This window comes from Pyxidicoccus sp. M15 (genome assembly GCF_056858435.1).
The window spans coordinates 7,620,831-7,736,173 of the sequence record NZ_CM166495.1 but is presented as its reverse complement, the minus strand read 5'-3'; the positions used below and the strand labels follow the sequence as shown (position 1 = coordinate 7,736,173).

At 71.6% G+C, this 115,343-nt stretch carries 43 protein-coding genes and 2 pseudogenes (2 of these 45 cut by a window edge); 22 read left to right on the top strand and 23 right to left on the bottom strand.

Annotated features, from left to right (window positions below):
* The 5 genes from ACX9TP_RS28420 to ACX9TP_RS28400 all read left to right on the top strand — a co-directional run.
* On the top strand, nt 1-1,366 hold the 3' portion of the coding sequence (locus ACX9TP_RS28420) for a type I restriction-modification system subunit M (RefSeq protein ID WP_482973768.1). The gene continues 377 nt to the left of window position 1, outside the view; only the last 1,366 of its 1,743 coding nucleotides appear in the window; the start codon falls outside the window, past its left edge; the stop codon is at nt 1,364-1,366.
* A complete protein-coding gene (locus ACX9TP_RS28415) occupies nt 1,363-2,685 on the top strand; it encodes a restriction endonuclease subunit S (RefSeq protein ID WP_482973767.1) in 1,323 nt (440 codons plus the stop codon). The genes ACX9TP_RS28420 and ACX9TP_RS28415 overlap by 4 nt, the downstream gene beginning before the upstream one ends.
* Complete coding sequence (locus ACX9TP_RS28410) at nt 2,682-5,819, top strand: type I restriction endonuclease subunit R (RefSeq protein WP_482973766.1); 3,138 nt, start codon at nt 2,682-2,684, stop codon at nt 5,817-5,819. The genes ACX9TP_RS28415 and ACX9TP_RS28410 overlap by 4 nt, the downstream gene beginning before the upstream one ends.
* A 238-nt stretch (nt 5,820-6,057) precedes the next feature.
* Nucleotides 6,058-6,855 (top strand): DUF5953 family protein, encoded by a 798-nt coding sequence (locus ACX9TP_RS28405; RefSeq protein ID WP_482973765.1) that lies wholly within the window; start codon nt 6,058-6,060, stop codon nt 6,853-6,855.
* Nucleotides 6,856-6,949: 94 nt separating this feature from the next.
* A complete protein-coding gene (locus ACX9TP_RS28400) occupies nt 6,950-10,687 on the top strand; it encodes a type I polyketide synthase (RefSeq protein ID WP_482973764.1) in 3,738 nt (1,245 codons plus the stop codon).
* 7 nt (nt 10,688-10,694) lie between these two features.
* Here ACX9TP_RS28400 and ACX9TP_RS28395 read toward each other — a convergent pair whose 3' ends face one another.
* Nucleotides 10,695-23,861 carry a non-ribosomal peptide synthetase gene (locus ACX9TP_RS28395; RefSeq protein ID WP_482973763.1) on the bottom strand — a complete coding sequence of 4,389 codons (13,167 nt, stop codon included), beginning with the start codon at nt 23,859-23,861 and terminating at the stop codon, nt 10,695-10,697.
* A 246-nt stretch (nt 23,862-24,107) separates the two neighbouring features.
* Between ACX9TP_RS28395 and ACX9TP_RS28390 the strand changes: the two genes are divergently transcribed.
* Nucleotides 24,108-25,232 carry an AI-2E family transporter gene (locus ACX9TP_RS28390; protein ID WP_482973762.1) on the top strand — a complete coding sequence of 375 codons (1,125 nt, stop codon included), beginning with the start codon at nt 24,108-24,110 and terminating at the stop codon, nt 25,230-25,232.
* 101 nt (nt 25,233-25,333) lie between these two features.
* Here the strand turns inward: ACX9TP_RS28390 and ACX9TP_RS28385 are convergent, their stop codons facing one another.
* Genes ACX9TP_RS28385 through ACX9TP_RS28375 form a run of 3 tightly spaced genes read right to left on the bottom strand, consistent with a single transcriptional unit; the run spans nt 25,334 to nt 28,255 of the window.
* Nucleotides 25,334-25,864 (bottom strand): DUF421 domain-containing protein, encoded by a 531-nt coding sequence (locus tag ACX9TP_RS28385; RefSeq protein WP_482973761.1) that lies wholly within the window; start codon nt 25,862-25,864, stop codon nt 25,334-25,336.
* Nucleotides 25,865-25,901: 37 nt separating this feature from the next.
* A complete protein-coding gene (locus tag ACX9TP_RS28380; protein WP_482973760.1) occupies nt 25,902-27,203 on the bottom strand; it encodes a DUF2254 domain-containing protein in 1,302 nt (433 codons plus the stop codon).
* Entirely contained in the window at nt 27,200-28,255 is a 1,056-nt protein-coding gene (locus tag ACX9TP_RS28375) for a mechanosensitive ion channel family protein (RefSeq protein ID WP_482973759.1), read from the bottom strand. The genes ACX9TP_RS28380 and ACX9TP_RS28375 overlap by 4 nt, the downstream gene beginning before the upstream one ends.
* 211 nt (nt 28,256-28,466) lie before the next feature.
* Between ACX9TP_RS28375 and ACX9TP_RS28370 the strand changes: the two genes are divergently transcribed.
* On the top strand, nt 28,467-29,741 hold the full coding sequence (locus tag ACX9TP_RS28370) for a mechanosensitive ion channel family protein (protein ID WP_482973758.1): 1,275 nt from the start codon (nt 28,467-28,469) through the stop codon (nt 29,739-29,741).
* Between the two features lie 19 nt (nt 29,742-29,760).
* Here the strand turns inward: ACX9TP_RS28370 and ACX9TP_RS28365 are convergent, their stop codons facing one another.
* The 4 genes from ACX9TP_RS28365 to ACX9TP_RS28350 all read right to left on the bottom strand — a co-directional run bounded on the left by ACX9TP_RS28365 (nt 29,761) and on the right by ACX9TP_RS28350 (nt 42,863).
* Nucleotides 29,761-30,114, bottom strand: a complete 354-nt coding sequence (locus ACX9TP_RS28365) for a hypothetical protein (protein WP_482973757.1) — start codon at nt 30,112-30,114, stop codon at nt 29,761-29,763.
* Nucleotides 30,115-30,270: 156 nt separating this feature from the next.
* Nucleotides 30,271-40,848 (bottom strand): non-ribosomal peptide synthetase, encoded by a 10,578-nt coding sequence (locus tag ACX9TP_RS28360; RefSeq protein WP_482973756.1) that lies wholly within the window; start codon nt 40,846-40,848, stop codon nt 30,271-30,273.
* Nucleotides 40,849-40,852: 4 nt separating this feature from the next.
* Nucleotides 40,853-42,091: an MFS transporter gene (locus ACX9TP_RS28355; RefSeq protein WP_482973755.1), complete on the bottom strand. Its 1,239-nt coding sequence runs from the start codon at nt 42,089-42,091 to the stop codon at nt 40,853-40,855.
* Between the two features lie 109 nt (nt 42,092-42,200).
* Nucleotides 42,201-42,863, bottom strand: coding sequence for an iron-containing redox enzyme family protein (locus ACX9TP_RS28350; RefSeq protein ID WP_482973754.1), 663 nt, complete (start codon nt 42,861-42,863; stop codon nt 42,201-42,203).
* 158 nt (nt 42,864-43,021) lie between these two features.
* On the opposite strand from ACX9TP_RS28350, the gene ACX9TP_RS28345 reads away from it, so the two are divergent.
* The 5 genes from ACX9TP_RS28345 to ACX9TP_RS28325 all read left to right on the top strand — a co-directional run bounded on the left by ACX9TP_RS28345 (nt 43,022) and on the right by ACX9TP_RS28325 (nt 49,769).
* A complete protein-coding gene (locus ACX9TP_RS28345) occupies nt 43,022-45,601 on the top strand; it encodes a carbohydrate binding family 9 domain-containing protein (RefSeq protein WP_482973753.1) in 2,580 nt (859 codons plus the stop codon).
* 27 nt (nt 45,602-45,628) lie between these two features.
* Nucleotides 45,629-46,780: an acyl-CoA dehydrogenase family protein gene (locus tag ACX9TP_RS28340; RefSeq protein ID WP_482973752.1), complete on the top strand. Its 1,152-nt coding sequence runs from the start codon at nt 45,629-45,631 to the stop codon at nt 46,778-46,780.
* Between the two features lie 207 nt (nt 46,781-46,987).
* Entirely contained in the window at nt 46,988-48,064 is a 1,077-nt protein-coding gene (locus ACX9TP_RS28335) for a hypothetical protein (RefSeq protein ID WP_482973751.1), read from the top strand.
* A gap of 21 nt (nt 48,065-48,085) precedes the next feature.
* The gene (locus ACX9TP_RS28330; protein ID WP_482973750.1) at nt 48,086-49,084 is read left to right on the top strand and encodes a fatty acid desaturase family protein; all 999 of its coding nucleotides are present in this window, start codon (nt 48,086-48,088) and stop codon (nt 49,082-49,084) included.
* Between the two features lie 214 nt (nt 49,085-49,298).
* Entirely contained in the window at nt 49,299-49,769 is a 471-nt protein-coding gene (locus ACX9TP_RS28325) for an NUDIX hydrolase (protein WP_482973749.1), read from the top strand.
* Nucleotides 49,770-49,778: 9 nt separating this feature from the next.
* On the opposite strand, the gene ACX9TP_RS28320 is transcribed toward ACX9TP_RS28325, so the two are convergent.
* The gene (locus tag ACX9TP_RS28320; RefSeq protein WP_482973748.1) at nt 49,779-50,042 is read right to left on the bottom strand and encodes a phosphopantetheine-binding protein; all 264 of its coding nucleotides are present in this window, start codon (nt 50,040-50,042) and stop codon (nt 49,779-49,781) included.
* Between the two features lie 274 nt (nt 50,043-50,316).
* Between ACX9TP_RS28320 and ACX9TP_RS28315 the strand changes: the two genes are divergently transcribed.
* The 3 genes and pseudogenes from ACX9TP_RS28315 to ACX9TP_RS28305 all read left to right on the top strand — a co-directional run.
* Nucleotides 50,317-51,396 carry an ornithine cyclodeaminase family protein gene (locus ACX9TP_RS28315; protein WP_482973747.1) on the top strand — a complete coding sequence of 360 codons (1,080 nt, stop codon included), beginning with the start codon at nt 50,317-50,319 and terminating at the stop codon, nt 51,394-51,396.
* A 99-nt stretch (nt 51,397-51,495) separates the two neighbouring features.
* Nucleotides 51,496-61,905, top strand: a complete 10,410-nt coding sequence (locus ACX9TP_RS28310; RefSeq protein WP_482973746.1) for a non-ribosomal peptide synthetase — start codon at nt 51,496-51,498, stop codon at nt 61,903-61,905.
* A 285-nt stretch (nt 61,906-62,190) separates the two neighbouring features.
* Nucleotides 62,191-62,292 (top strand): annotated as a pseudogene (locus ACX9TP_RS28305) (hypothetical protein); the annotation flags it as partial.
* Between the two features lie 771 nt (nt 62,293-63,063).
* Here the strand turns inward: ACX9TP_RS28305 and ACX9TP_RS28300 are convergent.
* From ACX9TP_RS28300 to ACX9TP_RS28265, 8 genes are all read right to left on the bottom strand, one after another.
* Complete coding sequence (locus ACX9TP_RS28300) at nt 63,064-64,032, bottom strand: class I SAM-dependent methyltransferase (RefSeq protein ID WP_482973745.1); 969 nt, start codon at nt 64,030-64,032, stop codon at nt 63,064-63,066.
* 208 nt (nt 64,033-64,240) lie between these two features.
* Complete coding sequence (locus ACX9TP_RS28295) at nt 64,241-65,161, bottom strand: transporter (protein WP_482973744.1); 921 nt, start codon at nt 65,159-65,161, stop codon at nt 64,241-64,243.
* Between the two features lie 44 nt (nt 65,162-65,205).
* The gene (locus ACX9TP_RS28290; RefSeq protein WP_482973743.1) at nt 65,206-66,294 is read right to left on the bottom strand and encodes a branched-chain amino acid ABC transporter permease; all 1,089 of its coding nucleotides are present in this window, start codon (nt 66,292-66,294) and stop codon (nt 65,206-65,208) included.
* Nucleotides 66,295-66,313: 19 nt separating this feature from the next.
* Nucleotides 66,314-67,207 (bottom strand): branched-chain amino acid ABC transporter permease, encoded by an 894-nt coding sequence (locus ACX9TP_RS28285; protein WP_482973742.1) that lies wholly within the window; start codon nt 67,205-67,207, stop codon nt 66,314-66,316.
* Nucleotides 67,204-69,006, bottom strand: coding sequence for an AMP-dependent synthetase/ligase (locus ACX9TP_RS28280; protein ID WP_482973741.1), 1,803 nt, complete (start codon nt 69,004-69,006; stop codon nt 67,204-67,206). The genes ACX9TP_RS28285 and ACX9TP_RS28280 overlap by 4 nt, the downstream gene beginning before the upstream one ends.
* A 14-nt stretch (nt 69,007-69,020) precedes the next feature.
* The gene (locus ACX9TP_RS28275; RefSeq protein WP_482973740.1) at nt 69,021-69,791 is read right to left on the bottom strand and encodes an ABC transporter ATP-binding protein; all 771 of its coding nucleotides are present in this window, start codon (nt 69,789-69,791) and stop codon (nt 69,021-69,023) included.
* Nucleotides 69,792-69,802: 11 nt separating this feature from the next.
* Entirely contained in the window at nt 69,803-70,609 is an 807-nt protein-coding gene (locus ACX9TP_RS28270) for an ABC transporter ATP-binding protein (RefSeq protein WP_482973739.1), read from the bottom strand.
* Nucleotides 70,596-71,894 (bottom strand): ABC transporter substrate-binding protein, encoded by a 1,299-nt coding sequence (locus ACX9TP_RS28265; protein ID WP_482973738.1) that lies wholly within the window; start codon nt 71,892-71,894, stop codon nt 70,596-70,598. The genes ACX9TP_RS28270 and ACX9TP_RS28265 overlap by 14 nt, the downstream gene beginning before the upstream one ends.
* A gap of 225 nt (nt 71,895-72,119) precedes the next feature.
* Here ACX9TP_RS28265 and ACX9TP_RS28260 point away from each other — a divergent pair, with 225 nt between their 5' ends.
* Nucleotides 72,120-73,715 carry an acyl-CoA carboxylase subunit beta gene (locus ACX9TP_RS28260; RefSeq protein WP_482973737.1) on the top strand — a complete coding sequence of 532 codons (1,596 nt, stop codon included), beginning with the start codon at nt 72,120-72,122 and terminating at the stop codon, nt 73,713-73,715.
* 43 nt (nt 73,716-73,758) lie between these two features.
* Here the strand turns inward: ACX9TP_RS28260 and ACX9TP_RS28255 are convergent, their stop codons facing one another.
* A complete protein-coding gene (locus ACX9TP_RS28255) occupies nt 73,759-76,035 on the bottom strand; it encodes a sensor histidine kinase (RefSeq protein ID WP_482973736.1) in 2,277 nt (758 codons plus the stop codon).
* Nucleotides 76,032-78,389 (bottom strand): phosphoenolpyruvate synthase, encoded by a 2,358-nt coding sequence (gene ppsA, locus ACX9TP_RS28250; protein ID WP_482973735.1) that lies wholly within the window; start codon nt 78,387-78,389, stop codon nt 76,032-76,034. The genes ACX9TP_RS28255 and ppsA overlap by 4 nt, the downstream gene beginning before the upstream one ends.
* Before the next feature lie 315 nt (nt 78,390-78,704).
* On the opposite strand from ppsA, the gene ACX9TP_RS28245 reads away from it, so the two are divergent.
* Nucleotides 78,705-79,268 (top strand): hypothetical protein, encoded by a 564-nt coding sequence (locus ACX9TP_RS28245; protein ID WP_482973734.1) that lies wholly within the window; start codon nt 78,705-78,707, stop codon nt 79,266-79,268.
* A gap of 66 nt (nt 79,269-79,334) precedes the next feature.
* On the opposite strand, the gene ACX9TP_RS28240 is transcribed toward ACX9TP_RS28245, so the two are convergent.
* The 3 genes and pseudogenes from ACX9TP_RS28240 to ACX9TP_RS28230 form a co-directional block, all read right to left on the bottom strand.
* Nucleotides 79,335-79,886, bottom strand: a complete 552-nt coding sequence (locus ACX9TP_RS28240; protein ID WP_482973733.1) for a glutathione peroxidase — start codon at nt 79,884-79,886, stop codon at nt 79,335-79,337.
* An 89-nt stretch (nt 79,887-79,975) separates the two neighbouring features.
* Entirely contained in the window at nt 79,976-80,734 is a 759-nt protein-coding gene (locus ACX9TP_RS28235; RefSeq protein WP_482973732.1) for a DUF5953 family protein, read from the bottom strand.
* A gap of 1 nt (nt 80,735) precedes the next feature.
* Nucleotides 80,736-81,206, bottom strand: a pseudogene (locus ACX9TP_RS28230) (DUF6310 domain-containing protein).
* 505 nt (nt 81,207-81,711) lie between these two features.
* Here ACX9TP_RS28230 and ACX9TP_RS28225 point away from each other — a divergent pair.
* The 3 genes from ACX9TP_RS28225 (at nt 81,712) to ACX9TP_RS28215 (ending at nt 85,629) form a co-directional block, all read left to right on the top strand.
* A complete protein-coding gene (locus ACX9TP_RS28225; RefSeq protein WP_482973731.1) occupies nt 81,712-82,668 on the top strand; it encodes a hypothetical protein in 957 nt (318 codons plus the stop codon).
* Between the two features lie 105 nt (nt 82,669-82,773).
* Complete coding sequence (locus tag ACX9TP_RS28220; protein WP_482973730.1) at nt 82,774-85,221, top strand: PQQ-dependent sugar dehydrogenase; 2,448 nt, start codon at nt 82,774-82,776, stop codon at nt 85,219-85,221.
* Between the two features lie 165 nt (nt 85,222-85,386).
* Entirely contained in the window at nt 85,387-85,629 is a 243-nt protein-coding gene (locus tag ACX9TP_RS28215) for a hypothetical protein (protein ID WP_482973729.1), read from the top strand.
* 28 nt (nt 85,630-85,657) lie between these two features.
* Here ACX9TP_RS28215 and ACX9TP_RS28210 read toward each other — a convergent pair whose 3' ends face one another.
* Nucleotides 85,658-86,614 carry a peptidylprolyl isomerase gene (locus tag ACX9TP_RS28210; RefSeq protein WP_482973728.1) on the bottom strand — a complete coding sequence of 319 codons (957 nt, stop codon included), beginning with the start codon at nt 86,612-86,614 and terminating at the stop codon, nt 85,658-85,660.
* A 196-nt stretch (nt 86,615-86,810) separates the two neighbouring features.
* On the opposite strand from ACX9TP_RS28210, the gene ACX9TP_RS28205 reads away from it, so the two are divergent.
* On the top strand, nt 86,811-87,716 hold the full coding sequence (locus ACX9TP_RS28205) for a peptidylprolyl isomerase (protein WP_482973727.1): 906 nt from the start codon (nt 86,811-86,813) through the stop codon (nt 87,714-87,716).
* Nucleotides 87,717-87,741: 25 nt separating this feature from the next.
* Nucleotides 87,742-115,343, top strand: the 5' portion of a protein-coding gene (locus ACX9TP_RS28200) for an Ig-like domain-containing protein (RefSeq protein ID WP_482973726.1). 4,426 nt of this gene lie beyond the right edge of the window; the window shows 27,602 of its 32,028 coding nt (coding positions 1-27,602); its start codon is at nt 87,742-87,744; its stop codon lies off the right edge, out of view.

Here is a 115,343-nt window from a genome sequence, read left to right as displayed (position 1 = left end):
GAAGGCCGGGCTGCTGTACCTGGTCACCGAGAAGTTCGCGAACATCGACCTGCACCCCAAGGTCGTGAGCAACGCGCAGATGGGGCTCGTCTTCGAGGAGCTCATCCGCAAGTTCGCTGAACTCTCGAACGAGACCGCCGGAGAGCACTTCACGCCCCGCGAAGTCATCCGGCTCATGGTCAACCTCATCTTCATCGAGGACGACGACGCGCTCGCGAAGCCCGGCGTCGTGCGCTCCCTCTACGACCCGACGGCCGGCACCGGCGGCATGTTGAGCGTGGCCGATGAGCACCTGCATGGACTGAACCCCAAGGCCCGCCTCGTTATGTACGGACAGGAGCTGAACCCCGAGTCCTACGCCATCTGCAAGGCGGATATGCTCATCAAGGGGCAGGACATCGCCAACATCATCTTCGGCAACACGCTCTCGGCGGACGGGCTGCACGGCAAGCACTTCGACTACATGCTCTCCAACCCGCCGTTCGGCGTGGAGTGGAAGAAGATCGAGAAGGAGGTCCGCAAGGAGGCTGAGCAACTCGGCTTCAACGGACGTTTCGGTCCCGGCCTGCCGCGCGTGAGTGATGGCTCGTTGCTCTTCCTGATGCACCTGGTCTCGAAGATGCGCCCATTGAAGGACGGTGGGAGCCGCTTCGGCATCGTCCTCAATGGCTCGCCGCTCTTCACCGGCGGGGCGGGCTCGGGCGAGAGTGAAATTCGCCGCTACATGCTGGAGAACGATCTGGTGGAGGCCATCATCGGCCTGCCCACGGACATGTTCTACAACACGGGCATCAGCACCTATGTCTGGATTGTAAGCAACCGGAAGCCCGGGCACCGCAAGGGCATGGTGCAGCTCATTGATGCGAGCAGCTTCTTCCAGAAGATGCGGAAGAGCCTCGGCAGCAAGCGCAAGGAGTTGAGTCCCGCGCACATCGAAGACATCACAAAGATCTTCGGCACCTGCGAGGAGGTGACGCGGGAGGGTGTGCCCATCAGCCGCATCTTCAAGAATGAAGACTTCGGCTATCGCACCATCACGGTCGAGCGCCCGGAGCGTGACGACAAGGGCCGGCCGGTGCTGGGCACGAAGGGCAAGGGCAAGGGCAAGCCCGTGGCGGATGCGGACCTGCGCGACACGGAGAATGTCCCGCTCTCCGAGGACGTGGAGACGTACTTCCAACGTGAAGTGCTGCCCCATGCGCCGGACGCCTGGATCGACGACGAGAAGACGAAAGTGGGCTACGAGATTCCCTTTAGCCGGCACTTCTACGTCTTCAAGCCACCGCGGTCACTCACGGAGATCGACGCGGAGCTGAAGGGTGTCACCGACCGCATCCTCACGATGATTGGGGGGCTCTCGCAATGAGCTTTCCGCGCTACCCGAAGTACAAGGACAGCGGCGTGGAGTGGCTTGGCGAGGTGCCCGCGCACTGGGAAACAGTTCCCCTGAAGCGCCTCGCGGACTTCGTAAACGGTGACGCCTTCAAGCCCACCGATTGGGCAGAGTCTGGAACTCCAATTATTCGCATTCAGAACCTCAATGGAGGTGATGATTTCAACTTTTATGCTGGAGAGGTCGAGGACCGTTACATTGTGCGGCGAGGCGATCTTCTCTTCGGCTGGTCTGGCAATCGAGGTACTTCGTTCGGTCCGTTTCGTTGGGATCGCGACGGAGTCTTCGCTCTAAATCAGCACATATTCAGGGTGGTTGCGAAGAAGGTCGATCGTCTGGCTCTCTACTGGATCCTGCGTGCGGTCACGGCTCACGTGGAGGAGCAAGCTCACGGGATTATCGGAATGGTGCACATTACGAAGGGCGACCTTGGCGTGATCAAGGTTCCTATTCCGCCCAATTCCGAGCAAATGACCATCGCCGGATTCCTCGACCGCGAGACCGCCAAAATCGACGAGTTGGTGGCCGAGCAACAGCGACTGATCGATTTATTGAAGGAGAAACGCCAAGCCGTCATCTCCCACGCCGTCACTAAGGGAGTGAATCCCAACGTGCCCATGAAGCCCTCGGGTGTCGAGTGGCTGGGTGAGGTGCCGGCGCATTGGGAGGTAGTACCGCTCATGTGGCTGACCGATCCCGAGCGCCCAATCATGTACGGCATTGTGCTGCCAGGCCCGGACGTGGGGAGCGGCATTCCGATTCTGAAGGGTGGAAACGTCAAGCCGTCTCGGATGAACCTGGAGTCGATGGCCAGGACAACGGCGGAGATTGAGGCGCCCTACGCTCGGGCACGGCTCCGAGCCGGGGATCTTGTGTACTCGATTCGTGGGTCCATCGGGGACTGTGAGCCCGTCCCGGCCGCATTGGAAGGAGCCAACATTACGCAGGACGTTGCGCGAATTGCTATCTCAAGCGGCTTCCACGCAGGCTGGGCACGGTGGGCGCTGTTGGCGCCAGCAGTGCGGGAGGAACTTGCAAGTGGCAGCCTCGGTGCTGCGGTACGTGGCATAAACATCTTTGACTTGAAGCGTGCCCGTATTCCGACCCCCCCAATTGAAGAGCAAGTGGCTATCGCAACAGCCTTGGACACAGCCACGAGGAACTTCGACGAGCTTGTTGCGGCAGCGCAGCACGCCATTGATCTTCTCCAAGAGCGCCGGACCGCGCTCATCTCCGCCGCCGTGACCGGACAAGTCGATGTCCGAGGCGCGGCCCACAGGTCCGCCGCGTGAGCCTCCACAAGGAAATCAGCTTCGAGACCGAGATCTGCGAGCACCTCGCGGCCCACGGCTGGCTCTACGCCGAGGGCGACGCCGCTGCCTACGACTCCGCACGCGCGCTCTTCCTTCCAGACGTGCTGGCCTGGGTGCAGGCCACACAGCCCAAGGCATGGGAGACGCTGACGAAGAACCACGGCAGCAAGGCTCAGGAGACGCTGCTCAACCGTCTGCGGGACCAACTCGACCAGCGCGGCACGCTCGATGTCCTGCGCCACGGCATCGAGTTGCTGGGCCTCAAGCAGCCGCTCAAGCTGGCCGAGTTCAAGCCCGCGCTCGCCATCAACCCCGAGATCCTCGCGCGCTACGCGGCCAACCGGCTGCGCGTGGTGCGGCAGGTGCACTACTCCGTCAACACGAAGGAGAAGAGCTTCGACCTGGTGCTCTTCCTCAACGGAGTGCCGGTGGCGACCGTCGAGCTGAAGACCGACTTCACCCAGGACATCAAGGACGCCATCGACCAGTACCGCTTCGACCGCCTCCCGCACCCCAAGGGCCAGTCCCCCGAGCCGCTGCTCTCCTTCCCGAGCGGCGCGCTGGTCCACTTCGCGGTGAGCAACAGCGAAGTCCACATGGTCACCTGGCTCGAAGGCCCGGCCACTGAGTTCCTCCCCTTCAACCAGGGCAACGACGGCGGCGCCGGCAACCCGGTGAACCTCAACGGCCACCGCACCGCGTACCTGTGGGAGCAGGTCTGGGCGCGCGAGAGCTGGCTCGAAATCCTGGGGCGCTACCTCATCGCCCAGCGCGACAAGAAGAAGACCCTCACCCGCGTCATCTTTCCGCGCTACCACCAGCTCGACGTCACCCGGAAGCTCCAGGCCGCCGTGCTCGAGGACGGGCCCGGCACGAAGTACCTCGTCCAGCACTCGGCCGGCTCGGGGAAGACGAACTCCATCGCCTGGACGGCGCACTTCCTCGCCGAGCTGCACGACGCGCAGCACAAGAAGGTGTTCGACACCGTGCTGGTCGTCTCCGACCGCAACGTCATCGACACCCAGCTTCAAGAGGCCATCTTCGACTTCGAGCGCACCACCGGCGTGGTGGCGACCATCACCAACAAGGATGGCAGCAAGAGCGGCAAGCTCGCCGAGGCGCTCTCGGGCAAGAAGAAGATCGTCGTCTGCACCATCCAGACCTTCCCCTTCGCCCTCGAAGAAGTGCGCAAGCTGGCCGCGACGCAGGGCAAGCGCTTTGTGGTCATCGCCGACGAGGCCCACAGCTCGCAGTCCGGCGAGGCCGCGTCCAAGCTCAAGGCCGTCCTCTCCCCGGAGGAACTGGCCGCGCTCGCCGACGGCGGAGAGGTGAGCAGCGAGGACATCCTGGCGGCGCAGATGGCGTCACGCGCCGAGGACTCGCGCATCACCTTCGTCGCCTTCACCGCCACGCCGAAGGGCAAGACGATGGAGCTGTTCGGCACCCGGCCGGACCCGTCGCGCAAGCCCGCGGACGACAACATCCCCGTGCCGTTCCACGTCTACTCCATGCGCCAAGCCATCGAGGAGAAGTTCATCCTCGACGTGCTGAAGAACTACACGCCGTACAGCCTCGCCTTCAAGCTCGCGCACGAGGGCCGGCAGCTCGACGAGAAGGAGGTCGAGAGAGATGCCGCGCTGAAGAAGATCATGGGCTGGGTGAGGCTCCACCCCTACAACATCGCCCAGAAGGTGCAGGTCGTGGTGGAGCACTACCGCGAGTACGTCGCCCCGCTGCTTGACGGCAAGGCCAAGGCGATGGTCGTCGTGGCCAGCCGGCTCGAGGCCGTGCGCTGGCAGCTCGCCATGGAGAAGTACATCCAGGAGAAGGGCTACAAGCTGGGCACGCTGGTGGCGTTCTCCGGCGAGGTCATCGACACCGAGTCCGGCCCGGACCCCTTCACGGAGCACAGCAAGTCGCTGAACCCGCACCTGAAGGGGCGCGACATCCGCGAGGCGTTCAAGGGCGGCGAGTACCAGGTGCTGCTCGTCGCGAACAAGTTCCAGACGGGCTTCGACCAGCCGCTGCTCTGCGGCATGTACGTGGACAAGCGGCTGGCGGGCATCCAGGCGGTGCAGACGCTCTCGCGGCTCAACCGCGCGCACCCGGGCAAGGACACGACGTACGTCGTCGACTTCGTCAACGAGCCCGCCGAGGTTCTCGCGGCCTTCAAGACGTACTACACGACGGCGGAGCTGTCGGCCACGACCGACCCGAACCGGGTGTTCGACCTGCGCGCGAAGCTCGACGCAGCCGGCCACTACGACGACTTCGAGGTCGAGCGCGTGGTCGCCGCGGAGCTCGACCCCCAGTCGAGGCAGAGCGACCTCGTGAAGGCCATCGAGCCGGTGGTGGACCGGCTGACGAAGCGCTTCAAGGCCGCGCAGTCGGCGTACAAGGCGGCCAACGAGAAGTCCGACGACAAGGCCAGCAAGGACGCGAAGGCCGAGCTGGACGCCCTGGTCCTCTTCAAGTCGGACATGGGCGCGTACCTGCGCCTCTACACGTTCCTCTCCCAGATCTTCGACTACGGCAGCACCGCCATCGAGAAGCGCGCCATCTTCTACAAGCGCCTCCTGCCGCTCCTCGAATTCGGACGCGAGCGTGAGGCCATTGACCTCTCCAAGGTGAAGCTCACGCACCACACGCTGAAGGCGCGCGGCAAGGCGTCGATGCAGCTCGAAGCGGGTGAGAAGCCGTTGCTCTACCCCGTCACCGAGTCAGGTGGCGGCAGCGTGCAGGAGAAGGAGCGCGCCCGGCTCAATGAAATCATCGAGAAGGTGAACACCCTGTTCGAGGGCGAGCTCTCGGACCAGGACAAGCTCGTCTACGTGAATGACGTCCTGATGGGGAAGCTGCTGGAGTCCACCACGCTGGTCCAGCAGGCCGCGAACAACACGAAGGAGCAGTTCGCGAACTCGCCGGACCTTCAAGGTGAAATCATGAACGCCATCATGGGTGCCCTCGATGCGCACACGTTGATGAGCACCCAGGCGTTGAAGTCCGAAGCCATCCGCGCCGGCATCAAGGACATCCTGCTCAACCACGCACGGCTGTGGGAGGCCCTCCGCTCCAGGGGGAACGCGGGAGGCGCGGAGGGGGCGGAGCCGTAGACGGCGACCAGCAATCACCAAACTCCAATCCCTTCTGGAACTGCGGAGGGTGCGGAGCCCTGGCTGGCGCCATGCTCTCTACCACCGCTCTACGGACGTCACGGCGAGCGGGTACCATGCGTCCTGCCAGACTCTCGCCGAGGACCCAAGAGCGGTCCGCTTCAGCTCCCGGCGGTGCGTCACGCGCGCCGGGGTTCCTCGCACGAAGCCGCGTTGTTGCGCAGGGAGCCTACTTTCGATGGCGCAATCGTCTTCATGGACTGGTGCTGAGATGCCGGCCTCGCAAGAGAATGAACTGGGCATCACCGTCTTCGCGCCTGCTCTCGTGGGGGGCGATGTCCGCTCATTGGCCGTTGTTCATGGGATGGAGCGTGCGGTCCCCGGACTGCGATTGGGGTGGTTCATCTCCCCCGAGGGAAAACTCATCCCATTGCCGAGGCGCGATGCGTGGATTGCCCAGGGGCGGTCCGACGGGCCGGGATTTGGGCTCCTGTGCAACGACGACGAGAGCGCCCTCGTGACGATTTCTGGATGCGAGAGACCCGCAGGCGACTCTTCGGGGAGGCAGCCACAGTTCGAAATCCATGCAGCACTGCCGCTGGACGTCGCCAGCATCGCGGTGGCAGTGGATGTGCTGGAGGGGGTCGCGGAGGGCGCCCGTGCGTTCTGGGGGTATGCGACGCCGTCCAGCGCGGAGCTGGAGATCGCCCGTCAGACGAAGAACCAGGCGGCCAATCCACGGCCGCCACCCCGCGGGCTGCCGGCGCTCAAGCTCGCGTGGGACATCCGTTTGCCGGAGATTCCGCATCGGCTGGGCTGGCTGAACTACTGGTCGGCCGCTACCGCGAAGGCCATTGGTTTCCCGGACCCGGTGCGTGACGCGGAGCTGCTCTCGCGCTCACGGCGCACCGCGACGGGCGGGTGGGTGGTACCGCTGACGGAGGCGCCGCTCGACCTCGACAACCCCGCCCATCTGGATGCGCTCCTCCGGGCCTACGCGCGCTTCCCGGCCATCGGCGGGCGCTCCGCTTCTTGAGTCGCGCCCCTCTCATCGAGGGTTGCTGTGACGCACCGGATTGTCGCACTCCGGGTGTATCAGCCCGCAGAGGCTGTCGTGGCACCATGCGCGCATGGACGACTCGAACGACTCCATGGCCATCGCCGTCGTGGGCCTGGGCCTGCGCTTCCCCGGTGCATCGGAGGAGCGCCGCTTCTGGGCCAACCTGGCCTCGGGCGTGGAGTCCATCACCCTCCTGGATACCGCGCAGCGCGCGAAGGCGGGGATGCCCACGGCGCCGGAGTGGGTGGCGGCGGCGGGCGTGCTCGAGGGCGCTGAGCTGTTCGACGCCGCCTTCTTCGGCTTCTCCCCGGGCGAGGCGGAGCAGATGGACCCGCAGCACCGCCTGTTCCTCGAGTGCGCCTGGTCCGCCCTGGAGTCGGCGGGACATCCGCCCCGGGGCTCGCCACTGCGCGCGGGCGTCTACGCGGCGTCCTCGTTCAGCACCTACTTCCTGTCGAGCCTGCTGCCTCGGGCAGGGCAGGATGCGGCCCGCCTGGGCGACAGCCTCTTCGCCACGGGCATCGACTTCGTCGCGACGCGCGTGTCCTATGAGCTGGACCTCACCGGTCCGGCCCTCACCGTACAGACGGCCTGCTCCTCGTCACTGGTGGCGGTCCACCTGGCGGTGCAGGCGCTCCTGGCCGGCGAGTGTGACCTGGCGCTCGCCGGTGGCGCCTCCGTGCGCGTGCCGCAAATTTCGGCCCATCGCTTCCAGGAGGGCTCCATCCTCTCGCCGGACGGCCACTGCCGCCCGTTCGACGCGCGAGGAGCGGGCACGGTGACGGGCAACGGCGTGGGCGTCGTCGTCCTCAAGCGGCTCGCAGACGCGCTCGCGGACCGGGACCCCATCCGCGCCGTCATCCTCGGCACCGCCATCAACAACGACGGCGGCGGAAAGTCGGGCTTCAGCGCGCCCTCCGTGGACGGCCAGGTCGCCGCCCTCAACGACGCGCTGTCCATGGCCGGCGTGGCTCCGGGGGACATCTCCTACGTCGAGGCCCATGGCACCGCCACGCCGCTGGGAGACCCCGTGGAGGTGGCCGCGCTCCAGGAGGTGTTTCGCGGCGCCGCGCCCGGCAGCATCGGCCTGGGGGCGGTGAAGTCCAACGTCGGGCACCTCGACGCGGCGGCGGGCGTGGCCGGCCTCATCAAGACGGTACTGGCGCTGGAGCACCGCCTCCTGCCCCCCACCGTGCACTTCACCTCGCCCAATCCGCTGCTGGGGCTGGAGGGCAGTCCGCTGTACGTGGTGGCGCGGCCCACCCCCTGGCACGGGCCGGCGCCGCGCCGCGCGGGCGTCAGCGCCTTCGGCATCGGCGGCACCAACGCGCATGCCGTGCTGCAGGAGGCCCCGCCCGTCCCAGGCGACGAACCCCGGCGCGACGAGGAGCTGCTCCTGCTGTCGGCGAAGTCCGAGGCCGCGCTGGAGCGGATGACGGCGGAGCTGGCCGAGCACCTGCGCTCGGGCCGCGAGCCGCTCGCGGACGTGGCCCATACGCTCCAGGTGGGGCGCGCGCGTTTTCCCTGGCGGCGCTTCGTCACCCGCGGCCGGGGGGAGGACGCGGCGGCGCTGCTGGCAGGAAGCGAGTCGGGGCGTGTGCGCACCGTGCTCGACGCGGCCGAGCGGCGCGGGGTGGCCTTCCTCTTCCCCGGCGGTGGCTCGCAGCACGTCAACATGGGCGCGGAGCTGCTGCGCGAGCCCGTCTACCGCGCGGCCATCGACCGGTGCGCCGAGCTGCTGCGGGGGCCGCTCGGCGCCGACCTGCGCGAGGTGACGTTCGCCGCGCCCGAGCGCTTCGACGCCGCGAGCCGGGAGCTGGCCCGCCCGCTGTGGACGCAGCCCGCGCTCTTCGCCTGCGACTGGGCCCTGGCCGAGCTGTGGCGCTCCTGGGGCGTTCAGCCGGAGGCGATGCTGGGGCACTCGCTGGGTGAGTACGTAGCCGCCTGCGTGGCGGGCGTCTTCACGCTGGAGGAGGCGCTGGAACTCGTCGCGGCGAGGAGCCGGCTGACGGAGGGCCTGCCTCCGGGGGCCATGGTGTCCGTGCTGGCGCCGGTGGCGGAGGTGGCGCCACTGCTGGGGCCGGAGCTGTCCGTCTCCGCCATCAACGGGCCCGCGACGTGTGTCGTCGCCGGGCCGCCCGGCGCCGTCGAGTTCTTCGAGCAGGCACTCACGGCGCGCGGCGTGGAGTTCCGGCGGGTGCGCTATTCGCGGGCCATGCACTCGTCGATGATGGACCCCTTCCTCGCGGACTTCGCGCGGGTGGTACGGCGCGTGACTCCGCGGCCTCCGACGCTGCCCGTGGTGTCGAGCGTCACCGGACGCTGGTTGGAAGCGCGCGAGGCGACCGACCCCGAGTACTGGGTGCGCCACCTGCGCGAAACGGTTCGCTTCTCCGACGCCCTGGACTGCCTGCTGTCCTCCGGAGACAGGGCGCTCATCGAGGTGGGGGCGGGCAGCATCCTCTCGTCGCTCGCGCGGCAGCATCCGGCGCGGACGTCGCAGCCGGTGATTGCCTCGCTGCCGGGCGGCTCCGAACGGAAGGTGAGCCCCCTGCACGCACTGGGCGAGGCCTGGCAGGCCGGAGTGCCCATCGACTGGGAGGGCTTCCGCGCCGGGGAGCGCCGCCGCCGGGTGGTGCTGCCGACGTACAGCTTCGACCGGGAGCGGTACTGGCTCGAGCCCGTCGACTCCACGACCCGCGGCACCGCTCGCATCGAGCCGCCTCCACCGCCCGTGCCCCGCCACGTGTCGCGGCGCGCGGGCCCGGCGGCGCCACCACGCAACGAAACGGAGCGGGCGCTGGCAGGCTTCTTCCAGGAACTGTTCCGCATCGAAGAGGTCGGCATCCACGACGACTTCTTCGCGCAGGGGGGCGACTCGCTGCTGGCGCTGCGGCTGACCGCGTGGATTTCGGACCGGTTCGGCGTGCGCCTGGCGCTGAAGGATGTGCTGGAGGCGCCCACGGTGGCCACGTTGTCCCGGCGGCTCGGCGGAGCGGGGGAGGCCGCACCCGTGGAGAGGACGGGCCCCTCGTGTCTCGTCCGGCTCCAGGAGGGCACTCGGGGGACGCCGCTCTTCTTCGTGCACGCGGCCGGAGGGGAGTCCCTCTTCTACCGCGAGCTGGCGCGGAGCATCGGTCCGTCGCGGCCGGCATATGGGTTCCAGGCGGCGGGGCTGGACGGCGGGCCGTGCCACACCACGGTGGAGGAGATGGCGGCGCACTACCTGGAGGCGCTCCGGACGGTGCGGCCGGAAGGGCCCTACCTGCTTGTCGGCGCGTCCTTCGGCGGCAGCATCATCTTCGAGATGGCGCGCAGGCTGAGCGCCGAGGGCCACGCGGTGCCGCTGTGCGCGCTGCTCGACGCGCCGGGCCCGGGGGCCTTCCCCGAGCCCTTCGAGGACGACGCCGAGGCGCTGGCCTACCTGGCGGGCATCTGGGTGGAGGTGCCGGCGGAGCGGCTGCGCGCGATGACGCCTGACGCCCGGCTCCAGCACATCATGGACGAGGCGGCGCGCGCGGGCGTGCAGGCCTTCTCCACCGTCGACCAGGGCCGGCGGTGGTTCGCGGTGTGGAAGGCCAACCTGGAGGCGATGCTCCGCTACACGGCGCCGCGCTGGGACGGCGAGGTGCAGTTCTTCCGCGCCGCCGAGCGGCTCCCGCGAATGCCGGGGTTCATGGAGCAGGCCTGGGCCGAGCGGTGCGCGGTGCTGCGGCTGGAGGTCGTCCCCGGCAACCACGAGAGCATGCTGCGCCCACCGCACGCGCAGGGACTGGGCGCGCGGCTGGCGCGCCTGCTCCCGGACTGAAAGCGCCTCACGAGCCCGAGCGTCCCCGGCGCTGCGCCATCCTCCGCAGGTTCTCCCGCCGGCTGTCTCCCGTGGGGCTCGCCTTGGGCGCTGGCGCCGTGGGCCCGCCGTCACCGACGAGGTGCGCGGCCTGCGCCCGCACCGTGGCGTGGCGGAGCAGCTCCAGCAGGGGCACCCTCCGCCCCACCAGCGCCTCCACCTTCGCCTGGAGGGACTGGAGCAGCAGGGAGGTGCCGCCGACGTCGAAGAAGTTGTCGGCCGCGCCCACCCGCTCCAGCCGCAGCACGTCCACCCAGATGGCGGCGAGCGCCTGCTCCAGGCCCTCGGTTGGCGGTGTGAAGGCGCCTTCGGGCTCGGAGCGCTGCGGGGCCGGCAATGCGCGCCGGTCCGGCTTGCCGTTCGTCGTGAGCGGGATGGCCTCCAGCGTGACGAAGAGGGCGGGCACCATGTGCTCGGGCAGGGTGCGGCGCAGAAAGGCGCGCAGCGCGTCGGGGGTGGGAGGCTCACCCGGGGCGGGGACGCAGTACGCCACCAGGTGCCTGCCGCCGGGGCCGTCCTCGCGCACCACCACCACGGCGTCCTTCACGGAGGGATGGGCGAGGAGCGCCGCCTCGATTTCGCCCAGCTCGATGCGGAACCCCCGCAGCTTCACCTGGGTGTCCTTCCGTCCTCCGAACTCGAGGTTGCCATCTGGCAGCCAGCGCACCAGGTCGCCCGTGCGATACATCCGGGCGCCCGGGGCCGCGTCGAGCGGGTCCGGCAGGAAGCGCTCGGCGGTGAGGTCCGGGCGGTCCAGGTAGCCGCGCGCCACGCAGTCCCCTCCGAGGTACAGCTCGCCCCAGACGCCTGGCGGTACCGGCCGCAGCGCGCCGTCGAGCACGTACCCCCGCACGTTGGCGAGGAGCCGGCCGATGTGTGGCAGCACGCCTGCCTCGCTCTGCGAGTCCACCGCGCCCGTGGTGACAAACACCGTGCACTCCGTGGGTCCGTAGACATTCACCAGCGTCGAGGGAAAGCGCGCGCTGGGGCGGCGGTGGAGCCGGTCGCCGCCGGTGAAGAGCGCCCGGAGCCGCAGTCCCTCCGGCCAGGCTTCGTCCAGCAGTGCCTCCGCCATGGGCGTGGGCAACAGGCCCAGGGTGATGCCCTCGTCGGCAATCCATTGCACGAGCCTGCGCAGCTCCATGCGCATTTCCTCCGGCGGCAGGTGCAAGCTGGCTCCCGCCGTCAGCGGCGCCCACAGGTCAAGCACCGTGGTGTCGAAGGCGAGGCCCGCCGCCGCCATGTTCCGGTCCTCGCGCGTCACCTCGTAGGCCTCGTGGTACCAGCGCACGAGGTTGTCCACCGTCCGGTGCATCACCGCCACGCCCTTGGGCCGGCCGGTGCTGCCGGAGGTGTAGATGACGTACGCGAGGTTCTCCGCGGACACCTCCGTGCGCGGCGCGTGCGTGGGCTGGAGGTCCAGCGAGGGCTCCGCGTCCAGGCAGAGCGTGCTCACGCCGACGCCATGCAGGGCCGGAAGGAAGGACTGCTGGGTCACCACCGCGAGGGCTCCGCTGTCCCGCACGAGCTGGCGCTGCCGCTCTTCCGGGTACGTGGGGTCCAGGGGCATATAGACGCCTCCGGCCTTGAGGATGCCGAGCGCCCCCACGACGTAGTCCACCGAGCGCTCCGTCAGCAGGGCCACCACCCGCTCCGGCCCCACGCCCCGGGCGCGCAGGAGCCAGGCGAGCTGGTTGGCGCGCGCGTCCAGCGCACCGTACGTCAGGGACCTGCCGGGGTCCGCCGCCGCGAGCGCGTCCGGGTGGCTGCGCGCGAGGGCTTCGAAGCGCGTGTGGAGACAGGCGGCCTCCGGCCACGCGACGCGAGGACCATTCCACTCCACGAGCACCTGGTGCCGCTCGGCCTCGCTCAGCAGGGGCAGCTCGCGCACGGGCTGGCCGGCATCGGCCACCGCGGCCTCCAGCACCGCGCGCAGGTGCCCGGCCATGCGGGCCATCGTGGCCGCGTCGAACAGGTCCGTGTTGTACTCGAAGGCTCCCTCCAGACCCGACGCCGTTTCCCACATGACCAGGGAGACGTCATGGCGGGACACCCGGCTGTCCGCGTCCACGAGGCGCTCCGTCAGCCCGGGCAGCTCCAGCGTCAGCGTGGCGGTGCTCTGCAGCGTGAACATCACCTGGAACAGCGGCGAGCGGCTCACGTCACGTGGCGGCTTGAGTGCTTCCACGAGCCGCTCGAAGGGCACGTCCTGGTGGGCGTATGCGCCCAGCGCCGCCTCTCGCACCTGTCCCAGGAGCGAGCGGAACGGCGCGTCGGGTGTCACCCGCGCGCGCAGCACCAGCGTATTGACGAAGAAGCCGATGAGGCCCTCCACCTCCTGGCGGCCGCGGCCGGCGATGGGCGAGCCGACGACGATGTCCTCCTGGCCGGTGTAGCGCGCCAACAGGGCCTGGTAGCCGGCCAGCAGCGTCATGAAGAGGGTGGTGCCCTCGCGCTGTCCGAGCTGGCGAAGTCCCTCCGCCAGTGACGAGGGCAGTTGGAGCGAATGGATGGCTCCGCGGAAGGTCTGCACCGGCGGGCGTGGCCTGTCCGTTGGAAGCTCCAGGGCGGTGGGCACGCCGGCAAGCTGCTTTCGCCAGTAGTCGAGCTGGGGCTCCAGCGCGTCGTCCCCCAGCCACTGCCGCTGCCACACCGCGAAGTCCGCGTACTGCACCGGCAGCGCCGGCAGCGAGGGCTCCCGGTCGGTGATGGCGGCCGTGTACAGCTCCCGCAGCTCGCGCAGGAGCACGCCCAGCGACCAGCCATCCGAGATGATGTGGTGCATGTTGAGCACCAACACGTGCCTGGCATCGTCGAGGCGCAGCACCCCCAGCCGCAGCAGGGGGCCCTTGGTGAGGTCGAAGGGGCGGCGCGCTTCTTCCTCCACCTGCCGCATCGCCTCCGCCTCACGCACATCCTCCGGAAGCTCGCGCAGGTCCACCGCCGCCAACGGCACCTGGACCTCGGGAGCGATGAGCTGTCTGGCGCCGTGTTCGTCCTGGCGGAAGGTGGTCCGCAGGGACTCGTGCCGCTGGACGAGGGCATGGACTGCGCGCTCCAGCGCTGACGTGTCGAGCACCCCCTCCAGCTTCAACGCCAGGGGGATGTTGTAGACGGGGCTGCCCGGCTCCATCCGGTCGATGAACCACAGCCGCTGCTGGGCGAAGGACAGCGGCAGGGGGCCGTGCCTCGGCATGGGCACCAGCGGTGGGACTTGTCGTGTCTGCCCTGCGCCGACGAGGGGCTCCAGGCGCCCCGCGAGCTCGGCCACGGTGGGGGCCTCGAACAGCGTGCGCACCGGCACTTCTATCTGGAATGCCTGCCGCAGCCTGGAGACGACCTGGGTGGCCAGCAGGGAGTGGCCGCCCAGCTCGAAGAAGTTGTCATGGGCGCCCACGCGGGCCTGGCCCAGCAGCCGCTCCCAGATGGCGGCGACCTGCTTCTCGATGGGCGTGCGTGGCGGGACGAAGTCCTCGCGCGGGCCGTCCAGGTCCGGGGCCGGCAGGGCCTTGCGGTCCACCTTGCCGCTGGGCGTCAGGGGGAAGGCGTCCAGCGGAACCCAGGCGGCGGGGACCATGTACTCGGGCAGCCGCTCCTTGAGGAACGTCTTCAGCGCGTCTGTCTCCGGCGTTTCGCCCTCCACGCCGACGACCCAGGCCACCAGTCGCTTCTCGCCCGGCCCCTGCTCGCGCGCGGCGACGACGCAGTCGCGCACGGCGGGGTGTTTCGCCAGCGTGGCCTCGATTTCACCCAGCTCGATGCGGAAGCCGCGCACCTTCACCTGGGTGTCGCGGCGCCCGAGGAACTCGATGGCCCCGTCCGCACGGTAGCGGGCCTGGTCACCCGTCCGGTACATGCGCGCCCCGGGCCGCGTGCCAAACGGGTCCGGGAGGAAGCGCTCCACGGTGAGGTCCGGCCGTCCCCAGTAGCCGCGCGCCACCTGGAGGCCACCGATGTACAGCTCGCCGGGGACGCCCACCGGCACCGGCTGCAGGTGAGAGTCGAGCAGGTGGATGCTCGCGTTGGCGATGGGCGTGCCGATGAGGGGCAGGTCAGGCCAAGGCTCCGGGTCACCGGAGAGGACGCAGAGGGTGGCGAGGTGCGTTTCCGTCGGGCCGTACTGGTTGTGCAGCACCGCGCCGGGCAGCCGCTTCATCAACAGGCGCAGGGCGGGGGTGATGCGCAGCTGCTCTCCGGCGGTGATGATTTCCTTGAGGTGCCGGGGGACGAGGCCGTCCTGCTCGGAGACCTCCGCGAGGTTCTGCAGGGCGACGAAGGGAAGGAACATGCGTTCCACGCCGCGCGTGTCCATGAGCTGAAGCAGGGCGTGAGCGTCGCGGCGGACGTCCTCGGAGATGAGCACCAATTCGCCGCCGCCGGCCCAGGTGGCGAGCATCTCCTGGAAGGAAACGTCGAAGCTGAAGGCGGAGAACTGGAGGGTGCGGGCCGAGGGGACGGAGGAGCTCTGGCGCTGGAAGAGGATGAGGTTGACGAGTGAGGCGTGATGCATGGCGACGCCCTTGGGGGCGCCGGTGGAGCCGGAGGTGAAGATGACGTAGGTGAGCGAGTCGGGCCCGGCGGTGGGCGTCGGGTCGCCATCGGGCGCGTGAGAGAAGGCGTGGGCGTCGTCGAGGATGAGGGCGGTGGCGGAATTCGACGGCAGCACCAGCTGGAGGTGGCGCTGGGTGAGCAGCACGCGAGCGCCAGAGACTTCCAGCATCGCGGCGAGGCGCTCGGCGGGGTAGGCGGGGTCCAGGGGGACGTAGGCGCCGCCAGCCTTGAGGGTGGCGAGGACGGCGAGGGGGAGGTGAAGAGAGCGCTCCACGCAGATGCCGACGAGCGAGTCAGGGCCGACGCCGAGAGAGCGCAGGTGGTGGGCGAGCTGGTTGGCGCGGCGGTTGAGCTCGGCGTACGTCAGGCGCGCGTCACCGAAGCTGGCGGCGATGGCGTCGGGCTGGCGCGCGGCGGTGGCCTCGAAGAGGGCATGCACGGTGCGCAGGGCGGGGTAGGGGACGGCCGTGTCATTCCACTCTCGCAGCACCTGGTGCCGCTCGGTGTCCGTCAGCACCGGTATCGCGGCCAACTTCTGCTCTGGCCTCGCGAGGGCACCTTCCAGCAGGCGCGTGTAGTGCCCCGCCATGCGCGCCACCGTCGCCTCGTCGAAGAGGTCGGTGTTGTACTCCCAGAGGCTCGTCCACCCGGCCGGTGTCTCCCGGACGAAGAGGGTGAGGTCGAACTTCGCCATGCCCGGCTCGAAGGCGAATTCCTCCACGGAGATGCCGGGCAGCTCCCACGCGGCGGAGCCCTGCTGGAAGACGAACATCACCTGGAACAGCGGCGTGCGGCTCACGTCCCGTACGAGTACGAGCGCGTCGACCAGCTGCTCGAAGGGCATGTCCTGGTGCGCATAGGCACCGAGGCTCGCTTCGCGTACCCGGCCCAGCAGCTCGCGGAAGCTGACGTCTCCAGCGGCCTTGATGCGGATGGCCAGCGTGTTGGTGAAGAAGCCGATGAGCCCTTCCACCTCGCGGTGGTTGCGGCCGGCGATGGGCGTGCCCACGACGATGTCCGGCTGTCCGCTGTAGCGCGCCAGCAGGGCGTGGAAGCCCGCCATCAGCAGCATGAAGGGCGTGACACCCGCTTCGCGGCTCAGCGCCTGGACGGCGCCGGGCAGCTCGGCCGGAAGGCGCCGGTGGAGCTGGGCGCCGCGGAACGTCTGCACCGGAGGCCGGGGCCTGTCGGTGGGCAGCTCCAGCACGGGCGGAGCGCCCGCGAGCTGTTCCTTCCACCAGGCGCGCTGGGCCTCGAGCACCTCGTCCCGCAGCCAGTCGTGCTGCCAGTGCGCGAAGTCCGCGTACTGAATCGGCAGCGCAGGCAGCGTAGCTTCCTCGCCGCGCACGTGCGCCACGTAGAGCGCCTTCAGCTCCCGCGCCAGCACATCCGAGGACCAGAAGTCGCAGACGATGTGATGCATCACGAAGAGCAGCACGTGCTCGTCGGCCGAAGCGCGCAGCACCGTGGCCCGTACCAGCGGCCCGTGCTCCAGGTCGAAGGGCCGCCGGACTTCCGCTTCCGCCCGCTGGCGGATGGCCACCTCCAGAGGCTCTACGGGGTGGGGCCGCTCGGCCCGGGATGCGATGCGACGCCCGGGCTCGTCGTCCGAGGTAATGGCGGCGCTCGATGCGGGTTCTCGTGGCTCAGGGGTAAAGGGCCGCTCGGCCCGGGCTGCGATGCGCCGCCCGGGCTCGTCGTCCACGGCAATGGCGGCGCTCGATGCGGGTTCCCGTGGCTCAGGGGTGAAAGTCAGCTCCGAGCGGGGAGCCATGCGACTCGCCGAGGTGGCCGCGCCCGACGCGGCCTCCAGGGACTCCACCGTGAAGGGCAGCTCCGTACGGGGGGCGATGCGCTGCACGGGCCCGCCGTCCACCTCGATGAACGTAGTCCTCAGTGCCTCGTGCCGCTGCACGAGGTCCGTCAGCGCACGCTCCAGCGCCGCAACGTCCAGCCGTCCCTTCAACCGCAGGAAGAAGGGGACGTTGTAGGAGAAGCCTCCGGCGTCCAGCCGCGCGAGGAACCACAGCCGCTGCTGCGCGAAGGACAGTGGCAGCGCGGCGTCCCGCGACACGGGGACGAGTGGCGGTGGAGGAGGCCCCGCGTCCTCGCGCGAGGACTCGATTCGGCGGGCCAGCTCCGCGACGGTGGGCGCCTCGAAGAGCACGCGCACCGGCAGCTCACGCTGGAGCACTTCGCGCAAACGCGACACCACCTGCGTGGCCAGCAGCGAGTGGCCCCCCAGCTCGAAGAAGTTGTCGTGCGCGCCCACCCGCCGCACGCCCAGCAGCGGCGCCCAGATGTCCGCCACCACTTCCTCCAGGCCCGCGCGCGGCGCGACGTAGCCCTCGCGTCCCGCTTCCTCCTGGGGCGCGGGCAGCGCCTTGCGGTCCACCTTGCCACTGGGCGTCAGCGGCAGCGCGTCCAGCCGCACGAAGGCGGAGGGCACCATGTACTCGGGCAGCGTGGACTTCAGCTCCGAGCGGAGCACGGAGGGACGCACGTCCGCCCCCGCGTCCGGCACCACGTAGGCGACGAGCCGCTTGTCTCCGGGCGAGGGCTCACGCACCACCACCGCCACGTCGCGCACGCCCGCCTGCCTGCGCAGCGCGGACTCGATTTCGCCCAGCTCGATGCGGAAGCCGCGCAGCTTCACCTGGTCGTCCGCGCGGCCGACGTACTCCAGGTTCCCATCCGGGCGCTGCCGCACCAGGTCACCGGTGCGGTACAGCCGCGCGCCCGGCTCGGTGCTGAAGGGGTCCGGCACGAAGCGCTCGGCCGTGAGGTCCGGTCGGCCCAGGTAGCCGTGCGCCAGGACGATGCCGCCGAGGTACAGCTCTCCCGGCACGCCCATGGGCACCTGCTGCTGATACGCGTCCAGCACGCAGGCGCGGGCCCCTGGTGTCGGACGGCCAATGGGCACGAAGCCCCAGCCCAGCTCCTCCTCGGTCACCGCGTCCAGGTCGCCCACGACGCAGATGACCGTTGTCTCCGTGGGGCCGTACTCGTTGGTCAGCCGCACGCGCGAAGGAGCCACCCGCCGCCACCGGAGCACCTGCGACGCGGGCACCTTCTCGCCACCCGTGGCCACCATGCGCACGCTATCGGGCAGCCGTACCGCGCCACTCGCGAGCGCGGACGTCAGCTCTCCCCAGAAGGCGGTGGGAAGGAAGAGCAGGGTGATGCCCCATTGCTCGCAGCGCTCGCAGAAGGTCGCCGGGTCCAGCATCGCCTCGGTGCGCAGCACCACCGTCCCTCCCGTGAGCAGGGCGGGGAATATCTCCTCCACGCTCTGGTCGAAGCTGAGCGTGGAGAACTGGAGCACCCGGTCCGCGGGCGACAGCGCGTAGATGCGCGCGTTGCCGAGCACATAGGCCGCCACCGCGCGGTGCGGCGTCATCACCGCCTTGGGCTTGCCCGTCGAGCCGGAGGTGTAGATGAGGTAGGCGAGCGACGCGGCCGGAACGTCACGGCCTGGATTCGTGTCCGCCTCGCATTCCACGTCGGCGCGACATGCCTCCACGTCCAGCACTTCGACGTCCAGGCCGACCACCCGCTCCAGCAACCCGGAGCGAGAGACGAGCAGCCGGGTGCCGGAGTCGGACAGCATGTACTCCAGGCGCTCGCGCGGATACTCCGGGTCCAGCGGCACGTACGCCGCCCCCGCTTTCAACACGCCCAGCAGCGCCACCAGCGCTTCCTGCGAGCGCTCCAACAACACGCCCACGACCCTCCCGGTCCGCACGCCCCGCCGCACGAGGTGGTGCGCGAGCTGGTTCGCACGGGCATTCAGCTCGCGGAAGGTGAGCGAAGCGCCTTCGGAGACCACCGCCACCGAGTCGGGGGCCCGCTCTACCTGGGCCTCGAAGAGTCGGTGGATGCACGACTCCGCCTTCGCGTCCGCTTCCCCCCCGCTCCACTTCACCAGCGTCTGGCGCCGCTCCAGCTCCGTCAGCAGCGGCAGCGCCCGCAGTCGTTGCTCCGGGTCGGCGACGGCGCCCTCCAGCAGCCGCACGTAGTGCGCCGCCATCCGTGCCACCGTCGCCTCGTCGAAGAGGTCGGTGTTGTACTCCCAGAAGCTCACCCAGCCCTCCGCCGACTCGCGGACGTACAGGGTGAGGTCGAAGCTGGCCACCCCGGGGTCGACGTCCAGCAATTCCAGGGACACGCCGGGCAGCTCCACCGCGGACGAGGGCACGTTCTGCTGCGCGAACATCACCTGGAAGACCGGGGAGCGGCTCAGGTCGCGCACCGGCTGGAGCGCATCCACCAGCTTCTCGAAGGGAAGGTCCTGGTGGGCAAAGGCCCCCAGGCACACCTCGCGCACCCGGCGCAGCAGCTGGCGGAACCCCAGCTCGCTGGAGACCTCCACGCGCAGGGCCAGCGTATTGACGAAGAAGCCGACCAGGTCCTCCACCTCGCGCTGCGTGCGGCCGGCGATGGGCGAGCCCACCACGATGTCCGACTGCCCGCTGTAACGCGCCAGCAGCACCTGGAAGCCCGCCAGCAGCGACATGAAGAGTGTCACGCCCTCCTGCTGGCTCAGCCCGCGCAGCCCCTGGGTCAGCTCCACCGGCAGGGGCACCCGCAGCATGGCGCCACGGCTGCTCTGGACCGGCGGCCGAGGCCGGTCGGTGGGCAGCTCCAGGGCGGGCGGCGCGCCAGCCATCTGTTCACGCCAGTAGCCCAGCTGCGCCTCCAGCGCCTCGTCACGCAGCCACTCCCGCTGCCAGCACGCGTGGTCCGCGGACTGCACCGGCAGGGCCGGAAGCGACGGCTCCGTTCCGCGCGCGAAGGCCCGGTACTGGGTCTCCAGCTCCCGTAGCAGCACTCCCACCGACCAGCCGTCACAGACGCAGTGGTGAATCACGAGGAGCAGCACGTGCTCGTCCACCGCGAGGCGCAGCAGCTTCGCCCGGACGAGCGGGCCCGTCCGCAAATCGAAGGGACGCTGGGCTTCTGCCTGTGCGCGCAGTCGCAGCTCCCGCTGGCGCTCCGCTTCGGGGAGGGACTCCAGCGCGTCCACCGGCAGCGGCAGCTCCAGCTCGGGCGCGATGCGCTGCACGGGCTGGCCGTCCACCTCGGCGAAGGTGGTCCTGAGGGCCTCGTGGCGCAGGACGATGGCGCGCAGGCCGCGCTCCAGCACGGCCACGTCGAGCCGCCCGGTGAGCCGCGCGAAGAGGGGCACGTTGTAGGTGAAGGCCCCGGGGGTGAGCTGCTCGATGAACCACAGGCGCTGCTGGCCGAAGGACAGCGGCAGGGGGCCCGTCCTCGGCACCGGCACCAGCGGGGGCGGCCGCCATTCCCGCGCGGCGTCTCCCAGGGACTGGAGCCGCTCGGCGAGCCTCGCGACAGTGGGCGCCTCGAACAGCGCGCGCACGGGCAGCTCCACGCCGAGCACCGCGCGCAGGCGTGACACCACCTGCGTGGCGAGCAGCGAGTGGCCTCCGAGCTCGAAGAAGTTGTCATGCGCCCCCACGCGGGACTGGCCCAGCACGAGCGCCCAGCTCTCGGCGACCCACTGCTCCAGCACGGTCCGCGGCGGCACATGCTCCCGGGTGTCCGCGTCGCGGTCCGGAATGGGCAGGGCCTTGCGGTCCACCTTGCCATTGGGAGTCAGGGGAAGCGCCGGCAGGGCGACGAAGGCCGAGGGCACCATGAACTCGGGCAGCTTCGCCTGCAGGTGGGTGCGCAGCTGTGCCGTCGCGGGTGCCTCGGCGTGGGGAACGAAGTACGCGACGAGCCGCTTGCCGCCGGGCCCGTCCTCGCGTGCCACCACCACCGCCTCGCGCACGCCGGGGTGGCGCAGCAGGGCGGACTCCACCTCGCCGGGCTCGATGCGGAAGCCGCGCAGCTTCACCTGTCCGTCCAGGCGGCCGGCGAACTCGATGCGGCCGTCCGGCAGCCAGCGGGCCCTGTCTCCGGTGCGGTAGAGGCGGGCTCCGGGCTGCGCACTGAAGGGGTGCGGAACGAAGCGCTCCGCCGTCAGCTCCGGACGGCCGAGGTAGCCCCACGCCAGTCCGTCCCCGCCCGTGTACAGCTCGCCCCAGACGCCCACGGGCACTGGCTGCAGCGCCGCGTCCAGCAGGTACACCTGCGTGTTGGAGATGGGCCGGCCGATGGACACCGTGTGCCCCACCTGCCCGGGCTCCGTCATCGGGTGGCAGCAGGTGAAGGTGGTGTTCTCCGTGGGGCCGTAGCCATTGACGAGGCGGCCCTGCGTGAGCCGCGCTCGCACGGCGGCAGGAGAAAGCACGTCGCCGCCCGCGAGCACCTGCCGCACGCCCGAGAGGGCTTCCGGCTGAGAGGCCACCATCTGCTCGAAGAGCGCGGCGGTGAGCCACAGCGTGGTGACTCCGTGCCGCATCAGCGCACGGCCCAGCTCCTCCAACGAAGGCGCGTGCTCGGAGAGGAGCACCAGCTTCGCGCCGTTGAGCAGTGCGCCCCACAGCTCGAAGGTGGACGCGTCGAAGGAGATGGATGAGACAGGGAGGACGACCTCGCGCTCCGTCAGCTCCACGAAGCGCGAGCCCTTCACCAGGCGCACCACGCCCCGGTGGGGAATACCCACGGCCTTCGGCCGTCCCGTCGAGCCCGACGTGTACATGACGTACGCGAGCCCGGCGGCGGGCATCGGCACGCCGCCCAGGTTCGCGGAGCGCTCTTGCCCCGTGGGCCCGTGCGGCCCGTTCGCATCGTCCGTGCCGGAAGCCATCACGGGCTCCAGGGGCACGATGTCCACTCGCAGGTCCGGAGGCAGTCGGGAGAGGAGCACGGGCTGCACCAGCAGCACCTGGAGCCCCGAGTCCTCCACCATGAAGGCCAGCCGCTCGCCGGGGTAGGCGCTATCGAGAGGCACGTACGCGCCACCCGCCTTGAGGATGGCGAGCGTGGCCACCACCAGCTCCAGCGAGCGTGCCGAGCACAGGCCAACGCGACTGCCGGCCACCACGCCGTGCCGCCGCAGATACCGGGCGAGCTGGTTGGCTCGCCCGTTCAGCTCGGCGTACGTCAGCCGCGCATCCTCGAGTTCCACGGCCACGGCGTCCGGGGTGCGCGCCGCCTGCGCCTCGAAGAGACCGTGGATGCTCGCCTCACGGGGGTACTCCGTGCGTGTGTCGTTCCACTCGACCAGCGTCTGGTGGCGCTCGTCCTCGGAGAGCAGCGGCAGCTCCGCGAGGCGCAGCTCGGGCCGGGACACCGCGGCCTCCAACAGCCGCGCGAAGTGTGCCGCCATGCGGGCGATGGTGGCTTCGTCGAAGAGCGCGGTGTCGTACTCCCACAGGCCCACCAGCCCCTGCTCCGTGTCGCGCACGAAGAGCGTGAGGTCGAACTTCGACACGCCGGGCTCGAAGGCGGGCTCCTCGGCCGTCACGCCCGGCAGCCGCAGCTCCGCGCAGGGGGCGCCCTGGAGGACGAAGGAGACCTGGAAGAGTGGCGTGCGGCTCGCATCTCTCACCGTGCCGGTGCCGTCCACGAGCAGCTCCAGCGGCGCTTCCGGGTGGGCATAGGCCCCCAGGCACACCTGTCGCACGCGGCGCAGCAGCTCGCGAAAGGTCCACGCTTCGGAGGACACCACCCGCAGCGGCAGCGTGGTGGTGAAGAGGCCGACGAGTCCTTCCACGGCACGCGGGCTCCTCCCGGAGCTGGGCGAGCCCACGACGATGTCCGACTGCCCGCTGTAGCGCGCGAGCAGGACATGGAACCCCGTCAGCAGCGTCATGAAGAGGGTGACGCCCTCGCGGCGGCCCAGCGCACGCACCTGCTGGGAGAGCTCGGGCGACAGGGGCACCGGGAGGACGGCACCCCGGAAGGACTTCACCGGAGGCCGGGGCCTGTCGGTGGGCAGCTCCAGCGCGGGCGGCGCACCGGCGAGCTGCTCCTTCCACCAGGACACCGCCGGCGCGAGGGTCTCGTCCGTCAGCCAGGCGCGCTGCCAGACGGCGTAGTCCGTGTAGCGCACCGGCACTTCCGCCAACGCGGGGGGAGTGTTGGTGGAGAGCGCCCGGTACAGCTCCGTCAGCTCGCGCTCCAGCAGGCTGAAGGACCAGCCGTCACAGACGATGTGGTGCATCACGACGAGCAGCACGTGCTCGTCGCGCGACACGCGCAGCAGCCGCGCCCGCAGCAGCGGCCCGTGCTCCAGGTCGAAGGGGAGCCGCGCCTCGTCCTCGGCGCGCTGGCGGACGGCTGCGTCCCGTGCGTCCCCCGCGAGCGATTCCAGGTCATCCACCGGCAGCGCCACCTCCAGCTCCGGCTCGACGCGCTGCACGGGACGGCCCTGCACCTCGGGGAAGGTGGTGCGCAGTGCATCGTGCCGCCGGACGATTTCCGACAGCGCGCGCCGGAGCACGTCCGCGTCGAGCGGGCCCTTCAGCCGCGCGAAGAATGGCGCGTTGTACGCATGGCCTCCGGCATCCAGCCGCGCGAGGAACCACATTCGCTGCTGGGCCAGGGACAGCGGCGCTTCGTTCTGCGTCGACGCCGGCACGAGCGGAGGCGGCCTGCGCAGCCGCCCCGCGCTCGAGACAGACTGCCGGTCATCCTTCACGTCCTGCGACGCTGGGTGTGTGTTCTCGGGCATCTGGAAAACAAGAATCTACCAAATAGCCCGGTTGAGCCGGCTTCCGCGAAGCGAGGGGATACGACGCCCGGCCGCGCGTGTGCTGTCCGTGACGACGGTGCCGACTTTCGAATGAGGTGCGCGTGCGGTGCCCACGGCCTCCAGCCTGTCAGCCATCCGGGCCAGGGGGTGGGTGCGGCGGGGCCGGGGGGTGGCCAGCATCAGTGTCGGGCCACCGGGCGTTTCCGGCGATGCGAGAAGGAGGCCGTGGTGGAGGGAGCAGACCGGCCAACGCTGGCGGGAGCCGCTCGCTTCAGCGGGCGCTGTCTGCTCATCATCGGCTTCCTGTACGTCGTGGGCCGCGTCGTCCAGGCGATGCCGCTCGTCTTCCTGTCGCTGTTCGCCGCGCTGCTGCTCACCAGCCTCCTCATGCCGGTGACGAACGGGCTCGCCCGCCTCCTGCCACGGAGCCTGGCGGCGCTGGCCTCGGTGCTGCTCGGCGTGGGCGTGGTGGGCGGGCTGCTCGCCTTCATCATCCCAAGGACGGTCTCCCGCATCTCCGCGAGCTCCGACATGCTGGCGCGCCGCGCCGAGCACCTGGCGCGCCAGCTCACCCGGCTCTTCCCGGGCCCGCAGCCCACGCTGGAGGAGATGGGCACGCGGGCCGAGCACTGGGTCCGCCAGAACGCCCAGGAGCTCGCGCTGGGCGCGGCCAGCGGGCTGACGGCGCTCACCTCGGTGCTCACCGGCGTGCTGCTGGCCATCGTGCTCGTCTTCTTCTTCGTGAAGGACGGACAGGGGCTGGTGCGCGCGGCGCTCTCTGCATTGCCGCCGGAGCGGCGCCGGCTGGTGCGCACCGCCGTGGAAGGGGCCTGGTGGACGCTGAGCCGCTGGGTGCGGGGCACGGTGCTGGTGGCGTTCATCGACGCGGTGGGCATTGGCGTGGGCCTGCTGCTCCTGCGCGTGCCGCTGGCCCTGCCGCTGGCCCTGCTCACCTTCCTGGGCGCCTTCGTGCCCATCATCGGCGCCATGGTGGGGGGGACGGCGGCGGTGCTGGTGGCGTGGGCCCTGGTCGGCGTGAAGGCCGCGCTCATCACGTTGGCCATCGTCCTGGCCGTGCAGCAGGTGGAGGGCAACATCCTGCAACCCATCATCATGGGCCGCGTCCTGCCGCTCCACCCGGCGGTGGTGCTGCTCGCCGTCACTGCGGGGACACTGTTCGCGGGCGTGGCCGGGGCCTTCGTGGCCGTGCCGCTGACCGCCGCCGTGACGGCGGGGGTGCAGGCCCTCTTCGCCGAGCAGCGCGGGCGCGGGCCGCGCGAGCCACCGCGGCCCGAGAACCTGGAGGGTCCGGCCGACGGCATGGACACCCAGCCGCACGCCCACCACTGAAACAGGCGGGATGCTTCCATGCGAGCCGCGGGGGCGCCAGGTGGGGCCCCGGCTCCATGCGCCGTCGCCAGCCAGGGCTTCCAGCCGCGCCCGACAGGGGCTCAATGGACGGGCGCCTGCTCGGGAGGGGGCGCCCGGACGCGGGCGAGCGTCTCCGGGGGCGCGTCGTTCGAGCGAAGCACGGACATGGAGCCGTCCGTCTCCAGCACGACGGCCTCCACCTCCTCGAGCCGGCTTACGCCCTGGCTCCTCAGCACGGAGAGCACCTCGTCCTCCACCACGCGGGCCCGGCGCATGGCTCCGCGAAGCAGGCGCCCATGACGCACGAGCAGCAGCGGCTCGGACTTCACCATCCGGCTGAAGCGGGGCCAGCGCACGGACGTCCAGGTGAGGAGCAACTGGAGGCCGATGAGCACGGCGAAGGCCAGCAGGCCCTCGGCCAGGGACACGTCCTGGGTCAGCAGCACCGTGGCCAGCGTGGAGCCGAGCGCCACCGTCACCACCAGGTCGAAGGCGTTGAGCTTGGAGAGGGTGCGCGGCCCGGACAGGCGCAGCATCACCACCAGCGCCACGTAGGCGGCCACGCCCACGACCAGCACCCGGCCCAGGCCACTCCAGCTGTCGAAGAACATGCCGCTCCCTCCCTGGTGAAGGCCCGCGGGCCGTGACTCAATGTGGGCCATGCCCCTGCGGGCTGGCGTCGCGGGCCATGGCGGCCTCGCGCGGGTCCGGGAAGCCGCGTCCCACGCTCGCGTCCAGCAGGGCGAGCTGCCGCACCAGCTCGGCGCGCCGGAAGAGCGGAGCCACCCTCAGCAGGTCCTCCAGCAGGAAGCGCAGGCGCCGGGCCACCTGGAGCGAGCCCTCGCCGTACTCGCGGACTTCATCCACCGCCAGCCGCACGTAGGCGTCCCAGTCCGGGCGCGGGCAGAGGAGCCGCACCGTACCGCCCTCATCCTTCCGCGCCGACGCGGGGAAGCGACGGTGCGCCAGGCGGCGCAGCAAATCATGGAGCTGGTCCAGGGCCTGCACCGCCGTGGTGGGGTCGTTGATGCCGGGGGACAGGGCCCGCTCGGCGATGTCCACGAGCTGGCGGAAGCCGAACGCCGTGTCCTGCTGCATGGTGCGCTCCGCGCCGATGGAGACCGCGCCGGTCAGCTCCTTCACGTCCAGGCGCGCGGCATCACCCCACACCTCGAAGAGGGGGCTGCCCTGGGGAACGAAGTCGCCCAGCCTGGGCACCAGCGCCACGGTGACGCCGGCCCGGCATGCGCAATGGAACAGGTGTGACTCGTCCACTGCCTCCAGCACGCCGGAGTCGCCCGGGGCGGGCACCAGCAGGGTCGGCTCGCCGTCGGGCCTCGCGAGGCTCGCGTCCTCCTCATCCGCCCCGACGCCCTCCGGGTACATGCGCTCCAGGGTGTGGCGCGTCTCGTCGCGGATGCGCGTGAGGATGACCACGGCGCGGATGGATTGGGCGACATGGTGGATGTAGTAGATGAAGGCGCCCACGCACAGCAGCACCAGCACCACGGCGAGCCAGACGGACAGCGACGGCACGTGGCTCTCGATGTCCAGCCCCTCCGCGGTGCCCCGCACGCTGCGCAGCCCGAGCAGCGCGTAGACGAAGGTGCCCATGAAGATGCCCAGCGCGAGCTGGCTCTGCCTGTCCCGCAGGAAGCTGCGCAGCACGCGCGGGGAGAACTGGTTGCTCGCCTGCTGGAGCACGAGGATGGTGACGGAGAAGACGAGGCCCGAGAACGTCATCATCGACGAGGCCACCGCGGACAGCACCGAGCGCGCGCCCTCGGGGCCACCCCGGAAGAGGTACCAGGCGTGCTCGTCCTGGGACAGGTGTGCGTCGACGAGGCCCGCGAGCTTCGCCAGGCCCATGGCCAGCGCCACGCACAGCGAGGGGACAAGCCAGTAGCTCATGCCCAGGCGCTCGCGGATGCGGGAGATTCGCAGTCTCATGGCTCCCTGCGCGCGCTCGAAGGTGGGCGGGCGGGCCCACCGGCCGTCCGCATGGCGCCCCCGGCCGGCACCTCTCCGGCCCGCTCGCTCCGGGGGGCAGCGACCTTTGGCAGGGGCCCGTGCACCAGCTCCACCGTGGTGGACGCCAGCTCGATGCCCTCCTCGCGGAAGCGCTCCAGCACGCGCCGGGAGATGACGTCCTTCACCTCGCGCACGCCGTACGTCTTCACGAGGAAGCGCACGCTCATCTCCACCCAGTTGTCCGTCAGCCGCAGGTAGGCGCGCGGCTCCAGCTCGTCGGCGTGGATGAGGTAGCGCTCGCGCATGTTGTCCAGCTCGCGGTGCCCCTCGTCGATGATGCCGGCGGTGGCCTCGCGCACCGCGGCCAGGACGACGGCCTCGGCCCGAGGGAAGTCCGTGTCGTAGCGCAGCGGCAGCCGCAGCTCCTCCCAGAGGAAGTTGAAGTTGCGGGTATAGTTGTAGGTCGGCTGCTTGAAGACCTCCGCGTTGGTGATGGTGACGACACGGCCCGTGTACTGGCGGGCCCCCACCCAATGGAGCGGCTCCGAGCGCAGGAGCGCGGGGACGCCCATCTCCATCACCGTCGTCTTCAAGAGGCCGATGTCCAGCACATCCCCGCGCACGTCGCCAATCTGGATGCGGTCTCCCAGGTCGAACGTCTTGCCAAAGACGATGACGAAGTAGCCGGCCACCGACAGCACCGCGTTCTGCGAGGCGAAGGCGAGCCCTCCGGCCAGCAGCCCCAGGAAGGTGGCGAAGCGGTTGGGGTTGTCGAACCAGATGGACAGCAGCAGCAGCGCCCCGAGCCCGCCGAAGGCGAGCCGGATGGACTTGCGCACCCAGATGGAGCGGCGCGACACGCCCGTCCCCAGCCCGACCACCACCGTCAGGAGCGCGCGCACGCCCAGCACCACCGCGAGCACGGCCAGTGACAGCACCACCTTGTGCAGCGTCTCGGCGTTGAGGCCGAGGATGCGCACGCCGAAGAGCTCCATCCCCACCAAGCTGTTGCGGCCCTCGGGAAGGCACAAGGCGCCGGCCTCCGACGCGGCGCGCCCGGCGGGCACCGGTCGGCCGGCTTGCCCTCCGGGTGGAGGCCGCGAGCCCCGGCCAGGACCGCCCTCCCGAGGCGCGCGCGTCCTGCCGCTCGGGCGGTGGGCAGGCCTGCGAGCGGTCATGCGAAAGCAATCCCGGGGCTGGACGGGAGGCGGCGTTCGCGCTAGTTGGTTTGAGGTCAAACAAATGCGCGCTCCCCTCATGCTCATCCCTCCGCTGCTGTCCGCCCTGCCGACCTCCGCCGCCACGGGGGCCAGCGACGTGCTGTCCACCGAACAGGGCACGGCCCTGCGCGAGGCGCTTCCCGCGTTCCTCTTCTCTCGCTCCTTCAGCGGGGTGGAGCTGTGGCAGTGGCTGGCGCTGGCGCTGATCCTGATGGGCGCCTGGGTGGCCGGACGTTCCCTGGAGGGCCTGTTGCTGCGCCTGGGGGCGCGCGCCGCGGGGCTGACGAAGTCGGGCTGGGACGACCAGCTCTCCGCGTCGGGCCGGGGGCCGCTGCGCTACCTGTTGTTCGCGGTGGTGGGCTCGGCCGCGCTGCTCTTGCGGCTGCCGCCCGCGGTGGAGCACGTCGTCGCGCTCGGGGCGCGCTCGGTGGTCATCGCCACCGTGGCGTGGTTCCTCTTGCGCTTCGTGAAGCTGGCGTCGCGCTTCGTGGAGCAGGCGGTGGCGCAGGAGGGGAGCGGCGCGGACGTGGCCCGTGCGCGAGGGCTGCGCACGCAGCTCGCGGTGCTCCGGCGCGTCACGGAGGTGGTGGTGTCGCTGGTGGCCGCCTCGCTGCTGCTGCTCCAGTTCGAGGCGGTGCGCAACGTGGGCGTGTCGCTGCTCGCGTCCGCGGGTCTGGCGGGTTTGGTCATCGGCCTGGCGGCGCAGAAGTCCATCTCCACGCTGCTGGCCGGCATCCAGCTGTCCATCACCCAGCCGGTGCGCATCGGCGACACCGTCATCGTGGAGAACGAGTGGGGCTGGGTGGAGGAAATCACCCTCACGTACGTGGTGGTGAAGGTCTGGGACTTGCGGCGGCTGGTGATTCCCATGAGCCACTTCCTGGACAAGCCCTTCCAGAACTGGAGCAAGGTGTCGCCGGACATCCTGGGCACGGTGGAGCTGTACGCGGACTTCCGCGCGGACGTGCAGTCGGCGCGCGCGGAGCTCAAGCGCGTGCTGGAGCAGGAGTCCCAGGGGCTGTGGGATGGCAAGGTGCAGGGGTTGCAGGTGACGGACTGCACGGAGCGCACCATGAAGCTGCGGGCGCTGATGAGCTCCACGGATGCGGGAAAGTCGTGGGATTTGCGCTGCCTGGTGCGCGAGAAGCTCATCGCCTGGCTGCAGGGGCAGGCGCATGGGCTTCCGCTGGTGCGCGCCGAAACGAACCAGGAGCTCTCCGCTTCACCGCCGCAGGCGGGGGCTCCCTCGCTCGGCCGTCCCGCGGTGAACACGCTGGCCGCCTTGCCGGGGAAGTAGGCCCGCCCCGCGCGCCAGCTCAGCCCGAGCCCTTCTTTCCCAGGAGGAAGGCGTCCGAGAAGCCCTGCACGCGCCGCTCGGGCTTCGTGAAGATGAACGTGATGACGCTCACGCGCCGCTCCGCGTACGCCGTGGCCAGCTCCGCCACGGAGCGCACGTCGTCCGAGCGGATGGGGCTGTAGCGGTACCGCGCGGGCTTGCCGCCGTCATCGACCAGCAGGCCGCTCGCGGTGAGGTCCGCCATCCGCGCGGCGGCGGAGGACTCGGTGATGCGCAGCTCCAGGGCCGTCTCTGATGCCGTCCACTCCCGCTCCACCCGGTTGCGAAGCAGGAGGAGGACCTCGAGCTTCTCGATGGAGTCGATGTGCGCCATGAGAAATCGCTGGACCCGCTGAGTAAGAGCGGTGTCAGTCACACATGGGATATAGGCACAACTAGTTTGAGCATCAACTAGTTTTCGCTTCGCGCCATGCCATTCCGGGGATGGCGCGTGTGCTGACCGACAGTCCCTTCGCGCGGGTGAACGGGGTCAGCCCACGCGTCCCACCTGAGGGCCGTGCTCGACGGCGGCTCGTGCCTCGTCCAGGCAGTCCTTGAGCCGGGCCGCCAGCGTCTCCACCTGGGGCCGCGTCAGCATGGAGTAGTGGTCTCCAGGCACCTCGTTCACGGCCAGTCCGCCCGGGGCCCGCGACGTCCAGCCGTGGTCCCAGCGTGACTCGCGGGCCACGAAGAGGGTGACGGGCCCCGCGTACGGCGGTGGCTCGTAGGCCCACGCCGCGCGGAGGTTGCTCTCGAAGACGCGGCGCAGGGCAGGGTACGGGAAGGCCTGGCTTGCGTCCTCCAGGGCTTGGAGTCTCTCCTCGGGCGACTTCCCCTCCAGCGCGGGCATGGGCTGTCCCGCCGCGCGCAGCAGGTCCTCGAAGAACAGCTCGCGCAGCTCCTGCGGCCCCGCTTCCCTGGGGCCTTCACCGCGGAGGTCCGCCGAGGTGTCGAGGAGCGCGAGCAGCGCCACCTCCTCGCCCTCGCGTCGGAGCTGGCACGCCATCTCGAAGGCAATGGCGCCGCCCATGGACCAGCCGCCGAGCAGGTACGGCCCGTGGGGCTGTACCGCGCGCACGGCCGTCACGTACAGCGCGGCCATGGCGGGGATGGACTCCGGCGGCACCTCGTCGCCCCCATCCAGTCCGCGCGCCTGGAGCCCGTAGAAGGGCTGCTCCGCTCCCAGCCGCCGCGACAGCTCCGCGTACGGCAGCACGCTGCCGCCCACGGGGTGGACGCAGAAGAAGGGACGCCGCCCGTCTCCCGCCTGCAGCTCCACCAACGGCGACCAGGGCCCCGCATCCTCGTGCAGCAGCTTCGCGAGGTGCTCCACCGTCGGGTTCTGGAACAGCGCCGTCACCGGCAGTGGCCGTCCCAGCTTCGCCCTAATGGCGGACTGGAGGCGCAGCGTCAGCAGCGAGTGCCCACCCAGCTCGAAGAAGTTGTCGCGCACGCCCACCGGCTGCACGCCCAGCACTTCCTCCCAGATGCGCACCAACCGCAGCTCCAGCGGCGTGCGCGGGCCGATGAAGGCGCGGGACGCCTCGCGGCTTCCCTCCGGTACCCGCAGCGCCTTGCGGTCCACCTTGCCGCTGGGCGTCAGCGGGAAGGCGTCCAGCGGCGCCCAGAGGCCGGGCACCATGTACTCGGGCAGCCGCTCCTTGAGGAAGGCGCGCAGCACGCCGGGCTCGGGCCGCTGGCCCTCGGTGGCGATGAACCACGCCACCAGCCGCTTCTGGCCCGTGCCGTCATCCCGCGCGTCGACGACGCAGTCGCGCACGGCGGGGTGTTTCGCCAGCGCCGCTTCGACTTCGCCCAGCTCGATGCGGAAGCCGCGCACCTTCACCTGCGAGTCACCGCGCCCGAGGAACTCCAGCTCGCCTTGCGCGCGGTGGCGGGCCTGGTCTCCCGTCCGGTACAGCCGCGCCCCGGGCTCCGTGCTGAACGGGTCCGGCAGGAAGCGCTCCGCCGTGAGCTCGGGCCGGCCGAGGTAGCCCCGGCCCACCTGGACGCCGCCGATGTAGAGCTCGCCCGACACGCCCAGGGGCACGGGCCGCAGGTGCTCATCCAGCAGGTAGATGCGGGTGTTGCTCAGCGGCCACCCGATGGAAGGCAGGTCCGGCCAGGACTCCGGGTCTCCCTTCAGCGTGAGGGACGTGACGGCGTGGGCCTCGGAAGGGCCGTAGTGGTTGTGCAGCACGCCGCCCAGCCGTTGCAGCAGGCGCCGCAGGGCCGGCGTCATCCGGAGCTGCTCGCCCGCCACCATGATTTCCTTCAGCCGCGAGGGCACCAGTCCCTCCCGGTCCGAGACCTCCGCCAGCCCTTGCAGCGCGACGAAGGGCAGGAAGAGCCGCTCGATTCCGCCGCGCTCCAGCAGCCCCAGCAGCGAGTGCGCGTCCCGGCGGACCTCCTCCGTGAGCAGCACCAGTTCCCCGCCCGCGGCCCAGGTGGAGAACATCTCCTGGAAGGACACGTCGAAGCTCAGCGCCGAGAACTGGAGCGTCCGGCCACCTGGTGCGACCGAGTCGCGCAGCTGCCAGTGCACCAGGTTGACGAGGGCGCCGTGGTGCAGCGCCACGCCCTTGGGCAGGCCCGTGGAGCCCGAGGTGAAGATGACGTACGTGAGCGACTCCGGCCCCGCGGTGGGCGCCGGGTCCTCGTCGCGCTCACGGGCGAGCGCGTCCCCTTCCTGGTCGAGGAACAGCGGGGTGGCCTGCCCGGAGGGGAGCGTGTCGCGCAGGGCGCGCTGGGTGATGAGCAGCTTCGCGCCGGAGGTCCTCAGCATCAGGGCCAGGCGCTCGGCGGGGTAGGCCGGGTCCAGCGGGACGTAGGCCCCTCCCGCCTTGAGCGTGCCCAGCACCGCCACGGGCAGGTCGAGCGAGCGCTGGACGCAGACGCCCACCAGCGTGTCCGTCGTCACGCCCCGTGCGCGCAGGTGGTGCGCGAGCTGGTTGGCGCGGCGGTTCAGCTCGCCGTACGTCAGGTGCGCGTCGCCGAAGCGGACGGCGATGGCGTCGGGGGTGCGGGCGGCGGTGGCCTCGAAGAACGCGTGCACGGTGGGCACGGACGGGTAGGGCACCTTCGAACCCGCCTGGTCGACGAGCGGTTGCTGCTCGGCGTCCGTCAGCAGGGGCACCGTGGACAGCTTCCGCTCCGGCCGCGCGAGGACGCCTTCCAGCAGGCGCGTGTAGTGCCTCGCCATGCGCGCCACCGTCGCCTCGTCGAAGAGGTCGGTGTTGTACTCCCAGAAGCTCGTCCACCCTTGCGGTGTCTCCCGGACGAAGAGGGTGAGGTCGAACTTCGCCATGCCCGGCTCGAAGGCGAACTCCTCCACGGAGATGCCGGGCAGCTCCCACGCGGCGGAGCCCTGCTGGAAGACGAACATCACCTGGAACAGTGGCGAGCGGCTCACGTCGCGCACCGGCACGAGCGCGTCCACGAGCTGCTCGAAGGGCATGTCCTGGTGGGCGTACGCACCGAGGCTCGCTTCGCGCACCCGGCCCAGCAGCTCGCGGAAGCTGACGTCGCCGGAGGCCCTCACGCGCATGGCCAGCGTGTTGGTGAAGAAGCCGATGAGGCCCTCCACCTCGCGGCGGTTGCGGCCGGCGATGGGCGTGCCCACGACGATGTCCGGCTGTCCGCTGTAGCGCGCCAGCAGGGCGTGGAAGCCCGCCATCAGCAGCATGAACGGCGTGACGCCTGCCTCGCGGCTCAGCGCCTGGACGGCGCCGGGCAGCTCGGAGGGAAGGCGTTGGTGGAACTGGGCCCCGCGGAAGGTCTGCACCGGAGGCCGGGGCCTGTCCGTGGGAAGCTCCAGCACGGGCGGCGCACCGGAGAGATGCTCCTTCCACCAGGCGCGCTGGGCCTCGAGCACCTCGCCCCGCAGCCAGTCCCGCTGCCAGTGCGCGAAGTCCGCGTACTGAATCGGCATCGCCGGGAGCGTGGCCTCCTCACCGCGCGTTCGCGCCGCGTAGAGGGCCTTCAGCTCCCGCACCAGCACGTCGGACGACCAGAAGTCGCAGACGATGTGGTGCATCACGAAGAGCAGCACATGCTCGTCGGCCGAAGCGCGCAGCACCGTGGCCCGTACCAGAGGCCCGTGCTCCAGGTCGAAGGGCCGCCGGACTTCCGCTTCCGCTCGCTGGCGGATGGCCACCTCCAGCGGCTCCACGGTGTGGGGTAGCTCGGCCCGGGATGCGATGCGACGCCTGGGCTCGTCGTCCGAGGCAATGGCGGCGCTCGATGCGGGTTCCCGTGGCTCAGGGGTGAACGTCAGTTCCGAGCGGGGAGCCATGCGATTCGCCGAGGTGGCCGCGCCCGACGCGGCTTCCAGGGACTCCACCGTGAAGGGCAGCTCCGCACGAGGGGAGATGCGCTGCACGGGCCCGCCGTCCACCTCGACGAAGGTGGTCCGCAGTGCCTCGTGCCGCTGCACGAGGTCCGCCAGCGCACGCTCCAGTGCCGCAACGTCCAGCCGTCCCTTCAGCCGCAGGAAGAAGGGGACGTTGTAGGAGAAGCCTCCCGCGTCCAGCCGTGCGAGGAACCACAGTCGCTGCTGCGCGAAGGACAGCGGCAGCGCGGCGTCGCGCGACACGGGGACGAGCGGCGGCGGAGGAGGCCCCGCGTCCTCGCGCGAGGACTCGATTCGGCGGGCCAGCTCCGCGACGGTGGGCGCCTCGAAGAGCACGCGCACCGGTAGCTCACGTTGGAGCACTTCGCGCAACCGTGACACCACCTGCGTGGCCAGCAGCGAGTGGCCCCCCAGCTCGAAGAAGTTGTCGTGCGCGCCCACGCGCCGCACGCCCAGCAGCGGCGCCCAGATGTCCGCCACCACCTCCTCCAGGCCCGCGCGCGGCGCGACGTAGCCCTCGCGCCCTGGTTCCTCCTGGGGCGCGGGCAGTGCCTTGCGGTCCACCTTGCCGCTGGGCGTCAGCGGCAGCGCGTCCAGCAGCACGAAGGCGGAGGGCACCATGTACTCGGGCAGCGTGGACTTCAGCTCCGAGCGGAGCACGGAGGGACGCACGTCCGCCCCCGCGTCCGGCACCACGTAGGCGACGAGCCGCTTGTCCCCGGGCGAGGGCTCACGCACCACCACCGCCACGTCGCGCACACCTGCGTGCCTGCGCAGCGCGGACTCGATTTCGCCCAGCTCGATGCGGAAGCCGCGCAGCTTCACCTGGTCGTCCGCGCGGCCGACGTACTCCAGGTTCCCATCCGGGCGCTGCCGCACCAGGTCACCGGTGCGGTACAGCCGCGCGCCCGGCTCGGTGCTGAAGGGGTCCGGCACGAAGCGCTCGGCCGTGAGGTCCGGTCGGCCCAGGTAGCCGTGCGCCAGGACGATGCCGCCGAGGTACAGCTCTCCCGGAAGGCCCGCCGGCACGGGCTCCAGCTGTGCATCCAGCACGCATGCGCGCGCGCCGGGCGCCGCCTGACCGATGGGAACGCGGCCCTGTCGCAGGTCCTTCTCGGGCACCGGCCCCAGGTCGCCCACGATGCAGATGACGGTGGCCTCGGTGGGGCCGTACTCGTTGGTGAGCCGCACGTGTGCGGGCGCCACGCGCTGCCAGTCCAACACGCGCGAGGCCGGCACCTTTTCGCCGCCAATGCCCACCACTCGCACCGACGGCGGCAGGCGCACCACGCCGTGGGTCAGCGACGCCGTCAGCTCCGCCCAGAAGGCCGTGGGCAGGAAGAGCACGGTGAGTCCCCACTGCTCGCAGCGCGCGCAGAAGGCCACGGGGTCCAGCATCGCCTCGGTGCGCAGCACCACCGTTCCGCCCGTGAGCAGGGCGGGGAAGATCTCCTCCACGCTCTGGTCGAAGCTGAGCGTGGAGAACTGGAGCACCCGGTCCGAGGGCGTCAGCCCGTAGATGTGCGCATTGCCCAACGCATAGGCGGACACCGCGCGGTGCGGCGTCATCACCGCCTTGGGCTTGCCCGTCGAGCCGGAGGTGTAGATGAGGTACGCGAGCGACGCGGCTGGCACCTCACGGCCCGGATTCGTGTCCGCCTCCCGCGCCACGTCCGCGCGGGCCGCCTCGACATCCAGCACCTCGACGTCCAGCGCGCCAGTCCGGGCCAGCACTCCCGCGTGGGTGAGCAGCCGCGTGGCGCCCGAGTCGGACAGCATGTACTCCAGGCGCTCGCGAGGATACGAAGGGTCCAGTGGCAGGTACGCCGCGCCCGTCTTCAGCACGCCCAGCAGGGCCACCATCGCGTCCAGCGAGCGCTCCAGCAGCACGCCGACGATGTCGCCCACGCGCACGCCCCGGCGGAGCAGGTGGTGCGCGAGCTGGTTCGCCCGGACATTCAGCTCTCCGTACGTCAGCCGTCCCGCCTCGGAGTCGAGCGCCACCGCGCCGGGCGTGCGCGCCGCCTGCGCCTCGAAGAGCGCGTGGAGGCACGATGCGCCCTCCGCCTCCGTCCCGGGTGCATTCCACGCGGCCAGCACCTGGCGCCGCTCCGCCTCCGTCAGCAGCGGGAGCGAGGACAGGCGCCGCGCCGGCTCCGCGCAGGCGGCCTCCAGGAGGCGCGCGTGGTGCGCCGCCATGCGGGCCACCGTCGCCTCGTCGAAGAGGTCGGAGTTGTACTCCCAGAAGCCCAGCCAGCCCCGCGGCGTCTCGCGCATGTAGAGCGTGAGGTCGAACGTGGCGACCCCGGGGTCGATGTCCAGCAACCCCAGCGACAGCCCGGGCAGCGCCACCGTGGGCGGCGCGTCCTGGAGAACGAACATCACCTGGAACAGCGGCGAGCGGCTCAGGTCGCGCACGGGCTGCACCGCGTCCACCAGCTTCTCGAACGGCACGTCCTGGTGCGCGAAGGCCCCGAGGCTCGTCTCGCGCACCCGGCCCAGCCACTCGCGGAAGCTCGGGTCGCCGGAGGCATCCAGCCGCAGCGCCAGCGTGTTGACGAAGAAGCCGACCAGGTCCTCCAGCTCGCGCTGCGTGCGGCCGGCGATGGGCGTTCCCACGACGAGGTCCGGCTGTCCGCTATAGCGGGCCAGCAGCGCGTGGAAGGACGCCAGCAACAGCATGAACGGCGTGACGTCCTCGCTCCGGCACAGCTCGCGGATGGAGTCCGACAGCGCCTCCGGCAGCGGCACCTGCATCAGCGCGCCCTTGAAGCCCTGCACCGGAGGACGGGGCCTGTCGGTGGGCAGCTCCAGCAGGGGCGGTGCGCCCGCGAGCTGGCCCTTCCACCAGGACAGCTGCGCGTCCAGCACCTCGCCACGCAGCCAGTCCCGCTGCCAGCGCGCGAAGTCCGCGTACTGCACCGGGAGCGGTGCCAGCGCGGGTGCCTCGCCCGCGAGCGCCGCCGTGTAGAGCGCCTTCAGCTCCCGCAGCAGCACGCCGAGCGACCAGCCGTCACACACGATGTGGTGCATGACGAGCAGCAGCACGTGCTCGCCCTCCGCCGCGCGCAGCAGCGTCGCGCGCACCAGCGGTCCCACCGCGAGGTCGAAGGGGCGCTGGGCCTCTTCGCGTGCACGCCGCGCGAGCGTTGCCTGGCGCGCTTCGTCCGGCAGCGCCGCCACGTCCTCGACCGTCAGTCGCAGCACGGGCTCCGGTGCGATGCGCTGCACCGGCCGGCCTTCCACCTGCACGAAGGTCGTCCGCAGCACTTCGTGCCGCCGGGTCAGCTCGCGGAGGCCCAGCTCCAGGGCGGCGACGTCCAGCCGCCCCTCCAGCCGGAAGACGAAGGGGACGTTGTACGAGAAGCCTCCGGCGTCCAGCTGCGCGATGAACCACAGCCGCTGCTGGGAGAAGGACAGGGGCAGCTCGCCGTCCCTCGGCGTGGGCTCGAGCGGCGGCGGTCGCGCGGCCGACGTGCCTCGCGGCATGGCATCCAGTCGCTCCGCCAGCTCCGCCACCGTGGGGGCTTCGAAGAGCACGCGTACCGCAAACTCCACGCCCAGCGACGCGCGCAGGCGTGAGGCCACCTGCGTGGCCAGGAGGGAATGGCCGCCCCGCTCGAAGAAGTGGTCATTGGCACCTACGCGCGGCAGCTTCAGGAGCGGCGCCCAGATGTCCGCGACCAGCGCCTCCGTCGGCGTCCGGGGCGCCACGTACGCCACTTGCGCCTCCTGCCCGGGGTCCGGCAGCGCCTTGCGGTCCACCTTGCCGCTGGGCGTCAGCGGCAACGCGTCCAGGTGCACCCACGCGGTGGGCACCATGTATTCGGGCAGCCGCTCCTTGAGGAACGTCTTCAGCGCGTCTGTCTCCGGCGTTTCGCCCTCCACGCCGACGACCCAGGCCACCAGTCGCTTCTCGCCCGGCCCCTGCTCGCGCGCGGCGACGACGCAGTCGCGCACGGCGGGGTGTTTCGCCAGCGTGGCCTCGATTTCACCCAGCTCGATGCGGAAGCCGCGCACCTTCACCTGGGTGTCGCGGCGCCCGAGGAACTCGATGGCCCCGTCCGCACGGTAGCGGGCCTGGTCACCCGTCCGGTACATGCGCGCTCCGGGCCGCGTGCCGAACGGGTCCGGAAGGAAGCGCTCCACGGTGAGGTCCGGCCGTCCCCAGTAGCCGCGCGCCACCTGGAGGCCACCGATGTACAGCTCGCCGGGGACGCCCACCGGCACCGGCTGCAGGTGAGAGTCGAGCAGGTGGATGCTCGCGTTGGCGATGGGCGTGCCGATGAGGGGCAGGTCAGGCCAAGGCTCCGGGTCACCGGAGAGGACGCAGAGGGTGGCGAGGTGGGTCTCCGTCGGGCCGTACTGGTTGTGCAGCACCGCGCCGGGCAGCCGCTTCATCAACAGGCGCAGGGCGGGGGTGATGCGCAGCTGCTCTCCGGCGGTGATGATTTCCTTGAGGTGCCGGGGGACGAGGCCGTCCTGCTCGGAGACCTCCGCGAGGTTCTGCAGCGCGACGAAGGGAAGGAACATGCGTTCCACGCCGCGCGCGTCCATGAGCTGAAGCAGGGCGTGAGCGTCGCGGCGGACGTCCTCGGAGATGAGGACCAATTCGCCGCCGCCGGCCCAGGTGGCGAGCATCTCCTGGAAGGAAACGTCGAAGCTGAAGGCGGAGAACTGGAGGGTGCGGGCCGAGGGGACGGAGGAGCTCTGGCGCTGGAAGAGGATGAGGTTGACGAGTGAGGCGTGGTGCATGGCGACGCCCTTGGGGGCGCCGGTGGAGCCGGAGGTGAAGATGACGTAGGTGAGCGAGTCGGGCCCGGCGGTGGGCGTCGGGTCGCCATCGGGCGCGTGAGAGAAGGCGTGGGCGTCGTCGAGGATGAGGGCGGTGGCGGAATTCGACGGCAGCACCAGCTGGAGGTGGCGCTGGGTGAGCAGCACGCGAGCGCCAGAGACTTCCAGCATGGCTGCGAGGCGCTCGGCGGGGTAGGCGGGGTCCAGGGGAACGTAGGCGCCGCCAGCCTTGAGGGTGGCGAGGACGGCGAGGGGGAGGTGGAGGGAGCGCTCGACGCAGATGCCGACGAGCGAGTCAGGGCCGACGCCGAGAGAGCGCAGGTGGTGGGCGAGCTGGTTGGCGCGGCGGTTGAGCTCGGCGTACGTCAGGCGCGCGTCACCGAAGCTGGCGGCGATGGCGTCGGGCTGGTGCGCGGCGGTGGCCTCGAAGAGGGCATGCACGGTGCGCAGGGCGGGGTAGGGGACGGCCGTGTCATTCCACTCGCGCAGCACCTGGTGCCGCTCGGTGTCCGTCAGCAGCGGCAGCCGGGACAGCGACTCCATGGGATTGGCGCAGGCAGCCTCCAGCACGCGCGAGTAGTGCGCTGCCATCCGGAGGATGGTCGCCTCGTCGAAGAGGTCGCGGTTGTACTCCCAGCGACACACCCAGCCGCCCGGGTCCTCGTAGAAGAAGAGGGTGATGTCGAAGCGCGCGACACCGGGCTCGTACGAGACTTCCTCCACGGTGACACCCGGCCACTTCAGCACCGCCAGCGGCGTGCTCACGTGGACGAACATCACCTGGAACAGCGGCGAGCGGCTCGCGTCCCGCACCGGCACGAGCGCGTCCACCAACTGCTCGAAGGGCATGTCCGGGCGGGCGAAGGCGCCCAGGCACCCCTCGCGCGTGCGGCGCAGCAGCTCCAGGAAGGACAGCTCTCCGGACGCGTCCAGCCGCAGTGCCAGCGTATTGGCGAAGAAGCCGATGAGCTTCTCCACCTCGCGGCGCCCCCGGCCCGCAAAGGGCGTCCCCACGACGAGGTCGGACTGCCCGCTGTAGCGCGAGAGCAGGACCCCGAAGCCCGCCAGCATCGCCATGTACGGCGTGACGCCCGCCTTGCGCGCCAGCTCGCGCACGGCCGCCGGCAGCGTCTGCGGCAACGGCACCGGGAGGATGGCCCCGCGGAACGTCTGCGCCGGGGGACGCGGCCTGTCCGTCGGCAGCTCCAGCACGGGCGGCGCGCCCGCGAGCCGCTCCGTCCACCACGTGCGCTGGGCCTCCAGCACTTCCCCCTGGAGCCACTCCCGCTGCCAGTGCGCGAAGTCCGCGTACTGCACCGGCAGCGCCGGCAACCGGGGCTCCTCGCCGCGCGAGTGCGCGAGGTAGAGCGTGTTCAGCTCGCTCGCCATCCAGTAGAACGACACTGCGTCACAGACGATGTGGTGCGTGACGAAGAGCAGCACCTGGTCTTCGTCCGCCACGCGCAGCAGCGTCGCGCGCACCAGCGGGCCTGCTTCCAGGTCGAACGGGTGGCGCGCCTCCTCCTCCGCGCGCCGCCGCACGGCCTCCTCGCGCGACTCCCCGGGCCCCGGCTCCAGGTCCTCCACCGGCAGGGGCAGCGCCAGCGCCGGGGTAGTGCGCTGCACGGGCTGGCCGTTCACCTCGGCGAAGGTGGTCCGCAGCGCTTCGTGCCGCTGGACGACGTCCGCCAGGGCGCGGCGCAGCGCGGGCACGTCCAGCGGGCCCTTGAGCCGGACGAAGAAGTGGACGTTGTAGGTGGCCGCACTGCCCTCGAGCTGCGCGAGGAACCACAGCCGCTGCTGCATGAAGGACAGCGGCAGCAGGTCCGTCCGCGAGACAGGGACGAGAGGCGGACGCTTACGCCCCGGAAGGGCTTCCGGTTTCGCCCCCTGGGACTCGGGGGCGCGCTCGTGCTGGCTCATGGTGTCAGGTCTCCAGGACGGCGAAGGCGCGCGGACGGAGCGAGCGCAGCATCACCGCGAGGACGAAGAAGGAAAGCGCCGCGCTCGCGGTGACCAGGCGCACGCCCAGCCGGTCCGCCAGCGCGCCCTGCAGCCACACGCCGGCGGTGAAGCCCGCGTAGAGCAACATGCCGCTGAGGCTGGCGATGCGGGCCCGCATCTCCCCCGGCACGCGCGACTGGCAGAGGGTGGCCAGCCCCGTGTTCGCCAGCATGTAGAGGCCGCCCAGCCCCAGCACCGCGAGGACGGCGAAGGGCAGTGAGGGGGCCAGCCAGTACGCCGCCGCCATGAGGCCGATGAGCAGCAGGCACCACTCCAGCAGGCGCCCCTTCCCGAAGCGGTCCGCCAGTGAGCCCGCCGCGAGTGCGGCCAGGAGCGAGCCCGTCCCCTGCGCCCCGACGAGCAGCGACGTGGCGCCCGCGTCCAATTCGAGGACGCGGATGGCCATCACCGGCGCCAGCGCGGTGAAGGGCGCGATGCAGAACGCGACGGCCAGCGTGCCCAGCAGCGCCAGCGCGATGCCCGGCTCCCCACGCGCCACCTTCACGCCCTGCGCGATGCCTGCCCACAGGCTCTCGGAGCGCACGGCCTCGGGGGCCGGCGCCACGCCGCGAACGAAGCCCAGGGCCACCAGCACCGCGAGGAACGAGAGGGCGTTGACGAGCAGCGCCCACTGCACGCCCGCCAATGACACCACCGCCGCGCCCAGCGCCGGGCCGCAGATGCGCCCCACGTTGTACTGCGCGGAGTCCAGGCTCAGCGCGCTGTGCAGGTCCTCCTTCGGCACCACGCTGGCGATGAGCGCGGTGAAGGCGGGCAGGAAGAGGCTGGTGACGCAGCCATTCAGGAACGAGACGACGGCCACCGCCTCCACCGTGAGGTTGCCGGTGAAGGCGAGCGTCGCCAGCGTGCCCGCCAGGAGGAACTCCAGCGCCGTCCCCAGCGCGACGTAGCGGCGCCGGTCGAAGCGGTCCGCCAGCACTCCGCCCAGCGGTGACAGGACGATGGCGGGGAGGAACGTCAGCGCCGCGATTCCTCCCGTCCACTCCGCGCGACCCGTGACTTTCGTCACGTACACGCCCAGCGCCAGCACCTCCATCCAGGTTCCGATGTTGGAGAGCGCCGCCCCCGTCAGGATGAGGGCGAAGTCCCGGTGCTTCAGGGCGCGAAGCGAGGAGAGACGCGACAGTCGGAGCGCGGACACGGTGGCCCTTTTCTACCTCACCCCGGAACAGCTTGCCCGGGGCTTACAGGGCTTTAATGTCTCACCAAATATTTCCAGACTGTCAGTCATTGACGCGTCGCGCGAGACATCAGGCGACGCGGTTGTGCAGCTCCTCGAAGAAGCCGACCCACAGCGACCAGATTTCCTCGGCGCCGCGGACGATGGTGGCCATCTCCTCGTCCGTGTACTGGAGGCCCACGGTGTGGCCCGCGGTCTCCACGTGGTCCGGCTCCTGCTTCACGTGGATGTCCACCCACGGCAGCGACTTGAGGCCGGTGGTGCGGCGCAGGAGCTTGCCCAGCTTCGCCACCATGGTGAGGTCCGCCACCTCGGTGCCGTACAGGAAGCCCAGGCCGGTGAGGTAGTTGTCCGTGGAGCGCTTGTAGCCGTCGATGAGGCGCTGGGTGGCGGGCGTCATCGCCGCCTCGGACACCGCCGCGCGCGCCAGGCCCGCGTCCGTCATCGTCGTGATGAACAGGCGCTCGTGGGCGTTCGCCGGGTCCCCCTCGCCGACCTCCTGGTCGAGGATGTGGGACACGGCCGTCTTCATCTCCAGCTGCGGACATTCGGCGAGCAGCCGGCCCAGGAAGTTGGGAAAGTAGTGCATCGGGTGCCACCACTGCCCGAGCACCGTCTCCGCGTGCTCCTTCGGGAGCTGACGCTCATCCACCATCTGGAAGAAGCGGTGCTTGAGCAGCTGCTCGCGGTTGGGATTCTTGTTCAGCGCCGCCTCGATGGATTGGTTCCGCATGGCGTCTCCAGGGCTTTGAGGTCCGCAGTCTCAACGGCGCGACATCGTAGTCCTTGAAAACGGAGAAAACAACGTCAGGCCGGTGAGTACCGCTTACCGCGATATAGGACTGAGACCCGCTTTGCGTGTGGGACAAGGGAGCTGGTATCAATCCGCCCATGTTGTCTCATGCGAGGCTGACCGCGGCCCTGCTGGTGGCGCTGTGGGGGACGGGGGCCCGGGCCGCGCTGGAGGGCCCCGGACGGGAGCAGTTCCTCCGGGCGGCGCGCACGCCCGGCGCCATCGTCGTGGACGGGAAGCTGGATGAGGCGGTGTGGGGCACGGCGCCCGTGTTCGACGGCTTCGTGCAGCGCTTTCCCAAGGCGGGCGCCCCGCCCACCGAGCGCACGGAGCTGCGCGTCCTGTACGACGACGACACGTTGTACGTGGGCGTCTACGCGCACGACGCGGAGCCCGCGCTCATCGACTACCGGCTGGGTCGGCGTGACAGCCTTCCCCGCGCGGACAGCGTCCACCTGCTCATCGACTCGGCGCATGACCACCGCACCGCCATGGTGTTCTCCCTGAGCGCCAGCGGCGTGCAGAGCGACGGCCTCTACTTCGACGACCGCAACTACACGCAGAACTGGGACGGCGTCTGGGACGCGGCGGCGGGCCGCGCGCCGGATGGCTGGGTGGCCGAGTACGCCATTCCCCTCTCGCTGCTGCCGTTTCCCCAGGCGCAGGTGCAGACGTGGGGCTTCTCCGTGCGCCGCGACATCGGCCGGAAGAACGAAGAAATCGAGTCGGTGGAGAACCCGCGCACCACCAACGCAGTGGCGTCGCGGCTGGGGCACCTCACCGGCATGGAGGCGCTGCGCCCGCATGCGCGCTGGGAGGTGCGGCCCTACCTGGCGGCGCGCGGCGTCATGCGGCCCCAGTTCTCCTCGCCCAACCAGCCCACGCCCCGGCTGCTCAGCCCGGTGCTGGACGTGGGCCTGGACGCGAAGGCGGCCGTCACCAGTGACTTGACGCTGAGCGCCACGCTCAACCCGGACTTCGGAGAGGTGGAGGCGGATCAGCTCCTGCTCAACCTCAGCACCTTCGAAGCTTTCTACCCGGAGCGGAGGCCCTTCTTCACGCAGGGCCTGGAGCTGTTCGAGCCGGTGGGCATGACGTCGGAGACGGCGCCGATGTCGCTCTTCTACTCGCGGCGCATCGGCCTGGGGACGCCCATCCTCGGCGCGGCGAAGATGACGGGCACGGTGGGCAAGGGGGTGCAGGTGGGCGTCATGGAGGCGCTCGTCACCTCTCCGTGGCAGGAGCGGGACGAGACGACTCCGGACCGCGGGCTGCGCCTGGACGCGAGCCGGCCGCTGCACCTGGGCCCGGGTGTGGAGCTGCCCGGCGCCCCCACGGCCACCACCAACTTCCTGGTGGCGATGGTGCGCACGAAGGTGGGGACGAGCTCGCGCGTGGGCGGCTCGATTGCCTCGGCGCAGCCCTTCGAGGGGACGTGCCGGCCGGAGGACCTGAGGCCTGCCTCGGAGCTGCAGCCGGCGTCGTGTACGGCGCTGGGCTCGCTGGCGGGCTCGCTGGACTTCGACCTGAAGACGGGCGACAGCCAGTGGGGCGTGCTGGGCCTGCTGACGGCGTCGCGCGCCATGGCGGGGCCGCCGGAGCGGCTGCTGCGCGACGGCACGGTGCTGCGGCGCGGCGACATGGGCGCGGGCGGCTACGTGCGCGCGGGCCGCTTCGGCGGCAAGGGCTTCCGGCCGGAGGTGGGCCTGGACCTGGCAATGCCGAAGCTGGAGCTGAACGCCACCGGCTTCCAGCGCACGCAGAACGCCACGGCCCCGCGCTTCCAGTTGATGTACGCGCAGCCGGACGGCTTCGGGCCGCTGAACGACTTCTTCGCCACCCTCACCGTGAAGCCCCAGTGGACGGCGGACGGGCGGGGCGTGTACCGCGGCACGTCCGCCAGCCTCAGCGTGGACTCGCTGCTGCCGTCCTTCGACGTGCTGGGCGTGCAGGGCAGCCTGGACGTGGGTGGCTACGACGTGCGCGAGCTGGCCGGCACGGGCATCCCCCTGGAGCGCACGGGCGTGGCGTACCTCGGCCTCTACGGCAACACGAAGGCCACGCGCCGGGTGTACGTGGGCGGCAACGTGGGCACCAACCGCCGCCTGGCCACGGACGCCGCGCCCGCGCACTGGGACTGGGCGGCCAGCGTGTACGCCGTGATGACGCCGCACCCGGCGCTGCAGACGCGCGTGGAGGTGGGCAGCGACAGGACGCGGCACGGGCCCCGGTTCGTGGAGCCGCTGGACGAGCGCCATTTCCTCTTCGGCGACCTCGACTCGCGCTACCTGTCGCTCACGCTGCGGCAGCAGTGGATTGTCTCGCCGAAGCTGACGCTGCAGGGGTACGCGCAGCTCTTCACGGCGTATGGCGTGTACGGGCGCTACTTCACGGCGGACTCGGGGGACGGCCGCTCGCGCATCGACCTGGACACCCTGGAGCCGACGGTGCGGTTCAACAGCGCCAACTTCCATGACACGGCGCTGAACGTGAATGGCGTGGCGCGGTGGGAGTACCGGCTGGGCTCCACGCTCTTCCTCGTGTACTCGCACACGCAGCAGGGCCTGCCCACCCCCGCTGGAGAGGTGGCCCCGGCCACGCTGGGACCGAAGCGCCTGCTCAGGGGCCCGGCGACGGACGCGGTGATGCTCAAGTGGAGCTACTACTGGGGCGCGTGAAGCGCACCCGCCCCGGAGATGACACCCATGGATGCGCGCTTCACCCCGGAGCACGAGGCGTTCCGCCGCACGGTGCGCCAGTTCGTCGAGAAGGAGCTGACGCCGCACGCGCTGGAGTGGGACCGCGCCGGCGCCTTCCCGCGCGACGTCTACAAGAAGTGCGGCGAGCTGGGCTTCTTCGGCATCGACCATGACCCGAAGTACGGCGGCAGCGGGCTGGACTCCTGGTACGTCACCGTCTTCGCCGAGGAGCTGGCGCGCTGCCAGAATGGCGGCGTCAGCATGTCGCTGATGGTGCAGGGGCAGATGGCCACGCCCGTCATCAACGAGGTGGGCACCGACGAACAGAAGCGCGAGTTCCTCGCCCCGGCGCTCGCGGGCGAGCGCATCGCCGCGCTGGCCATGAGCGAGCCGGGCGCGGGCTCGGACCTGGCGCGCCTGGGCACCACCGCGCGGCGCGACGGCGACGACTACGTCCTCAACGGCTCCAAGATGTGGATTACCGGCGGCGCCCGCGCGGACTTCCTCGTCCTGGCCGTGCGCACCGGCGGCGAGGGCTCCACCGGCATCTCCCTGGTGACGTGCCCCACGGACGTGAAGGGCTTCCACGTCTCGAAGAAGCTGGAGAAGGTGGGGCAGCGCTCCTCGGACATGGCCATCCTCTTCTTCGAGGACTGCCGCATCCCCGCGCGCTACGTGCTGGGCCGGGAGAACGACGGCTTCTCCCTCATCATGAACAGCTTCCACGCCGAGCGGCTGGTGACGGCCGTCAACACCGTGGCGGTGATGGACGTGCTCCTGCGCGAGGCCATCCGCTACGGCCGCGAGCGCAAGGCCTTTGGCGAGCGGCTGGTGGACTTCCAGGTGTGGCGCCACAAGTTCGTGGACCACCTCACCCTGGTGGAGGCGGCGCGGCGGCTCACCTACCACGCGGTGGACCTCTACGAGCGCAAGCGCCGGCAGAAGGTGAAGCCGGTGAAGGAAATTTCCATGGCCAAGCTCCTCACCACCGAGCTGGCCCAGCGCGTCGCCTATGACTGCCAGCAGTTCTACGGCGGGCTGGGCTACGTCGAGGAGACGCACGTCGCTCGCGCCTGGCGCGACGTCCGCATGCTCACCATCGGCGGGGGGACTTCAGAGGTCATGAAGGAAATCATCGCCAGCATGCTCGCACTGTGACGGTGCGTCGCTGGCGCGCCGCGCCACGAGTCACGAGAGGTGGCGAGAGGTAGGGGCTGGCCGCAAGCCGTGCTCCAGTCTGCTTCACGTTAGGGCGGGTTTTCGTGGATGATACGTCTCACGGTCGAATCCTGATTCACGGGGATGTCTCGTGAGTCAGGGTCCAAGCATCGGCTCGCGCCCGGGCGCGAGAAGGGAACCCAGCCAATGTCCGCCACCGAGTCCGCGTGCCCTGTCAGCTCGTACAACGAGTGGGACCCCCTGGAAGAAGTCATCGTGGGCATCGTGGATGGGGCCACCGTCCCGCCCTCGCACATCGCGCTGAAGGCGACGCTGCCGGAGGACCAGCACGACTTCTTCCGGAAGCACGCGGGCAAGCCGTTCCCGGCCGAGCAGATTGCCGCGGCGAAGAAGGACCTGGAGGAGTTCGTCCACATCCTGGAGGCGGAGGGCGTGAAGGTCCGCCGCCCGGAGCCGATGGACCAGCTCAAGGCGTACGGCGCGCCGGGCTGGACGAGCACCGGCCTGTACGCCGCCATGCCCCGGGATTTGCTGCTGGTGGTGGGCAACGACATCATCGAGTGCCCCATGGCGTGGCGCTCGCGCTACTACGAGACGTCCGCGTACCGGCCGCTGCTCAAGGAGTACTTCCACGGCGGCGCCCGGTGGAGCGCGGGCCCCAAGCCGGAGCTGAAGGACGAGCTGTACGACTATGACTGGACGGAGGCGCACGACGGCGGGCCGTTCCGCTCCGTCATCAGCGAGTTCGAGCCCACCTTCGACGCCGCGGACTTCATCCGCTGCGGCAAGGACATCTTCGCGCAGCGGAGCAACGTCACGAACAGCTTCGGCATCGAGTGGCTGCGCCGCCACCTGGGCCCCGAGTACCGCATCCACGTCTTCGAGTTCGACGACCCGCACCCGATGCACATCGACGCGACGCTGGTGCCGCTGGCGCCGGGCAAGCTGCTCATCAACCCGGAGCGCGTGACGAAGGTGCCGGAGCTGTTCAAGGGCTGGGACGTCTTCAAGGCGCCCAAGCCCATCATGCCGGCCGAGCACACGCTCTACATGACGAGCAAGTGGATCAACATGAACGTCATCATGCTCGACGAGCAGCGCGTCGTGGTGGAGCGCTCCGACGAGCCGATGATTGCGTCCTTCAAGAAGTGGGGCTTCAAGCCCATCCTCTGCAACTTCCGCAACTTCAACTCGTTCGGCGGCTCGTTCCACTGCGCCACGCTGGACGTCCGCCGCAAGGGCCTGCTCCAGTCCTACTTCTAGGCCGCTCTCGGAGTCCTCGCGATGAAGGTCTGGAAGAACTCCCCGCTGGACGCGGTGATGCTCGGCTTGAGCGTCCTGCAGACGGGGACGATGCTGTGGCTGGCCGCGGGCTGGGAGCACGCCTCCGTCCTTCAACGGGCCGGGGGCTTCGCGCTCCTGGTCTTCATGATGACGTACAACATCATCATCATCTCGCACCTGTTCACCCACACCCCGTGGTTCGAGTCGCGCTGGCTCAACGCGGGGGTGTCGATGCTCAACTCGCTGAACATCGGCCAGTCGGTGCAGGCGTACCAGCTGACGCACGTGCGCAACCACCACCGGTACAACAACGACCGCCACGGGGCGGACGGGCACTCGCGGGACAGGTCCTCCACCTTCGAGGACGGGCAGGGTGGCGAGCACGACAGCGTGTGGCACTACGCCTTTGGCGGGGCGCTGCACACGCTGCTGGGCACCGCGCGCAACGTGCTGGCGGTGTGGCGGCTGTGGGGCGTGGGGCCGCATGAGCAGGCCCTGCACGAGCTGGCCACGAAGGACCCGGTGCGCCGCGCGCGCGAGCTGCGGCAGGTGCGGCTGGACCGGGTGGCGCACGTCGTGGGGCTGGGCGTCTTCCTCGCGCTGTCCTGGCAGTGGACGCTGGTGTGCTACGTGCCGGCCTTCTACCTGGCGCTCGCGCTGGTGAACGTGCAGAACTACTACGAGCACTACGGCGCGGTGCCCGAGAGCCGGTACACGGACTCGGTGAGCCACTACGGCCGGCTGTACAACCTGCTCACCTTCAATGACGGCCACCACCAGGAGCACCACCTGCGGCCGCAGACGCACTGGAGCCGCATGCCGGTGGTGCGCCGTGAGCACGCCGCCGCGCTGGACTCGGTGGAGCGCGTGGTGTCGCCCGTGCCCGCCATCGTCGGCTTCCTGTACTTCGGCCGGCCCCTGCTGCACCGCAAGGCCACCGCCGCCGCGCCGCCGCCACCGCCCGAGGAGTCCGCGGAGGCCAACCTGCTCGTGGGGTAGCCACTGCGCGCCGAGGCCCTCCTGTTGTGCGTGGCCGTGCTCGCCACTGGCTGCGCGTCGCTACCGCCGGCACCCGGCAGGGAAGGGCGCCTGGGCTATTCGTCGCATGCGGGCGCTGGGGCCGGCATGGGGCCACGCGAGAGCGTGACGCGGGCGGGGCCAGGCATATGAGGCGCTATAACCTCCCGATGAACTTCACCCCCGGTAGAGGGCGATGAGCGAGGGCCATGCCTGGCGGGGCAATTGGGTGGCCCGCCTGTATGAGCGGGTTCGCGAGCGCGGCTACGCCTCACTCACAGCCTTCGCCGAAGCGCGCCCCACTGCCTCGTTGGTGGCGCTGGCTGAGGAGCTTGGCAAGAACGACTTCGCAGCCGTGCAGGTGTTCAGCGGGTTGGTCGAAGAGGCAGAGCGAAGCAATCAGCTGACTCGACTGGTGCGCAGCCAGTTCGTGCGCGAACTATGGGAGTGTCTCCCCAACGGATGGCCAGAAGTAGGAGACGAACCAGGCCGCTTCAAGCTCGCGCTGGCGCTCGGTTCATGGTCCGCCTACACCCCTGAAACCCACCAGGAGCGGGTGAGTCAGGTGAGGGCCGCACTCCGCGCATCGCCGCCTCCGCCCGGATGGCGCCCCCTCGGTTCCGAGGACGAGCTGCTCCTTACGCTTCTCCCTGACGATCAGACCTGACGAGCGACGTCAGCTCGGGACGTGCAGTGCCCTGAGCAGGGCGTCACAGGCGGTGACCGCCTCTTCCAACGTACCGACCAGCTCGCCCATCTCCGGCCGCACGCCCAGCTCATCCTCGATGAGGTTGGCCAGGTTCGTCGCCAGCAGCGAATTACCGCCCATCTCGAAGAAGTGGTCCTTCGGCGTCACGGAGTCCACGCCGAGCAGCTCACACCAGTAGCCGGCGAGGCGCTGCTCCAGGGAGGGTGTCGAGGACGCGATGGCGGTGCTCAAGAGAGGCTCCTGTGGGCTCGGAGCAGGAAGGCTACCAACACCGGCTAATCGGGCAAATGTGGTATCTCAAGATACACGCACTTCGATACCAGGACGCACCGCGAAGCCGGCCTGCACGCACAGGCTCAGCAGTAACGCGGCAACGCCGTCGTCGCGTACTGTTAGATCCTGTCTAGATAGAATCCCTGTCTTAACAGTAAGTCCTGATTGGTGGCAGAGTGCGGACGCCTTCAACTTCTCGTCCCCTCACCCTCCCGCCCCCCGGAGAGCGCGCGTGAAGACACTCCTCGTCACCCAGGCGGACCTGCGCAAGCTCGTGCAGATGGAGGGCATCGACGCGCTGATGGACACCGTCATCGAGTCGCTGGAGCACGCGTTCCGCACCTTCGACGAGGAGCGCACCGAGCCTCGCAAGCGGGACGGCTTCACGCTGCGCAACGAGCGCACCGGCGTGCTGGAGTGGATGCCGGTGATGCAGCGCGGGGAGACCGTCACCATCAAGGTGGTGGGCTACAACCCGAACAACCCCTACCGCTACGGGGTGCCCACCATCATCGCCACCAACAGCGTGTACGACTGTGTCACGGGGCGGCTGCTGGAGCTGATGGACGGAGTGCTGCCCACCGCGCTGCGCACGGGCGCGGCGTCGGCCATCGCGAGCAAGTACCTGGCGGACCCGGACAGCCGCGTGGTGGGCATGGTGGGCTGCGGCGCCCAGGCCGTCACCCAGCTGCATGCCCTCGCGCGCCTGTTCCCCATCGAGCGCGTGCTCGCGTACGACGTGGACCTGGGCGTGCTGCGCACGTACCTGCGGCGCGTGGGCTTCCTCGGGCTGGACGTGCGCCCGGCGTCGCTGGAGGAGCTGGCCGCCGAGTCCGACATCATCTGCACCGTCACCTCCGTGGGCGTGGGCGAGGGCCCCGTCATTCCGGACGTCCGATTCAAGCCGTCGGTGCACGTCAACGCAGTGGGCTCGGACCTGCCGGGCAAGACGGAGCTGCCGCTGTCGCTGCTGGAGCGCAGCCTCGTGTGCCCGGACTTCCTCGCGCAGGCGCTCGTCGAGGGTGAGTGCCAGCAGCTGCGGCCGGAGCAGATTGGCCCCGGCATCATCGAGGTCGTCCAGAATCCGGAGCGCTACGCGGACTGGCGCAAGCGCTCCACCGTGTTCGACTCCACGGGCTTCGCGCTGGAGGACCAGGTGGTGACGCGGGCCCTCACGCGGCGCGCGCGAGAGCTCGGGCTGGGCACCGAGGTGGAGCTGGAGAGCCTGTCGGGGGACGCGATGAACCCGTACGACGAGCTCCTGCCCACGCACGGCTCCCATACGGGCCTGCGCACAGCCCGCGTGGACTGACGCGCCCCGTTCGTTTCTCCGAAGAACGCTCCTTCCACCTGGATTTCCCCCGGGCTCGCGCAAGCGCGCCCGGCGGGCTTGCGCGAGGTCAGGTGCACCATGACGCAGACACAGGCTTCCTCGGATGAAGGCACGCGGCAGCGGGGGGAGGCACCGGGACGAAGGCCTCCGCTGACGCACCAGCCGCACGAGGGCGAGGCGGTGCTGTCCTTCGCGCAGCAGCGGCTGTGGTTCCTCGCGCAGCTCGACCCGGGTGGCTTCGCATACAACGCCCCGTTCGCCACGAGGCTGAAGGGGCCGTTGGATGTGCGCGCGCTGGAGGCGGGCTTCCGGGAAGTGGTGCGGCGGCACGAGGCGCTGCGCACCACCTTCGCGCAGGTGGACGGCCAGCCGGTACAGCGCATCCACGCGCAGGTGGCGCTGACGCTCGAAGTGGAGGACGTGGCCGAGGCGGACGTCATCGCCCGCGCGGAGCAGGAGGCCCGCACGCCCTTCGACCTGGAGCACGGCCCGCTCTTGCGCGTGCGCCTGTTGCGTGTGGCCCCTGACGAGCACGTGCTGCTCTGGACGGTGCATCACCTCGTCTTCGACGGCTGGTCCATGGGCGTGCTGGAGCGCGAAGTGGCCGCGGTGTACGGCGCGCGGGGAGGGGGAGAGGCGTCCGAGCTCGAGCCGCTGCCCGCGCAGTACGCGGACTATGCGCGCTGGCAGCGCGAGTGGCTGAAGGGCGAGGTGCTGGAGCGGCAACTGGAGTGGTGGAAGGAGCGGCTCGCCGGGGCACCTCCCGTGCTGGAGCTTCCCACCGACAGGCCGCGTCCTCCCGTGCAGTCCTTCCGAGGCGCGCTGCTGCGCGTGCCGCTGCCGGAAGACCTGACGTCCGCGCTGCGCGAGCTGGGCCCCAAGGAGGGCGTGACGCTCTTCATGACGCTGCTGGCGGGCTTCCAGGCGTTGCTGGCGCGCTACAGCGGCCAGTCCGAGGTCGTCGTGGGCTCGCCCTTCGCCGGGCGAAGCCAGCATGACCTGGAGGGGATGGTCGGCTTCTTCGCCAACACCCTGGCCCTGCGCGCCGACACGGAGGGCGCGTCCTTCCACGAGCTGCTGGGCCGGGTGCGCAAGGCGTGTCTCGGAGCGTTCGTCCACCAGGACCTGCCCTTCGAGCAGCTCGTGGACGCGCTCCAGTCCACGCGGGACTTGAGTCGCTCGCCCCTCTTCCAGGCCGCCTTCGTGCTCCAGGGAGAGCCCGGCTCCGAGCTGAAGCTCTCTGGGGTGGGCGTGTCGGACGTCGCCTTCGAGCCCGGCGTGTCGAAGTTCGACCTCACGCTCTTCGTGCGGGAGACGCCCCAGGGCCTCGTGGGACTGTGGGAGTACAGCACCGGCCTCTTCGATGAAGCCACCATCGCCCGCATGGCGGAGCACTACGCGCGGTTGCTGGCGGCGGCGGTGGCTCGGCCGGAGCTGCGGGTGTCGGAGCTGCCGCTGCTCTCCGAGGACGAGCGCCACCAGACGCTGGTCGAGTGGAACGACACACGCACGGAGTACCCCCGTGAGGCGAGCATCCACGGCCTCTTCGAAGCGCAGGCGGCGCGCACCCCGGACGCAGTGGCCGTGGAGCTCGAGGATGCGCGGCTGACGTACGCCGAGCTGAACGGGCGGGCCAACCAGCTTGCCCGGTATCTGCGGCGGCACGGCGTGGTGGCCGGCAGTCGCGTTGGCCTGTGCGCGGCACGCTCGCTGGAGCTGGTGGTGGCCACGCTCGCCATCCTCAAGGCGGGCGGCGCGTACGTGCCTCTCGACATCTCCTATCCAGGCGAGCGGCTGGCCTTCATGGTGGAGGACTCAGGGCTCCACGTGCTGCTGGTGCAGCCCGCGCTCCTGTCACGGCTCCCCGCGGACCTGCGAGTGGACATCGTGCCCCTGGAGCCCGTGATGGCTTCCGGCACGGACGATGCGAACGGGCCGCACGGGCCCATGGGGGAAGAGCGTTCCGAGAACCTGGGCGGCGCGCCGATGCCCGCCGCCGGGCTCGCGTACATCATGTACACGTCGGGCTCGACGGGACGGCCCAAGGGCGTGTGCATTCCCCACCGGGGCGTGGTGCGCCTGGTGAAGGGCTCGCGCTTCGTGGAGCTGTCGGAGCGCGAGGTCGTCCTCCATGTTTCATCCATCTCCTTCGACGCGTCCACCTTCGAGCTGTGGGGCGCACTGCTCAACAGCGCGAAGCTGGTGCTCCTCTCCGAGCACGCGCCTTCATTGGAGGAGCTGGGCCGTGCGCTGGTGCGGCACGGAGTCACCACGCTGTGGCTCACCGCCGCGCTCTTCGAGCAGATGGTGGCCTCTCAGCCGGAAGCCCTCTCGGGCGTGCGGCAGGTGCTCGCGGGCGGCGACGTGCTTTCGCCTGCCGCCGTGCGGGCGCGCCTCTCCCGGGGCGGGCTGCTCGTCAACGGCTACGGCCCCACGGAGAACACCACCTTCACCTGCTGCCACCCGATGACGGAGCCCGGACAGGTGGGGCACACGGTGTCCATCGGCCGGCCCATCTCCAACACGCAGGTGTACCTGCTGGACGCGGCGCTGCAGCCGGTACCCGTGGGCGTCTGGGGCGAGCTGTACACGGGCGGGGACGGACTGGCGTGGGGCTACCTCGGCCGTCCGGAGCTGACGGCGGAGCGCTTCGTTCCGCACCCCTTCAGTGCGCAGCCCGGAGCCCGCCTCTACCGCACCGGAGACAGGGCCCGCTGGCTGCCGGACGGACGCATCGAGTTCGCCGGCCGGCTGGACGGACAGGTGAAGCTGCGCGGCTTCCGCATCGAGCCCGGAGAGGTGGAGTCCGCCCTGCTGCGCCACCCCGGCGTGCGCGAGGCGGTGGTGGTGGCACGCGAGGACGGGCCCGGCGGCAAGCGGCTCGTCGCGTACTTCGTCCCCCATGCGGAGACACCCACGACGGCACAGCTGCGCACCCACCTGCAGGCGAAGCTGCCCGAGTTCATGGTGCCCTCGGCCTTCGTCGCCCTGCCGGTGCTGCCCCTGACTCCCAATGGCAAGGTGGACCGCAAGGCCCTGCCGGCCCCGTACGTGGAGGCGGCCGCCGGAGACCCAGTAACGCCCCGCACCGCGATGGAGCAGGTGGTGGCCGGCGTGTTCGGCCCGCTGCTCGGGCTGGAGCACGTCGGAGCCGACAGTCACTTCTTCGAGCTGGGCGGCCACTCGTTGCTGGCCACCCAGGCCGTCTCACGGCTGCGCGAGGTGGTGGGCCGTGAGCTGCCGGTGCGTGCGCTCTTCGAATCACCCACCGTGGCGCAACTGGCCCGGCGGCTGGAGGAGGCGGCTGGGGCGACGTCAGCGCCGCTCACGCACCAGCCGCACGGCGGCGAGGCCGTGCAGTCCTTCGCCCAGCAGCGGCTGTGGTTCCTCTCGCAGTTCGACGCGAGCGGCATCTCCTACAACATCCCATTCGCCCTGCGCCTGAAGGGCCCGCTGGATGTGGAGGCCCTGGAAGCGAGCTTCCAGGAAGTAGCGCGGAGGCACGAGTCGCTGCGCACCACCTTCGCGGAGCAAGACGGTCGGCCGATACAGCGCATCCACTCGCGGCTGGAGTTGAAGCTGGGCGTGGAGGAGGTGGCCGAGGCGGAAGTCGTGGCCCGGGCGGAGCAGGAGGCCCGCCGGCCCTTCGACCTGGAGCGGGGCCCGCTGTTGCGCGTGCGCCTGCTGCGCGTGGCCGCCGAGGAGCACGTGCTGCTCTGGACCGTGCACCACATCGTCTTCGACGGCTGGTCCGTCGGGGTGCTGTACCAGGAGCTCTCGGAGTCGTACTCGGCCAGGGTCCGCGGAGAGGTGTCGCGGCTGGACGCGCTGCCGGTGCAGTACGCGGACTATGCGCGCTGGCAGCGCGAGTGGCTGAAGGGCGAGGTGCTGGAGCGACAGCTGTCCTGGTGGAAAGATCAGCTCGCCGGGGCGCCTCCCGTGCTGGAGCTGCCCACCGACAGGCCCCGTCCGCCCGTGCAGTCCTTCCGAGGCGCGCTGCTGCGCGTTCCGCTGCCGGACGCGCTGGCGAGCGGACTTCGCCAGCTCAGTCAGCGCGAGGGCGCCACGCTCTACATGACGCTGCTGGCGGGCTTCCAGGCGTTGCTCGCGCGCTACAGCGGCCAGTCCGACATCGTCGTGGGCTCCCCCATCTCCGGGCGCAACTGGCGTGAGGTGGAGCCGCTGCTGGGCTTCTTCGTCAATACGCTGGCCCTGCGCGTCGACACCGGCGGCGGCGTGTCCTTCCGCGAGCTGCTGGGCCGGGTACGCAAGACGTGCCTGGGGGCCTATGCCCATCAGGACCTGCCCTTCGAGCACCTCGTCGACGCGCTCCAGCCCACACGGGACATGAGCCGCTCGCCGCTGTTCCAGGTCATGTTCGTCATGCCCGGGACGCCGCAGCCGCTGGCGCTGGAGGGCGTCACCGCCGGGGAGCTCGTCTTCGAGCCCGGGGTGGCGAAGTTCGACCTCACCCTCTTCGCGTGGGAGCAGCCGCGGGGGCTGGAGACGTACTGGGAATACAACACCGACCTCTACGACGAGGCGACGGTGGCCCGCATGGTGGGGCACTACGTGTGGCTGCTGCAGGCCGCGGTCTCCGAACCCGGCCAGCGTGTGGCCTCACTGCCACTGCTGGGCGAGGCCGAGCGCAGCCGGTTGCTGCTGGAGTGGGGCGCGCGCGAGGATGCCACCTATGTCCCGGGGCTCATGCACCGCTGGGTCGAAGCCCAGGTGGCATGCACGCCCGGGGCCGAGGCGGTGACGGACGGCACCCGCTCGCTCACCTACGCGGAGCTGGATGCGCGCGCCAACCAGCTCGCGCACCACCTGCTGTCCCTGGGCGTGCGGCCCAATGGCTCCGTGGGCCTGTGCCTGGACCGGGGCAGCCTGGACATGCCGGTGGCCGTGCTGGCCACGCTCAAGGCGGGCGCGGCCTTCCTGCCGCTGGACCCCACCTGGCCCGCCGAGCGTCTGGCGCTGATGCTGGAGGACACCGGCGCGCCGGTGGTGGTGGCGCACGACCATCTCGTCCCGGCGGTGCCTCCCGGCTCGGGGGCGCACCTGCTGCGCCTGGATGAAGCGGCGGATGCCATCTCCGCGTGCCCCACGCACGCGCCGCCGGTGGACGTGTCGCCGGAGACACACTGCTACTTCGTCTACACCTCGGGCAGCACCGGCCGGCCCAAGGGCATCGTCATGTCCCACCGCGCGGTGGGCAACATGCTGTGGTGGCTGCTCCAGCGCTCGGTGAAGCCGGACGCCACCACGCTCCAGTTCGCCTCGCTCAACTTCGACGTCTCCTTCCAGGAGATGTTCGGCACCTGGTGCCTGGGCGGCCGCGTGCTGCTGATGACGCCTCCGCTGCGCCAGGACCCCACCGCCATGCTGCGCTACATGGTGCGGCACCTCGTGGAGCGGCTGTACCTGCCCTTCGTCGCTCTGCAGGCCCTGTGCGACGCGGCGCTCGGTGAGGCGGAGCTGCCACCGCTCACGGAGGTGGTGACGGCGGGCGAGCAGCTCCAGGTGACACCGGCGCTGGTGGCCTTCTTCGAGCGGCTCCCCGGCTGCGTGCTGGAGAACCAGTACGGGCCCTCGGAGGCGCATGTCGTCACCGCGTGGCGCGCGTCCGGCCCCCCGTCGTCCTGGCCCGCGCTGCCACCGGTGGGCAGGCCCATCCCCAACGTGCGGCTCCAGGTGGTGGACTCCGAAGGAGAGCCCTGTCCCATCGGCGTGGCCGGTGAGGTGTACGTCGCTGGCGCGAGCCTCGCGCATGGCTACCACGGGCGCCCGGACCTGACGGCGGACCGCTTCGTCCCGGACACCCTCGGAGGCCCGTCGGGGGCGCGCACCTATCGCACGGGCGACAGGGCGCGGTGGCTGGCGGATGGCAACCTGGAGTTCCTCGGCCGCCTGGACGGGCAGGTGAAGCTGCGCGGCTTCCGCATCGAGCTGGGCGAGGTGGAGGTGGTGCTGCGCGCCTTCCCCGGTGTGCGCGACGCCGTGGCCATCGTTCGTGAGGACGTGCCCGGAGACCGGCGCCTGGTGGCGTACGTGGTGCCGCAGGAGGGCGCGTCGGTGGAGCTCGCCGGGCTTCGCGAGCACCTGCAGGCGAAGCTGCCCGAGTACATGGTGCCCTCGGCCTTCGTGCCGCTCGACACGCTCCCGCTGGCGCCGACGGGCAAGGTGGACCGAAGGGCGCTGCCCGCGCCGACGGCGGACGCGGCACAGGCGGGGCTCGTGGCGCCCCGCACCGCGATGGAGCAGGTGGTGGCCGGCGTGTTCGGCCCCCTGCTGGGCCTGGAGCGGGTCGGGGCGGAGGGCCACTTCTTCGAGCTGGGCGGCCACTCGCTGCTGGCCACCCAGGCCGTCTCGCGGCTGCGCGAGGTGGTGGGCCGCGAGCTGCCGGTGCGCGCGCTCTTCGAGGCGCCCACGGTGGCGCAGCTGGCGCGACGACTGGAAGAGGTGCTGGAGAAGGAGCGGGGAGAGCCGCCACCGCCGCTGGTGCACCAGCCACACGGCGGCACGGCGGTGCAGTCCTTCGCGCAGCAGCGGCTGTGGTTCGTCTCGCAGCTCGACGCGGGGGGCTTCTCGTACAACATGCCCAATGCCCTGCGGCTGAAGGGCCCGCTGGACGTGGGCGCACTGGAGGCGTGCTTCCAGGACGTGGTGCGGCGGCATGAGGCGCTGCGCACCACCTTCACGGAGGTGGAGGGCCAGCCGGTACAGCGCATCCACGCGAAGGTGGAGCTGCGGCTCGAAGTGGAGGACGTGGCCGAGGCGGACGTCATCGCCCGCGCGGAGCAGGAAGCCCGCACGCCCTTCGACCTGGAGCACGGCCCGCTCCTGCGCGTGCGCCTGCTGCGCGTGGCTCCCGAGGAACACGTGCTGCTCTGGACCGTGCACCACATCGTCTTCGACGGCTGGTCCATGGGCGTGCTGGAGCGGGAAGTGGCTGCGCTGTATGGCGCGCGGGTGAGGGGAGAAGTGCCTGCATTGGAGCCGCTGCCGGTGCAGTACGCGGACTATGCGCGCTGGCAGCGAGAGTGGCTGAAGGGCGAGGTGCTGGAGCGACAGCTGTCCTGGTGGAAGGAGCAGCTGGCCGGAGTGCCGCCCGTGCTGGAGCTGCCCACCGACAGGCCTCGCCCCACCGTGCAGTCCTTCAACGGCGCCCACCTCCCGATGCGGCTGTCCGCGGAGCTGGCCGGAGCGCTGCGTGAGCTGAGCCGCAAGGAGGGCGTGACGCTCTTCATGACGCTGCTGGCGGGCTTCCAGGCGCTGCTGGCGCGCTACAGCGGCCAGTCCGACATCGTCGTGGGCTCCCCCATCTCCGGGCGCAACTGGCGTGAGGTGGAGCCGCTGCTGGGCTTCTTCGTCAACACGCTGGCCCTGCGCGTCGACACCGGCGGCGGCGTGTCCTTCCGCGAGCTGCTGGGCCGGGTGCGCAAGGCGTGCCTGGGGGCCTATGCCCATCAGGACCTGCCCTTCGAGCACCTCGTCGACGCGCTCCAGCCCGCACGGGACTTGAGCCGCTCGCCGCTGTTCCAGGTCATGTTCGTCATGCCGGGCGCCACGGTGCCCATGCCGCTGCCGGGCCTCGTCACGGAGGAGGTGGCCTTCGAGCCGGGCATGGCGAAGTTCGACCTCACACTCTTCGTGCGCGAGCTGCCCCAGGGACTCGTGGCGTACTGGGAATACAACACCGACCTCCATGACGAGGAGACGGTGGCCCGCATGGCCGGGCACTACGTGCGGCTGCTGCAAGGCGCGGTGTCCCAGCCGGGCCAGCGCGTGGACGCGCTGCCGCTGCTGGGCGAGGCCGAGCGCCGCCGATTGCTGGTGGAATGGAACGCCACCGAGGTACCGCTCCCCTCCGAGCCCCACGTGCACGCGCTCTTCGAGACGTGGGCCGAGCGAACCCCGGACGCGGTCGCCGTCCGCATGGGAGACGCGCGGCTCACGTATGGCGAGCTGAATCGCGCGGCCAACCAGCTCGCCCACAGCCTGCGTGGCGCGGGCGTGGGCCCGGACGTGCTGGTGGCGCTGTGCGTCCGACGCTCGTTGGAGCTGGCCGTGGGCGTGCTCGGCATCCTCAAGGCAGGGGGCGCCTACGTCCCGCTGGACCCGGCGTATCCACAGGAGCGCCTGGCCATGATGCTCCGGGCCTCGCGCGCACCGCTGCTCCTCACCCAGTCGACACTGCTCGACGTGCTGCCCTCGGACGAGGTGCGCACGCTGTGCCTGGATACGGAGTCCTTCGCGGGCGAGAGCGATGCGAATCTCCCGGACGTGGCCGGGCCGCAGTCGCTGGCGTACGTCATCTACACCTCGGGCTCCACCGGCGTGCCCAAGGGCGTGGCCATGCCGCACGGGCCGCTGCTCAACCTGCTGCACTGGCAGCTGGGCGCCTTCGTGACTCCTCGCGCCAGGACGCTCCAGTTCTCCGCGCTCAGCTTCGACGTGAGCTTCCAGGAGTTGCTCTCCACCTGGGCGGCCGGCGGCGAAATCGTGCTCATCACCGAAGAGCAGCGCATGGACGCCCGCGCGCTGCTGGAGCTGATGGACCGCCAGGAGGTGGAACGGCTCTTCCTTCCCTTCGTCGCGCTCCAGAACCTGGCGGAGGTGGCGGACCGTGAGGAGCGCGTGCCGCGGCGGCTGCGGGAGATCATCACCGCGGGTGAGCAGCTCCGGGTGACACCGGCCTTGCGGCGCTTCATGAAGAGGCTGGACGGCTGTGTCCTGCACAACCAGTACGGCCCGACGGAGTGCCATGCCACCACGGCCCTCCTTCTCTCGGGCGATGCCGGGGCGTGGCCGGACCTGCCGACCATCGGCCGGCCCATCGCCAACGGCCGCGTCCACCTGCTCGACGAGCACCTGTCGCCCGTACCCGCCGGTGTGCCGGGCGAGCTGTACATCGGCGGCGAGCTCCTGGCGCGCGGCTACCTCCACCGCCCGGAGCTGACACCGGAGCGCTTCATTCCCGACCCGTTCAGCTCGCGACCGGGCGCACGCCTGTACCGGACGGGAGACTTCGCGCGCTACCTACCGGACGGGGCCCTCGAGTTCCTCGGGCGCAGGGACGCACAGGTGAAGGTGCGCGGCTACCGCATCGAGCTGGCCGAGGTGGAGGCGGCACTGGCGCACCACCCGGCGCTGAAGGACTGCGTGGTGGAGGCGCGCGAGGATGGCTCGGGCCACAAGCGCCTGGTGGGCTACGTCGTCGGCGCGGGAGGTCCTCCGCCCCCGGCCGCGGAGCTGCGGGCGTTCCTCAAGGAGCGGCTCCCCGACTACATGGTGCCCGGCCACTTCGTGCCCATGGACGCCTTCCCGCTGTCACCCAGCGGCAAGGTGAACCGCCGCGCGCTGCCCGCGCCCGAGGGCTCCCTGAGCGACGCCACGCGCGTCCGCGTCGCGCCGCGCACCGCGCTTGAGCTGCAGCTCGTCCGCGCCTGGGAAGAGGTGCTGGGCCTGCACCCCGTGGGCATCCAGGACGACTTCTTCGAGCTGGGCGGCCACTCGCTGCTGGCCGTCCGCCTGCTGGGCCGCATCCGCGAGCTGACGGGCCGGGCGCTCCCCCTGGCGGCGCTCTTCCAGGGCGCGACGGTGGAGCAGGTCGCGGGCCTGGTGCGCCGCGAGCAGGGCCCCGCCTCACCCCTGGTGCAGCTCAGGGGCGGCACGGCGAAGCAGCCCTTCTTCTGCATCCACCCGGTGGGCGGCACGGTGCTGGCCTACGCGGAGCTGGCGCACCTGCTCGGGCCGGACCAGCCCTTCTACGGCGTGCAGTCCCCGGGGCTGGAGGGGGAGATGCCTCCGTGCGAGAGCCTGGAGGACCTGGCCGCGCTCTACCTGAAGGCCGTGCGCGCCGTTCAGCCGCATGGCCCCTACCTGCTCGGCGGCTGGTCGATGGGCGGCAGCCTCGCTTTCGAGATGGCCCGCCAGCTCCAGGCGCAAGGCGAAGAGGTCGGACTGCTGGCGCTCATCGACGCCTATGCGCAGGCCTTCCCGGGCGGCACGGTGACGCCGGAGTGGCTGGAGCCCGCGAGGTTGGGCGCGCTCTTCTATCGGGACTTGCTGCGCGCCACGGGGGCGGACCTTCCGTGCTCGGAAGAGGCGCTCTCACGGCTGGGGCCGGACGAGGCGCTGCGTGTGCTCGAAGCAGCGGGCCACAAGGCGGTGGCGCTTCCCGAGTCGGGCATGCAGACCCTGCACACGCTGCGGCGGGTGTTCGAGTCCAACCTCCGCGCGGCGTGGAGCTACGTGCCCCGGCCGTACGCGGGGGCGCTCCTGTCGTTCGAGGCGAGCGAGGCCACCCGGCCCCACGGCTGGGAGCCGCTGGCGCGGGGCGGAGTGGAGGTGCACACGCTGGAAGGGGACCACTACGCCCTCGTGCGCGGCCCGGGCGTCAAGGCGCTGGCCGCGCTGCTGCGGGAAGCCCTGGAACGGGCCCACGCGGGTCGAGCATGGGCGGAGCGGAGTGATTCTGCCTGAGGCAGGTCGGCGGAGGCCTGCCGCAGGCGTCGGGCTGCCACTCGACGGGGCGGGCTTCACCTCGCTGCCTTGTTGTCGCGGCGCCCATGTCCTGTTCGCGGGCCCCGACACTGGACCTCGGGCATGGGCGTACAGGCCCGGAAGGCACGGACGAGTCTGCCTACCTCGGAGGGAATCCATCCTCTCCCAACCCACCATGTCAGCTCCCTCCGGTAGAAGGAGATGGTGGAAGGAACGTTCCTTCCACGAGACGGCTGCCCCGGAGGGGGCAGGAGGGGGTAGGGGATGGGGTTCGCGGAGCATTACCTGTCGGGGATGATGCAGAACTCGGCGGAGGTGCTGGGCCGGCGCGGCTACGAGCACGTGAAGGCCGAGGAACTGGCCCGGTCCGCTGGGATGTCGGTGGGCAGTTTGTACCGGCGCTACGGCAGCAAGCGGCACTACGCCCGGACGGTGCGAACCTTCCACGAGGAAACCTTCTGCCAGGAGGTGGACTGGGCCTTCTTCTGCAAACATGGAGCGGACGGCGTCACCTTCCGCGAGGCCTTCTTCACCTTCTGGAATGCGCTGACGCACTGGGCACTGGGGCTTCCCGGCCCTTTCGTCTTCACCTTCCTGCATCGGCACCCGGACGTCGCCGGGCAGCCCGCGCCCGGCAGTACGGCACGGGCCCTGGTGCGCGAGGTGCTACTGAAGGGAGAGCAGGACGGGGCGCTGGTGCCGGGCTGCGCCAGAGTGGGCGAAGCGCTGGTGTGGGGCACGCTGGCGGAGTGGGTGCGCGCCCAGGCGGAGAGAAACGAGGAGGTATTCCGGGAGGACGTCCTCGCGTCGGCCGAGGCCCTCTGGCGCGCGCTGGCGAAGGCGGACGACTCCGGCGGCTCCCGTGGCGGCGGCATTCCGCCTGGCGCCGCCCAGCCAGATGCTCAGTCGCCGGATGCGGGCACTTCTGGTGTGTCCCAGGACAGTGGCATGGCTCCTGCCACTGTCCCGCCTGAGCCGCGAACGCCAACTCCGGCTTGTGACACGGCCCCATCAGGCGGCATTCCTCCTCCCGTCGCCACGCAACCGGAGGAGAGGGTGGTGTCGTGCGGCTCCACACGCGGCCCGAAGCCGTTCGCCACCTCGCCCTCCCCTGGAACGAGGACGCGGGGAGATGCCTCAGGGCTTCTCGGCGTAGACCACGGCGTACTCGTCGCAGTTGAAGAGATTGATCCACTGCGTCTGATCGAGGGGCGTCAGCCGGGCCTGCTTCACGCTCTCTCGGACCTTGTCGAGGGTGACGGCGCCGAGCTTGCGCTCGAGGGCCGCCAGTCCGCGCAGCGCGGGGATGGCGGTGTTGGCCCCGTGGTAGACGTCCGCAGCGTGGGAGTCCAGCCGCGCCTTCTGGAAGCCCGCCTGCTCGAGCTCCGAGACGTAGCGCTGCGTCGACCAGACATTGGCCTCCGGGAAGGCAATCAGGCCGCGCCAGTAGCGGTGCTGCAGGCGGCGGCGCAGGCCCAGTCCGGCCTCGCGGTCGGTCTTCTGGCACATGTCCGCCATGACGAGCCGGCCTCCCGGGCGCAGCACCCGGAACGCCTCGCGCAGGAAGTCACGGCGCGTCCGGAAGTGCATGGCGGACTCGAGCGCGAAGACGACGCTGAACTCGCCAGCGCCGAAGGGCAGGGCGGTCGCCGAGCCCTGCTCCAGGCGGACGACGCTGTCCATCCCCGTGAGCCGCACGCGCTCGCGGCCGATGCGAACCTGGTTCGGGGTGATGTTGACGCCGGTGATGCGGGCGGGGCGGTACTGCTCGGCCCACAGGAGGTCCTGGTCCGCGTAGCCGAAGCCGCAGTCCAGCACCGTGTCTTCCGAGCCCAGGCGCGCCGTCTTCGCCAGCAGGTGCGCCATCTGCTCCTGGGCGGACCTGAACAGCTCGCCCACGCGCTCGAAGTTGTTCTCGTCGACGCGCTCCACGTCCCGCCAGTAGCCGAGGTTGATCCAGTACGGCTCCCGCCCCGTGCTGATGCGAATCTCCTGCGGCGTCGGCAGGCCGGTGACCCAGGCGCCTGTTTCGTTCGTGTAGAAGTGCTCCGGATCCGCCAGGACCGCGCTCTTGAGCTGCTTTGCCACCTTGATGACGTCGATCATCGCGAGCCTCCTCGAGTCCAGCGGCCAGCATGCCACCGGGCACGGATTCCCGGTATCACGGGTTACGCGAGGATGACCTGTCAACAGTCCGGAGGCAGGGGGATGCCGCACTCGCAGTGCTGCTTGTCCCGTCCCAGGGTGGCGAAGGCAGGGAGGATGCCCGCCGGCCGCCACGAGGCAGCCGGCGCTTCCCCCGCCTGGAGACGCCCTAGAAGAAGACGTGGGTGAGACGGGCACCGACGAAATTGCCCTTCGTCACTCCCTGGGAGCCGTAGATGTCCGGCTGGAACTGGAGCATGACGGTGGTCAGCTTCTCGATGCGCACGCCCATCGTCAGGCGCAGCGAGCTGACGGTCTGCTTCGGGGAGACCTCCACCTCGCCTGTCGGCGTTTCGATGGTGCGCTGCCCGTTCCGGTCGATGTACAGCGCCGCACCCGTGAAGAAGCTCTGGGACAGGTCCATGCCCGCCGCGAGGATGCCGCCCAGCGACGGCGACTGGCTCAGCTTCAGCTTCGCGACCTCCGTGCCCGCCAGCACCGGGAACTCGTCGTTGTCGCCGTGGATGGCCACGTTGGCCATGGCCTCCAGCGTGAAGGCCTTCAGGAAGCGCTGGCCCACGACGAGCTGCGGGCGGACCGTCCAGCGGTTGCTGCCGATGTTCAGGAAGCGGTCGCTGCTGTAGTTGCCCACCGGAATGGTGACGTACGGGGTGAAGGCGAACCACGTGTGCGTGTTCGTCTCCGCGTCCTGGACGAGGCCGTAACCCACCGTGGGAATGTAGGTGAGGTCGCCCACGCCCGAGGCCCGGAGCGCCGTCTTCGGCGCGGCCGGCGACGCCGGGTTGGCCTGGAACACCGTGACATCCACCACCGGCATGCTCACGTCGAAGGGAACGACGACCAGCCCGCCCTCGCTCTTGAGCACGTACGTGGCGCGGAAGGCCGCCTGCGTCTGCGAGAAGTCACGCTCACCCGAGGCGGACGCGTGGCGCAGGTACGTGTGCGCGATGACGCTCCGGTTCGGGACGTAGAAGCCCGCTTCATAGTCCCGGAAGTCCGCCTGCTGGGCCCGGGCACCGGTCGCCGACACGAGGGATACGAACAGGACAGCGAGGAACGCGCGATTCATGGTGGGTCTCCTCTGCGGGGTAAACGTCGAGTCTGGCGGGGCCTTCAGTAGCGGAAGGGCCACGCAAGGAAGTACCGGCGGATGCGCAGCCACACGCCGAACAGCCCCATGGGCTCGAGCACGAGCACGAGCACCACGACGACGGACAGGAGCACCGTCGCCTGCTGCGCGGAGGTGAGCTGGTTGATGAGGGGAATGGCGTGCCCCACCGACTCCGCGAGGGGGCTCAGGAAGGTGAAGGCGAGCGCGCCGCTGACCGCGCCGAAGACGCTGCCCACCCCGCCCAGCACAATCATGGCGATGAACTGGATGGACAGGTTCAAATCGAACGGCGGCTCGACGGTGATGTACTGCTGCTGGAAGGCGAACATCGCCCCGGCGATGCCGGCCAGGAACGAGGAGACGCCGAAGGCCTGCAGCCGGGCCTGCGTCGTGGAGACGCCGAGCACCTCCGCCGCGAGGTCCTGGTCCCTCACCGCCATCATCGCCCGGCCGCTGTTGGAGCGCTGGACGTTCTTCGTCAGCCACACCGTGCCCGCCGCCAGCGGCAGGAAGAGGAAGTACAGCTTCCGCTCGAAGCCCAGCACCACCGGCCCCACAAGCCACGTGTCCCCCACCGAGGCCGTGCCGCCCGATTCGCCCCGGAACCACCAGTACATGGGGACGGACGTCCCGCTCAGCCCGCTCGTCACCTCCGGATACGCGAGCAGCACGTGCTGCGTGAGGAACACCAGCCCCAGCGTGACGATGGCCAGGTACAGCCCCTTGAGCCTCAGCGCGAAGACGCCGATGACCACCCCCACGAAGGCGGACACCGCGCCGGCCAGCGGGAGCGCCAGCCAGAAGGGCCAGCCCCACTTCGTGCCCAGCACCGCGACGGTGTACGCGCCCAGCGCGAGGAAGGCCGCGTGTCCCAGGCTCACCTGGCCCGCGAAGCCGGTGAGCACCATCAGCGCGGCGGCGCCGACGATGGCCACCAGGCCCAGGTTTCCGACGGTGAGCCACCGCGCGCTCGCGAGCCACGGGTAGCCCAGGGCGACGGCCAGCGTCACCACCACGCCGGCCTTGTGCCACAGGCCGGGGAAGAGCTTCAGGTCGTCCTCGTAGCGAATCACCAGGGGGCGGGTTGGCATGGTGTCGTCTCGCGGGCGTTCAGACCCGACGCACCTCGTGCTCGCCCCACAGGCCGCGCGGCCGGAGCACGAGGAAGAGGATCATCGCCGCGTAGGGAAAGACGGCGTGGAAGTTGTGTCCGAAGGCGCCCAGGTGCGGGTTGACGTACGCCTGGGACAGCACCTCCAGCAGTCCCAGCATGAACGCCGCCACCACCGCGCCCACCACCGACTCCAGGCCCCCGACGATGATGGCCGGGAAGGCGCGCAGCGCCACGTAGCCCAGGTTGGAGTCCACCGAGCGGGGGAACATCCCCAGGAAGATGCCCGCCACCGCGGCGGTGGCCCCGGCCAGGAACCAGGTGAAGGCCAGCACCCGGCCCACGGGGATTCCGAGCGCCAGCGATACCTCCTGGCTCTCGCTCGCCGCGCGCATCGCCACGCCCAGCGGCGTGCGCTGCACGAGCGCGTGGAGCAGGACGAGCACCGCCGCCGTCGCGCCCAGCGACACCAGCGACGACAGGAGCACGGTGGCGTTGCCTACCTGCACCTCCGCCATGGCGTCCCAGGGCGTCGGCATGCCGCGCGTGTCCGTGCCGAAGGCGATGACGATGGCGGCGCGCAGCAGCAGGCCGAGGAACAGCGTCAGGATGATGGTGGTGAAGACGGGCCGGCCCACCATGCGCCGCAGCACCGTGCGCTCCAGCAGCGCCGCCAGTCCGCCGGTGAGGCCCGCGGCGGCGAGGAGCGCCAGCCACCAGGGCAGCACGTCCACCAGCGCCGTCATCAGGAACGCGCCCAGGCTCAGCAGCTCGCCGTGCGCGAAGTTGAAGAGCCGCGAGGCGCGGTACACCACCGAGAAGCCCAGGGCGATGAGCGCGTAGCTCGCTCCCAACGCCAGTCCGGAGATGCTGAGCTGGAGCAGTTGCGTCATTCGCTTTTCCTCGCGTACATCGCTTCCACCAGGGGGGCGTGCAGCTCGAGCACCGCCTTGCGGCGGACCTTCAGGGACGCGGTGACTTCACCCGCGTCCTGGGTCATCTCTCGCGGGAGGAGCCGGAAGGCGCGCACCTGCTCCACGCGGGCCAGGCCTTCGTTGGCGCGGGCCACCTCGTCCTCCACCAGCTTCAGCACCTCGGGCTGGGTGGTGAGGTCGGTGTACGAGGTGAAGGCAATCTTGCGGCGCAGGGCCCAGTCCGACACCGTGTCCGCGTCTATCTGGATGAGCGCCGTGACGAAGGCGCGCCGGTCGCCAATGGCCACCGCCTCCTTGATGTACGGGCTGTTCTTCAGCGCGTTCTGGATGCGCTCGGGCGACAGGTTCTTCCCGCCGGAGGTGATGAGGATTTCGCGCTTGCGGCCGGTGATGCGGAGGTACCCGTCGGCGTCGATTTCCCCCAGGTCTCCGGTGTGCAGCCAGCCGTCGTCCTGGCGCACCTCGGCCGTGGCGTCCGGCCGGTTGAGGTAGCCGAGGAAGACGTTTGAGCCGCGCACCCGCACCTCGCCGTCCTCCGCGAGCTGGCACTCCACGCCCGGCACGGGGCGCCCGACGGTGCCGATGCGCGTGGCCCCGGGGATGTTGAGGTGGCTGGTGCCGGCGCTCTCCGTCTGCCCGTAGCCCTCGTAGATGCGGACGCCCACGCCGTCGAACCAGGTGATGAGCTCCGGGGAGATGGGCGCCGCGCCGGAGATGGGAAAGCGGCAGCGGCGCAGCCCCAGCCTTTCTTGAAGGGGCCGGTAGACGAGCAAGTCACCCACGAACCACACCAGCCCGTCCCACCAGCGGCGCTGGCCGTTGCGCTCGCGCTCGCGAATCCGGCCGCCCAGCCGGGTGAAGGTGTCGAAGAGGGTGCGCTTGAGCCACGAGGCGTCGCGCATCTTCACCATCACCATCGCGTGCATCTTCTCCCAGATGCGCGGCACCCCCAGGAACACCGTGGGAGACACTTCCGCGACATCCGACTGCACCGTCTCCAGCGCCTCGCCGAAGTGGACCTTCCCACCGACGACGAGCGGCAGGAGCAGGCTGAACAGCTTCTCCGCCACGTGGCACAGGGGCAGGTAGGAGACGACGCTGTCCTCGGGCGTCAGGCCGAGCTGCTCCACGAAGGTGGCCGAGCCCTGGAGCATGTTGCGGCTGGACACCAGCGCGCCCTTGGGCGAGCCCGTGGTGCCCGAGGTGTAGATGACCATCGCCGCGTCGTCCGGGTCCCGCTGCGCGAGCTGCGTCCGGAGCCACGCGGGCTCCTGCTCCGCCAGGGCGCGCCCGTCGGCCAGGAAGCGCTCCCACGTGCGCAGCCGGGCGTCCTGCACACCGTGCAGGCCGCGCGGCTCGATGACGATGACGTGCTGGACGGAGGGCGTCTCGGCGGCGACGGTGGCCACCTTGTCGTACTGCTCCTGGTCCTCGCAGATGACGACCTTGCAGCGGGCGTCATTGAGGATGTACGCGACGTCCGGCGGCGGGTTCGTCTGGTAGATGCCGACCGTGCGCGCGCCCACCACCTGGGTGCCCAGGTCCGCGAACAGCCACTCCGGCCGGTTGTCGCTGAGGATGGCGACCGAGTCCCCCGCGCGCACGCCCAGCTCCCACAGCATCCGGGCCACGTGGGCGACGCGCTCCAGGTACTCGCGGAAGGACAGCTCCCGCCAGATGCCCAGCCGCTTCTCTCGGATGGCCACCGCGTGGGGGCGCTCCTCGGCGTGCTTCCAGAGCTGCGCCGGAAGGCTCATGGGCAGGGCCGCACTCATGCCGCCACCGTTCCGCCCACGTAGGCGCTCAGCACGCGGGTGTCATTGCGCAGCGCCGACGGCGGCCCGTTCGCGATGACCCGGCCCCGGTCCAGCACCGTCACCTGCGTCGCCAGGTCCATCACGAAGCGCAGCTCGTGGCCGATGAGGACCTGCGTCACGCCCAGCTCGTGCCGGAGGTCGAGGAGGGTGTTGGCCATGTCCTCGGTCTCCTCCTGGTTGAGCCCCGCGGTGGGCTCGTCCAGGAGCAGCAGCTTCGGCTCCATGCACAGCGCGCGGCCCAGCTCCACGCGCTTGCGGATGCCGTAGGGCAGCACGGCGACGGGCATCCACCGGAAGTGCTCCAGGTCGAGGAAGTCGATGACCTCCTCGGCCTTCTCGCGGTGCCTGACTTCCTCCGCGCGCGCGCCGCGCGTCCAGAACAGGTGGCTCAGCAGGCCCGTCCGGTAGCGCTGGTGGCGCCCCAGGAGGAGGTTCTCCAGCACGGTGAGGTGCTCGAACAGCGCCAGGTTCTGGAACATGCGCGACACGCCCAGGCGTGCAATCTCCGTGGGCTCCACGCCCGTGAGCTCCTGGCCGTCCAGCCGCACCCGGCCCTCCATGTGCCGGTGGATGCCGCTGATGCAGTTGAAGAGGCTGCTCTTGCCGGCGCCGTTGGGGCCAATCACGGCGTGCAGCGCTCCCGCCTCGATGGAGAACGAGACGCCGTCCAGCGCCCGCACGCCGGAGAAGGAGAGGCCCACGTTGTCGAGCTCGAGCAGTGCCATGCCTTGCGTCCTCAGGACAGCCAGCGCCGCTTGCGGCGGTAGCGCTTCAGCTCGTGGTAGCCGCGTTGGCCCTCGCGTCCGAAGCCCAGGTAGAACTCCTGCACGTCCGGGTCGTCGCGCAGCCGGTCCGCGGGGCCGTCCAGCACCACCTTCCCCGTCTCCAGCACGTAGCCGTAGTGGGCCAGCCGCAGCGCCACCCTCGCGTTCTGCTCGACGAGGAGCACGGAGACGCCCTCGGCGCTGATGCGTTGGATCAGCTCCGACACCTCGCCCACCGCCTTCGGCGACAGCCCGAGGAAGGGCTCGTCGAGCAGCAGCACCTTCGGCCGCCGCATCAGCCCGCGGCAGATGGCCAATAGCTGCTGCTCGCCTCCGGAGAGGTAGCCGGCCTTCTGGCGCCTCCGCTCCCGGAGCAACGGGAAGCGGGTGAAGGCGGACTCGACGAGCTCCGCGCGCGCCTTCGCGCCCATGCCGAAGCCGCCGGCGAGCAGGTTCTCCTCCACCGACAGCTCGCCGAGGATGCGGCGGCCCTCCAGAATCTGCACCACGCCCTCTCGCACCCGCGCGTCCGCGGGCAGGCGCAGGAGGCTCTGTCCGGCCAGCGCGACGCTGCCCTTGGTGATGGCGCCGTCGTGCAGGTCCAACAGCCCGCTGATGGCGCGCAGCGCGGTCGACTTGCCGGCGCCGTTGGGGCCCAGCAGGGCGACCACGCCCTGCTGGGGGACCTCCAGGGAGATGCCCCGGAGGGCCCGCACCACCGAGTGGTAGACGACCTGGAGGTTGCGCACCTGGAGGAGGGGCGGACTACTTGCTGTCATCGCTGGCCTTCGCGGAGGAGGCGTCCAGCGCCTTCGGCTTCGCGTAGCCGGCGACGACGCGCCAGCTGCCCTGGTCCATCACCGGCTTGAGCACCCGGACGCTGACGGACGTCTCATAGGGGAAGCGGGACAGGTCCACCGGCTCCGCCGCCATGCCGCGCGCGGTGGTGCCCGTGATTCCCTTGAGCGCCTTGAGGTACCCCGCGCGGGTGACGTCCTTCGCCTCGATGGCCTTCTTGAGCGCCTCCACCTGGACGAGCCCCTGGACGTAGGACGACAGCGTGTAGAAGTCCTTCGGCACGTCCGCGTGCTGGCCATGGAGCGCGAGGAAGTCCTTCATGCCCGGGACGTCGTCGCCCCAGTAGGTGAGCCCCGTGGCCCAGTAGAAGTTCGTGAAGACGGCGGCGGGGATGACCTTGGGGTCGAAGAAGCGGTCCACCCAGGCCGGCGTCTGCCCCACCCAGGTGGGCAGGTACTTGAGCTGCGCCGCCGTGCCGAGGATGGGCCCCGACGCGCTGGGGAGCACCGTGAGCAGCACGTAGTTGGCGCCCGACTGCTGGAGCGCCGTCACCACGGCGGCGAAGTCCTTCTGGCCCGGTGCCACGGTTTGCTGTGACACGACGGTGACGCCGTGGAGCCGCGCGGCCGCCGTCCAGCCGTCAATGCCATCCTTCCCGTAGTCATCGCCCTGGTAGACGATGGCTGCCTTCACCTTGTCCGCGCCGCCCGCGTGCTCCACGGCCCAGTCCATGGCCCGCATCGCCTCCAGCTTGTAGGAGGCGCCAATGGGAGGCGTGTACTGGTTGCGCGCCATCTCCGAGGACTGCGACGCCGGGAAGGCCACCATCCCATCCGCCGCCAGCTTGTCCCGCAGGGGCAGGGTGTTGGGCGTGCCGAAGCTGGTGCCCAGGAAGAGCACCCGGTCGTGGATGTCGCTGTACGCCTGCACCGCGTTCTGCGGGTTGTAGGCGTGGTCCTTCTCGACGAGCTCCAGCTTCCAGCCGTCGGGGAGCAGGCCGCTGTTGCCTGCGTTCACCTGCCTGGCCAGCAGGCGCTTCCCCGCGGCGAATGGCTTGCCAATGGCCGCCCCGGGGCCGCTCTCGTCATTGAGCGCGCCGACGTAGACGACCTTCTTCTCCAGGTCCACGCCCTTGTCTGTCTTGATGTCCGAGACAGGCCGGGACTGCGATTGCGAGCCTTCAGACGCAGGCGTCGTGGCTTCTTCTTTCTTGCATGCAGTCAACCCGAGAGCCGCCGCCATGAGCCCGAGTACGAGCCGTCGCATCGCATCCTCCCCGCTGGATTGGTGGCGGCAGCTTTGCCACAGACCCGAGAGCCTGAAAAGATATCAAATACGAATTCCTTGACTGTGTTTCGCAGGGCGGAATGTATCGGTGCTTTCATTGACTGTGTTTTGCAGAGCGAAACGAGACACGCGGATGACACGGCGCGTAAGTCTATTCCACTGCACGATGACCACAGGACTGCACCGTGGCATCATCCCGCGCGCATGAGCGACACGAATGGCGACGGCGGCAGCCCCCCTACCGGCGAGGTCCGCCCGGAGCTCGCGGCGCTTCGCGAGCGGCTCGCGGCCACCACGGACGCGGGCCGCCCGGAGGCGGTGGCCCGGCGGAGGAAGACGGGCCAGCGCACGGTGCGGGAGAACATCGCCGACCTCGTGGACGCGGGGAGCTTCTCGGAATACGGCGGGCTCGCGCTGGCGGCGCAGCGCTCCACGCGCTCCATCGAGGACCTGGTCCGGGCGAGCCCCGCGGACGGCCTCGTCTGCGGGGTGGGCACCGTCAACCGCGCCCTCTTCGACGACGAGCGCGCGCGCACCATGGTGCTCGCCTACGACTACACCGTCTTCGCCGGCACGCAGGGGCTGGTGGGCCACCGGAAGCTGGACCGCATGCTGGCGCTCGCCGCGCAGTGGCGCGTGCCGGTGGTGCTCTTCGCGGAGGGAGGCGGCGGACGGCCCAACGACACGGACACGCACACCGTGTCGGCATTGGACACGCCCAGCTTCCTGGCGTTCGCCGCGCTGTCGGGGCTCGTCCCGCGCGTGGGCCTCGTCTCCGGGCGGTGCTTCGCCGGCAACGCGGCCCTGCTGGGCAGCTGCGACGTCATCATCGCCACCGACGACAGCAACATCGGCATGGGCGGCCCGGCGATGATTGAAGGCGGCGGGCTGGGCTCATTCGCTCCGGAGGAGATTGGCCCCGCGGACGTGCAGACGCGCAATGGCGTCATCGACGTGCGCGTGCGCGACGAGGCCGAAGCGGTGGCCGTCGCGAAGCAATACCTCTCCTATTTCCAGGGCCCCGTCGCACCGGGGGTGTGCGCACCGCAGGAGCGGCTGCGGGACGCGCTGCCGGAGAACCGCCGCCGTGCGTACAAGGTCCGCCCCATCATCGAGACGCTGGCGGACACGGGCTCCGTGCTGGAGCTGCGCAGGGACTTCGGGCGCAGCCTGGTGACGGCGCTGGTGCGAATCGAGGGGCAGCCGCTCGGGCTCATCGCCAATGACACGTTCCACCTCGGCGGCGCCATTGACGCGAGCGCCGCCGACAAGGCCGCGCGCTTCTTCCAGCTCTGCGACGCGTTCGGTCTCCCCATCGTCTCGCTGTGTGACACGCCCGGCTTCATGGTGGGGCCCAAGGCCGAGGAGACGGCGCTGGTGCGCCACGTCTCCCGCATGTTCGTGGGCGCCGCCAGCCTCGGCGTCCCGTTCTTCACCGTGGTGCTGCGGCGGGGCTACGGGCTGGGAGCGCAGGCCATGGCGGGTGGGCACTTCCACGCGCCCGTGTTCAACGTGTCCTGGCCCACGGGTGAGTTCGGGGGGATGAACCTGGAGGGGGCCGTGCGCATCGGCATGCGCAAGCAATTGGAGGCCATCGAAGACCCGGCGGCCCGGGAGGAGATGGCGAAGGCGCTGATTGCCGAGGCCCACCAGCGCGGCACCGCCCTCAACATGGCGTCGCTGCTGGAGCTCGACGCCGTCATCGACCCCGCACAGACGCGCGCCTGGCTTCTGCGCGGCCTGCGCTCCGTCCCGAAGCCGGCGCGCGAGGGGCGGCGCCGGTTCATCGACACCTGGTGAGTGGCGGGCCGTGGGGCGGGAGGCCCTGGGGTTTCAAAGGGGCTCACGGCGAGTGCGCGATGGGCTCCTCGGCTGGAAACGCGGTGGGGAGCGTGAAGGAGAAGGTGCTCCCCATGCCGGGGCTGCTCTCCACCCAGAGGCGGCCGCTGTGGGCATCGACGAGCCCCTTGGCGATGGCGAGCCCCAGCCCGGCGCCTTCCTTCCTCCCCACCCGCGCCTGCCAGAAGGGCTCGAAGAGATGGGGGATGTTCTCCGAGTCAATCCCGGCCCCCGTGTCCCGCACCGAGAATCTCAACATGCCTCCATCGGGCACGGCCCGGACGACGATGCGTCCGCCCTCGGGGGTGAACTTGAGCGCGTTGCCAATGAGGTTCGAGAGGATTTGAAGCACCCGGTCGTGGTCGGCGAGGAGGGGAGGGACGTCCTCGGGGACGTCGGCCGTGAGCTGGAGGGACTTCATCTCCGCGAGCGCGCGGTGCTGCTCGATGGCCTCTCTCACGAGGGACGCGGTTCGCAGCGGAGCGCGCTCCACCGAGAGGTGGCCGGCCTCCATGCGGGCGACGTCCAGCAGGTCCTGGATGAGCCGGTGGGAGCGCTGCACCGCCTTCCGGATGGTCTCCAGCGGCCGCGTGTCGGTGGCCCGCTGCTCGGGCGCCCGCTTCAGGAGTGTCTCGGCGCTCAGGGCGATGACGTTCAGGGGGGTGCGGAGGTCATGGGCCACGACGCGAAGGACTTCGTCGCGGGTGCGCGTCGCCTGCTCGGACCGCTCATGGAGACAGGCGTTGTCGATGGCGAGCGCGGCGCGACTGGCCAGCTCCTCGGCCAGCGCCAGGTCCCGGGCGCCGAAGTGGCGCCCCGACTCGGAGGTCCAGAGGATGATGGCCCCCAGGATGTGCCCGCGAGCCGAGAGGGGCACGACGATGCCGGACAGGGGGGCGATGTGTCGGAGCAGCTCCAGGTGGGGGCCGTCCTCGGCCATCGACTCCAACACCGTTCCCGGGACATCCTGGAACAGGGCGGAGCGTCCCGTCTGGAGCACGCCCGCGACGATGCTCCCCTGGCGCGACGGCTCCTGGGGGTAGGTGTGCAGCAGCGTGTCCAGCAGGCGCGAGCTCTCCGGTGAGGCCGCCACGCCTTGCACCGACTGGAGGCGCCCGTCCTCATCCACCAGCTCGACCACGCACCAGTCCGCCAGGGCAGGGACTGCGAGCCGCGCCACGGTTGCGAGCGTCGTCCGGGACTCGAGCGAGCCCGCGAGGCGCGGCCCCGCCTCGGCCAGGAAGCTCAGGGCCTGCTCGAACTGCTTCCGCTCGGAGATGTCCAGCATGTGTGCGATGAGGTGGAGGGGTTCCCCCCGGAAGTCGCGTACCAGCGAGGCAATCAGCTGGATGCTGACGACGTGGCCCTGTTTGTGGACGTAGCGCTTCTCCCGCTGGTAGGTGCCGAGCTCTCCCGTGAGCAGCCGCTGGAGGCCGGCCAGGTCCGCATCGACGTCCTCGTGCCAGGTGATGTCCCGGAAGCCCCGGACGAGGAGCTCCCGCTGCGAGTAGCCGACCATCCTGCACAGGCAGTCGTTCACGTTCAGGAAGCGGCCGTCCAGCCCGACGATGGCCATGCCGATGGGGGCATCCTCGAACGCGGTGCGAAAGCGCTCCTCGCTGGTGCGGAGCACCTCCTCCGCGTGCCTGCGTGTGGAGATGTCGCGCAGCATGACGGTGAGCACGTGGCTTCCACCCACGTCCACCTTGGAGATGCTGGCCTCCGCGGGGAACTCCTCTCCATTCTTGCGTCTGCCGATGATGGGGCGCCGCTCCGCCATCTGCCGCGAGGCGTGCGTGCCCGCCGCGAAGCGCTCCACGTGTTGTCTGTGGATGGCCCGGTAGCGTTCCGGGAGGAGCAGGTCCAGGGGCTGGCCCAGGACTTCCCGGGCGGAGTGGCCGAAGATGCGCTCCGCGCCCTCGTTGAAGAGGGTGATGCGCTGCGCGTCGTCGATGGAGATGATGGCGTCGGCCGCGCCGGAGATGATGCCGCCGAGACGGGCCTCGGACAGCCGGAGCGACTGCTCCATCCGCTGGCGCTCCGCCTCCAGGAGGGAGAGCGTGCGCGCATCCCGGGTGAGCAGCACCAGGAAGAGCGCCAGCGCGAAGAGCACGGCGATGCAGGCGTCGATGTAGGCGTGGAGGACGTTCATGTCGCCCAGGCCCCACGCCAGCAGTCCGCCCACGGCCATCACCAGGGCGAGGCCGGCCGCGAAGGGCCCCAGTCTGGCGACCACCTGCTCGAGCCGGGAAGCCCGGCGGCTGCCGGGGCGCGTCTTCATAGGTGCCCTGTCCGGGCTGCCTCCAGGAGCAGCCTTCGCTCCGCCGCCGCGATGACCCTGCGTGCCGCCCCCGCGGCCCCCGGGTCCACCGAGATGGAAGTGATTCCCGCGCGCACCAGGTGCTCGGCGAACTCGGGGTGGTTGGACGGCGCCTGGCCGCACAGGGACGAGGTGAGGCCGGCCTCGCGGCTGGCCCGGATGATGTGGAGGATGGCGTCCAGCACCGCCGCGTCCGACTCGTCGAACAGCTCCGCGCACAGCTCCGAGTCCCGGTCCACCCCGAGCATCAGCTGCGTCAAGTCATTGGAGCCGATGGACACGCCGGTGATGCCCAGCTTCGCGTACTCGGGAATGCGGTAGACGACGGAGGGCACCTCCGCCATCACCCAGCGCTGCAAGCCCCGCTGCCGGCCCAGCGGGCCGCGCTCCATCGCCTCCAGGCACGCCTCCAGCTCCCACTTCGTGCGCACGAAGGGAATCATCACGTGCAGGTTGGGCGTCTCCTCGCGCACGCGGGCGAGCACCTCCAGCTCGAGCTGGAAGACCTCGGGCTCGCGCAGGTAGCGGTAGCAGCCGCGGTAGCCCATCATCGGGTTGGCCTCGGTGGGCTCGAACTCGTCGCCGCCCTCCAGGCCGCGGAACTCGTTGGTGCGGAAGTCCGTGGTCCGGTAGACGACGGGGCGCGGATGGAAGGCGCGGGTGATTTCCAGCAGCGAGCCGGCCAGCTTCTCCACGAACTCCGCGCGCCGGCCCTGGGCCAGCAGCCGCTTCGGGTGCACGCCGCCGAGCGCTTCCGTCAGCATGAACTCGGCGCGCAGCAGCCCCACGCCGTCCACCGGGAGCGCGGCCACCGCCTTCGCCTGTCCGGGCAGGGCGAGGTTGACGTAGAGCCGGGTGGCGAGCGGTTCGGGCTCGCCGGCCACGGTGGGGGCCGGAGCCCGGGTGGCCTGGACGGACTCGGGCGCCGCTTCCAGCCCCGCGCGGACCTGGCCGGTGGAGCCGTCCACCGTCACCTCCTCGCCGTCGCGCAGCACCCGCGTGGCCGAGCGCGTGCCCACCACGCAGGGGATGCGCAGCTCCCGGCTGACGATGGCGGCGTGGCACGTCATGCCGCCGCTGTCGGTGATGATGGCGGCGCAGCGGCGCAGGGTGGGCACCCAGTCCGGAGACGTCATCGGCGCCACGAGCACCTCGCCCTTCTGCAGCCGCTTGCCCTCCTCGGGCTTTTGCAGCACGCGCACCCGGCCGGACACGACACCGGGCGACGCGCCCAGGCCGGTGACGAGCGGTGCGCCCTTCGCCGCGGGGGGCTGTGGCTCCGGCGCCGTCCCGCCGGCCGCCAGCGTGGTGATGGGGCGCGACTGCACGAGGTACAGGCGCCCTCCCGACTCCGCCCACTCCACGTCCTGCGGCGAGCCGTAGTGCTGCTCCACGCGCAGCCCCAGCCGCGCCAGCTCCAGGACCTCCTCGTCCTTCAGCACCCGGCGGCCGGCCTCCTCGGGGGACAGCTCGACGCGGTGCTCCTTCCCGTGGCTCTCGCGGACAATCTGGAAGGCCTTGTGGCCGATGCGGGCCTCCAGGATGCGCAGGCGCTGCTTGTCCACCACGTACGTGTCGGGCTCCACCTGCCCGCCGACCACGACCTCGCCCAGCCCGAAGGCGCCCTCGATGACGAGCCGCTCCCGGTTTCCGGTGGACGGGTCCACGGTGAACATCACCCCCGAGCGCGCCGAGTCCACCATCTCCTGCACCACCACGGCGAGGGTGGGCTCCTCGGACAGGCCCTGGCTGCGGCGGTAGGCCACCACGCGCTCTCCGTAGGCGGAGGCCCAGCACTCGCGCACCCGCTCCAGCACGGCGGCGTCGCCGGCGACGTTGGTGAACGTCTCGTGCATGCCCGCGAAGGAGGTGTCCGCGGTGTCCTCGGAGGTGGCGGAGGAGCGGACGGCGACGGCGCGCTCCTTCCCGAGCTGCCGGTACGCGTCCAGGAGGGCCGCGCGCACGGAGGCGGGAGGCTGCACCTCGCGCACCAGCGTCTTCAGCTCCCTGGAGAGGGTGGCGAGCGACTCCGCATCGTCCGGGTCGATGCGGCGCCACAGCTGCGTCAGGCGGGAGCGGATGGGCTCCAGGGAGGCGGAGAAGGCGGCGGCGGTGACGACGAAGCCCCGGGGGACGGGCAGGCCGGCCCGCGTCAGCTCGCCGAGGTTGGCGCCCTTGCCTCCCGCGATGGACGTGTCTTCGCGCGACAGGGACTCGAACCAGACGACGGGGGCAGGGGACTCCTGCTGGGACTCCGCCACCACTCCCGCCGAGCCCTCCGGCGACCCGCTCCCAGGGGTCATCGTGGTCTGCATGGCCAGACTCCTTCTCGGTCCATGACTCTTAATGTGTGTCGTCACGGTCCCCGTCCGAACCAGTGGGTCTCTCGAAGCCACGGCCGCTTGCACAGGGTCCTCGCTGGACATGCTCCGCGAGCACCTCGCGCAGCCAGTCGATGCCCGCGGTGGTCAGCGCGTCGAGCTTGCGCTCCAGCGCGCGGTCCTTGAACTCCGTCGGCCCGTCGGGGACGTGGCCAAAGGCCCCGCGGGCGGGTCTCCCTGTCGCAACACCGCCCTCATCAGGGTGCGTCAGGCCGAGCGCGCCCGCTCTCTCGAAGTGAGCCCTTGAAAATGAACCGTATTCTTCCGCTCGTGTTGTGCGCCGCGCTCTCGCTCATGGGCTGCGGAGACGATGCGGTGTCGTACTCGGCGCCCGTCGGCATCAACCTCAAGGCCAAGTCGTCCGACACGGTCAACGCCACCGTCACCGCCCAGAAGGGCATCTCGACCGAGTCGGGCAACCCCTTCAAGGTCTTCGTCGATGACGCTCGCAGGGCGCTGGAGGGCCAGTCGCCCTCTCGCGTGGAGCTCGCCACGCTCACGCTCACCCTGGGCGCTGGCAGCGTGGGCGTGGCCTCGCTCGCGGAGGTCTTCAGTGGCCGCGTGGAGACCCTCTTCCGCATGGACGAGTCCAACAACACCTACGTCGCGGGCCATGTGGAGAACCCCACGGGCAGCGGCCCGGTCTCGTTCCTCGTCGACTTCGACTCGACGGCGATGGCGCCGGACGACTACACCCGCTTCCTCGACGGCAAGTTCAACGTGGTGCTGCGTGGCCCGGCTGCCTCCAGCTTCATGAGCAAGGGAGCGGAGGTCGACTTCCAGTCCACCTTCTCCTTCACCGCGTTCGAGTAGGTCGCCGCCATCATCATGGCGGCGACGCCTCGGTGAAGCAGCGCGCGGGCCACCGAGGCTGAGCGGTCAGGCCTGCTTCGCCAGCTCCGCGTCGATGGCCTGGAGGAGGCGGGGGTCTTCCGCCGTCACGTCCGGGGCGAAGCGCCCCGCGACGCGGCCATCCCGGCCGATGAGGAACTTCTCGAAGTTCCACTGCACCTCGGGGACCGGATTCGGCTGGATGCCGTAGCCCTGGAGCCGCGCGCGCATCGGCCCTTCGCCCGTGGCAGCGGGGAAGGCACGGGTCAGCTCGCGATAGAGCGGGTGCTGCTTCTCTCCCACCACGGCGACCTTCGAGAACAGCGGGAACTTCACGTCGTAGGTCAGCTTGCAGAACTCCTGGATCTCCGCCTCGGTGCCGGGCTCCTGGCCGAGGAAGTCGTTGGACGGGAAGCCGAGCACCTCCAGCCCCTGGTCGCGCTTGCGCTCGTAGAGCTTCTCCAGTCCTTCGTACTGGGGCGTCAGCCCGCACTTGGACGCCACGTTGACCACCAACAGGACCTTGCCCTTGAACGGGGTGAGGGTCTGCGCGGTACCTTGAATGGAGGTAAGGGGGATGTCGTAGAGGTTCTGGCTCATGCACCGGCTCGGGTTCGGGTGGGGGGGACGACATGAAGAGCGCATACCCTGGTGGGGGCGGTCGACCCTGCCTTCCTTCGGGGGCAGACTCAAGGGGTTGAGCGTCCGCCGATCTCCGGGAAGCGCTCGTAGGCGCGCAGGAGCGCTTCGAGGTGCGCCGGGTTGTCGAGCTCGAGCGGCGCATCCGTGAGCGGAACGACCCATCCGCCTGTCGCAGTGCGCCGGGCCCGCGAGAGCAGGTCTTCGTCGCGCGAGGAGTCCGGGAATCCGATGGCCCGTGCGGTGGCGGCCGACCAGAAGTTCAGCCACCCCAGGCGATGTGGAATCTCAGGCGAACGGATGTCCCATGGAAGCTTGAGTGCTGGCAGCCCACGGGGCGGGCGGGGCGGCCCTGCAAGCGTGGGGCTCGTCTGCTCCCCGATGTCACCGGCTGGGCGTCCAGGCGTCGCCTGTCCCCACAGGGCGCGTGTGCTCTCCGCCACCCGCTCCAGCAGGTCCGCTGCTGCCCCGAGGCCCTGCGCATCCAGTGGCCACTCCGCGTGGACCTCGAGAAGGCGCTGGCCCCCCGGATTCTGGCTGGCGGGCGGTTCCGACCAGGTGAGCGTGACGAGGCTGCTCTCATCGTCATTGCTGAGCAGTGGAAACGCACCGGTTCTCACGCCTTCAGTCATCCACTCGTCGCGACCCGGTAGGGGAATGAATCGGCCCGCGTCCGAAATCGTCCAGCCCAGCCGCAGGCCGGGAAGCGCGTGTTCCATGGCGTGGGCAACAGCCACCGGGCGACGGTCGTCGCCCGTGAGTGCTGGCGCGTAGACCCTGAGCAGGAGGGAGTCTTTCGACGCTTCCATTTCAGCACCAGTCCATGACGACAATCGTGAGGGATGGGTCCGAGTCTCGCAGCACAGCCCGATGCGTTGCGCTGCGTACGCCCACGGCGAACCGACACCCGCAGGCATTTGCGAGGTCGCGTTCGCGCTGCAGCTCCGTCACCTGTTTTGCGATCACAATCTTCCGGAGGGCCGCTGTTTACGTGTCGAAGTTGTCGGTCTTGACCTCCCACAGCACGCCTGCGGGGATTTGCATCGCGTCGAAGCGCTTGCCGTTGACGAGCACGTCAAAGCCACTGAGGCCGTTCAATGGGACCTTGTCTGCACACTGATTGTGCAGGGGATCTCCGCCCAGGTGCGGAACGACTTCAGGAATGCACTCAGGGCGGGGAACCGAGGTTGCCGGAACCGGCGGGGCCCGGTTTGAGCCGGACTTTTCCGGTGAGGGGGACGCTCCCGGCTCTTCCTGTGGCTGCGCGGCAGGATCCACCATGATGGTTGCAGGAGGCGTCAGGCCGACGGGCACCGGAAACGCGATGGGCTTTGGCGCGGCGAGGGGCGCAACCCATGGAATGGCGATCTGCTCCAGTGGCTTCGGCTCCGTCGAAGCGCACGCGGAAAGCAGGAGCAGAAGCGCGCTACACGGTCGGAAATCCAAGGACGACGTCCTTTCATGTGGTGCCCAGGTTGACGCGCACGAGCCCTGCCTGTCACGCGTCAATTGCGGCGCCTCACTACGACTCCTGCATCCTTGCTGTACGAGGGCCGGCTACCAGATGAACCAGGAGCCCCTCCGCGGCGCGGGCATGCGGCGCAGTAACCGGCGAACGCTTGGACCGGGAAGGCCGGCGGACGACTGCATGCCACCCCGCGCCCTCGTCGCCAGGCCGGTCTGCCGTGGTGCGGACTGGTTGCCCCGACCCCGGTCCGTCCTCACTCTTCCTTCACGGGCTCTCTACAGCCGCGGCCGTCGTGCTGGCGGGAAGGATGGAACGCTGATGGGCAAGGAATCGCGAGCGAGCCCGGTGGAGGCCCTTCGCAACCTGGCCCTGGGGCTCGAACGGCTGGCCGCGCGCGAGGCCGTGGTCGGCGCGGTGAGCGGCGCGGCGGATGGGCTGCGCAAGGAGATGCCGGAGCTCGATGGTCAGCTTCGCGGCCTCCTTCAGGACGTGCTGACGGTGGTCGGCCGCCTGGTGCATGACGCCGCCCAGCACGAGCACGTGGAGCCGGGCGGGGTGGCCCATGCCATGGCCAGCGCCGCCACGCAGGGCGCCCTGGAGGCGCTGGAGCGGGAATGGCAGGACGGCGGCCTGCCCTTCCATGCCTTCGCGGAGCGCATCAACCGCCTCCTGGATGGCGTGGCGTCCTATGCCCGGCACCGCACCGAGGAGATTCGCACCCCGGGAGAGCGCGCGCAGGTCATGGCCCGGGGCATGGTGAAGGCGGTTACAGAAGAGCTTCATGCGGCCGCGCCGGGACTCGTCGAGGACGCGCGGAGGTTCGCTCCCGCCGGGGCGGAGATTGCCTCCAAGATTGGCAGAGGCGTCGCCGACGGCCTCGGGTCGAAGCTGCGAGAGGACTCCGATGCGCTCGTGGGCCTGCTCGAGCGCGCGGGCCGTGGACTGGTGCGCGGAGTGGCCGAGGGCATTCGCGAGGAGGTGGCGAAGCGCCCCGCGGACACGGGAGCCGCGCTGGTCTCCTCCCTGGAGACGCTCGCCGAGCGCGCCGCCGCGGCGACCGTGCGAGGCGCGAGCGGGGCGCTCGAGGTCCAGGGGCACCGCTGGCGGGAGGCCCTTCGGCGTGACGGCCTCGTGCGCAAGGCCAGCCGCGAGCTCGTGGGCGGCGCGCTGGAGGCACTCGGGACGGGACTGCGCCGTCCCGTGATGGCCGTGGTGGGCGCGGGCAGCGCGCTGGTGGCCCTGTCGGTGCTGGCGGTGCGGTGGCGCACGGCCTGAGCGGCTGACACCTTGCCGCGGGTGGTGACAAAGACCCACGGCCAGAGTGCCGCTGGTCAGGCGCGGTCCAGACCCCAGCTTCCCGGCTCCCTTCGCGGAGTGTGCATGAAAGTCCCGGGTCGCTGGACGCGCGCAAGCGCCATCTGTCTCTTCGTCTGTCTTTCCTGGAGCCTGCTCGCGCACGCGCAACCACCCGCGGGCTTCGCGATGGAGGTGGTGGCCTCGGGCCTCCAATTTCCAACCACGTTCGCCGCGCTCCCGGACGGACGCCTCCTCATCGCGGAGAAGGCCGGCGTCGTCCGGCTCTTCAAGAACGGGGTGCTCCAGCCCACGCCCTTCATCGACCTCCAGGCACGCGTGAATTCCCACCATGACCGGGGCCTCCTCGGGCTCGCGGTGGACCCCGCCTTCGCCACCAATGGCTTCGTCTATCTGCTCTACACCTACGACGATGACGCCACGGACGACAGCGGCCGGAAGACCGCGCGCCTCGCCCGGTACACGGCGGCGGGGGACACGGCCTCGCCGTCCAGCGAGTACATCCTGCTGGGCACCACCGTGGGCACCTCCTGCAATGACTTTCCCCCGGGCACCGACTGCATCCCCTCCGACAGCGCCTCCCACAGCGTGGGCAACGTCCGCTTCGCGCCGGATGGCACGCTCTTCGTGACGCTGGGGGACGGGGCCCGCTTCGACACGGTGGATGAGGATGCCTTGCGAGCCCAGAGCCTGGACTCGCTCGCGGGCAAGGTGCTGCACATCAACCGCCAGGGGCAGGGCGTGCCGTCGAATCCGTTCTGGAATGGCGATGCCAATGCCAACCGCTCGAAGGTCTGGGCCTACGGGCTGCGCAACCCCTATCGCTTCAATCTGCGCCCCGACACGGGCGTGCCGTACCTGGGCGACGTCGGCTGGGGGACCTACGAGGAAATCAACGTCGCGAGCGCCGGGGCCAACCTCGGCTGGCCCTGCTACGAGGGGGACTTCCGCCAGCCCGGCTATGAGCCCAGGCCCCCCTGCCAGGCGCTCTACGCCCGGGGCCCGTCCGCCGTGAAGCGTCCGCTGTATGTCTGGGACCACGGGGTCGGCCAGACGGCCACGGGCGGGGCCTTCTACACGGGCGCGGCGTATCCGGAAGCGTGGCGCGGCGCCTACTTCTTCGCCGACTACGCCCAGCGCTGGATTCGGGCCCTGCGCGTGGACGCGAATGACAACCTCGTCCCCGGCAGCGTCACGACGTTCGCGACCGACGTGGGCGGAATCGTCGCGCTCGACGTCGGGCCGGACTCCAACCTCTTCTACGTCGACATCCTCGCGGGTGAGCTGCGCCGCATCCGCTACACGGCGGGCAACACGCCTCCCACCGCGGTGGCCTCGGCCACGCCCACCTCCGGCGACCTGCCGCTGCTCGTGCGGTTCTCCAGCGCGGGCACCCAGGACCCGGATGGAGACGCGCTCCAGTACTCGTGGGACTTCGGGGATGGCGCCGTGTCCAGCCTCGCCCACCCCGAGCACACCTACGCCACGCGCGGCATCTACACGGCCCGCCTGAGCGTGAGCGACGGGCGCGGCGGCAGCCACGCCGCCACCGTGCGCATCGCGGCCGGGCACCGGGCTCCTGTCGTCTCCATCACCGCGCCATCACCGACGTACCGGTTCAGCGTGGGCGACGTGGTGGCGTACTCCGGCGGCGCGAGCGACGCGGAGGACGGCCCCATCCCCGGTGACAGGTTGCGCTGGACGCTCACGCTCCAGCATTGCTCCGGCGGGACGTGCCACGCGCATCCCTACGCCACGAGCACCGGCCCGAGCGGTACGTTCACCGTCCCGGACCACGGGGACGAGGTCTTCTTCCAGCTCACGCTCACCGCGACGGACTCGACGGGGCTGACGGGCTCGAGCACCGTGGCGATTCACCCCCGCACGGTGCAGCTCACGCTGGAGACGTCACCTCCCGGGCTGGAGGTGGTGTTCGATGGGACGTCGGGCCCGTCGCCCCGGGTGCGCACGGCCATCGTCGGCTCCACGCATACCCTCTATGCGCCCTCGCCCCAGGGCGGCGCGTACTTCCAGGCGTGGGCGGACGGAGGGCCGCAGCAGCGCGAGGTCGTCGTCGGGAGCACCGATGCCCGCTACACGGCCCTCTTCGGGCCCGAGTCCCAGGACGAGTGCCCCGACGGCATGTACCGGGCGGAGTACTTCAACAACATGGGGCTGTCCGGCGTGCCGGCGGTGGTGCGGTGCGAGTCCGCGCCGCTCTCCCACAACTGGGGACTGGGCAGCCCGTCGCCGCCGTGGGTGGGGGCAGACGGGTTCTCCGTGCGCTGGTCCGGCCGCTTCTACCTGTTCTCCGGCGGCTACTTCTTCGCCGCCGAGGCGGATGACGGCATCCGGGTGTACCTGGACGGCAGCCGCATCATCAACGCGTGGAGGGACCAGCCGCCCACCACGTACGTGACGTGGCGCTACCTGCGCTCCGGCATGCATCGCGTCGTCGTGGAGTACTACGAGAACGGCGGAGGCGCCGTGGCGCGGCTCCGCTGGTACCGGTAGCGGGCATCCAGCTCGGAACGTCGCTGGCTGCCCAGCCGCCCAGCAGACGACCGGCCGCGCGTTCCGGCGGGGCCCTTGTTCAGTGCCTAGCATGCCTACATGCCCAGGCTCTTCTTCTCCCGGCGTGCGGAGCGTCAGCTCCAGCGACTCCCTGGGGAGGTGCGCATGCACCTCGAAACCCATTTGGAGAACCTCGCGCTCCTGCTGGGGAGCGCGGTGCCGCTGGGGCAGGTCCTGGCGCGCATGGAGCGCGACGAGGAGGGCTTCGTCACCACGGTGGAGGGCATGCGGCTGTCGTTCGCCCTCGACACCGTCCTGCGCGTGCTCCTCGTGCACTGCATCTCACCCGTCGAGACGCCGCGTGCCCCGGAAGCGCCGGGCCTCCAAGGCGCCCAGCCCTCGACCTAGCGAGCGGACGGGCGCGGGGGCCCGTAGCTCAGGGCGTCGCCGGGTGGGCCGAGCCGGCCCCGTCCGCGGTGACGGCAATCTCACCGAGCACCTTCTCGTCGACCTCCACCTTCGTCCTGCTCCGCAGCGAGGTGACGAGGTCGTCCATGAGGCGCGAGCGCTTCTCCATCTGCAGCCGGCTCTCGATGCGCGGCCTGACGGTGTCGAATGACTGCTCCAGTCCCGGCTGGCGTCCGGTGAGCTTCAGCAGGTGCAGGCCCCGCTCCGAGGCCACCTGGCCCAGCTCGCCCAGGGCGTTCAGCCCGAAGGCCGCATCCGCCACCGCCTGCCCCCACTTCGCCGCCAGCTCCTCGCGCGTCTGGTAGCCCAGGTCGCCCGCGGCCTCCTTCGACGCCGCGTCGTCCGAGCGCGTGCGCGCCAGCTCCGCGAAGGCCACCTTCACCGGCCCCGCCTCCTGGCGCTTCACCTCGCCCAGGAGCTTGTCCGCCTCCGCCTTCACCGCCGCGCGCTTCGCGTCGTTGCTCGTCGAGGCGAGGAACACCTGGCTCACCCGGACCTTCTCCGGCCGCACGAATTCGCCCAGGTGCTCCTGGTAGTACTTGCGCAGCTCCTCCTCCGCGAGCGGCGTGGCCGCGGCCGTCGCCGCGTGCTTCTGCATCAGCCGCTGCACGATGAGCTTCTCCAGCGTCGCCTTCACCTCGGGGTCCTGCTCCAACCCCTGCCTGCGCGCCTCCTGCACCAGCAGCTCGAAGCGAACGAGGTTGTCGAGGAACTCCTTCTTCGACGCCAGCGAGGTGTAGCGGGAGCGCAGCACCGGGGGCTGCTCCTCCAGCCGCGCCTGGAACCCGCTCGCGGTGATGACGCCGTCTCCCACCTTCGCCACCACCGGGTCCGCCTTGCCCCCGGACGCCTCCGAACCTCCCGAACCCTTGCAAGCACAGACGAGCAACACCGCGACTGTGACTATGGGTCTGAAGAGACTCATGGGTGTGATTCCTGACTTATGTGGGGCAGGTAGGGACAAACCCCGTGCTGCAGTGCCAGTGGGACACGCGATTTCAGTAGCAAATGACGCGTGGATTCACAATTGGCGGCACATTGCAGACCAGTTGAATTCCTCGTGACAGATCGCGGACGATAGCCAGCACACCAGGTGCGCCACCACGTCGACGGAGCGTCGTTTGTCATACATCGGGTACAGCCGCTGGCTCGTCGTGACGCTCGCGCTGATGGGCTGCGAGGGGCGCCAGTCCGGGGACGCCCGTGGCTCCGTGGCGGACGCCGGCGCGGCGTCGGGAGACGTGGTCGCCCGGTACAAGGGCGGCGCCATCACCCGCGAGGAATTGGTGCGTGAGTCGCGGAGGCTGCCTCCGGCGCTGCGCGAGCAGTTCGAGAGTCCGGTGGGGCAGGAGGAGTTCGCCCGCTCGCTGGTGGACAAGCGGCTGCTGGTGGAGGAGGCGCGGCGTCGCGGGCTCGCGGAGCAGCAGGACATCGCCCGGCAGGTGCGGGAGCTGGAGGAGCGGCTCCTCGTCCAGGCGCTGCTGGCGGAGGAGGAGCGCGGCGCGGGGCCCGCGACGGAGCAGGAGCTGCGCGCCTGGTACGACGCGCACCGGTCCGAGCTGCGCCAGCCGGAGCGCGTCCACCTGGCGCGCGTGCTGGCGTCCACTGGAGGCGGCAGCGCGGCGGAGCGCTCGCGAGCGCGGGCCCGGGCGGAGGAGTTCGCGCGGCGCCTGCGGGCCGGGGAGCCCCTGGCGCGCGTGCAGTCCGCCGGAGACGGGCCCGAGCGGGCCCGGGCGGGGGACATGGGGATGTTCGCCCGGGGCGAGCTGAAGGACGCGCGGCTGGAGGAGGCGGCCTTCGCGCTGCGCACCACCGGGCAGGTGTCCGCGGTGGTGGAGACGGCGGAGGGGTTCGCCGTGCTCCAGCTCCTGGAGCGGCGGGGGGAGCGCATTCCTCCGTTCGAGGAGGTGCGCGCGGAAGTCGAGGGGCGGCTAGCGCCGTCGCGCCAGCGCCGGGTTTTCGATGCGTTGCGGACGCGCCTGAGGGGCGCCGCGGATGTGCACGTCGAGGTATCAGCGCGTCCCTGACGCGCGGGGCAGAGGGGGAAGTCACATGCAGCCACGTCGCGCGCCGCGCCTGGGGGCGCTGGGCGTCCTGTGCGCGGTTCTCGTCTGTGTCGTGCCCGCTCTGGCCATGGGGCAGGCCGCGCCGTCCGTCGTGTCCGTGTATCCCCTCCGCCCGCTCCAGGCCGGGGCGCGGACCGTGGAGCTCGGCTTCGAGGTGGAGGGCTCCGCCGCCCAGGTGGTGGTGAGCGTCAAGGGCACCTCCGCCACGGCGGGCGCATTCGTCGACCTTGCCCGGGCCGTCGTGTCGCGGGACATGGCCGGTGCCGTTCCCTTCCACATCCTGGTGCCGCTGACGGCCGAGCTGCCGGCGGACGGGCGGCTGGAAATCACCGCCGAGCCCGTGGCGGCCGAGGGCGCGCAGGTGACGCCGGTGCAGGTGGTGCTCGACGGAAACGCGCCTCCGCCCGGCTTCGGGGCGAATGCGGTGAAGGTCCGGGCCTCGCCGGGCTCCGGCGAGCTGCTGGTGGACGTGGCGTACCAGGGCACCCTCGCGCGCGTGGAGCTGACGTTGCTGGGTGCCTCGGCGGAGCTCTTGCGCACGCTGAAGGGGGACCTGGAGGAGGCCGAGGCCCACTCCTTCGCCACGGCCCGCCGCAAGGTGGCGCGGCCCCGGCTGACCACGCCCGGCCAGGTGACGTTCTCCGTGCCCGTCACCGCGGAGCGCATCCCCGTGGACGGCGTGGTGGTGGTGGACGTGGCGCTGGTGGACCCGTACGACCGGGTGGTGCACACGTCCGAGGTGGAGTTCACCGACTCCACCGCGTTCGACCCGGTGCTGGCGCTGCGCGCCGGGCCCTCGCCGCTGCTGCTGTCGGAGGGCTTCGGCCAGCGCGAGCCGCTCAAGGTGTTCGCCGACTTCGCCATCGCCGGAGAGGTGGACGTCAGCGGCGGCGCGAATGGCGCCACGTACGAGTCCTCCGACGAGTCGGTGGCGGTGGTGACGCGGGAAGGGCACGTGGTGGCTCGCGCCAACGGCGAGGCCCAGGTGACGGCGCGGTACGCGGGCTACACGGCCACGGTGTCGGTGGTGGTGGACTCCACCGCGCAGCTGCAAGAGCTCGTCATCCTCCCCGTCGCGCCGTCCATCCCCCACGTGGAGGGCTCGGTGGCGCTGCGGCTGGAGGGCCTGCTCACCTCCGGCCGGCGGGTGGACCTGACGCCCGCGGCCGTCGGGACGAAGTGGAGCGTGGAGGACCCGAGCACGCTGAGGGTGTCTCCGGACGGCAAGGTGACGTCGCTGCGGCCCGGCCCGGCGCGCGTCGTCGCCACGTACCCGGGCCAGCCGCCGGTGTCCGTCATGGTGGAGGCCCTGGACGCGCCGCCCGAGGTGCGGCTCACCGCGCCCGCGACGGTGGTGGCCGGTGGCAGCCTCGAGGTGAAGGCCGTGGCCACGGACGACGTGGGCGTGGCGCGGGTGGACTTCCTGGTCAACGGCGTCCCCACCGTCTCGGACACGTCGCCGCCCTACGTGCTCCAGGTGAAGGCGCCTCCGTATGGCGGCAGCCCCCTGGTGCTGTCGGCGCGCGTGGTGGACACCGCCGGCCAGCAGGCGCAGTCCGCCGAGGCGCGGGTGCAGGTGACGGGCGCGCGAGCGCCCAGCTCGCGCTCGGTGGTGTACGAGGCGCCGCTGGCCGGTGAGCTCCTCGTCGCCGGGCTGCCCCGGACGCTGCGGGTGACGAGCGGCGACTGGCGCGGCGGCACCCTGAGCGCCAGCGACTTCCAGGTCGTCCGCTTCACCGTGGATGACGCGGCGCTGGGCGTGGCGAGCGCCCCCCGCGTGGAGGTGCGGATGCGGGAGACGGACAAGGGCCCCGTGCCCGTCCTCGTCCCGCTGTGGGAAGTCACCTACGTGCCGTCGAGGACGGCGGCGGGCACCTCCGCCATCATCCGGGCCACGGCCGTGGACGGCTCCGGGGCCGAAGTTCCGGTGGAGGCGCTGCCGGTCCGCATCGTCGCGGACTCCGCGCCGCTCATCACCCTGCGCCAGCCGGTGGGCCCCATGGCGGACGCCACCGTGGGCGTGCCGCTGGGCGTCGCGGGCTCGGTGGGGGACGACGCGCTGGCCTTCGGCGTGGACGTGCGGCTGCTGGTGGACGGCGCCGTCGTGGCCAGCACGCGGCTGACGAAGGGGGGCCTGGCCGGGACGCCGTCGGGCTCGCAGGACTTCTCCTTCAGCTGGACTCCGCCCGCCTCCAGCCTGGGCCGGCAGCTGAAGGTGGAGGTGCAGGCGCTCGACGTGGGTGGCAACGAGCGCCGCGCCGTCTTCCAGGCGGTGGTGCGCGCGGACCAGCCGCCGCAGGTCTCCATCCACTCGCCCATCAACCAGAGCAGCCTCATCGCCGGCTCCCGCATGGTGCTCACCGCGGCCACGCAGGACGACTCGGGCCGGCCCGTGCAGGTGACGTGGTTCGTCAACGGCGCGCCGGTGGGCCTGTCCAGCGTGCCTCCGTACCTCACCACCTTCGGCGTGCCCGCCTCCGCCGCGGGCCAGACGTTCACCGTGGAGGCCGTGGCGCGCGACTCCTCCGGGCAGGAGACGAAGGCCCGTGCCACGGTGTTCGCCACGCCGGACGTCACGCCGCCCTCGCTGGCCATCGTCTCTCCCGCGGAGAGCGCGCGAATCGTGCGCACGCAGGACCTGCTCGTCAGCGTGGCGGGCCTGGACGACGTGGAGGTGAAGCGGGTGGAGCTGCTCCTGGACGGGGAGGTGCTCCACACGGACTCCACCCCGGCGCCCAACGCGGGCGTGCCGGGCTCCTTCGTCACCCACGCCGTGATTCCGGCGGCCCTGCTGCAGGGGCACGCGGACCACCGCCTCCGCGCGCGCGCCTACGACTCCTCCGACAACGTGGGCTTCTCGCCCGAGGTGCTGGTGCACGCGGTGGCCGACGAGGCGCCCACCGTGGCCTTCCTCCGGCCCCTGGCGGGCACGGTGGCCACGCTGGGGGCCTCCGCGGAGGTCGTCGTCGACGCGCGGGACGACGTGGCCATCAAGGCCGTCGCCCTGTTCCTGGACGGCACCGCCGTGGGCACCCGCACGCTGCCGCCGTACCGCTTCGAGGTGCCCCTCTCCGGCGCGCCGCGCGACGCGGTGCTGAGGGCGGTGGCCACCGACAGCGGGGACAGGACGACCGAGGCCACGCTGCCGCTGCGGTTGTCCGCGGACCAGAAGGCGCCGCTCGTCGGCTTCCGCGCTCCGGCCGAGGGCGCGCGCGTGTTCGCGGGCCGCACCGTGCTGGTGGAGGTGGTGGCCTCGGATGACGTGGAGGTGGCCTGGGCGGAGCTGTACGTGGGCGCCACGCGCGTGGACCGGCTGACGGGCGGCGTGCTGGAGGGGCTCTACCGCGTGTTCCGCTTCCAGCTCCCCGTGCCGGCCTCCGCCGAGGGCACGCGGTTGCAGCTGCGCGCGGTGGCGGCGGACCGCTCCGGGCTGACGGCGGAGCGCACCCAGGAGTTGCAGGTGGTGAAGGACCTGCCTCCCACCGTGACGCTGCTGGCGCCGCCGCCGGGCAGTCCGTACCGCGAGGGCGAGGACGTCCAGCTGTCGGTGGCCATGGGCGACGACGAGGGCGTCATCGGCTGGGTGGGCCAGTCCGGCGGAGTCCAGGCCGGCGCGCTGCCGCTGTCGGGGCCGATGAAGGATGTGGCCGCGCCGCAGGTCCTCGTCGTCACGGCGCCCATCATCTCCAAGGGGCAGCCGGACACGGTGGGCATCACCGTGCGCGACACCGCGGGACAGGACACCACCCGCACGGTGTCGCTCGGCATGCGGCGCGACACCCAGCCTCCCTCCGCGCTGCTGACGTCGCCGCTGTCGCCGCGCGAGGGACTGCTGGAAATCCCGGAGGGCGGCTCGCTGGGCGTGCGCGTGGAGGTGCGGGACGATGTGCGCGTCTCGCGCGTGGCGGTGCTGGTGGACGGCACGGCCCTCACCCCGGGCGGCAAGGAGCCGCTGGGCGTGGCCGAGGAGCGCTTCGAGGAGGTCCGCACCCCGGACCCGCTGGGGCCCGGCTCCATCCTCACCAGCCGCGAGTACGTGGGCACCTTCGCGGGCACCGTGCGCCTGGAGGGCGTGGCGCCCGGTGAGCACACGCTGCTGGCGCGCGCGTATGACCCGGCGGGCAACGTCACCGACACGCACGAGGTGCGCTTCCGCGTGAAGGAGTACGTGGACAGCGGCCCGCCCCGGCTGACGCTGCTCCTGTCCGGCGGCCCGGACGACACCACCTGCGTGTCCGGCACCCCGGTGAAGCTCCGCGTGTCGGCCAGCGACGACGGCGTGGTGCGCACGGTGTCCGCCAGCCTGGACGGCGTGGCGCTGGTGCTGCCGGACGTCGAGCCCGCCCCCTCCGTCGGCGCGGAGGTCTCCGTGCTCCTGCCCGTGCTGGCCGCGGGCGAGACGTCGCGGATGCTCACCTTCACCGCGCGCGCGGTGGACGCCACGGGCAAGGCGTCCGAGGCGAGCCTCACCCGCACACTGCGGCCCGATGCCGCGCCCACCGTGGCCCTGCTCGCGCCCACGGCCGGCGCCGAGCTGACGGAGGAGCGGCGCGAAGAGGTGAAGGTGGAGCTGCGGGACGACGTCTCGGTGGCGTCGGCGCTGGCGGTGCTGTCCACCACCGGAGCGCGGCTGGCCCCCGGCGTCGCGGGGGCCTTCGAGGTGCCGGCCACCGGCGCCACCGCGGGCGGCGCGACGCCGTCCGTGACGTGGAGCTTCGGGGCGGAGCAGTCCTTCCAGCTCTCCGTGGACGCGGGCCTGGTGCGCGTCCTGCCGCACGGCCCGGCGGGGCAGGGCGGCTCGTCCGGCCGCGCCGTGCTGAAGGTGGGCGCCTCGCCGTCCGGCCTGGGCGCGCGGGCGCGCGTGACGTGGCGCTACCGCGTGCACCCCGGCCAGGAGCAGTCCGCGGCCGTGGAGGACTTCCTGGCCCAAAACCCGGGCGGGCGGCGCGAGCTGGTCCTGGAGGCTCCGTCCTATTCGGCGGACCTGTCCTTCCCGGCCTCCGCGCTGGCGGTGGACGCCATCGACGTGGAGTTGCTGTCCGCTTCCGGCGCCAGCGAGCCGCTGGCCGTCACTCGCACGGGGCTCGTCTACGACAGCTCCGGCGTGCAGGTGCGGGCGGTGGCGGGCGGCGAGTGGCTCGCGGTGAGCCCGCTGGCGGCCCAGGCCCCGGTGCCGGGGCGCGTGAGCCAGGTGGCGACGCACCTGCGTCCTCCCATGGGCTGGTCGCCGCGCGCGGCGGTGCTGAGCGCGCTGGTGTGGGATGGCGCGGGCGTGGGCGCCGTCGCGACGCTGCCGGTGGGCGTGCGTCCGGACACGACGTCCCCCGTCGCGGCGGTGACGTCGCCCGCCAACGGGAGCGCCACCGTCGAGGGCGCGCCGACGGCGGTGACGCTGTCCTTCCAGGACGACGTGGAGGTGGAGTCCGCCGAGCTGCTCGTGGACGGCATCGCCTCTGAAACGCTGACGCGGCCGGGCGCCGAGGTGCGCCGCACCGTGGTGCTGCGGCGTCCCACCAGCGGCGCGCCCGTGGCGCTGTCGGTGGTGGCTCGCGACAGGGCGGGCAATGCCTCCGTGTCCCAGCCCGTCTACGTAGACGTGCGCCTGGACGAGGCGCCGTCGCTGGCGCTGCTCTCGCTGCGCTCCAGCGTGGAGGACATCACCGGCCCGGAGCTGGCGAGCGGCTTCGTGCGCCTGCTCCAGGGGACGGACGCCTCGCTCCAGTTCGAGGCGAGGGATGACGTGGGCGTGGTCTCCATCGAGGCCACCTTCCGGGGCGAGGTCATCTTCAGCCAGGTGTTGTCGCCCGCGCCGGCCACCGCCGCCCGCCAGCTCACCTTCCGTCCGCCGGTGAGCCGCGACGGCGAGCCCTCCGTGCTGCTCCTCACCGTCACCGACACGTCCGGGCGGCAGGGGCGCGCCCGGCTCGTCGTCGAGGGCCGCCGCCCGCAGGCGCCCGAGCTGGCCATCTCCGTGCCCACCGCCGCCAACGCCACGCTGGCCGAGGGCAGCATCCAGCTCTACTTCCAGGCCATCGCCGGTGACGACACCGCCGTGGAGCGGGTGGAGCTGTTCATCAACGGCCAGCCCGCGCTGTCCGTGTCCGAGAAGGCCGCGCAGGGCATCCCCACGCTGGGAGACGCGCTCGGGGAGGACGACCTGCCCGTGGCGGTGGACCCGGCGGTGCGCGAGGCCGCGCGTGAGCTGAAGGAGCCCTTCCGCGACGTGACGCGACTGAAGACGTATGGCGGCCTGGTGCGCCTGCCGCCCGGCTTCGTGGCGTTGGAGCCGGAGCGCACGCAGACCACGCTCCAGCTGCGGGCGGTGGCCACGGACATCGAGGGCCACCAGTCCTCGTACGAGCGCGTGGTGGTGGTGGTGCGGGACACCACCGCGCCGGTGGCCGAGGTGGTGCGGCCGACGCTGGGCCGGGACGTGGTGGAGAAGACGCCCGTGCTGGTGGAGGTGGTGGCGCACGACAACGTCTTCGTGGACCGGGTGGAGGTGCTCGCGGGCCCCAGCCTGGAGGCGCTCCAGGTGGTGCACGTCGCGGGCGGCTTCCCCGCGGAGAACGCGGTGCCGGGCTCCGACTTCGACGTGTACGCGCCGCCGGTGCGCTACGAGGTGGTCATGCCGCCGCTGGCCCAGCTGGGCATGGCGGACAGCGCGCCGTACTTCGTGGCCACGCGCGCCCGGGACGTGAGCGGCCGGTGGAGCACGCTCTACCTCCAGCCCATCGACGTGGTGCGAGACCGCGAGCCCGCGGTGGCCATCATCTCCCCGCCCAACGGCAGGGCCGTGGTGGAGGGCAGCCCCGTTACGGTGACGGTGGCGGCCGAGGACGACGTGGCCCTGCAGGCCGTGGAGCTGATGGTGAACGACGCGCCGCAGCCGCTGGTGCTGCGCATGCCGCCCTTCGCCTTCCAGGTGCCGGTGCCGCAAGGGAGCGGGACGCTCGAGCTCCAGGCGTCGGCGGTGGACTCGTTCGGGCATCGCGTCAACAGCCAGGTGGTGCTGCTGCCGGTGGTGGCGGATCAGGCGCCCACCGTGGCGCTCGCTCAGCCGCGCCAGGGCGACACGCTGACGGAGGGCCGCGACTTCGGCCTCGTCGTGGCCGCGCAGGACGACGTGGCCATCTCCTGGGTGGAGGTGCTCGTCGAGGGAGGCGCGAGCGGGACGCTGCGGTACACGGGCACCACGCGCCCCTTCACCTTCCGCGTGCCGCTGCCGTACGGCTCCGCCGGGCGCACGCTCACCGTGCGCACCCGCGCGCGGGACTCGCTGGGCAAGGAGGCCGTGGCCCCGGTGGTGACGCTGCCGGTGGTGGCGGACACGAAGCCGCCGGACGTGGCCTTCCTGTCGCCAGCGAACAACTCCGAAGTCGTCGAGGGCATGCGGCTGGAGGTGGAGGCGCGCGCGGACGACAACGTGGGCGTGGCCAGCGTGGTGTACCGCCTCGCGGGCAGCACCGAGCCCCTCGCCACCATGCCGGTGGCGCCCTACCGGTTCAGCTACCGGGTGCCGAAGAGCGCCCGGGGCACGACGCTCACCTTCATCGCCGAGGCGACGGACACCTCCGGCCTGAAGTTCCAGCGGCAGGTCTCCGTGCGGGCGGTGGAGGACGCGCCTCCCGTGGTGTCGCTCCAGGCCCCCGCGCAGGTGGTGGCCGGGCTGAAGCGCCGCTTCAAGGTGACGGCGGAGGACGGCGTCGGCGTGGCCCAGGTGTCGCTGCACCTGGGCACGGGCGAGACGCCGCCCGAGGTGATGCGCCGCTTCGTGCTGCCGTACGACTTCGACTTCGAGGTGCCCGCGGCGTGGGTGGACACCACCGTCACCGCGCGGGCGAAGGCGGTGGACGTCGCGGGGCAGGAGGACTGGTCGGCGCCGGTGCAGGTGCGGGTGGTGAAGGACCAGCCGCCGGTGGTGGCCATCAAGAAGCCGGTGCCCGGCACCAACGTCTTCGACGGACAGCCGATGCGCATCCAGGCCGAGGCCACGGACCCCGATGGCGGCATCGTCCGGGTGGCGTTCCTGGTGGACGGCAAGCGCGTGGACACGGCCCTGGTGCCCGCCGGCATTCCCGGCGCGCCGGCCGTGTACGTGGGCACCTTCGTCGCGCCCGTGGGCAGCGGCAACCGCCTGTTCGAGCTCACGGCGGTGGCCGTGGACACCGCGGGCCAGGAGACAGTCTCCGCGCCGGTGCAGGTGGGCACCGTGCGCGACACCGTGCCTCCCGAGGTGGAGCTGGTGGACCCGCCCGAGCGAGACCTCGTCACCGAGGGGGAGCTCGTCACGCTGTCGGCCGCCGCCGTGGACAACTCCGGCGTGAAGTCCACCGAGTTCTGGGTGGACGGCCTGCTGCTGGGCAGCACCACCGTCAGCCACCCGGGGCCCGCGAACCGGCCGCTGTACTCGCTGTCGTGGCTGGCGCCGAGCGGCCGCGCGGGCGAGCTCGTCACCGTCCACGCCGAGGCCACGGACGCCTCCGACAACCGGGCGCGCTCGCAGGGGGTGAAGGTGGAGCTGGGCCTGCGGCCCTCGGCCACCCTGCAGCCCATCTCCGGCGCGGCGCGCCTGGGGCCGGTGGCGGCGCGCGCCGACGGCCGCCTGGCCGTGGGCGGGAGCCTGGAGCAGGGCGGTGGCGCGCTGGCCTTCGCGCAGGCGTCGCTGGGGGACAATCCGCTGCTGGGCCTGGGCGTGGTGCCGCTGGACTCGGAGCCCGTGGCCGTCGCCTTCTCCGGGACGCGCGCGCTGGTGACGACGCCGCACCGGCTCAAGGGCAACGGGGTCTTCGTGCCGCCCCTGCTGTCGGTGGTGGACGTGGAGCCGCGCGTGCTGCGCGGCAGCGTGGACCTGCCCGGCAACGACGTGGGCGGCGTGGCGGCGCGCGACAGGGTGGCCTTCGTGGCCAACGGCGCCGCGGGCGTGGCGGTGGTGGACATCGGCGACCCGGCGGCGCCCCAGCGCATCCTCACGCTGCCGGTGGTGGGCGAGGCCCGGGACGTCTTCATCTCCGGTGACTTGCTGCTGGTGGCCGCGGGCCCCGCGGGCCTGCGCGTGCTGGACCTGAAGCACCCGCGGCTGAAGGAGAAGGGCTTCGTGGCGGTGCCCGGCGGGGCGCGCGCGGTGTCCGCCGTGGGCAGCCGCGCCTTCGTGGCGTGCGACGGCGCCAGCGCGCAGCTCGCGGTGGTGGACCTGACGCAGCCCGCGCAGCCCCGGCTCCTGTCGCTGCTGCCGCACACTCCCGGCCGCAAGGACTTGCTGGCCACGGGGCTGGGGGCGGTGAGCGCCTCCGGCAACCTGGTGCTGGGCGCCACGCAGCTCACGGACCAGGACGCGCAGCCGGTGAAGGGCATGCTGTCGGTGTCCATCGTCAAGCCGGAGGGCGGGGCCCGCACGCTGGTGCGCGCCAACCTGCCGGCCGGCTCCCACGTGGCCCACGCGGCCGGCGGCGCGGTGGCGACGCTGGGCGGGCATTTGGCCCACTTCGCGCTCCAGCGGCTGGTGGTGACGTCCGTGCAGCCCGCGGACGGGGAGCGGCAGGTACCCGTGGCCGCGCCGGAGCTCGCCCTCCAGGTGGAGCTGTCCACCGCGCCGTCGGCCGCCAGCATCGGGCCGGGCACGGTGGTGCTGCGCGCGGCGGACGCGCTGCTGGGGCCGCAGGTGCCCGTCACCGTGGCAGTCGAAGGACGCCTGCTGCGCGTCGTGCCCCAGCGCCCGCTGGCCGTGGGCATGGACTACTTCCTCGCGGTGGGCCCGGAGCTGGCCACCTCCACGGGGCTGACGCTGGGCGAGACGTTCCGCTCGCGCTTCAGCACGCGCGCGGCCGCGCACACGCCGCCGGCCGTGGCCGAGGTGCAGCCCGCGTCGGGGCCGCTGGACGGCGGCACGGCCGTCACCGTGTTCGGCGCCGGCTTCAGCCAGGGCGCCCGGGTGTACTTCTCCGGCGCCGAGGCCACCGAGGTGGTGGTGGCCGGTGACGGCAGCAGCCTCACGGCCCGCACGCCGCCGCAGCTCGAGGGCGCGGCCACCGTCACCGTGGTCAACCCGGACGGGCTCGAGGGCGCCCTCTACGGCGGCTTCATCTACCTCAAGGTCCTGGAGCTCCAGTTCGTGGTGCCCTCCACGGGAAGGCTGGAGGGCGGCAACACGGTGGAGCTGTCCGGCGGGGGCTTCCAGCGCGGCGCCACGGTGACGGTGGGCGGCCAGCCCGCGACCCAGGTGCGGGTGCTGTCTCCGGGCCGGCTGACGGCCCGGGTGCCGCCGGGGCCCTTCGGTCCCGCGGACGTGGCGGTGCGCAACCCGGACGGGCGGCGCGTGGTGGCGGCGGGGGCGTACCTCTACACGGACCTGACGGTGTCCACGGTGCTGGGGCGGTACGACCCGGAGCAGGACGGCCCCATCCGCCCCGCGCACCGGATGCCCAGGCTGGCGCCGCTGAAGGTGACGCTGTCCGGCAAGAAGGCCTGGGTGCTGTCGCCCGCGCAGGTGGACATATCCGCGAAGGAGCCGGTGGAGCTGCTCCAGGACAGCGTGCACGGCGCGCTGTCACTGGTGGACGTGAGCGACGCAGCGGGCGCGTTCCTGACGGGCGGCGTGTCGCTGCCCCCGCCGTACGAGCCGGCGGCCCTCGCGGTGCGGGGGACGCGGGCCTACGTGGCCGCCAACGCCGAGGACCTGCCCTTCGTGGACGTGGTGGGGGAGGGCGGCCCGTCGCTGCTCGTCATCGACGCGGCCACGCCGACGGCGCCCGTGCTGGTGACGGCGGTGCCCGGCGTGGGGAAGGCGAGTGGCCTGGCCCTCGCGGGAGACCTGGCGCTGATGGCGGCGGGGCCGGGGGGCGTGGCGCTCTACTCGCTGGTGGAGCCGGACCGGCCGGTGCTGCTGGGTGCGGTGACGCGCTTCCGCTTCAACGGCACGCAGCAGGAGCCGTCCATCCTGGACGTGCAGGTGTCCGGCCGCTACGCGGTGCTGCTGGCCGAGCTCGGCTCCGAGCGCCGGCTGCTGGTGGCGGACCTGTCGCTGCCGGCCATGCCGGTGGTGGGCGAGCTGGCCACGGCCGCGGGCGACGTGGCGCTCTTCTCACGCCGCGGGCTGACCGTGGCGGAGCAGGCCCTGCGCACGCTGTCGCTGGTGCCCGTCACCCGGCCGCGCGAGGTGGCCCCGGTGACGCCGCTGGTGGGCGGCATGCGCTTCGCGGGTGGCGCGCTCGGGCCCCAGGTGGGCGCGCTGGCGGGCTCCGGCGGCTCGGCGCTGGTGCAGGTGCTCGTCGCGTCGGACCCTTCGCGGCCCGTCTCCGTGGACGCGGTGGATCTGTACCCCGCGGCGAAGCTGTCCGACGTGGCGGTGGAGGGTGACGTGGTGGTGGCCACCGTGAAGACGACGGTGGCGCCGTCGCCGGGCGCGCCCCCGGCGCTGGATGCGCTCGCGGTGGTGGGGCTGCCCTTCCCGGTGGTGACGGGAAGCGTGCCGGAGGATGGCGCGGAGGCGTTCCCGGTGGGCACGTCCCTCCAGGCCTTCCTGAGCCGGCCGGTGTCGGACGTGAGCGCCACCACGGTGCGGCTGTTCCAGGTGGACGGCACCGCCCAGGGCGCGCCCGTCCCGGCCACGCTGGAGGTCCAGGGCACCACGGTGACGCTGACGCCCGCGCAGCCGCTGGAGCGGAGCAGGACGTACCAGCTGCGCATCGAGGGCCTCCACGCGCAGGTGGACGGCGCGCCCATGCCGGGCGCCTTCCTCGCGGAGTTCACCACCGCGTCCGACGTGACGGCGGTGCCGGTGGGCTTCACGCGAGTCACGCCGCGCCAGGGCCCCGCGGCGGGACGGGTGGACGTGACGCTGGAGGGCAACGGCTTCAGCTCGACGATGGAGGTGCGCATCAACGGCGCGCCGGCCACGGTGAAGTCCGTGGCTCCGGGCGGCATGAGCGCCGTGGTGGAGACGCCGCCGAGCATCGCCGGCCCCGCCACCGTCAGCATCATCGGGCGTGGTGGCAGCCGCGTGGACGCCATCGGCGCCTATCTGTACGTGGACCCGCTCCAGCTCACCGCGGTGTCGCCGCCGCGCGGCCCCACGTCGGGGGGCACGCGGGTGCTCATCTCCGGCAGGGGCTTCGCGCCGGACGGGGCGGTGCGCGTGCGCTTCGGCAACGCGGATGCGGTCCAGGTCCGCGTGCTGGGCACGGGCCTCATCCAGGCGTACACGCCCAACGGGCTGCGCGGCCCGGTGGACGTCACCGTCACCAACCCGGACGGCACCACGGCCACGCTGGCGCGGGCCTTCACCTTCGACCAGCCGGCCGGCGCGTCGGTGGCGCTGGGCGCGGCGCTGCGCGACGTGGTGGTGGTGGGCGACCTGGCCTACGTGGTGGGCGACTCGGGGCTGGAGGTGGTGGACATCTCCGGCCTGCACCGCTTCGGGCCGCACGTGGGCGAGCCGATTGCCCCGGACCGCCGGGGCGACCTGGTGGACGAGAACGGCGACCGCGTGGATGACCGCCGCGTGGCGCACCTGGACCTGCCGGGCGAGGCCACCTCCATCAGCCATCCGCCCTCGGGGGGAGACCTGATGTACGTGGGCCTCATCTCCCGGCGCGGCTCCAATGGAGCCCCCATCGAGGGCGCGGTGGCCCGGGTGGACGTGGACAGGCCGGACCAGCCCCGGCTGCTGGCCGTGACGCCCTCGGGCGCGCACGGTGTCTTCGGCGTGGACGCGCGCGGAGACCGGCTGCTGGCGGCGGCGGCGGCCAGCGGCCTGCGGGCCTTCGACACCTCCGTGGAGGTCTTCCCCGTGCACACCCAGGAGGTGCTCCCCGGGGTGCAGGCGGTGGGCGTCTGGGAGGGGCAGGCGGCGCTGGGCGTCGGGCCTCGCGGCGCGGATGACCGCGTGGCGACGGGCAGTCTCCAGCTGTGGTCCGTGGAAGGCGCGCCCGCGTTGCTGGGCGTGCTTCCGGACATCGCCGTGCAGCGCGTGCGCCTGCGGCGGGAGCTGGCCGTGGTGGCGGCGGGAGCCGAGGGCCTGGTGCTGGTGGACGTGTCGCAGCTTCCGCCGCGGCGCCTCGCCTCGGTGGACGTGAAGGGCTTCGCCTCGGACGTGCGGCTCTCGGGAGACGTGGCCTACGTGGCCGCCGGGGCCGCGGGCGTCGCGGTGGTGGACCTGAGCGACGCGCTGGCGCCGCGGCTGCTCCACCACGTCATCGGCATGCAGGGCGGCGACGCCCGCACGGTGGCGGTGGGCGGTGGGCGGCTGCTGAGCCTGAGGGACCGTGGACCGCGCGGCTGGTCGCTGGAGCTGGGCCCCGCGGCGGAGCTGTCCGTCACGGGCGCCAGCGTGGCCTCGGGCGAGGTCGTCCCGCGAGATTTGGATTCCGTCACCGTCTTCTTCTCGGCGGCGTTCAATCCGGCCACGGCGCCGGAGGCCTTCGCCTTCACGGCGGACGGCCTGCCCGTCGCCGGCACGCTGGAGGCGGGGGGCGAGGGCGACCTGCGCAGCACCATCGTCTTCCGGCTCGCGGAGCCGCTGCCTTCGGGCGCCGCGCTGCGCGTCTCCGTCTCCCAGGCGCTGAAGACGCCGGACGGCCACGCGCTCATCGCGCCCTACACGCTGGACTTCCAGGCGGCGGTCGGCGTCGGAGTGCGGCCGGTGCTGTCGCAGGTGGTGCCGCGCGTGGGCTCCATCGCGGGTGGCAACGTGGTGGAGGTGCTGGGCGCGTCCTTCGAGCCGGGCGCGAGCGTGCGCATCGGCGGGGCCGAGGCGGACGTGCTGGCCGCGTCCTCGACGCGCCTCACGGTGGAGATTCCTCCGGGCGCGGTGGGGCTGGCGGACGTGGAGGTGGTGCAGCCGTCGGGACTCTCCGTGCGCCGGCCGGGCGGCTACCTGTACGTGGCGCCGCTCTTCGCGCACTCGGCCACGCCGCGCTTCCTCAACCCCCGGGGCGGCAGCACCGTGCGCGTCACCGGCGAGGGCTTCCTTCCGTGGTGGGCGGATGCGCTGGGCTCCACCCGGGTGCTGGTGCGCGGCCTGCCCGCGTCCGGTGTGCACGTGGTGTCCTTCAACGAGCTGACGGCGGTGGCGCCGCCGGGCTCGTTCGGCGCGGCCGAGGTGTCGGTGGTGTCTCCCGACGGCATCTCCCGCGTCACCGCGCCGAGCCCCGTGGGCTACGGCCTGCCGTTCTCCGGTGAGGAGCGCGCCGTGTCGGTGCGTCCGCGCGCGCTGTTCGTCAACCCGGAGCAGCCGCTGCAGGTGTTCGCCGCGGCGGGCGCCGGTGGCAACGGCAACCGCTTCGACCAGCCGTACCTGGGCGCCATCACCGGCCAGGGCGTCATCCCCGAGTCGTTCCGCGCCGTGGTGTACGACGCGACGCTGGCGGGCCGGCCGCGCACCTCGGGCGCGCAGGTCGTCGACGCGCCGGACGCGCTGGTGGACCGCTACTTCGCGCTGCGGATGGGCTACCTGCGCGACGAGCCGCTGCCGGACATCGAAATCATGCCCGACTCGCTGGACGTGGCGGCGAGGGACGGCCGGCTGTACGTGGCCAACGGCCTGAGCGGCCTCGCGGTGCTGGACGCGACGGACACGCTGGGGTTGCCGCTGCTCGGCCGGGCCTCGCTGGGCGGGGGCGTGGATGGCCTGCACGCCACCCGCGTGCTGCCCACGCCGACGGGCGCCTGGGTGCTGGGCACCGAGCTCACGATGAGCCTGGAGGGCCGCTGCCCGGGGACGCCCGCGGCCTACGGCTCGGGCGGCGGGGTGATGCTCTTCGACACGCGCACCGCGAATGACCCGGTGCGCATCGGCGCGCTCCCGCTCGCGGAGGACGTGTTCGGCGCGGCGCTGGCGCGGGGCCGCGCGTTCGTGGTGACGGGCCGGCACGAGGGCCTCTACTTCTGCCCGCCCGAGCCGTATGACCCGATGAAGCTGCCGCCGCCTCCGGAGACGTCCGTCACGGGGACGGCTTCGGGTGAGCAGGCTCGCGCCATTCCCGGCGAGCCGCCCTCGGGCAGCCTGCTCGTGTACGGCTCCGCGCGTCCGGGCGCCTTGGTGGAAGCGTCGCTCACGTTCCCGTACTCGCTCACGGACGTGGTGGTGGTGCGCGACGTGGCCATTGTCGCGGCCGCCGAGTACGGCCTCATCTTCGTGGACGTGGCCGACCCGGCCCATCCCCGGAAGCTCGACGCGGCCAGCATCCCCTTCGACGGCACGCTGTCCAACAAGCCGGGCCACCCGCAGCGCCTGCGGCTGCTGGGAGACCTGCTCTTCGTCTCCGCGGCCGACGGTGGCGTGGTGCTGGTGGACGTGTCGGAGCCGCGCGCGCCGAAGCTGGTGAGCGGCGGCAACCCGGAGCCGGCGTGGGACTCGGCGGCGGTGCAGGACCGGCTCCTGCTGGCCAGCCGGGACCGCTTGACGGAGCTGTCCGTGCCCTTCCTCTACGTGACGGGCTACGCGCCCGCGCGGGAGTCGCTGGTGGCGCCCGAGGGCGTGGAGCTGGTGGTCCGGTTCAACCGGCCGCTGGCCGCCTCCAGCTTCACGGACGCGAGCGTCCGGCTGCTCGGCGCGGATGACGAGGCCGTGGACGTGGACCTGGAGGTCTCCGGCTCCACGCTGGTGGTGCGTCCGGAGTCCGCGCTGGCGGCGAACCAGGCGTACCGGCTGGAGGTGGACTCGCGGGTGACGGACCAGCGCGGCGGTGCGCTGCTGGTGCCGCTGAGCCTCGGCTTCCGGACGGGCGCGGTGGGCAGCCGGCTGCCCGCGCTCGTGTCCGTGGCGCCCTCCGCGGCCTCGCGCGCGGGAGGCACGGTGCTGACGGTGGCGGGGCAGCGCCTCGGTGGCGTGGCCCAGGTGCGCGTGGGCGGGCAGCCCGCCAGCTTCCAGGTCATCTCCGAGACGGAGCTGCGCGTCACCGCGCCCGCCATGGCCGAGGCCGGCCCCGCGGACCTGGAGGTGGTGGACCAGGGCGGGCCCACGGCGGTGCTGCCGTCGTCCGTGCTGTACCTGGACCCGCTGGAGGGTGCGGGCGCAGCGCTGTCTCCGGACCACGGGCCGGTGGAGGGCGGGACGCGCGTGCAGCTGGCCGTCTCGGGGCAGGCGCTGGCGCCGGGGACGAAGGTGCGCATCGGCGGCAGGGACGCGGTGGACGTGGACATCCAGGACCTGGCGTCGCTGAGCTTCACGACGCCCGCGGTGGATGACGCCACGCTGGCGCCGGTGGAGCTGGTGCGGCCCGGCGAGGAGCCGGTGCGGGTGGGCCTGTTCTCCTACGACATGCCGGTAGGCACCACGCTGGACCTGCCGGGCTTCCCGCCGAGGGTGGCGTCGGAGCTGCGCCTGTCCGGGGACACGCTGTACGTGGGCGTCTCCAACAGCGGCTACGAGGGGTTGGAGCTGTTCGACGTGAAGATTGAAGAGCGGCCCATCCGCCTGGGCGGAGTCCGCACCGAGCGGCCCGTGCGCGGCCTGGACGTGTCCGGCGCGCTGGCGTACCTGGCGACGGATGAGCTGGGGCTGGTCGTCGTCGACGTGTCCGACGCCGGGTTCCCCTTCATCGCGGACCGGGCGGTGACGTACGGCCGGGCGACGGGCGTGCGGCTGGAGGGCGCGGACGCCTACGTGTCCGTGACGGACCCCGGGAGCAGCGCGGGCGCCATCCAGCGCTTCCACGCGGCGGGGCCCCAGCTGTCGCCTCCCGAGTCCGTCGTGCTGGACGCGGATGCGCTGGCGCTGGACCTGGGCCCGGACCGCTTCTACACGCTGACGTCGCAGGTGGTGGGCGGCTCGGGCTCCGGCCTGGCGCTCACGCTGTACACCCGCGCGGGCACGCGGGTGGGGCGCGTGACGGTGCTGCCGGGAACGCGGCCCTATGAGGAACTCGTGCGCAGCCGCCTGGCGGTGCGCGGGGGCCGCGCGTACGTCAGCGTGGGCACGAAGCTCTACGTCTTCGACCTGAGCGACGAGTCCGCGCCGCGCGTGCTCCAGTCCACGGACCTGGGCTCGCCAGTGCTGGGGCTGACTTTCGCGGGCGGGGCGCTGCTGGCCGCCACGGAGGGTGATGCGACGGTCATCGAGATTCCGCCCACGGACCTGCTCGCCGTGGAGCTGGACCCGCCCCAGGGTGGGCTGGCGCCGCCGGGCACGCTCATCCAGGCGCGCCTCACGCTGCCGGTGTCGCCGGAGTCGGTGACGCCGCAGACGTTCGAGGTGCAGGCCAATGACGGCACCGGCTGGCGCGTGGTGGAGGGCTCGCGCGAGGTGGTGTTCGCCGTGCGCGGCTCCACGCTCGTCTTCCAGCCGACCGTCCCGTTCCGTCCGGGCGACGAGGTGCGGGTGGACCTGTCCACGGGCATCAAGGCGTTCGACACGCGGCCGCTCGCCGCTCCGGTCCACTCCACCTTCCACGTCACGGGCGCGGATGCGCTGAAGCCCTTCATCACCCGCCTGGAGCCGGCGTCCGGCCTGTCCAACGCGCACACCACGCTGCTGCTCACGGGCGCGGGCTTCCGCGCCGCCACGTCCGTCCGGGTGGGCGGCCAGGCGGCGGCGGTGGAGTGGCTGGCGGACGACACGCTGCGCGTGACGGTGCCTCCCTCCGTGGGGGCCGCCGCGGGGCCGGCGCTGGTGGAGGTCATCGACACGCCGTCGGGGCTGCGCGACGCGCGGCTGGGCGGCTTCCTCTACCGCGAGCCGCTGCGCCTGCTCTCGCTGTCGTCCAACCAGTCGCCCCAGCAGGGCGGCAAGGACATCCTCGTCACCGGCAAGGGCTTCGTGCCCGGGCTGGCCGTGCGCTTCGACACCACGCCGTCCTTCGACGTGCGCGTGCTGTCCATGGAGCAGGCGGTGGTGCGCGTGCCTCCGCACGCGGCGGGGCTGGTGGACGTCACGACGACGCTGCCGGGCCAGTCCTCCGTGCTGACCCGCTCGTTCATCTACGGCGCGGGCGCGGTGTCGCGGCTGCCCACGCCGCCGGTGGCGCAGGTGCTGGTGGACCAGGGCGTGGCCTACGCGGCGCTGGGCGGCGAGACCGCCATCGTCGGCGCCGACGGCACCGTGTACGAGGCGTCGAGGGCCACGTCCTCGGGCGGGCTGCTCATCGCCCGCCTGTCGGAGCTGCCCACCATCACCGAGGTGAAGACGCTCACCGTTCCGGTGTCGGGCGGCGTGCGGCGGCTGGCCAAGGCCGGCAGCCGCGTCTACCTGGCCGCGGGCGCGGCGGGCGTGAAGGTGGTGGAGGTGTCGCAGGTGGACGCGCCCGTGGTGACGACCACGCTGGGCGTCACCACGGCGGCGCGGGACGTGCTGGTGCGGGACGACCTGCTCTTCGTCGCGGACGGCGCGGGCGTCTCCGTGTACCGGCTGGGTGAGACGGCCGCACCGCTGCCGGTGGGCCGCCACGCGGTGTCCGGCGGCGCGAGCGCGCTGGCCACCTGGGGGCCATATCTATTGGTGGCGGACGGCAACGAGAGCGCGCCGAAGCTGCACGTGCTGGACGCGCGCAAGGGAGGGCTGCCGCAGGTGGGCACCTTCCCGCTGTCCGCGCCCGCGCTGCACCTCACGGCGAGCGGCACGCGCGCCTACGCGTCGCTGGGCCGGGCGAAGCAGGTGGCGGTGGTGGAGCTGGTGGACCCGGCGAATCCCGCCCCGGCCGGCCAGCTGGTGCTGACGGATGCGCAGGGGCGCACGTGGATGTCCGCGGAGCAGACGTGGGTGTCCGGCGGCGTGGCCTACGTGGCGGCGGGTGGCGGCAAGGTGCAGCGCTTCGCGGTGCCGGTGGGCCTGCCGCCGTACGCGCTGGAGCGCGCCCAGGTGGTGGGCGATGCGCGGACGCTGGCCTTCGCCGACAACTACCTCCTGGTGGGCACGCTGCTGCTGGACGTGAATGGCCGGTCGGTGGAGCTGCCGCTGGAGCAGGCCTCGGACCAGGTCGGCACGCTGGCGGGCACGCTGGCCGCCGTGGCGCTGGACCACCTGGAGCTGGTGGGCACCACGCCCGCCGACGGCGACACCGTGGCGCCGGGCGAGCCCGTGCGCGTGCACCTGTCGGAGCTGCCGGACCTCAACACGGCGGACGCCATCACGCTGACGCGGGATGACGGCGCGAACACGCCGGTGGCGGTGTCGCGGCGGGTGATGGCCACGACGGAGGGCGCGGACGTGGTGCTGGAGCCGTACGCGCCGCTGGCCACGTCGACGGCGCACCGGCTGCGCATCGGCCAGGACCTGGCCAACCTGGAGGGCGGCAAGCTGGGCGTGGACGTGGACGTCCGCTTCCGCACGGCCACCTCGGCGAGCGCGGAGCGTCCCGTGGTTTCCCGCGTGGAGCCGGCCTTCGGCCTGGAGGCGGGTGGCGACACCGTCACCGTCCGGGGCGAGCACTTCGTGGCCGGGTGCACCGTGGCCTTCGGCGGCACGCCGGCCCTGGTGACGTCGGTGGCCGCGGACGGGCGCTCCATCACCGTGCAGGTGCCTCCGGGCACCGCCGGTCCCGTCTCCGTGGAGGTGGTGAACGTGGGCGGCCTGTCCGCCCTTCGCCTGGGCGCGTACCGCTACCTGTCGCCTCCGGCCATCACCTCGCTGACGCCGGAGTCGGCTCCGTTCAACAGCGGAGAGCTCGTCACGGTGCGCGGGCAGGGCCTCTTCGGTGGCTCGCAGGTGACGTTCGGCGGCGTGCCGGCGGCCAGCGTGGAGTTGCTGTCGGCGGAGGAGCTGCGGGTGGGGGTGCCGGGCAACATCACGGGCCCGGTGGACGTGCGCGTCTCCACCCCGGCGCCGGGCGGTCCGGTGAGCGCGGTGCGGGCAGGAGGCTTCACCTTCACCCTGCAGCCGCTGGTGACGTACGGCCAGGGAGCCGAGGCGCTGGCCCGGGTGGGCTCCGCGCTGCTGATGGCGGACAACGGCCGGCTGGTGGCGGTGGACCTGTCCATTCCGGAGAGCCCGGACCGGCTGGGCGACGTGCCGGGCGTGCCGTACGCCACGGCGCTGGCCGTCAGCGGGGACGTGGCCTACCTGGCGGGTGCGGGCGTGCTGGTGCGATACGAGGTGGGCGCCTGCGGCTCCGCGCCTCGCCTGCCGTGCGAGCTGCGCGAGCAGGAGCGGATTGCGCTGTCTCCCGGTGACGTGGTGCCCTCCTCCATCGTCGCGACGCCGGGCTCGGCCTATGTGGCCATCGGCGGCGGCAACGAGGTGACGCTGCTCGGCCAGGTCGAGGGTGCGTTCCAGGTGGTGGCCCGCGCGTACCTGTCGGGCGGCAACATCCGCGCGATGGAGCGCATCCGCGGGGCGCTGGCCGTCCTGGTGGACGCGGGGTCCACGACGCGGCTGGAGCTGCGCAGCTTCGACGACGCGGCGCTGACGCTGCTGGGCGAGGTGGACGGGCTGCCGGACGGCGCCTGGTCGCTGGCGACCGAGGGCAACCGACTGCTGCTGGGCCTGGGCCACCAGGCTCGCCTGGTGGACGCGACGGAGCCGCACGCCCCGGTGGTGGTGGGCAGCTTCGCGTCCGCCAGCACCAGCAATGACCTGCTCGCGGTGTCGCTGTCCGGCCCGTGGGCGTGGCTGGGCGGAGACGAGCGGCTGTCGTGGGTGGACACCACGGACGGCATGGTGGAGCGCACGTGGGCGCCGGTGCTGCCGTCCTCGGGGCAGCGGGTGCTGGTGGCCGCGGGCGTCGCGGCCGTGTCCAGCCCGTCGGAGCTGCGCCTGTTCCACCTGCCGTATCCGGTGACGGTGGGCTCCACGCCGGTGTCGGGCGGGGCGCTGCCTCCGGGGGGCACCGTGTCCGTCGCGGTGTCGCCGCTGCTGCCGCAGGCCCTGGCCACCAGCAGCACGCTGGCGCTGTGGCAGGGCTCCACGTCGGTGGCGGGTACACCCTCCAACACGGGCTTCACGGTGGGCTTCACGCCGTCGTTCGAGCTCGAGGCCGGTACGGTGTACACGGCCCAGGTGTCCCTGGCCGCGACGTCGGCCGTGGGCGGCGGACTGCGCGCTCCGTGGCGCTTCCCGCTGGTGGGCGGTGTGGCGGACACCCTGATGCGGGTGGATGCAATCACTCCGGACCATGGTGGGCCCGGCGGAGACCTGCTGGTGGACCTCACCGGCGCCAACCTCCAGGCCGTGTCCGAAGTCACGTTCGGCGGGCGGCCCGCGCCGCTTCAGCAGGCCCCCACCGCCACGCTGCTGCGCGTGCGCGCGCCGGCCGTGCAGGTGGCCGGCCCCGTCACCGTCGAGCTGCGCACGGGGGCGGGTGAGCGGCTCCAGGTGCCGGGGGGCTTCGTCTACGTGGCGCCGCTCCAGGTGACCGGCCTGTCTCCGTCGCGCCTCCCGCTGGAGGGCGGCTGGGTGTCCCTCACCGGTACCGGCTTCACGCGCGGCATCACCGTCGAGGTGGACGGAGTGACGGTGCCCTCGGCGGCGACCAGCGACACGGCGCTGTCGTTCCGGGTGCCGGCCGGCGCGGCGGGCTACGTGACGGTGACGCTGTCGCAGCCCGGCACCGCCCCGGTGGTGCTGACCCACGCCGTGAGGCGCGCGGACACGGAGCCTCCGGCGGTGGTGTCGTGGCAGCCGGTGGAGGTGGCGCAGGGCGGGAGCAACGTGCCGCTCGACAGCGTGTTCGCGGTGCGCTTCAACGAGCCCATCGCTCCGGAGAGCGCCACGCTGGCGCGGCTCGAGCGGACGGCCACGGGCGTGACGGAGGCCTCCACGGTGACGGTGGACGCGGATGGCCTCGGCCTCACGCTGGTGCCCTCGTCGCCGCTGCCGCCCACGACGTCCTACCGCCTCTCCGTGGTGGGCATCACCGACGTGGGCGGCAACGCGCTGCCCTCCAGCTCGGCGGCGCAGCGGACCTTCCGCACGGTGGACACGGTGCCGCCGTCGGTGAGCCTGGTGCGGCGCGTGTCGGGACGGCCGGTGGAGACGGGCGACCTCTTCACCGTGCAGGTGGACCACGTGTTCGACGTGACGGCGGAGGACGACTCGCGGAGCCTGCGCGCCCTCACCCTCACGGTGGACGGTGTCCCGGTTCCGAGCTCGGGCAACGGCTTCACGTACCAGTGGCCGCTGGCACGGGCCGGGGACACGTCGCGGCTGGTCGCCGTGGCGGAGGACTCCGCGGGCAACATGACGGAGTACGCGGTGACGGTGCAGGTGGTGAACGACGTGCCGCCCGCGGTGTCCATCACCGTGCCGGCCACGGCGCACCTGACCCTGGAGGAAGGCGCGCCGCTGAGCGTCACCATCTCCGCGACGGACAACACCCGCCTGAGCAGCCTGGAGCTGCGGCTGGACGGCCAGTCCGAGAAGCGCGTCACCGGCCTCAATACCGCGAGCGCCACGCTGACGCATCAGCTGCGCATGGCGCCCGTGGGCTCGGCGCCGGTGGACCGCGTGCTCACCGCGCTGGCCATGGACGAGGGCAAACTGCCGGGTGTCTCCGCGCCCGTGACGCTCACGGTGACGCCGGACGTCACCGCGCCGCAGGTGGCCTTCACGTCGCCCCAGGCGGACGTGCGGGTGGTGTCCGGAAGCAGCGTGATGCTGGCGGTGGACGCGGCGGACTACAACCCCGTGCGCTCCGTGGTCTTCACGGTGGATGGCGTGGAGCAGGAGCCGATGACGTTGTCGCCGTGGGTGCTGCGCTGGAGCGCGCCGACGGTGACGCAGAGCCGGCAGGTCGTCGTGTCGGTCCGCGCCAGGGATGCGCGCGGAAACACCGGCACGGCCACGCGGACGCTCACGGTGGAGCCCGCGGACGTGCCACGTGTGAGCTTCGCCGCCCCGGGCTCGGGCGAGACGTACACCGAGGGCGCCGCGCTGCCGGTGAGCCTCGTGGTCGCGAGCCGGGGCGGTGCGCACCGCGTGCGCCTGTCGCTCGACGGCCAGGAAGTGGTGCTCACGGGCGAGCCGTGGAGCCACACCTTCACCGCGCCCTCGGTGGGCGTGGAGGGCGGCTACGCGCAGCTGAGCGCCGTCGCGGAGGACGCGTCGGGACAGCAGGGCCCCGTGTCACGGCGGCAGGTCCACGTCGTGGACAGCGGCCTGCCCGCGCCGACGGTGTCGGTGACGGCGTCGCCGGAGGGACCGGTGTTCGTGGGCGGCTCGACGGTGACGGCGCGAGTGGCCGCCACCGATGCGACGCTCACCACGTACCAGCTGCACATGGGTGGCGTGGCCCTGCCCGCCACGCCCGCCGGGGACTTCGTGCTTCCGACGAGTCCGGAGGGCGCACAGGTGCGCCTGGCCGCGCTGGCCTCCGGCCTGGGTGGCACCGCGTCCGCCGAGCTGAGCGGGACGCTGGCCCTCTTCGCGAGCGGAGCCCCGACGCTCCACACGCTGTCCGGCGTGGAGCCGGCGGTGGACCTGGCGCTCCAGGGTGAGCGACTGGCGGTGCTGCGGAGCAACGGTGGCGGTCGTGGCGCGGTGGAGCTGTATGACCGCCTGGATGCCGCCGCCGGGCCGAGGAGGGCGCTGGAGGGCTCGCCCATCGCCGTGGCCTTCGCGGCGGACCGCGTGGCCGTGGCGCTGAGCGTCGAAGGGGAGGGCGCGCTGGAGTTGCTCTCCGCGTCCGACTTGTCGCCCGTGGCTCGGGTGGCCCTGCGCCGCGTGCCCGTCGCCGTGGCGGGCTTCCGGGGCGGTGTGGTGGTCGGCTCCGATGAGGGCCTGGAGGTGCGCTCGCGCGAGGGTGCGCTGGCCGCGCGCCTGACGCTGGGCCCGGTGGCCGCGCTCGCTACCCGGGGTGACACGGCGTACGCGGTGGTGGGTGGCCGCGTGGTGGTGGTGGACCTGTCGGTGCCTCCGGCGCCGCGCGTGGTGGCCTCGGCCGAGGCGACGGGCGCGGTGGCGGTGACGGCGCCTGGCGCGGACCGGGTGTGCGCGGCGGGCGCGGAGCTGCGCTGCTTCACGCTGGCCGGCACCGTGCTGACGCCGGGCGAGGCGCGGGAGCTGTCGCCGGCGGCGGTGTCCGTCCAGGCGGTGGGCCCGTGGCTGATGGTGGGGAGCGACGCCGGGCTGACGGTGATGGATGCGCGGGAGACGCCGCGCTCGGCGGGTGTGTTCCCGGCGGTGAAGGGCCGCGCGGTGGCGGCGGCGGGCACGGTGTTCGCGGCGAGGGGCCTGGAGCTGTCACGGCTGGGCCTGGGGCGTGGGCCGGGCGTTCCGCTCGTCTCGCTGGAGCTGCCCGCGACGGCGGCTCCGGGCGCGCGGCTGGCGCTGGTGGCCTCGGTGGTGGATGAGGCCGAGCCGCTCAACGCGTACACGGCCGAGTTGCTGGTGGATGGCCGCGTGGTGGAGGTGCTGGACGATGCGCTGCCCGCCTCGGTGGACCTGCCGCTGACGGGCGCCTCCGCGCAGGTGACGCTGCGGGTGCGGGACCTGGCCGGCAACGTGGGACTGGCGCAGCGGACGGTGACGCTGACGGATGACGGCGCGGGCCCGGCGCTGCTGGCGCTGGAGCTGCCCTCCGAAGTGCTGGAGGGCACGGCGCTGGCGGTGCGTCCGGTGGCCGTGGACCCGGCGCGCGTGGCCTCCGTGGAGGTGACGTTGGAAGGGCAGGCACCCGTCGCCTTCACCGCGCCCGCCTGGGCCGGTGTGCTGCGTGCGCCCTCCGTGAGCGCGGACACGCAGGTCACCGTGACGGCGGTGGCGGTGGATGCGCAGGGCCGTCGTGGCGCGGCGGTGCAGGCGCAGGTGTGGATCCGCGACGACGCGGGCTCCGCACCCGTCGTTTCCTCCGTGGAGCGCCAGGGCACGGGCCCCATCCTGGAGGGCTCGCGCGTGGCGGTGCTCGCGACCACGTCGCCGTCTGCCGTGCGCGAGGTGCGCTTCCGGGTGGACGGCGTGGAGCAGCAGCGCGTGGCAGTGGCGCCCTACTCGGCGTCGCTGTGGATGCCTCGGGGCGTGGGCTCCCGGAGCGTGATGGTGGAGGCGGTGGCGGTGGACGCGCGGGGCCGCGAGTCGGCGCCCGTGGGCCTGTCCCTGCTGGTGGTGGACGACCTGACCGAGCCCACGCTGTCGCTCGTGCTGGAGCCCGCCGGGTTCGACCGCATCGCCGCGGGCTCGTGGCTGAGCTCCACGGCCACGGTGACGGACACGGCGGGAACGCCGCGCGTGACGCAGTCACTGCTGCGCAACGGGGTCGAGGTGGCCACGGGCGGCGTGGTGCTGCGCTACCGGGTCCCCGAGTCCACGCCGGCCGGGACGGAGCTGCGCCTGGTGGCGACGGCGACCGACGGCGCGGGCAATGTCCGGACGCAGCAGCGGAGCTGGACGGTGCTGGCTCCGGCGGCGCCTTCCGCCGGGACGCTGGTGGCGGGAGCATTCGTCGGCGCGGAGCAGCTCGCGGTGGGCGGGGACACGGTGTACGCCCGCACCGCGACGGGCTTCGCGGTGGGCATGCTGGGCCGGGGCGCGACGCCCTCGCTCACCCACGTGGGGACGTACTCCGCGGCCCGCCGTCCGCTGTCCATGGCGGTCTCGGGGCGCGTGGTGCTGCTGGCCTACGGCGCGGCGGGCGTGGACGTCATCGACGTCTCGACGCCGGCCAACCCCGTGAAGGTGGGGCACGCGAGCGGAGACCTGGGCCGGCTGGCGTCCTACGCCGGGCGCGTCTATGCAACGCACGCGACGCACGGCTACCTGTACGTCATCAACGTGGACGACCCGTCCCGTCCGTCCGTGGCCCTGCTCAACGGCTACCAGGGCCGGGTGCTGTCCGCGCACGTGGATGGCATCGTCTACCAGGATGGCGGCTGGCTCCTCACGCACTACCGCCCCCCGAGCCAGCCCACCGGCGCGTACGAGACGCGCAGTCAGTGGCTGGGCAATACGGCGACGTTGCTGGCCGAGCGCGACACCGGCGTGGTGGTGCTCGCGGACGCCGGGCTGCGCCTCTACAACGCGAACCTCGACCTCGAGGCGACGCTGAGCCTGCCCGCGCCGGGCCGGGCGATGCGGATGGTGGATGGCCGCGTCTACGTGCTGGGCACGGACGGCCGGCTGCGCGTGGTGGATGTGCGCGAGCAGCACAACGCGGCCGTGGTGGCGTCGGAGCCGCTGGACGGCACCGACCTGCTCCTCTCCGGTGGGGTGATGCTGGTAGCCACCCCGGCGGGCGTGGAGTTGCGCCGCATGCCGGTGCCTCCGGCCGAGGTGGCGCAGGTGGCCACCGCGACGCAGCCGCTGGCGTCGCCGCCCATGGGGCTGACGGCGTACCGCGGAGGTGTCCTGGCCGCCGCGGGCACCGCGGGGCTCGCGAACCTCGAGCTGTCCCTGCCCGGGCGGTTCCTGTCGCGCGCCAGCAATGTGAACATCACCGACGCGCGGCAGGTGGAGCGCGTGGGGCGGACCGTCTACTTCCTCACGGGGACGTCGCTGCGGGAGGCGTATGAGCAGCCCGACGGCTCGCTCGCGTACGCGTCCAACTCCGGCAACAACGTGTACCTCGACCAGCTCGGCGCGCTGACGCGCTTCCACGTCGCCTCGCGCAGGCTGTGGGCACTGGGAGGCGGCCGGGTGTCCACCGCCACGCTGCCCGGCTCCGAGGCGCGCGCGTCGCTCCTGATGGCGGGTGGCGCGGTGGACGTGTCGGGTGACGAGCGCCGCGCGGCTGTGGCGCACGGCGCGGGTGGCTGGAGCCTGGTGGGCGTGGAGTCCTCCGGTGAGCTGCGCCGGCTGGCGACCTTCGTGGGAACGGCCGCGAACGCGGTGGCGCTGGAGGGCGGCCTGCTGGTGACGGGCAATGCCCAGGGCTTCACCACCTGGCAGGTGGACGGCGCCGAGGCCGTGGCCCGGGTGCAGGTGACAACAGCGGGGCCGGTGGTGCGGGCGCGGCTCCACGGCCGGCTCGCGGTGCTGAGCGAGGCGAGCGGTGGCGTGCAGCTCTTCGACGTCACCGACGCGGACGCGCCCGTGCACGTGGCCACCTTCCCGGCGGACCGCGCGGACGATGCGGTCATCAGTGGTGGCGACGTGGTGGTGGCGGACGCCTTCAACGGCGTGCTGCGCTTCCCGCTGCCCGCCACGGCGGCGGTGCCGACGGTGAGCATCGTGGCGCCGGCGGACGGCTTCGAGGTGCGTGCGAATGGCGCCTTCCACCTCGCGGGCGTCACCTCCGGCGCGTCCGTGGACTCGGTGGAGCTGCTGCTGAACGGCCAGGAGATGGGGCCGCTCGACGACGAGGACTCGCGCGCCATCCTCCCGGTGCCCGTGGGCGTCAGCCCGGGGAGCGAGTGGCAGGTCCAGCTCCGGGCGCGTGCTGGCAACGGCACTGTCGCCCTGTCGCGCCCCGTGCGCGTCCGCGTGGCGCCGTTCGAGGGTGCGGCTCCCTCCATCGCCATCGCCCACCCCGGGCCCAGCTGGACGCTGCCCTCGGGCGCGCGGACCGAGGTGCAGGTGTCGCTGGAGAACGCCGTGGCTCCGGCCCGGTGGACGGTGCGGTACGGCGACCGCGTGCTGGGCGAGCAGCGCGTCACGCCCGGCGACAGCTACCCCCTCCAGTCCGTCACGCTGCCGCTGGTGGCGAGCACGGAGTCGGGCACCCTCCACGTCGAGCTCGTCGACGGGGCGGGCCGCACGGCCTCCGCGTCCGTTCCCATCACCCTCTC

Excerpts from the sequence above, each read along its gene's own strand:
- ACX9TP_RS28415 (WP_482973767.1), top strand. The coding sequence starts at position 1,363 with ATGAGCTTTCCGCGCTACCCGAAGTACAAGGACAGCGGCGTGGAGTGG.
- ACX9TP_RS28405 (WP_482973765.1), top strand. The coding sequence starts at position 6,058 with ATGGCGCAATCGTCTTCATGGACTGGTGCTGAGATGCCGGCCTCGCAA.
- ACX9TP_RS28400 (WP_482973764.1), top strand. The coding sequence starts at position 6,950 with ATGGACGACTCGAACGACTCCATGGCCATCGCCGTCGTGGGCCTGGGC.
- ACX9TP_RS28395 (WP_482973763.1), bottom strand. The coding sequence starts at position 23,861 with ATGCCCGAGAACACACACCCAGCGTCGCAGGACGTGAAGGATGACCGG.
- ACX9TP_RS28385 (WP_482973761.1), bottom strand. The coding sequence starts at position 25,864 with ATGTTCTTCGACAGCTGGAGTGGCCTGGGCCGGGTGCTGGTCGTGGGC.
- ACX9TP_RS28380 (WP_482973760.1), bottom strand. The coding sequence starts at position 27,203 with ATGAGACTGCGAATCTCCCGCATCCGCGAGCGCCTGGGCATGAGCTAC.
- ACX9TP_RS28370 (WP_482973758.1), top strand. The coding sequence starts at position 28,467 with ATGCGCGCTCCCCTCATGCTCATCCCTCCGCTGCTGTCCGCCCTGCCG.
- ACX9TP_RS28365 (WP_482973757.1), bottom strand. The coding sequence starts at position 30,114 with ATGGCGCACATCGACTCCATCGAGAAGCTCGAGGTCCTCCTCCTGCTT.
- ACX9TP_RS28360 (WP_482973756.1), bottom strand. The coding sequence starts at position 40,848 with ATGAGCCAGCACGAGCGCGCCCCCGAGTCCCAGGGGGCGAAACCGGAA.
- ACX9TP_RS28350 (WP_482973754.1), bottom strand. The coding sequence starts at position 42,863 with ATGCGGAACCAATCCATCGAGGCGGCGCTGAACAAGAATCCCAACCGC.
- ACX9TP_RS28345 (WP_482973753.1), top strand. The coding sequence starts at position 43,022 with ATGTTGTCTCATGCGAGGCTGACCGCGGCCCTGCTGGTGGCGCTGTGG.
- ACX9TP_RS28340 (WP_482973752.1), top strand. The coding sequence starts at position 45,629 with ATGGATGCGCGCTTCACCCCGGAGCACGAGGCGTTCCGCCGCACGGTG.
- ACX9TP_RS28335 (WP_482973751.1), top strand. The coding sequence starts at position 46,988 with ATGTCCGCCACCGAGTCCGCGTGCCCTGTCAGCTCGTACAACGAGTGG.
- ACX9TP_RS28330 (WP_482973750.1), top strand. The coding sequence starts at position 48,086 with ATGAAGGTCTGGAAGAACTCCCCGCTGGACGCGGTGATGCTCGGCTTG.
- ACX9TP_RS28325 (WP_482973749.1), top strand. The coding sequence starts at position 49,299 with ATGAGCGAGGGCCATGCCTGGCGGGGCAATTGGGTGGCCCGCCTGTAT.
- ACX9TP_RS28310 (WP_482973746.1), top strand. The coding sequence starts at position 51,496 with ATGACGCAGACACAGGCTTCCTCGGATGAAGGCACGCGGCAGCGGGGG.
- ACX9TP_RS28300 (WP_482973745.1), bottom strand. The coding sequence starts at position 64,032 with ATGATCGACGTCATCAAGGTGGCAAAGCAGCTCAAGAGCGCGGTCCTG.
- ACX9TP_RS28295 (WP_482973744.1), bottom strand. The coding sequence starts at position 65,161 with ATGAATCGCGCGTTCCTCGCTGTCCTGTTCGTATCCCTCGTGTCGGCG.
- ACX9TP_RS28290 (WP_482973743.1), bottom strand. The coding sequence starts at position 66,294 with ATGCCAACCCGCCCCCTGGTGATTCGCTACGAGGACGACCTGAAGCTC.
- ACX9TP_RS28285 (WP_482973742.1), bottom strand. The coding sequence starts at position 67,207 with ATGACGCAACTGCTCCAGCTCAGCATCTCCGGACTGGCGTTGGGAGCG.
- ACX9TP_RS28280 (WP_482973741.1), bottom strand. The coding sequence starts at position 69,006 with ATGAGCCTTCCGGCGCAGCTCTGGAAGCACGCCGAGGAGCGCCCCCAC.
- ACX9TP_RS28275 (WP_482973740.1), bottom strand. The coding sequence starts at position 69,791 with ATGGCACTGCTCGAGCTCGACAACGTGGGCCTCTCCTTCTCCGGCGTG.
- ACX9TP_RS28270 (WP_482973739.1), bottom strand. The coding sequence starts at position 70,609 with ATGACAGCAAGTAGTCCGCCCCTCCTCCAGGTGCGCAACCTCCAGGTC.
- ACX9TP_RS28265 (WP_482973738.1), bottom strand. The coding sequence starts at position 71,894 with ATGCGACGGCTCGTACTCGGGCTCATGGCGGCGGCTCTCGGGTTGACT.
- ACX9TP_RS28260 (WP_482973737.1), top strand. The coding sequence starts at position 72,120 with ATGAGCGACACGAATGGCGACGGCGGCAGCCCCCCTACCGGCGAGGTC.
- ACX9TP_RS28255 (WP_482973736.1), bottom strand. The coding sequence starts at position 76,035 with ATGAAGACGCGCCCCGGCAGCCGCCGGGCTTCCCGGCTCGAGCAGGTG.
- ppsA (WP_482973735.1), bottom strand. The coding sequence starts at position 78,389 with ATGCAGACCACGATGACCCCTGGGAGCGGGTCGCCGGAGGGCTCGGCG.
- ACX9TP_RS28245 (WP_482973734.1), top strand. The coding sequence starts at position 78,705 with ATGAACCGTATTCTTCCGCTCGTGTTGTGCGCCGCGCTCTCGCTCATG.
- ACX9TP_RS28240 (WP_482973733.1), bottom strand. The coding sequence starts at position 79,886 with ATGAGCCAGAACCTCTACGACATCCCCCTTACCTCCATTCAAGGTACC.
- ACX9TP_RS28235 (WP_482973732.1), bottom strand. The coding sequence starts at position 80,734 with ATGGAAGCGTCGAAAGACTCCCTCCTGCTCAGGGTCTACGCGCCAGCA.
- ACX9TP_RS28225 (WP_482973731.1), top strand. The coding sequence starts at position 81,712 with ATGGGCAAGGAATCGCGAGCGAGCCCGGTGGAGGCCCTTCGCAACCTG.
- ACX9TP_RS28220 (WP_482973730.1), top strand. The coding sequence starts at position 82,774 with ATGAAAGTCCCGGGTCGCTGGACGCGCGCAAGCGCCATCTGTCTCTTC.
- ACX9TP_RS28215 (WP_482973729.1), top strand. The coding sequence starts at position 85,387 with ATGCACCTCGAAACCCATTTGGAGAACCTCGCGCTCCTGCTGGGGAGC.
- ACX9TP_RS28210 (WP_482973728.1), bottom strand. The coding sequence starts at position 86,614 with ATGAGTCTCTTCAGACCCATAGTCACAGTCGCGGTGTTGCTCGTCTGT.